Genomic DNA, 115,343 nt, shown 5'->3' on the forward strand with positions numbered 1-115,343 from the left:
TCACGGGTCATGGCACGGGGTTTCAAACCCTCTTTCAACCACGACTGACACTGCCCGAAAACATTGGTTTTCCACTCGGTGTGGCTGTTTACATATTTCTCAATATCAGGCTGCATGCGGTCAAGCGGCAGGTACCAGTTTTTGGTAGACCTCATTACCGGCTTCGAACCCGAAAGCGTAGAATGCGGGTTCTTTAGTTCCGTTGGTGAAAGCGTAGAGCCGCAACGTTCGCATTGGTCGCCATAGGCGTTGGGATTGGCACAAACCGGGCATTCTCCTACAATATATCTGTCAGCCAGAAACTGTTGTGCTACTTCATCATAATACTGCTCGCTTACATCTTCATCGAAGTAACCCTTATCATATAAGGTCGTAAAAATCTCCTGCGACAATTCGTGATGGGTCTTGTTTGACGTACGAGAGTAGGTGTCAAACGAAATCCCGAAATCGTAGAAAGCCTTTTTGATTTGCTCGTAGTAGAAATCTACCACCTGTTGAGGAGTTTTGCCTTCTTTTTTGGCTTTTACAGTAATAGGTACGCCGTGTTCGTCAGTACCGCTGATAAAGGCCACATCGGCACCGGTAGAACGCAGGTAACGCACATAAATATCAGCAGGGATATAACAACCCGCCAGGTGTCCGATATGAATGGGGCCATTGGCGTAAATCAATGCTGCTGTAACGGTGTATTTTTGCATAGGTAATGGTATTGCGCGACAGTGCTCAAACAAAACTAAAATCGCTCATGATATAAATAAGTTCGCAAAGTTAGGTGTTTAAATGATTTTTAGGGTTCATATAGGCAAAAAATTGGCTACTCTGTGGCAATAAAGCCACAGCAAATTCAATCGCCCACTCTTCGTATTGCACTCCGCTAGGTTACTTGCAATTCTGTTTAGACTTGCTCATGAGCCATTTACGGCCTGAAAACTCAAGTGTTTTACCTGAAAATCAAGGCTTGTTTTATCTCTTTTTCTACATAAAAAACAATTTTATTAATTACTATTAATGTTATAAAAATTGCATTTTTAGTATACACCTGACAGCCATCATATTTTACTTGTTATCCGGAATGTAGCTTTGCAGCGCTTTGGACAATTAAAAGAACTTAATAGAAGTTTCAAATAATTGACCTGCTGATACCGTTTTTTTGCATTTTTTTGTGTTGAGTTTTTAAATAATAATCCAAATAAACTAATAATAATACAATGTCGCTTGTAGGTAAAAAATATCCACGCATATCGGCTGGTGCCGTAATAAACGGTGAAGAGATAGTAGAAGATTTCAGCTTAGACCAGTATCTGGGTAAAAATTATGTAATTCTATTTTTCTACCCTAAAGACTTCACATTTGTATGCCCAACTGAATTACACGCGTTTCAGGAGAAACTGGCTGAGTTCGAGAAAAGAGGCGCTGTTGTAGTGGGCTGCTCAACCGATACAGAAGAAACGCACCTGGCGTGGTTGAATACACCTAAAGAAGAGGGTGGTATTCAGGGGGTTACGTATCCTATTATTGCCGATACCTCTAAAGTTGTTTCATTAAACTGTGGCGTATTGGGTGGCGAGTATGTGTTTAACAACGAAACCAGAACCTGGTCATTTGTAGGTAATCCGGTGGCTTTCCGTGGTACATTCCTGATTGATAAAGAGGGTATTGTTCGTCATGAGTCAATCAATGACCTGCCATTAGGCCGTAATATCGACGAGTACCTTCGTTTACTGGATGCACAACTACACGTTGAAAAGTTTGGTGAAGTATGCCCTGCCAACTGGGAAGAAGGCGAAACAGCCATGATTGCTTCTAATGAAGGTGTAGTGAACTATTTCTCTCAAAACTAAGAAAACCTTACAGCCATGTTAATTGAATTAGCAGAAGATAATCTGGCCGACATCATTGCACAGAACGAAAAAGTAATGGTGCAGTTTTCGGCAAGCTGGTGTGGCAACTGCCGCCTGATGAAACCAAAGTTTAAACGATTGTCGGCCGAAAACGAAAGCACCGCTTTTGTGATTGTAGACGCCGAGAAGTTTCCACAGTCGCGCAAATTGGCAAGTGTTACCAACTTACCCACGTTTGCCGGGTTTAAAGGCGGTAGTCTGGTGAATCAGGCTCAGACCAATAAAGAAGAACAATTAAAAGCTTTGATAGATGAAATTACCCTTAATTAGACAAGCGCAGCGCACTTCATCAGTAGCTGAAATTGAGGCTGCTATTAAAGTGCTGGAGAATATATCTGAGACACCATCATTGAAAGATGAAGAACTGGATTTAATTGGAGAGTTGATTTCAAACCTTTGTGGCGCGCTGGAGGTACACCAGTTAATAGCCGAAGGAATGCCCGAGAAAGATGCAGCCAATACTTTTATGAAAAAAGTAATAGGCTCTATAGATAAAGTTGTGGCATAACATTTATACACTTCATCAACTAAAATGCCCTCTAATCGTAAGATTGAGGGCATTTTTTTATGAATCACTTGCGAATTCGGTGAATGAATTCACCGTCTATCTAAACAAAGGAATAAATTGATAAGAGCATCCCGATTAAAATCGGGATGTATTAATTATTTCTTAGCCAGTTCTTCTTCTTTCAAAGCACGGCGTAGAATTTTACCTACGTTGGTTTTAGGCAATTCGGTACGGAACTCAATGTGTTTCGGACATTTATAGCCTGTCAGGTTTTGTTTGCAATAGGCTTTTACCTGCTCGGCGGTTAGTTCAGGGTCCTTTTTAACAATAAACACCTTCACCGCCTCTGTCGATTTCTCGTCTGGTACGCCAATACATGCAACCTCCAACACACCAGGGCAAGTGGCTACTACATCTTCAATCTCGTTTGGATACACATTGAAGCCGGATACAAGAATCATATCTTTCTTACGGTCAACTATCTTGAAGTAGCCGTCGTCATCCATCACACCTACATCACCGGTTTTAAACCAGTCGCGGCCATCAGCATCTTTCAACATCACTTTTTCTGTTTCATCCGGGCGGTTATAGTATCCGGCCATAACCTGTGGGCCATTGGCACAAATCTCTCCTACTTCCCCCGGACCACCCCATGTGCCATCTTCTTTAAGCACCCTGATTTCGGTGCTTGGCCACGGTATACCAATGGTTCCAATTCTGTTTTCGCCTACCAGTGGGTTAGAGGTTAATACCGGAGACGTCTCCGACAAACCGTATCCTTCGGCTGGCAAATTGCCGGTCAGGTCCTTCCAACGGTTGGCTACAACCCCCTGCAAAGCCATTCCCCCTGCCGAGGTTATCACCAGCTTGCTGAAATCAACTTCGTTAATCTTCGGATGATTCAACAACCCATTATACAGGGTGTTCAAACCAGTAAACACATGCGGCGGGTTTTTCTTCAAATCCTTAATGAAGGCATTCAAATCGCGCGGGTTGGTTATCAGCAGGTTCATGGTACCTGTTTTCAGAGACGTAAGTGCGTTTACTGTTAAGGCATAAATATGATACAAAGGCAAAGCTGCCACTACCACCACCTTATCATCTTTAATTTTATTGGTCATTACACTTTGCCATATATTGTTGGCTTCAAGGTTAGCTACTATGTTACGGTGTGTAAGCATGGCTCCTTTAGACACCCCTGTTGTACCACCGGTGTACTGAATAAACGCCAGGTCGCTACTGGTAACCTTAGGTTTAGACCAGTTCAGGTTGCTTCCTTTGCCAACAGCGCTCATCAACGGCATAGCCTGTGGAAGGTTATAAGCCGGAACCATTTTCTTCACCGTTTTCACCACAAAATTCACCAGTTGCTTTTTGGGGAACCCGAGCATATCGCCCAATTGGGTAACAAACACGTGCTTAATGGCAGTCTTATCAATCACTTTTTCAAGATTCGAGGCAAAGTTGGCTACAATTACAATGGCCTTGGCGCCAGAATCCTTAAACTGGTGCTCCATTTCGCGTGGTGTATAAAGCGGATTGGTATTTACAATAATCAACCCGGCTCTCAGGGCGCCAAACATGGCAACCGGATATTGCAGACAGTTGGGCATCTGAATCACGAGGCGGTCACCTTTCTGCAGTCCGACACTTTGCAGATAAGCTGCAAAATTTCGGGTGTACGTATCAAGCTCGCCGAACGTTATTTCTTTTCCCATGCAGGAATAGGCCGAATGGCCGGCGTATCTTTTAAAGCCTTCGTCCATCAATTCAAGCAAAGACGGATAGGCATCAGGGTTGATTTCATGAGGTATACCCTCCGGATAAAATTTTAACCAGGGATATGGTTGTGTTTTAACAGGCATAACAGTTTCTTCTTAGTTATATACTAGTGAACAGGTCTTGTATTATTTAATGTAAAAATAAGACGATTTATTGAAAACAACCCATAAAAAATTAAAAATGTTCGGCAAGCATAATATTTTTTGGCTATCTGTATAACCATAATGTGGCCTTAAACAACTGCCGGAACACCCAACCAAGAACCCCGCTTAACTTACTAATAATAAATATATTATACCTAGGAAATTACATAAATAAGTAATACCTTTGCAGTCCTTTTCGCAAGGAATTTTCAATTCAAAATTTAATTTCGGTTCAAAAGCCCGGTGAACTGATGTATAAATGGGCGATTTTAAATCTATTATGGCACAAGTTGCAGATTTTGACTGGGACAAAGTCTCAAAAAGAGGTATCGGTAGCGGTTATACTGCTGCTGAAAAAGCAGAACTTGAAAAACTTTACAGCGACACGCTAACTGAAGTTGACGAGAAAGACGTAGTAATGGCTACTGTAGTTGGTATTACCGACCGCGAAGTATTATTGAACATCGGTTTCAAATCTGATGGTCTTGTTTCAATTTCAGAGTTCCGCGATCTACCTAACCTTAAAGTGGGTGATCAAGTAGAGGTATTCATCGAAAAACAAGAAGATGCCATGGGTCAGTTGGTTATCTCTCGCAAAAAAGCAAGAGTTCTAACCGCCTGGAACAACATCGAAAAATCATTTACAGAAGACGCTATCATCGATGCATTTGTTAAACGTCGTACGAAAGGTGGTCTTATTGTAGACATCTACGGAATCGAGGCGTTCTTGCCAGGTTCACAAATCGACGTTAAACCTATCCGCGATTTTGATATTTTCGTAGGTAAGAAAATGGAGGTTAAAGTTGTGAAAATCAACCATACTAACGATAACGTGGTTGTATCTCACAAAATCCTTATCGAAAAAGACCTTGAAACGCAACGTCAGGTTATTCTTAATAACCTGGAGAAAGGTCAGGTATTGGAAGGTGTGGTTAAAAACATTACTAACTTCGGTGTGTTCATCGACTTGGGTGGTGTTGACGGTCTACTTCACATTACTGATATCTCGTGGGGTCGTATTAACCATCCGAACGAATTACTTAAACTGGATCAACGTATTAAAGTGGTTGTTCTTGATTTCGACGAAGACAAAAAACGTATTTCGTTGGGTATGAAACAACTGGAATCTCACCCTTGGGATTCACTTGCTGAAGGTCTTTCAGTTGGTTCTAAAGTTAAAGGTAAAATTGTAAACATTGCTGATTACGGTGCATTCCTTGAATTGAAACCGGGTGTTGAAGGTCTTATCCACGTTTCTGAAATGTCATGGTCTCAACACCTTCGTAACCCATCTGATTTCTTGAAAATCGGTGACGAAATCGAAGCAGTGGTATTGACGCTTGACCGCGAAGAGCGTAAAATGTCTTTGGGTATCAAACAATTGACTGAAGATCCTTGGACAAAACAAGACTTGTTGAGCAAATACGGCGTAAGTACTAAACATACCGGCACCGTACGTAACATGACTAACTTTGGTATTTTCCTTGAATTAGAAGAAGGTATCGACGGTCTTGTTCATGTTTCTGACTTGTCTTGGACAAAGAAAATCAAACACCCTTCTGACTTCGTGAAAGTTGGTGATACCCTTGATGTAGTGGTATTGGAGCTTGACGTTGAAAACCGTCGTTTAGCCCTTAGCCACAAACACTTGGAAGAAAACCCTTGGGATACTTTCGAGCACATCTTCACTGTAGGTTCTGAACACGAGTGTACAATTATCTCTAAAAATGACAAACAAGCAACACTTGAACTACCTTACGGTATTGAAGGTTACGCTTTGTTGAAACATTTGGCTAAAGCTGACGGTACAACTGCCGAAGCTGGTGAGAAATTGCCGTTCCAGGTATTAGAATTCCACAAAGAAGAGAAGAAAATCATGCTTTCACACTCTAAAACCTGGGAAGCTCCTAAGGAAGAAGAGAAAAAAGAAGCTAAGAAAAAAGGTGGAAAAGAAGCAACTGCTTCTGCCAGCGAAGAGAAATCGACCCTTGGAGACCTTGATGCCCTTGCTGCCTTGAAAGAGCAAATGGTAGAAGGTGAGAAAAAGAAACTTTCTAAAAAGAAAGATTCTGAATCTGTATCTGAGTAAGATAAATTATAAATTACAAAAATGGGCTTCTCGGTTGAGAAGCCCATTTTTGTTTGCAGATTGCTCTGTTTTTGTAGAGACGTATTGCAGTCTCAAGGCCTATGCAATCAGAGAAATTAATGAGCGGATGCCAAAATAACGGATAATCCGCAGATGCTTATAGACCCCTGAAGCCGCATGCAATGCGGCTCTACGAAATTGGGTTTATTCTCTTTTACAATCCTTACTTCACCCCCACAAAACGCTCAAAAAACTCATAAATACGCAGGATTCTGTCAATGCGCTGGCGTACGTTTCCTGCACGTGAAAGCTCATGGGTAGCACCCGGCATACGCACATACTCCACATCTTTGCCAAGATATTTCAGGCTTTTAAACATCATTTCTGACTGTACTACACCCGTGCGGAGGTCGTTTTCGCCATGCTTAATCAGGAACGGTGTTTTAATCTGATGCACAAAAGTATAAGGCGAATTAGCATCTATTTTAGTTACTTTCTCGTCTTCCCAAGGCAAACCAAAGTAGTTCGGCACCAATCTCCAGGCGTTGGCTTCACCCATAAAGGTGGTCAGGTCATATACGCCACGTTGTGCAAAAGCCGCTTTGAAACGGTGGTCTTGTGTAATAATCCATGCCGTTAAATATCCTGCATACGAGCCACCTGTAATTACCTGTCTGGCTGTATCAACCCATGCTTCTTTGGCAGCATCAGCACATGCACTTAAGGCATCTTCCTGCGGGCCTTTGCCCCAGTCGCGGTAGTTTGAGAACTGGAACACCTTGCCATAGCCACCAGAGCCTCTCTGGTTTGGATACACTACCCCGTAACCCTGCGAACAGAAATACTGAAACTCATGCCACATCGAGAACTCTCCAGGCCCCCACATGGCTGTTGGGCCGCCATGGAGTTGCAATAATAGCGGGTATTTCTTTCCCGGTTCCTGAAAAGTAGGCTTCATAATCCAGTAGTCAACCTTCTCTCCTTTCGAGTTGGTATATACTCTTTTCTCCGGGAAACTCAGTTTTCTATCTTTCAACCAGGGGTCGTTATGCGCGCTGAGTTTTACCGTATTTTTCATGGTCAAATCGGCCATATATAATTCTGAGGGGTTAACCACTTCTGTTTTAGCAAATACCACTTTGTCGTTGGTCAGTTCAAATGGGCTTGCCCCAGACTCATAGTCGCTTAAGCGTTCAAGCTTACGGGTTTTGGCATCCATTCTGAAAACCGGTATGCCTCCGTTTGAAGAAGCAGCCAGATATAAATATTTATTATCGGCCGTCCATTTCAGGTTGCCGGGTACGCGGTCAAAATCTACAATCTGGCGGTTCGTGCCGTCGGCATTCGCAATCACCAATTGTCCGAACGAAAGCAGGTTTGGTGAATTCATGGTCATAGCCAGCAGCTTACCATCCGGCGATGGCTCAATACCTGAAAAGCTCTTTCCATCTTCTGAAACCAGAACTTTTCTGTCGCTACCATCAAGGTTCATACTAATTACAATGCTCTCCTGTTCACGGTCGGGGTGCTGGTCAGCATCTTTTCCACAAACGGCTAATACTCTTTTGCCGTCGGGTGTCCAGGTTGCCTGGCCGTGCGACCAGAAGCCTTTGGTAAGCGGAGTAGCTTTTGCATTTTCCTTTACGTCAATCACAAAAATATGTGAGAAATTCATCTCCGGCTCCACTGTTGCTTCTCCCTGAAAGTTTAGTCGGGTAAACACCTTTGCCTTTTTATCTTCCACGTCTTTATCCAGATACGCCCGTATTTCTTCGATGCTACCGTCAGGATTAGCCTTTACTTTCTTGTCTTTTATTAGAAACTCATTTTTAGGGAAGCCGGGTTTTTCAAGAGACCAGACTGGGCCAGATTTTGAAGGATTCAGCGTTGAATCTTTCAATAATTCTGAAAAAGACAAACCACCACTAAAAAGCAATTTAGAGCCATCAGGCGAGAAAGACGGATTACTGGCACCGTATTTAGAGTTGGTCAGTTGCCATGCCTCTCCCCCGTCCAAAGGCATAATAAAAATCTGCGCTTTGCCTTTGGTAGCGCGTACAAATGCAATGGTTTTGCCATCAGGTGAGAAAGTAGCCTGTGAAGCACTCTCTGCCCCACGTGTAAGGGCTTTGGGTACACTACCGGCCTGTAGGTCTACCAGATACAAATGTGTGCGGTAATCATACTCTAAAGCATTATCGGCATTGGTTTCTATGGTTCTCAGGCCATAAACAGCTTTTTTACCATCTGGCGAGGTGGCGATAGAAACTACCTGTTTGATTCGGGTCAAATCGGTTACTAAAATTTTCTGGGAGTTGGTCTGGGCGAAAACTAAGTTTGAAATGAAGAGTAAAGTCAGGAGTATTCTCATTACGTGTTGATTTTAGTTGATAAGTAAATGTACAAAAAGGCAAAAGAAAGACAAAATACCGAAGTCTTTTGCTTACGGCATCAGGCTATCTGCCAGCCAAATCTAAGTGCTTCAAACTTCATTCATGGCAATTTCAATGAGGATGACTCATCATTGAATTGTGTTTTCTGATAAGCTCTTCTGTATAAAGTTTTGCGCCCTTTTCATTTAAATGAATAAAGTCTCCCAAATATGTATTGTTGGATATGCTGCTTAGAAAATCTGAAGTGTAAATCCACTTGTTTGCTTCCGGAATGGCATGGTAAATGGGCATTAATTCCTTTTTATCTTTGGCAGCCCGTATGTTTAGGGGCAATACAAATACAATTTGCACATTTTTTTGTTGTCCCTTTTGTATCAATTCGTTCAGCAAAGCCAGATACCTGCTCTGCCAAATAACTAAAGGCATTGCCACCTGTTGCATATCAGCACTATCAACGAACGTGTTTTGGGTACCTGTATAGGTGGTTTTCCATCTGGCAAAACCCAATTCCTCTGTTCTTTTTCGCTTAGAATTTACATTGGCTAAAAGTTCTCCTTTTACGTTAATCAATGAGAAAAAAATGCTCTGAAATTCGTTCAGGTCTGCCCCAATTGCTAATCGGTTTTTTAATATGCCCCATAAATCGTTGTGGGTATTAAAAACATAAAAATAACCTGGCGGAAGCGCCCGGTAATCAGACAACTCAATAAAGACGCGGCTACCCGGGGCAAGCCACGGAAGTGTTTTCTCTGCCAGACTACAATTATACAGTATGCTTGAGCCAGACAAACCCAGATTGTAAAAATTGAATTGAGGTATTTCTGATTTCAGCAAATCAGTATCTATACTTGTTTGCATACGGCTGGAGCCTATAAACAGTGTTTTTGGCTGGTGGTTGTCTGCCTCAATATATTCTGCAAGGTTGGCATTGGCATTACTGAATGCAGACATTACTTTTGAAAAACCCAGCATAACCAGCAGCAGTAAGCCCAGTATGAGACAATAAGCCAGTAATTTACCTAACGAAACATTTAATGAACTTTTCATAGCTTAAAACTGCATGTAATACGCATCTTCGTTATTGTCAGAACCAAAAATCAGGATACAGGCCGTCAGCAATATATAAATGAACCATCTGTTGCGCACGCTAAGTGTACCCAGGTACTCTTCAATAGGTTTTTGTCCGGCTTTTCTGTAAATGTAATCCATAAGAACAAAAAACGGACTTATATACAATATCTGCTTTACAATTACCAGATACGAGCCTGCAGGTATAACATTACTTGATACCAAGGCTTTTACTGATGCTCCAAGGTCTGGAGTTCTAAAGACAATAGCCACAAAAGAGGCAACACCTACGTGGTAGAGTGTACCGAGAATTGTTGCGCAGGTACCAGGTTTTAAACCCAGGCGTTTGCGCAGTTTATCTTCGGTTAAAATCCAGGTGCCATTCATGAAGCCCCATAAAACAAACTTCCAGGACACCTCGTGCCAGATACCAATCAATACAAATGTAACCATCATAGCCAAGTCTATCTGCCATTTTTTTCTTGCCTTTCCTGCAATTCTATAAAACACGTAATCTCTGAACCAGTGATTAAGGGTAATATGCCAGCCCTCCCAGAATTGCCTGCGTGAGCTTGAGGCATAGACCCTGCCCCGGAAGTTTTGTGAAAGCTTAATGCCAAATATATGCGAGGTGCCTCTTACTATGTCAATGAAAGAGCTGAAGTCGCAATAGAGATACAAAAAAAAGAAGAAGCCGCCAATAATTACATAAAACCCCTTGTAGACATCTGGTGAGTCTATGATAATAGCAACCAGTTTGCCCAGATACTGCCCTAAAACCAGATTCTTGAAAATGCCCCAAAGAATAAGCCTGAAACCCAAAGAGAAATTCTGGTTAGATAAACCTACATTATTTCTGAACTGAGAAACTACTTTCTTATACCGATGTAGCGGCCCTGCCGATATGTATGGAAAATAAAGCAGATAAAGCAGCAATAATCCATAATTTGTTTCAGGTTTAAGGTAGCCTTTCCTGATATCAAAAAGATAACTCAGCCCATTAAAAGTAATGTAAGAAATACCAATGATAACAAAAGGTAATGGCAAACCCGCTTTGGTAAAAAGACCTAATTTCTCTAGCAGCAAGAACGACAAAGCCATGGCTATTATGCCATAATAGGTTACGTTCCTTTTTGTTTTTTCAATAGTTTTCCCTCCAAAAAAAACAACAAGGGAAAACATAAAAATGGGTATAAACGCCCATTTAGCAACCATAATATAAAACAGTACACTACCAAGCAGCAACACTTTCCAGTTTTGTCCGGGCTTGTTTAATAACAAAATACCTGTTACCACCAACAAAACAAACAGTAGAATCAATAAAATACTGACAGCCATCCGCTTATATTTTAACGCTCCATAAGTTCTTTACACCTCTCATAAAAATAGCTTTTTGCCATTCAACCTCTGTACTTTCATCCAGCTTGTAGTTTTTCAACACTCCGGCCAGAGGCTTCAGTAAAGCCCTTAGTTCAATTCTGGCAAGTCTGGCTCCCAGGCATGCGTGAGTACCGCTACCAAACGCCAGATGAGGGTTATAGCTGCGGTTGGCCACTATCTGGTCAGGATTCTCAAACACCGCCTGGTCATAGTTAGCAGAAGCAATACAAAGATAAATTCTTGAGTTTTCCGGAATCAGATGCCCGCCTATTTCAATAGGCTTTGTATTGATTCTGATTGTATATTGCTGCGGAGATGCAAAACGGAACAACTCCTCTGCCAGAATGTTTATTTGTTTGGCATCGGCACTAAGAATGTAATCCAGCAATTCCGGATTCTTAAAAAACTCATAAACACTGGTGCTGATGGTATCAACGGTAGTTTCAACAGAAGCAAAAAATAAGATAATAGCCAATGAAACCAGCTCGTCAACCGTAAACAGATTTCCCATTTCTTCATTGACCCGCAAAAAATTTCTGACCAGAGCGCTATCTGCAAAATTGATATCATCAAAATCTTTCCGGATGGTAGAAAACAACCAGGCCGCATCGGCATTATAATCCTGGTATTGCTTTACAGACTTGTATAAGTCCTGTGACCTGGCCAACGATTGAGATACTTGTTTCAGGTGTTCGAAAGATGCCCAGTCTCCATTCAGAGGCTGATAAAGCGAAAGAAAAATAAGTGAGGGCAACACAGAGGCCACATGCGCCATATCAAGCCGGTCTTCTTCAAAAAACCGACTTATCCATTCGTTCAGGCAACTGTTTACGATTTCATCCAGATCATAGCATTTCAAAACTTTTTCAACCAATTCGCGGGCAACACTGTGAGCGTCACCGTCCAGATACATAATCCATTTTCTGGTGGCTTTCGATAAAAAAGGACATTGGCTGGTGTTTTTCAAAAGCACCGGCTCTTTTTTTTCAAAGAAGCCGGATAAATCTGCAGTTAGGCAGGTCTGGTCTCTCAACAATTGCTTTATATGCTCATATCTGAACAAGACCCATTCGGATGCCGAAACCTGCTGTACAGGATTAAACGCCAGACACGCATTCAGATTTGCGTAGGGGTTTTTGAAATACTCGGCCGTTGCGGGTGTCCATTTTATGATTTTTGGCGGCTGAGTATCCATTCTATTATCTCATTTATGGTTTCAAATTCGCTAAAGATGGTAGGTTCAATATAAAACCCCACAAAATCCTCAAGGTCCTGAGAAAGGGATACTAAAGAAATAGAATCAAGGTGATATTGTTCAATAGGAATGGCAAGAGATACTTCGTTTTGTTTTTTACCAAGTTCTTCTGCTATTTTTTTTTCAAACCAGATAGTGAGTTCTTCTTTTGTCATGATTAATTACAAATAATGTGGAGTTCTGTCCCGAAAAATGATTTACTTTTTAGTCAAGTTTACAATAATACTCAAAATTGAATATAGCTCAAATAGCTGCTTAGCAAAACCTGCAGCACCTCTTATATAATCACTATACTATTAACTGTATTTATGCAAAAAAAGCCGCAGGCACCTGACGGAACCTGCGGCTTATATGTGAGCGCTTCTGATTCTTATCAGAATCTGAAGTGCGAGAACGCTTTGTTTGCTTCTGCCATACGGTGCGTATCATCTTTTTTCTTCACTGCTGCACCTTCACCTTTTGAAGCGGCAATGATTTCACCTGCCAGACGCTCTGTCATGGTTTTCTCTCCACGCTTACGTGAATAGTTAATCAACCATTTCATTCCTAAAGATTGTTTACGCTCCGAACGTACCTCTGTAGGTACCTGGAAAGTAGCACCACCCACACGACGGCTCTTAACCTCAACCGCAGGTGATACGTTGCTCAATGCTTTTTTCCAAAGCTCTAAGCCGTTTTCTTTTGTACGTTTTTCTACAAGGTCAAGTGCACCGTAGAAAATACTGTAGGCAATACTTTTCTTGCCGTCGTACATCAGGTTATTTACGAATTTTGTTACTACTACGTCTCTGAATTTAGGATCAGGTAATACGTAACGTTTTTTTGGTTTTGCCTTTCTCATTGCTTTTTAATAAGGTTTCGTTTTTACAACTAATTCACCCTGGTCTACCAGGATTACTACCCCGTAACTAAACGATTTGCCGTAGTGACGGTACTAAACATGAATGCGATTATTTTTTCTTGCCGCCTTTTGTTGGAGCTGCCACCTGACCTGGTTTAGGACGTTTAGCACCATATTTTGAACGACTTTGTTTACGATTGTTCACACCCGAAGTATCAAGGGCTCCACGAACAATGTGATAACGTACACCCGGAAGGTCTTTTACACGACCACCACGAATCAATACGATTGAGTGTTCTTGCAGGTTGTGTCCTTCACCCGGAATGTAGGCATTTACTTCTTTCATGTTACTCAAGCGAACACGGGCAACTTTACGAAGCGCCGAGTTTGGTTTCTTTGGAGTCGTAGTGTAAACACGAGTACACACGCCACGACGTTGCGGACATGAGTCAAGTGCCGGAGACTTTGACTTCCAAGTCATTTGCTCTCTACCGTTTCTTACTAATTGTTGTATAGTAGGCATTTTGTCTTGAAAATTATTTTTTCGTTTAGTTACTAATTTCCTAAATAGGGCTGCAAAGGTACAGAGTGTTTTTAAAAAATACAAGAATATTTTAAAACTTTAGGCAAAACCCGCATTAATTATCAAGTATTTATATATGAACGCCCTCTAAGCCTGTTTTAAAACCCGAATTTTTAATATACCGTGTTACTGAATGATATTATTCAAAAATATGTAAATTGCATTCATAATATTCAAACCTCTTATACCTAATTAAACCTGTTCTACTATGGCCAAGTCCATATTATCCACCATTCTATTGTTTGCACTGTGCCATTTAGCCTTCAATAACGCTAAGGGTCAGTCAAAAAATGCACCCTTGATTGTATTTGTAGCCGGCGACCACGAATACAGTGGCGAGCACACCCTGCCGCTGATTGCCGCCGAACTCGAAAAAAATTACGGTTTCCGTACCAAAGTGCTAAAATCGTATCCCGACCAGAATGCCGAAAAGGATATTCCGGGTCTGGAAGCCCTGAAAGATGCCGACCTGGCGGTGTTTTATCTGCGCTGGCGCCAGCTGCCCAAAGAACAACTGGACTACATTGAAGCTTACCTTAAAACTGGCAAACCGGTTATGGCCTTCCGCACTACTACCCATGCCTTTAATTATCCGAAAGGCCACGAGCTTGAAAAATGGAATGCTTTCGGTGAATTTGCGCTAAATGCGCCTCCCGGTTGGGGCGGTAAGGCAGGCCATACCCATTACGGGCATGAGAGCAGCACCGATGTAACGGTTATTCCTGCTGCAGCCAAACACCCGATTCTGACTGGAGTAGCCTCCGGCTTCCATGCCCGTTCGTGGTTATACCGGGTTTTACCCGACTACCCAACCAAGGGTTCTGAATGGCTTTTGATGGGTAAATCAGTAAACCCGGATAAAGCCGCTATTGAAAACCCTGTTGCCTGGACAGGCACCAATTCTTTCGGAGGAAAAGTTTTTATGACCACCCTCGGCCATCCGGAAGATTTTCAGGTAGAGCCATTTCAACGATTAGTGATTAATGCCATTCATTGGGAATTAGGCAAAAAAGTACCTAAACAATGGAAAGGCAAAATTGATATTAATGTGCCTTACCGCGGCATGACCAAGTGATTTTATAAAATCAAATGACTTTAACTACAACCCCATCCCCAGCCCTTCCCCATTGTTGGGGAAGGGGGCTAAACCCCTCTCCCCATTGTTGGGGCGACCGTCGCACGGAGAGGGATTTAGGGTGTGGGGTTGTTAGCTTCTTTACTCCATAGCATACCCTCCTAAAAACTCATGAAAATAAACATAAAATTACTCATTGTCTTTTTTGTACTGGTGGTTTTTGCCATCAGTTCATTTCAGATAAGCCCGCCACCTCAAACATTAACGGTTCAGAAAGATGCACACATAGCGCTGATTGGCGGCAATCTCGGCTCAAGAATGATGAACTACGGCCTCTTTGAAACAGAAATGCATGTGAGATACCCCGATTACTCACTGTTTATCCGAAACATGTGCGATGGTGGAGACACCCCCGGTTTCAGGCCGCATGCGAGCCGTAATTTACCCTGGGCGTTTCCGGGGGCTGAGAAGTTTCAGACAGAATATGCTAAAAATTCAGATAGTGAAGGTCATTTTGAAACTCCCGACCAATGGCTCACTCGCCTGAAAACAGACATTATTATTGCTTTCTTCGGCTACAGCGAGTCATTTCAGGGTAAAGCCAATCTGCCAACGTATAAGGCTGAATTAGATGCCTTCATTAAATATACCCTCAACCAGAAGTACAATGGCAGTAGCGCCCCGCAGTTGGTAATAGTATCACCCATTGCCTTTGAAGACCTAAGCGGCAAATACGACTTACCCAATGGCGTAAAGGAAAACGAAAACCTTTTACTATATACCAAAGCCATGAAAGAAGTTGCAGATGCCAACAAGATTTTGTTTGTAGATGCGTTTACACCTTCAAAAAAATGGTATGACACCACCCGTGAATTTTTAACCATTGATGGTTCACAGCTAAACGAAGCCGGTTACAAAAAACTAAGCCTGCTACTGACTGATGCCATTTTCGGCAAAACACCTGCCAAAGCAGAGGCTAACCGGGGTTTAATTCTGAATGCCGTAAAAGAAAAGAACTGGATGTGGCACAACGATTATAAAATACCTAACGGTGTGCATGTTTATGGGCGCAGATATAATCCGTTCGGGCCTGATAACTACCCGGCAGAAATTGAGAAAATCCGTCAGATGACCGACATCCGCGATGCAGCCATCTGGCTGGCGGCATCAAAAGGAGAAAAAATGGATGTGGTCGCTGCCGATAAAAAAACTAAAGTTTTGCCTCAGGTAAAAACCAACTATAATCCTGAAAAGAACGGAAGCCTTACCTACCTGTATGGTGCCGAGGCCTTAAGCAAACTGAAAGTACCTGCCGGATATAAAATTGAACTCTTTGCTTCTGAGCAGGAGTTCCCAGACCTGGCCAAGCCGATGCAGATGTCATTCGACAATAAAGGACGCCTTTGGGTGGCAGTAATGCCGAGTTATCCGCATTACAAACCCGGCGACACCAAACCTAACGATAAGATTATTATTCTGGAAGACACCAATAATGACGGCAAAGCCGACAAAGAAACCGTTTTTGCAGACAGCCTGCACCTGCCACTGGGTTTTGAGATTACCCATGAAGGCGTATTTGTATCGCAGGGCACTAATCTGAAATTATTTACCGACACCAACGGTGATGACAAAGCAGACAAGGTAGAAATATTGCTTAGCGGTTTTGACGACCATGACACCCACCATAACAGCCATGCTTATACAGTTGACCCATCAGGTGCCATCTATTCAGGAGAAGGTGTGTTTCTGCACACTAATGTAGAAACCTCTTATGGAACCGTGCGTGCCACCAACGGTGGTTTTTACAGATACAGCCCGCAGTTGCGTAAACTGGAACGTACCGCTCAATTATCAATACCTAACCCCTGGGGTATTGCTTTTGACGACTGGGGGCAGCCATTCTTTGCAGAAACGTCAAGCCCGGATGTGCGCTGGATGATGCCGGGCAGTGTATTGCCCCGTTACGGAGAGTTCACCCACAAAAGTGTACAACTAATAGAAAAAGACCACATGGTACGCCCAACTTCCGGATTAGAGTTCGTGTCGAGCCGCCATTTTCCAGATGAAGTACAGGGTGATTTGCTAATCAACAACACCATCGGCTTCTTAGGTACCAAAATGCATAGCATGGTTGACGACGGCACGGGTTACAAAAGCAAACACCGAATGGATTTGATTGTGAGCGAAGACCGCAATTTCAGGCCGGTAGATATGGAGTTTGCGCCGGATGGCTCTCTTTATGTGATAGACTGGCATAATATTCTGATTGGCCACATGCAACACAATGCCCGTGACCCACTACGCGACCACATGCACGGTCGTGTTTACAGAATCACTTATCCGTCAAGACCATTGGTAACCCCGGCTAAAATTGCCGGAGCCAGTGTAGAAACGCTATTGGAAAACCTGAAACTGCCTGAATACCGCACCCGCTACCGTACCCGCCGTGAACTTAGAGGCAGAAACGCAGCAGAAGTACTACCCAAAGTAACCAAATGGGTGGCAGGTCTGGATAAAGCCGACCCTCGCTATGAGCATCACCTGTTAGAAGCGCTTTGGGTTACCTGGGGGCTTGATAAAGTTGACCAGAAGCTACTGCGCCAGTTGCTAAAAGCCAAAGACTACCATGTAAGAGCGGCCGTTGTGGAGGTAATCCGGTTTACGGGCCATCAGGTGCCAGACCAGGCAGCCTTGTTAATGCAGGCGGCAAAAGACGACAACAGCCGGGTTCGATTGGGTGCCATAGTGGCTGCCTCATGGATTGGTAAAGAAAAAGGTTTACCTATATTGGCAGAAGCTAAAAAGAAACCGTTAGACGACTGGATGATTCATGCCTGCGAAACAGCGGTGGCACACCTGAACGGCGAACCTGTGAAGAAGGCCAAAGAAGTGGCGGCAAAAACCACACTGAAAGGTGCAGATCTTGAATTGTTTAACACCGGCAAAGCCATTTATGCCAAAGAAGGCTATTGTACTACCTGCCACCAGCCGGATGGTAAAGGTCTGACAGCCTCGGGTTTCCCGCCACTGGCAGGTACCAACTGGGTAACCGGCAATGAAGAACGCGCCATTAAGATTGTGTTGAAAGGCTTGTTAGGGCCAATAGAAGTAAACGGCAGGAAATACCCGGGTCAGGTACCTATGACTCCATTTGAAGGATTACTGACGGATAAAGAAGTAGCAGCAGTGCTTACTTATGTACGTAATTCTTTTGGAAACAATGCACCACCCATTAATCCTGATAAGGTAAAAGCAGTAAGAGCAGCAGTTAAGAATCAGAAGGATATCTATAATGCCTCAAAACTTCTGGCTGAGCATCCCTTAGAAAAATAAAGAGTTGAATTGATAGCAAATACCCTGTCAAATTTTCGGATTTGCCAGGGTATTTGTTTTTACATTGATATGAAAATCCTTTCTTTATATTTAAATCTACTTGGAGCCTACTTTTATTAAGTGCGGCTCGTATGATTCACTACCTGACGCTTCATGAACAATGACCAATAACCAACAACCTGGTTTCAGATTGGTATAACTTTTCCTTATCACTTGTAATTTTTATTTATGGTTACCTGATTGGTACGAATCAGAAAATATGGGCTATTATGGAGAAATACAGGGTGCCTCTGGCATTTGTGGGTATTTTCATTGTTGCATTTCGTTTGTTTATGATTCCATTTCCGGAAGTATTCCAGAAGATGGGCCTTACATCTTACTCCTTAACAGTTTCCTGACCATAATTAGCTTATGGACAACCATTCTGGCTATTTGCGGCTTTGCGCGGCATTATCTTAATTTCAGGAATGCTTTTCTTACCTATAGCACCGAGGCCGTTTATCCGTTCTATGTTCTTCATCAGACTATCACCGTTGCCATTGGTTTTCATATTGCCGATTGGGAGATGAACACCTGGCAGAAATTGCTGATTCTGGCATCAGGCACCTTTGGATTCAGTCTGTTTATCTACCACTTCCTCATCAGGTCTTTTGATTTTATGCGGTTGTTGTTTGGAGTTAAGGCTAAGTGATTTTATTAAGATTTTTTGGTTTAGGCACAGCGTAATCTGAGTATTCATTACTCTGAGAAACTCTGTGCTTAACTTCGTGTTACTCTGTGTTAAAATAATTTAAACACTTTTTATATTCCTCTGTTGTTACTTTTTACGCAAAAAGTACCCAAAAACCTGCATCATTTAAACTCGTCCAATTAAAAATCCGTTATTTACTTCCTCATTCTTACATTCAAAACTTGATTTTTAATTGGTCTCAAACAGAAAATGATGTTTCAAGGTTTTTCATTTTAGTTGTTATTTTTATCTTACTCTTTTGAATTATTCCTTAGTTCGTATTGCATGGAAAAATAAAAAAGGTTGTTTCCATCAGCTTTTCGGGTTAAATTTGTTTACCACCTAGTTCATCAGGCACAAACCTATTCATTCTACCCCACTAAAATATCTCAATTTTAAAAACGTTTTTAGTTTATATCATGGAAATGACTCTTTCCGACCATGAAAATAACAAGATATAAATTGTTTATTCTCCTTTTCTATTCAGGATATTTCGCCACTGACCAGCAGGTAAAAGTGATTAAGTATCCGGCATTGGACAAGCTAATTAACCAGACTAAAGACAGCGTACTAGTAGTTAATTTCTGGGCAACGTGGTGTAAGCCCTGTGTAGAAGAGCTACCGCATTTCGAAAAAGTCAGTGCGCAATACAAAAATAAAAGTGTGAAGGTGGTACTGATTAACCTTGATGCAGTTGCCGACCTGAATAAAAAAGTAAAACCTTTCGTAGCAAAAAACAAGCTGAGAGCTACGACAATTTATCTTTTAGACGAGCCAGATTACAACAGTTGGATTGACAAGGTTTCAACTGACTGGTCGGGTTCCTTGCCTTTCACCTTAATTGTATCACCGGAAAACAAATCAAGAAAAAGTTTCGAGCAGCCTTTAACTCAAAATCAATTAGAAACTGCTCTGAAGGCTTTTGTTCAATAATACAAGTCTTTTGCCGAATCCGGCCATTGCTTATTGTTTAACACAATTTTTTAAAACCTTGAAAAAATCAATCTTTCTAGGTCTGTCAGCAGCACTGGTTTTAGTGCTCAGCAGTTTTCTTTTACCGGCCGACGGCTACAAGGTAGGAGATAAAGTGATGGTTTTCAACCTGAAAAACATCGACAATAAGATGGTTTCTTTGGGTCATGATGCATCAGCCAAAGGATACATTGTGGTATTTACCTGCAATACCTGTCCTGTAGCGAAAGCCTATGAACAACGCATTGTAGAATTAAACAAAACCTATGCGCCGAAAGGCTATCCGGTTATTGCCATTAACGCCAACGATGCAGGAATATCGCCTGGTGATAGTTTCGAGCAAATGCAGCAAAGAGCCATAAGCAAAAGCTATGGTTTCCCCTATCTGCTCGATGCCACACAAGAGGTAGCCAAAACTTATGGTGCCAGAAGCACCCCCACTATTTATGTAGTGAAACGTGAAGGTAATGATTACGTACTGGCTTATCATGGCGCTATCGACAATAATTCGAACGATGCCTACGCCGCCAGCACGCATTATGTGGCTAAGGCTGTTGATGCCCTATTACAAAATAAACCTGTAGAAGTAACTAGTACCAAAGCCATAGGCTGCGGTATAAAATGGAAAATGTAAGGGTATATATAGAAAAAAGGTGCTTGAGTAAGCACCTTTTTCAATTCTACAAACAGGTATATATATTATTACAACTTATTCGCTTTATAAACTTTTACTACCCCATCATTTTCACTGCTCACTACCAGCAAACTTTGTTGTATTGGGCTTTTTGAGGCAGATATGAACAATACACCTTCGGGAGCATCACCGGTTGGAAGTATTTTCACAAAAACAGGCGCCACGGGGTTGGTAACATCATAAACAGCAACCGCATCTACGCGTTCCATACCTACGTAAGCTATTCGTTTGCTGCCTACTCTGCCAATAGTAATGGCTTCCGGCTCAACTGATTTATCGTCACTTCTGGTATCATCATATAGGTTGGCATCTTTCACTTTCACATCCAGTTCATTTTTACTGTCGAAAACCAACTGTCCGGTTTGTGCATTCCATACTGAAAATGAACGTGCGCCAAGGCTATAAAGCGCATCGAAGTCTCCATCACCATCAGTATCGCCCAATGTATTGGTCAGATTCAATCTACCTAATTGTCCGTCAGCTTTTAATGCCGCCCCATTCGGGAAAGCCGTTTCATCCAGTTTCAAATCTTTCATACGTTTTACCTCTGCAAAGGCATCATATTCACGGGCATCCCCCTCATTCGCTGTGAACAAATACGGCACACCATTATGGCGTACAAATGAAATAGCATCAGGCATATAAGTACCGAACACTTTCCAACTGGCAAAGTTTATGGCATTGTCTCTATCGCTGACGTCTATCATATTTCCGGCAGCATTATAGTCTTTAAAGCCCAAAGGTATAATTTTGGTGATGGTACCTGCGGTAAGGTTAATTTCAGCAATAGCGTTATTTTCCTGCAGGGTTACCCATGCCGTTTTTGAGTCGTCGGCCACTGTAATGTATTCCGGCTCAATATCTTTTACAAAATTTTTACCCGGCCCGAAAACCCTGAACCCTTTACTTGTCAGCTCAGCCAATTGGCTGCTGAAAGCTGAAAAATTTACAGTTTTTACGGCATAGTTGTTGGCTACATCAATAATAGAAACCGAACCCTCAGGGTCGTTTGTATAAGTGGTGTTAGGCTCCCCTTCATTGGCACTTAAAATATATTTACCATCTGGGCTGAACGTAACCATATCTGGCAAGGAGCCAACAGTAATTACTTTTTCTTCTGCATAGGTAGTAGTGTTAAAAACCACAACCTTTCCGGCAGCTTGTTTGTCGGTAGACTCAATAGCAGCTGCCAGTTTACCGTTGTAGGCATCAACACTATTTACATACCCACCATACGGAGCCATGCTGATAGAGTGTATAACCGAAATGCTGGCAGGGTTGGCAAAATCAATGACATCAATTTTGTTGGTAGTTCCGTTGTTCACGGCAAACAGACGCTTACTGATGGGGTCGAAAGTGGTGATTTCGGCAGCACCCAACCCCCCCAGGTTAAGTGAGGCAATTTCTTTATAGGTGGCTACGTCTTCTTCAACTGTAAACTCTGGTGCGGGTACCTCATCTTCTTTACAGGCTACAACGGCACTGCTTACAGCCAATGCCAGAAGGATAATTTTTTTCATAAAAGCTCATTTAGTTAGGCCGCAAAAGTAGAATCGGTATATTATCGTAGTATTAATGAAAAATGAAAAAATTATAAATGCATCGGTTTTATGTAGTATTTCCGAGCCGTTGAATCGTAGTATTTAATTACCCGATTTCAGGTTACTGTATCTATTTTTTCACGAGGCTTATCTATAGATTAACCTATTCTTACCTTATCGAGTAAGATATAATGCAAAAAATGTATAATTTTAAGCAATTAAGTTCGTAGACTGTAACCATAAACTAAACACTTCATAACCCATGAAAAAAGTGATAGCGCTTCTGTTGCTAAGCAATGCTTTTGCGGTTGCCCAAAAAAAGGAGTTTGATGCAAAAGAATTAAAAGCAGACCGCACGCCAAAGAATTTTCAGCAACCTTTGCCACTGGTACAATGGGCAGACGGCGACAAGCTATCTGTTGTGCAAAGAAGTGCCGGCAACAAGAGCTTTGTTCTAGACCTTACCATCGGTAACCTGACTGAAGGCACAGCCACTGTTTCTTCAAAAATACCTCAACCCAGGTTGTCGGTTCAGGTAAAAGACAACGATATTTTTCTGAAAGACGGCAAAACAGAAAAACAACTGACCAAAGACGCTGCCGAAGAAAAAAATCCTACTTTCTCGCCCGACAGCAGCTTCATTGCCTACACCAAAGACAACAATCTGTTTACCTACAACCTGAAAACCAACAAGGAGGTCAAGCTAACCACAGACGGCACCAAAACAACCCTGAATGGCTATGCTACCTGGGTTTACTGGGAAGAAATCTTCGGGCGTGCTACGCGTTTCAGGGCTTTCTGGTGGAGCCCTGATAGCAAAAAACTGGCCTATATGCGCTTTGATGAAAGCAAAATTCAGATGTTTCCACTCTATAACAGCGAAGGGCAACATGGTTTTATAGAAGAAACAAGATACCCCAAAAGCGGCGACCCTAACCCGGAGGCTAAAATTGGTTTTGTGTCTCCCACAGGTGGAAAAACCGTCTGGGCGGATTTCAACGAAAAAGATGAACAGTATTTCGGTTGGCCCGAATGGTTGCTTGACGGCAGCGGCCTGATGGTACAATGGATTAACCGCGGAAACGACAACCTTAAAATCTATAACGTTTCTCCGGCTAACGGAAGCAAAAAAGAAGTATATGCCGAAACCCAAAAAGCCTGGATTGATATTGACGATGCCGACAACCGCCTGACATTGCTTGATGGCAACAAAGAAATGATTATTCTGAGCGATAAAACCGGCTGGAAGCAACTGTATCTTTACGGCATTGACGGGAAACTCAAAAATAACATTACCAATGGCAAATTCACTATTAAATCAGTAGAAGGTATCGACCAGAAAAACCGCGTGGTTTATTTCCATGCACGAGGCTTAGAAAATTCAGCCCGGTTTGATTTCTACAGAGTTGATTTCGATGGAAAAAACCTCAAAAGACTAACTTTTGGCGATTTCAACCATCGTTTTATTCAGCTTTCACCTGACTTCAAGTATTTTATAACAACTTATTCAAGCATCACGGCACCAACCTCAATGGCGGTTGTTGATAACACCGGAAAAATTATTAAAGACCTGGGCAGCATCAAAGGCACTGAGATGGATAGTTATAACATGGCTAAATCTGAATTACTGCGCGTTAAAAGTGATGATGGCCTGTTTGATTTGCCCATGACCATCACCTATCCACAAAATATGGTGGCTGGCAAAAAATATCCGGTGCTTATCAGCATTTATGGCGGGCCTGATGCCGGAACAGTGTTCGACCAGTGGCTATGGTCGCCCAGAACGCAATGGTACGCACAGGAAGGGCTGATTCAGGTATCGCTCGACCACCGTGCCAGCGGACACTTTGGTAAGGAAGGCGTTGCCTATATGCACCGCAACCTGGGCTATTGGGAAATGAAAGACTATATTACATTAGTGAAGTCGTTGATTGACAAAGGCATTGCAGACCCAACCAAAATCTGTATCACTGGCTTTAGCTATGGCGGCTATATGAGTTGCTACGCGCTTACGTATGGCAGCGATGTATTTACGCATGGCATGGCCGGTGGTAGTGTAACCGACTGGGGTTTATACGATAGCGCCTATACCGAACGTTTTATGGATACGCCAGCCGAAAACCCTGAGGGCTACAAAAGCAGTAGCGTAATGACCCACGTGCCTAAATACAAAGGCATGCTGCAAATAGTGCATGGCACTATGGACGACAACGTGCACATGCAAAACAGTATTCAGTTGATTGATAAGCTGGAAGAAAACAAAAAGGACTTTGAATTTATGCTGTATCCGGGCGGAAGACACGGCTGGAGAGGTAATAAAGGCCAGCATTTCGATAATCTGAAAACTAAGTTCATTTACAGATATTTAGTTGAAAAACCAGTTCCTGAGGGATTGTTGAAATAATCTGAAACAAAATTAAGGTGGCCAATAGTACATTTAAAATACTATTGGCTATTTTTATGCAATACCATTTCAATCCATAACAAATAAGCGCCTTTTCATGAAAAATAGTTTCTTTACTGCCCTGATAGCCTTGCTTACTGTTACATTGGCCAACGCCCAAACCAGAAGCCTTTTTAATTTCAAAAACTTTAACGGCTGGCATATTGATGTGCCTGCAATGGACAATAACTCAGGCGCGAAGAATCCGTTTATTATACGCAACGGCATGCTGGTAAGCCTGGCAGACCCACAGGGCCATATCATTACCGACTCGGTTTATAAAAATTACAGGCTTGAGGTAGAATACCGATTTGCTGGCAAACCCGGCAATTGTGGGGTGTTAGTGCATGCCTCAACACCAAGAGTTTTATATGGTATGTTTCCTAAGTCTATAGAAGCGCAGCTGATGCACAAAAATGCGGGTGATTTCTGGTGTATTGGCGAAGACATCAGCGTGCCCGACATGGAAAAAAGACGCGGGCCACAAAAGAACTGGGGCTCGGTCGACGGTAAAGAACGGCGAATCAAAAACCTGACGGATGATTCGGAAAAACCGGTAGGCGAATGGAATATCATGAGAGTAGAGTGCCTGGGTAATGAGGTGAAGGTATGGGTAAATGGCGACCTGGTGAATCATGGCTTTAACTGCACGGTCAGCCAGGGGCAAATTGCCTTGCAGGCCGAAGGCTCAGAAGTGGAGTTCCGCAGAGTTGATTTTACACCTATTACTAAATTGACAAACTAAGATAACTATTAACCCTAAGCAACAAACAAAACCACCTATGAAAGCCCTATTATGCAAAGCGTTCGGAACGCCAGACACGCTTACATTAGAAGATATTGAACCCCTGAAAGCCGAAGCCGGAAAGGTGGTAATCAGTGTCAAAGCCTGTAGTGTCAATTTCCCTGATACGCTTATTATTCAGAATCTGTATCAGTTCAAACCTGCCCTGCCGTTTTCACCGGGGGGTGAGGTATCAGGAATTGTGAAAGAGGCTGGCGAAGGGGTAAAATATGTAAAGCCGGGCGATAAGGTTTTTGCATTAACAGGTTGGGGAGGTATGGCAGAAGAGGTGCTGGTAGATGCCCGCAGGGTTTTCCCTATGTTACCAACCATGGACTTTGTAACGGCGGCCTCTGTTATGTATAATTACGGCACTTCGTTCCATGCACTGAAAGACCGTGCAGAGTTAAAAGCGGGCGAAACATTACTGGTTTTAGGAGCAGCAGGAGGAGTTGGTTTAGCTGCGGTTGAGCTGGGCAAGCTAATGGGAGCCAAAGTAATAGCAGCGGCATCGACCAACGAAAAACTGGAAATATGTAAAGAGAAAGGGGCTGAATTTACAATTAATTATACTACTGAAGACCTGAGAGAACAAATCAAGTTAATTACAGAAGGCAAAGGTGTAGACGTGGTGTATGATGCCGTTGGCGATAAATATGCAGAACCTGCCCTACGCTCAATGGCATGGAAAGGGAGATATCTGGTAGTGGGTTTTGCTGCCGGAGAAATACCGAAAATACCGCTGAATCTGGCATTATTGAAAGGCTGTTCTATTGTGGGGGTTTTCTGGGGGCAATTTGCCGAAAAAGAATCGGCCAAGAGCTTACAGAATATTCAGGAACTGGCCGGATATTTTATGAATGGCAAACTTCGTCCGCACATACATCAATTATATCCGCTTGAAAAAGCGGCCGATGCACTTCTGGATTTAATGAACCGGAAAGTGGTAGGTAAGGCCGTAGTGGTAACCGCTGATGACATACAATTGCCGCAATATGAGACCAAGAAAGAAGAAGTAACTATAGCAGAAACAAAACCAGCCGAAACCAAAAAAGAAGGCAATACCATTATTTTCAGGAATATTGCCGAACTGAAAGACTTTGCAGGTAAAGAACTGGGAACATCAAGCTGGCAAACGTTATCTCAGGGAATGATTAACGACTTTGCGAGAGCTACTTTCGACGACCAGTGGATTCATGTTAATGAAGAGATGGCTAAACAGTTTTCACCTTTCGGTAAAACGATTGCACATGGGTTCTTGTCGCTTTCGCTGTCACCTAAGTTTATGTATGAACTATTCAAGGTTGAATCCGCAAAGATGGGCTTAAATTACGGTACAAATCGTGTCCGCTTTATTTCGCCCGTGCCATCCGGAAGCAGAGTACGTATGAAAGCCGTACTGAAAGAAGTAGAAGACCTGCAACCTAGTGGAGCCAAACTAACCATTGAAGCTGTTTTTGAACTGGACGGCTCTCAAAAACCAGCCTGCGTGGCTGAATTGTTGAGTGTGATATACGAGTGAAACTGAGGGGAATTTATGAAATTTGGTAGAGCCGCATTGCATTGCGGCTTATCATAGAATTTGGTTATCTAAGAATATGTTATTAAACTGATATTAAAAACATTAACTGATTTTATAGGCCATCGAAGACGTAAAGCATTACGTCTCTACGAAAAATGACTTACTATCACCTACCAATAGCCACTTTCTTCAATAGGGTATCTATCACCTGACGGGTAGTGATTCCGTCGGCTTCGGCTTCGTAGTTCAGAATAATCCGGTGGTTAAAAACATCATGCACCAGTGCCTTGATGTCTTCAGGCAATACGTAGTCTCGTTCGTCAAAGTAGGCCAGAGCCTTAGCCGCATTATATAAAGATAACCCAGCCCGTGGCGATACCCCGAATTGTATGTAACGAGCCTCATCTTTCAGACCATATTCAGCCGGGCGACGCGTAGAGAAAACAAGTTCAATTATATAACGCTCCAGTACTTCAGAAATAGTAATCCGGTTGATTTCCTGTCTGATGGCAAAAATTTCTTCTTTATTAAGAATCGGTTGCGGAACATAATTAAAATCCAGATTGGCCATCTTTCTTACCATTTCAAGCTCAGAGTTCTTATCCAGGTAGTCTACAAAAACTTTCATCATAAAGCGGTCTACCTGTGCTTCGGGCAGCGGATAGGTTCCCTCCTGCTCTACCGGGTTCTGGGTAGCCATTACCAGAAAAGGCTTATCTAACTGATGCGTTTCGTCGCCTATGGTTACCTGTTTTTCGGCCATAGCTTCCAGCAAGGCCGATTGTACTTTGGCAGGGGCACGGTTCACCTCATCAGCCAGAATCAGGTTCGAGAAAATCGGCCCTTTTTTCACCTCAAAATCTCCCGATTTCTGGTTATAAATCATAGTACCCACTAAATCAGACGGCAACAAATCGGGTGTAAACTGTATGCGGTTAAAGCCCAGGTCAAGCACCTTGGCTAATATATTAATGGTTTTGGTTTTGGCCAGACCCGGCACCCCTTCAAGCAAAATATGCCCCCCGGTAAAAAGCCCAATCAGCAAACGATTAATTAACCGTTCCTGACCAATCACTACTTTGCTTGTCTCTGAAAATACTTCTCTTATCTTTTTATGCAATATTCTCGAACCTTCCATTATGTCTGATAGATTTGGGGTAAATCTTAGGGTTAATATTCAAAAATTGACTGGAAGAAAATTTGTACTTCCAAAATCAAAACCTACAATTGGTTATAAAGTGTGAAGTTAGGAAAATCCGTCTAAAACCCTTCATGGTTTTTAGTCTTTTTGCTGATTGAGGCCCTTACAAACCTGTTTTTTCGGTGAATATCCTGTACCACTGCAACATCTGTAAAACCTGCTTCCATAAATACGGTGGCTGTCTCAGAACCCAGATTTTCGTTAATCTCAACTGCCAGCAGGCCACCATCTTTAAGGGCTTTTGAGGCAAAGCGGGCAATGGCTTCATAAAAAACCAGTGGCTCTGTATCTGCTACAAAGAGCGCCAGATGAGGCTCAAACTCCAACACATTTTGTCGCATCTGTGCCGCTTCCTGCCGCGTAACATAGGGCGGATTGCTGACAATTACATCAAATGCTTGTTCAGGCACAATGCTTTTATTTAAATACCTGAGTATATCTACTCTTTCAAAACTAACGTCGGCCATATTAAGCATGGCATTTTTTCTCGCAACAACCAAAGCTTCTTCCGAAATATCATACGCGGTTACACGCGCATCGTTTAGTTCTTTTGCCAGCGAAACCGCAATACAACCACTACCCGTACCAATATCTAATACCATTTTAGCTTCAGGTTTGTTTTCAGCCGTTTGCTCCCACTCACAAACAAGGGCCACTAATTCTTCGGTTTCCGGTCTGGGTATCAGCACCGGCTTATCAACCAGAAATCTTCTTCCATAAAAAGTTGTTTCCCCTAAAATGTACTGAATCGGCTCGTGTTTATTAAGCCTGTCAATAATGGTTGCCCAATCCGTTTTCTTGGCAGTATTAATCGGTTTGTCAGTCAGAATATCTATTTTTCTGAGATTCAGCTCATGTTCCAGCAACCAAAAAACAATTTCTTTTGCTTCCTGTGTCTCATACACCGTAATTTGGTGTAACAATTGGTCGAAGAGTTGTTTGGCCGTAATGCTGTCTTTCAAAGTATTAATATATAATTGGGCGCAAAATTATCGACTAATTTGCTGATTCACTAATCTGCGAAATCAAGAATGGAAGAAAAATACATGCTGAGGGCCTTGCAATTGGCCGAATTGGGACGTGGGATGGTGAGTCCAAACCCGATGGTTGGCTGCGTGATAGTACATAACGACCAGATTGTGGGCGAAGGCTGGCATAAAAAATATGGCGACTGGCATGCCGAAGTAAATGCCGTCAATTCGGTTAAAGACCCTTCCATATTGCCCGAATGCACAGTTTATGTTACGCTTGAACCCTGCTCTCATTTTGGTAAAACCCCTCCCTGCGCCGATTTACTGGTGCAACATAAGGTAAAAAAAGTGGTCATTTGTAACGACGACCCCTTTCCACTGGTAGCAGGTAAAGGCATAGAAAAGCTGCGTAATGCCGGAATAGAGGTTGAAAAGGGACTATTGGAAGAAAAAGGCCGGGAATTAAACACCCGATTTTTTACTTATGTAGAGAAAAAACGCCCCTATGTGATATTGAAATGGGCTGAAACCGCCGACGGTTTTATAGCCGGTGAAAATTATCAACCCATCAAAATCAGTAATCCGTTGTCGCACAAAGTAGCGCACAAATGGCGCAGTGAAGAAGATGCTATTCTAGTAGGCACCAATACTGCCAGATTTGATAATCCTAAGCTGAATGTACGCGAATGGGCAGGTGGTAAAAATCCGATACGCATAGTGCTTGACAGACAATTGCAGTTGCCCCAAACATTGCACCTCTTTGATAACACGCAAGACACCTGGATAATCAACGAATCAACCGAGAAGGTAGAAGGCAAGAACACGTATATGAAGGTTGAGTTTGGTGAGGCATTGCTTGAAAACCTGCTGCAAGAGCTTTATCAAAGAAAAATACAGTCGGTTTATGTAGAGGGGGGCACTCATTTGCTGCAAAGCTTTATGGATGCCCGGCTTTTTGATGAAATCAGGGTTTTCCGTTGCTCAGGACATCTCCATAAAGGTGTAGCTGCACCGGTAATGCCTAAAAATATTGATATGGCAGATAAGCAAAACTTATTGGGCGATGAACTGACAATTTATAAATCATCATTAAATTTGTAGGTTTACCTTTCAACCCTAAAAGGTAAATAACTTTCAACCAAAACGCTCCGGTAAAGGGTATGGAGCTACCGATACATGAAAATTGCCATTATAGGCTGCGGAAATATGGGAATGGCCTTTGCGCGTTCGTTTTTGCAGTATGACCTTGTTAAGAAAGAAGACTTATTACTGATAGAAAAAAGTCAGGAACGCAGCGAAACCCTTAAAAGCGCCAGAGAAGGGGTGGTTGTAAGCACCATTAATGCACAGATAGCCGACTATGAGTTGATTATCCTGTCTGTAAAACCACAGGATTTTGCAGCCCTGAAAGAAGAACTTGGTGCGGTAATTCAGCCGCAACAGGTGGTTTTGTCTATCATGGCCGGTATTCCTATCAGCAAAATACAGGGAACCCTCAACCACAGGCTGGTTGTACGCGCCATGCCTAATACGCCGGCTATGTTGGGTATGGGTATTACGGGTTTTACGGCGGCAGCAGAGGTTGATGCCTCTAAACTGCGCAAAGTAGAAAACCTGATTAATGCCACAGGCCGCTCAGTTTATTTAGAAGACGAAGGCATGATTGATGCCGTAACAGCATTGAGCGGAAGCGGCCCGGCTTATTTTTACTATCTGGTAAAACACATGATAGAAGCCGGTAAACAAATGGGCTTTGACGAGGGCATGGCCAGCCTGCTGGTAAAACAAACCATGCTGGGTTCTTACCACCTCATTAATAATGCCGAGAAAAGTCTGGACGATTTAATTAAGGCTGTGGCTTCTAAAGGAGGTACTACAGAGGCCGCTCTGCGAACCTTTGAAGAATCTCAATTACCTGATGGACTGATTAATGGAATTCTGGCTGCTGAACGCCGAGCAAAGGAGCTGTCGAAGTAATGAAAAACAAAGACCTGTAAAATTTATTTGGCTTATTTTATGTTAATAATGTGCCACATGAATAATTGCATTCTGATGTAGCATTTCGTTAATTAGTTATTACATTTATTTTGTAAATAAGCATTTATAATAAATTACGCCTGAAAGTGGAAGAGAACAAGATTCAGAATAATAAAGCGACGGTTCGTACCCCCATTATTGTGGGTACTACCCTGGCATTGGGCATATTAATTGGGGCAACTTTTTTTGGGGGAAAACGTGCAACCGGAGCCGGAGACGTGTCTCGCAGCACAACTAAATTCAGGGAGATTCTGTCATACATCAACAGAAGTTATGTAGATAGTGTCAATACTGACAGTCTGGTTGATTATTCCATCACAAAAATGTTGGAAAAACTAGACCCACACACCTATTATTTCCCTCCGCAAGATGCACAGCTGGCGCGCTCTCAACTGGAAAGCGGCTTTGATGGCATCGGCATTGAGTTTAATGTGTTTAATGATACCGTATATGTGGTAACGCCGCTGGCAGGTGGGCCGTCAGAGGCTGTGGGCATACAGAGTGGTGATGCCATCATTAAAGCTAATAATAATAGCCTGACAGGTAAAGATGCCAGTTCTACCAACATATTCGCCAACCTGAGAGGTAAGCGGGGGTCAGAAGCCAAACTGGAAATTAAAAGAAAAGGCTTTAAAGACCTGTTGAAGTTTTCAGTTATCCGTGATAAAATACCACAGTATTCTATTGATGCGGCCTATATTATGGATGACCATAAAACGGGTTATCTGAAAATCAATCGTTTTACCGAAACTACCTATGACGAGTTTAAGGAACACATGGCCGCCTTACAAAAACAAGGCATGAAGCAATTGTTGCTTGATTTGAGGGGGAACCCCGGCGGTTATATGGACAGGGCCACTGATATTGTAGACGAAATGGTAGGGGGTAAAGGCGTGATAGTTTACACCGACGGAAAAGATACCCGTAATAACCGCAAGGCTTTTGCCCATATTAACGGTATGTTCGAAAAAGGCGCTGTGGTGGTTCTGGTTGATGAAGGCAGCGCATCGGCATCTGAGATTGTATCCGGATCTTTACAGGATTACGACAGGGCATTGATTGTTGGTCGGCGAACGTTTGGTAAGGGATTAGTGCAGCAACCCATTCAGCTTTCTGACGGCTCTGAGTTACGCCTCACTATTTCGCGCTATTATATACCAAGTGGCAGAAGTATTCAGAAACCTTATGTGAAAGGAAGCCTGGATTCTTATGAACATGAGCTGGATGACAGAGGTAAATCAGGAGAGTACTTTATAGCAGACAGTATCAAGAACAACCCCAAGATGCGGTTTAAAACCGTGGGCGGCCGTACCGTTTATGGTGGCGGTGGTATTACACCTGATATTTTTGTACCGCGAGACACAAGCCATATTACCGCCTACCTAATGGAGCTATACGGCCGCAACGTAATACGGGAATATGCTATGAGCTATGCTAACGACAACCGCAAAGCATTATTGAAGCAATCGTTTGAGAGTTACCTGAAAGACTTTAAAGTGAGCGACGCCATGCTTAGCAGTATGAACAGGACATTAGAGAACACCGGCGTTAAGTACAGCGCCAAAGATTTTGCAGACTCAAAAGAGTTTGTAAAACTACAGTTAAAGGCTGCTATTGCCCGACATGTATGGCAGCGAAGCGTAAAAAATGGCCTCAATAATGAATATTATCAGATAGTATATGCCGACGACCTGATGGTCGCAACAGCCATGAAAAGTTTTGCAAAAGCAGAAAAATTGGAAAAGGAAAAGAAACTATAAAAATGAAACTGAAAGTGGGAGCCGGATGCTCCCACTTTCAGTTTAAAATGTACCGCTGTCTTCCTGATATAACACCTGCACTACTGTTTGGCCTACTGCTTTTAGTGTATTTTTATCAATGATACTCATGTTATCTGCATGGGTATGATGATAGGCACCGAAAGTACGGCTGGTGTTCAGTTCCTGATGCAGAATGTCTATCATCGGTATTTTGGCTACTGTATTTACATAATAATGGTCGTCAGTAATTCCGGCAGCCTCTTGCTGAATAAAGTACTGGCCATAACCAAGCACACCTGCGATATCCCATACACGGCTGTTAACACTACCGGCAAACTGCACCGATTGCTGCTCTTTTGGGAAAGTAGCTCCTTTGGCGCCCACCATGTCTAACAAAATACCAAAATAGGCCGAATAACCCGGCTTGTGTAAATTAGCAGCCCAATATTGTGAACCCAGGCACCAGAAAACCTTGTTTTGAGATACCGGTGGCGTATCCTCTTTTTCTCCCCAGTCTTCTGCATCAAAGAAGATAATATCTACACCCAGATTAAGCTTCTGCGGCGATGAACCGATAAGACGGGCAATTTCAAGCAGCACCCCTACTCCACTGGCCCCGTCGTTAGCTCCATCAATAGCCTGGTCTTTTTTCTGAGTATCTTTATCTGCAAAGGGGCGGCTGTCCCAATGAGCTGCCAGTAAAATTCTTTTGGTGGCAGAGGGGTTAAAACTACCTATAATGTTGCGGGCATTCAGTACTTTTCCATCAAAAGTTACAGGCACAAAACGTTGCTCTGTTACTTCAAAGCCGTAGGCTTTCAGTTTATTTACCATCCAGTTACCTGCTTTTGAATGCGCAGGGGTGCCTGGTACCCTGGGGCCAAACTTCACCTGAGTCTCAACAAAAGCAAAGGCAGAATCAGCATTAAACGCCGGGGCGGTTACCAGTTTAATGGCCTCTGTTTCTTTGGCAGAACCCGAACTCCCACTGTGCCTGCAGGAAACCATGGCAAAAAGTACCGAAAAATAAATTAGCATAAAGCAATGGGGGAAACGCCCGTTTTGAGTTGTCCTTTTTTGAACTAAATTCATTATCATTATATGATTATTGAAAAAATAGCTGGTCAATCTGCCAGTGTTTGCACCGATGTAAATTTCTTTTACAAAGGTATTTAATTTAATTTCAGCTATTAAAAGAAAATTAAATTGAAACGGCCAGCATTAAAAACATTTTTATAAAAAACTGATAATAAGCAATTTATAAGTTTTTTTACATAAATTACATTTTGCTTCGTTTTAAAACAGCATGGGGCCGGGCCTCGTATTTCGCAAAGCGTTTTTTTTGCTTAGTTTTGCATTAAAAGTACAATTAATATGACCATAGCCGAAGCCCAGACAGCGGTAGATAATTGGATTAAGACCATTGGTGTCAGATACTTTAACGAACTCACCAACATGGCCATGCTTACCGAAGAGGTGGGCGAAGTAGCGCGTATTATTGCCCGCAGGTACGGCGAGCAGTCGGAAAAAGAATCTGACAAAGAAAAAAACCTGGCAGATGAAATGGCAGACGTTCTGTTTGTGCTAATATGCCTGGCCAACCAAACTAACATAGACTTAACCGATGCGCTTCGTAAAAACATAGAAAAGAAAACAAAAAGAGACAGTTTACGACACCTAAACAATGAAAAACTAACCAATATGTAATATGTTCACCATACTTTCACAAGCTTTTAACAGAACTGCTATGAACTGGAAAATGGTTCTTACAGTTTTTATTCTTAATCTTTCGCTTGGACTAATTCTTGCTACACCACTTTATAATTTGCTTCAATCAGAGAGTCATAATTCTTTGGAGTTTGAAAAACTACTCAATGGATTCGATTTTACCGTTATATCAGACTTTATGTCGCAAAGCCGTAAAACACTCCGCCCTTTCTGGCTGTTAAGTTTTGCTTTGTCTGTTATATACATGATACTGAATATATTCTTTGCGGGGGGCATACTTTGTCAGTTTGCCAAGAGAGGCTCTTTCAGCCTTGCCGAATTTTTCAAAAACTCAGCTCGGTATTTTGGTCGTTTCCTGCTTGTATTTGTATTTGAGATTTTAGTTTTACTCGTAGTAGCCATTGTTTCTTTTGCCTGCATGGGGGTTTCGCTGGTTGCTTCTGATGGCAGTACCGAACCTGTGCAAATGGCGTGGCTTACCCCTTCTTTGTTTATATCTGCCTTTTTGCTTACAGTTGTGCTCAACATGGGTCAATATGCCAAAATAATTCTTTTCAAAAACCAATCGCTAAGCGCATGGGCCGGCTTCCTGAAAGCAGCAGGCTACGTGTTTAATAACTTTAAAACCATGCGTATTTACTGGGCTATCTTAATAGTAGCGGCAGCACTGGTTTTGGCTTATTACTTTCTTGAATCAGCCATTGGTCTGACCTCCGCCTTCAAAATTGCTATCATGTTTATTGTGCAGCAGGTGTTTATTTTCTGCCGTGTGTTTGTTAAAATCTGGACACTGAGTGGTGCTTTTGAATACCTTTCTTTAAAGCCTGCGCTGGTTACCGCCCTTCCAAAAGAAAATCGGGGCTTAAAGAGTGAGACCTTCGATTCCGGAGAAAGCAAACTTTCTGTTTAAAGATAATGTTATAAAAAGGCATGTGTCATTGTACCATTGCCCGTGCTGACAGCGCACAATGGTACTTTTTTATTTTATAATTATGGAAGAAGAAGTAATTATTAACAGGGTAAGCAAAAGCGGACTGGTTTCTCTGGACCTTGAAGATTTTTATCACCCCGGCGACAGGGTTGTCTACGACCTCAAAGATAATTTATATATGGGTCTGATTCTCCGCGAGAAAGATTTCAGAGAGTTTCTGAAATCCCACGACTGGAGCTATTACACCAACAAAAATGTGGCTATTACCTGTACTGAAGACGCCATTATACCTACCTGGGCTTTCATGCTGCTGGCTGTTCATTTAGAGCCTTATGCTCATTTAATTGTATTTGGCACATTAACTGACCTTGAAAATAAATTATATGACGAGGCCATCAGCAAAATAGACTTCAGCCAATACGAGGGCGCCAAAGTAGTAGTAAAAGGCTGCAGCAAGGTAAGCGTACCAACAACGGCCTATGTAGAGATAACCCGCCGCTTAAAACCTGTAGCTCAAAGCATTATGTTTGGCGAACCATGCAGCACAGTGCCTTTGTATAAAAAACCCCGGGTTTAAATTCAGTAATTGTATTGTTGGGTATTTAAAAAAATTAAACCATTGGCCTGCATTTTTTCGTAAATTGCGCCCCGTTTTAAATTTTTGGTCATACAGACCCTCATACCCTATTCGGGGAAATTAGAAATTCATTGCAAAAAACTATGTCTGTTCGTGTAAGATTTGCTCCGAGCCCCACAGGCCCACTCCACATCGGAGGGGTCCGCACGGCTTTGTATAATTATTTGTTTGCCCGCAAAATGGGTGGTAAGATGTTGCTTCGCATAGAAGACACCGACCAGACCCGCTACGTACCCGGAGCAGAAGAGTACATTCTGGAAGCCTTAAACTGGATAGGCATTAACATTGATGAAGGCCAGGGCGTTGGCGGGCCGGATGCCCCTTACAGACAATCAGAAAGAAAAGCCATTTACCGCCAGTATGCAGACCAGTTGCTGGCATCAGGGAAAGCCTATTATGCTTTTGATACGGCTGATGAGCTGGAAGAAATGCGCAAAAAACTGGAAGAGGCCAAGGTAGATAATACCTCTTATAATGCAGTTACGCGCATGCAGATGAAAAACTCGCTGACGCTTCCGAAAGAAGAAGTAGAAGCGAGAATTGCAAAAGGCGACCCTTACGTAATACGCCTGAAAGTACCACTGAAAGAAGAAATCCGTTTTAAGGATATTATACGCGAGTGGGTGGTAGTACACTCATCAACTATCGACGACAAAGTATTGCTTAAGTCAGACGGAATGCCCACATATCACCTGGCCAATATTGTTGACGACCACCTGATGGGCATTACCCATGTGATTCGTGGCGAAGAATGGCTGCCCTCTGCCCCGCTTCATATCTTGTTATACAGAGCCTTCGGCTGGCAGGCACCTGAGTTTGCGCACTTACCATTACTTTTAAAACCTGAAGGAAACGGCAAACTAAGCAAACGTGATGGTTTGTTAGGCAATTTTCCGGTTTTTCCGTTAAAATGGACAGACCCATTTACCAGCGAAGAAGCAAGAGGTTTCAGAGAAGACGGCTATTTCCCTGAAGCGCTGATTAACTTTCTGGCGTTTCTGGGCTGGAACCCGGGTACGGAACAGGAGATTTTCTCGATGGAAGAATTAATTGAATCGTTCAGCCTTGAAAAAATACACAAAGCCGGTGCCCGCTTCATGGTCGACAAAGCCAAATGGTTCAATCAGCATTACCTGAAAGAGAAATCGGATGAGGAACTGGCAAACATTATTCAGCTTCCTGCCGATACTTCTGCCGGCACTGCCACTAAGCTGGTTAAACTTATGAAAGACCGTGTTACATTCCCTCAGGAAATTGTAACAGAGGTGCCATATATTTTCGCCACTCCGGCTGCTTATGATGAAGAGGTTGCGAAGAGCAAATGGAATGATGACGCCAAAAAGGCCATGAGTGCCATTAAAGAAGCCATACAAAGCATGGCAGAAGAGCAATTTGTAGCGCAACAAATTCATGACACTATATTTCCGGCACTTGAAGCAGCCGGACTAAAACCCGGCAAGGTAATGCAGGCGTTCCGGCTGTCAATTACAGGTGTTGGCAAAGGGCCCGATTTAATGCTTATTCTTGAAATACTGGGCAAAGCCGAAGTAATTGCCAGAATAGAAAAAGCCATTGTAACACTCGGATAATACGTTGAGGTTTTGTGCGTTTCTGATATTTGAAACGCACAAAACTTTAATTAGAACTCAATACAAATTTGCATGGCTGAATATCTTTATAGAGTTAGTTTTGAAAATGTTGTTTTGCCATATAGATTGCATAGTAATTGCAATTGAACAAAATTGTTAAAAACAGGTTTAATAAAGTTAAAACCCATAAATTTCTACCAAATGGCAAAGAAGAAATCAGACGATAAGGCTCAGGCTGAAAACCCACGTGTTCATAAAGATTTAAATGGATTTGATATTAAAATCAATTCCTTCGGCGAAATCCAGATGAGCTTTGAGATAGACAAAATCAATAGTTTCCTGAATAATACTGTAGACGACAAAAAACTTCGTAACCGAAAAAAAGACACAGAACAGTAGAATTAATTTCGCCGGCGTATAACAGGCTTCCTGTAAGCCCGATTCAGCAATCCTGTTACGAGCAATATTCTGCCCAGGTTGGCAGCAATCCTTACTATGCCGTAATCAAACTCAAAAGGGGTAATATATACCCTGTGAAAACTGGTTCCACTGGCAAACATAATAAAAAACATGCCCATGGTTATGCTCAGTTTGCTCTTTTCTTCAAACGGCAGGTAAGCCGATAAAACAGACATATACATAATCTGCAGCAGGTAAACAGATAGAATCAGCACTACGTCATATCTGTGGATATTAAAGATACTGATAACAAAGTAAACAAGCGGAAAAAGAACAAAGGGTACTACAACCCTTATAAATGTTCTTAAGTTATTAGTGAGCTTTATTCTTGCGCCTTCTAACCTATAAATCTTGATAAGCAGCTGATAACTCACCAGAAGCAGAACTACCTCAACCAACGTACCCCAGGTAAAACCAAATAAAAAAATAGGAATGGGCGTAAAGGCGGGTATCAGACATGAAACAATAAAGAGTCTGTCTGTCAGAGTAAGTACCGACTTCCTTGCCGAATAATACCAATAAGCTATATACAGATGTATTAAGCCCCTGAAAGGATAGGCAAAAGCAGGATCTACCTGATAAAAAATTAACAACTCAATAGCTAGTAGTGAAGCAACAGGAACAAGCCTTATCATGTATGAACAAAAATTAACTAAAATTCAAACCAGCGTTAGACAATAGCCTCAATTTTAAATTAATCAATCTTATATTACATAAACACTATTACCTGTTTATCAAAAACTGAACCAAAATTAATACGCGCCAATAAAAAAGAGGCCTCAATCAAAAAAAATGAATAACCTCAGTTATTATTGACCCATGATGCAGGTTTTTGCTCTTTTTTTAAAGTTTCAAGGCATTTAATGCAAAGGCAGGAGCTATACATTTTACCAATTTCTGCTATCAGAGCATCAGAAAGGAGAATAGATTTGCAAGCGCAATTGTTGATTTCTGATGCCAGACAAGTAAATGCCTGCTGACAGCGGGGGCAGACCTGCGACGGATATGTTGTAGAAAGGTGCGACAATTAATTTACCTCTTTTTCAATAGCAATAAAATGTGTAACAATATTATCCTGATTTCGCAACGGTGCAATACTCAGCCCACACCAGTAAGTCTCACCATTTTTCCGGTAATTCAATATTCTGGCTTTTAGAGGCTCAAACTTAGACAGTCTATCATTAATTAACTCTCTGGTAGGCTTATGTGTTCTTTTACCCTGCAAAAACGTAGGTTTTTTACCAATAATTTCGCATTTTTCATAGCCGGTCATGGCTACAAAAGCTCTGCTTGCCCAAACAATTTCTTTTGATACGTCTGTAATTATCAAGGCGTAATTTTCCATCAGATACGACTTATAATCACTATCAGGTTGCCATTGGTTTAATACCGTTAACTCATCCAGTTCGGTCATATCCTGATGCACTTCTAACCTTTGGCTCATGTTGATACTGGCGATATCCCAACAAAGCAATGGAGCAAAAACGGGTTTACTTTGAGAATCTTCTCTTGAAAAAAGCGGTAGATTAAACATTGACTTATTTTTTAAGACTATACCATTTGTTGAACTTAATTGTTTAAATTTTTTTTAAATAATGGCTTTGGGCTCCATAAAACGGGTCTCAATGGGCCTTTTACCTGTCAAAGACCGGAAAATTTAGTAAATTTGTATCTGTTTTTAAATAAAAAAATGCTTTACCCACAAAACATAGAACAAAAAATAGGGTTTGATAAAATTCGTGAACTCATTGCCGAACAATGTATCAGCTCGCTTGGGCGGGCCTTTGTTGAAAAAATTCGTTTTTCGGACGACTATAAACTGATTGACCGTTTAATAAGACAAGCTGCAGAGTTTAAACTGATATTGCAGGTTGAACCGGGTTTTCCGGAGCAAAACTACATTGATGTCAGCGATGCCCTGGCGCGTGCATCTATTGAAGGCGCTTTTATAGGCGAAGACCAGTTTTTTGAAATAAAACTTTCGCTGCGCACTATTCAACAGATTATACATTTCTTTAAAGGTAAAGAAGAGACTATCTACCCTGAGCTAAAACTGCTTACTGCTAATTCATTACCAGTTTCGGCCGATGACGGCTGGGGTAGCGTAATATCTCAGATTGATAAGATTATTGACGAAAGAGGCAAGGTGCGCGACTCAGCATCACCCGAACTGGCTGATATTCGCCGACGCCTGATTGCAGAACAAAGCGAACTAAGAAAAACCCTTGAACGGATTTTACGCACTGCACGTAACAGCGGCTGGATAGGCGATGATATGTCTTTGACCATCCGCGATGGGCGGATGGTTATTCCGATTCTGTCGGAACACAAGCGCAAGCTGAGAGGCTTTGTACACGATGAGTCTGCAACCGGACAAATGGCCTTTGTTGAACCCGCCGAGGTGCTGGAAGCCAATAATGAAATAAGGGAGCTGGAAGCCCGTGAACGCCGTGAGATAGTAAAAATACTTGAAAAACTCACCGCTTTTCTTCGTCCACATGTGCCTGCGCTGCGTAAGGCGTATCTGTTTTTAGGTCTGATAGACTTTATCAGAGCCAAGGCTAAGTTTGGCTTGACCATCAATGGTACTGCTCCCCTGCTGGTAGAAAACCAGGCTTTGGAATGGTACAGAGCCACCCACCCATTGTTGTATCTGGCACATCAGAAACTCAATAAATCTATTGTACCGCTGTCAATAAAACTTGACCATGAAAATAGAATAGTGCTGGTATCCGGGCCAAACGCCGGCGGAAAATCGGTCATGCTCAAAACCATAGGGTTGGTGCAATACATGGCGCAATGTGGCCTGTTGGTACCCGCATCGCCCGATTCAAAAGTGGGCATATTCAAGAATATATTCATTGATATAGGCGACGAGCAGAGCATAGAAAACGACCTCAGTACCTATAGCTCGCACCTCACCAACATGAAGCACTTTGTCAATTTCTCAAACAAGTTTACCTTGTTTTTAATTGATGAATTTGGAACCGGAACTGAACCCAGCCTGGGTGGAGCTATTGCAGAATCGATTCTTGAACAGCTAGTGCGCGCAAAGGCCTACGGGGTTATTAATACGCATTATACCAACCTGAAAGTTTTTGCCAATAAAAACAGCGGAACCATCAACGGCGCCATGAAGTTTGATGCCGAACATCTGGAACCTCTTTATGAACTTGAAATTGGCAAACCCGGTAGCTCTTTTGCTTTGGAAGTAGCCCAGAAAATTGGCTTACCCAAGCAGGTAGTAGATAACGCCAAGCGCAAATTAGGCACCCAGCAGATTGATTTCGAGAAGCTGATTAAAGAGCTTGAAATTGAGCGTAAGGTGTTTGCTGACAGAAACAAGGAGTTTCTTGAGAAAAACCAACAGTTAAAAAACACGCTTGAGCAATATAACGGCCTGAAGAGTTTTCTGGAAACTGAGAAAAAGAAGATTCTGAACGATGCCAAAGCGCAAGCCAAGGAGTTGCTAAAGGAAACCAACCGTAAGATTGAAAGTACGATTAAAGAAATAAAAGAAGGCAAGGCTGATAAGGATTTAACAAGGCTTATCCGCCAGGAACTACAAAACTTTGAAAGTAAGGAGCTGAAACCCGAAAAGGTAGATGAACCCAAGCCAGCATCAGAAGAATGGATTGCCGATGACGGGGCTATAACTGTAGGAAGTTTCGTAAGAATTAAAGGGCAAACAGCCGTAGGAGAGTTACTATCTATGAAAGGCAAAGATGCCGAGGTAGCCATTGGAGAGTTGAAAACTAATGTAAAACTGAACAGGCTGGAGAAACTGAGCCGTAAAGAGTTTAAGGAAGCCGTGAAAGAGAGCATCAAACCCAAAATGAGCGGAATTGACCTGAACGAAAAGATGATGAATTTCAGCTTTAACCTTGATTTACGAGGCAAACGCGGTGAAGAGGCACTCGGTGAAGTTGACAGCCTGATGAACGATGCCATTATGCTGGGGTATCCCGAATTACGCATCATTCACGGCAAAGGCGATGGTATTCTAAGAACTCTGATACGCCAACACCTACGCAGCTACAAACAGGTAGCAGGCATGACCGACGAACACGCCGACCGTGGCGGACAAGGGGTAACGATTGTGAGGATGAAATAAAACGAATAAGGCTGTCTTGCGAGACAGCCTTATTCGTTAAAGTATATTTCCGGGCAATCACTCCACCCAAGCCTTCACTTCATCAAGCGTTGGCATTTTTTCTTCAATTTTCAGTTTCTTTCTCAATCCACCCAAATCATTGAAAATCTTGTTGGCGTTGGCTCCTTTCAGTTGGTCTGTCATTACAAAGCCCATTTTCTGCAAGGCAGGAATCCAGACTTTCGGTACGCCAATAGCTTCGTAATCTACCTCGGTTGATACCTCCTGTTTTTTCTCAGGGCGCATCTGTGGGAAGAACAATACCTCCTGAATACTGGCATTATCTGTCAGCATCATAGTCAGGCGGTCAATACCAATACCGATACCTGCCGTTGGCGGCATTCCGTATTCCAACGAACGGATAAAGTCCTCATCCATCGCCATTGCTTCTTCATCCCCACGTTCGGCCAGTTTCAATTGTTCTTCAAAACGTTCTCGCTGGTCAATCGGGTCGTTCAACTCAGAGTAGGCATTGGCAACTTCTTTGCCGTTAACAAACAGTTCGAAACGCTCAACTAAGCCCGGTTTTGTACGGTGCTTCTTGGTTAATGGCGACATCTCAACCGGATAATCGATAATGAACGTAGGCTGAATTAGATTAGCTTCAACTTTTTCACCAAAAATCTCATCTATCAACTTGGCCTTACCCATAGTATCATCTATCTGCATTCCCCACTGGCGGCAATACTGGCGGGTTTCTTCTTCCGATAAGGCGCCCACATCAACGCCCGTGTATTTTTCAATGGCTTCCAGAATACTTAAACGGGCAAACGGCCCGGCAAAATCGAGTTCGTGTTCACCCGATTTGAATCTGGTAGTACCATGCACGGCTAATGCTACTTTTTCAAAGATTTCTTCCGTTATGTTCATCATCCATTCGTAGTCTTTGTAGGCTACGTAGAATTCCAGAGAGGTAAACTCAGGGTTGTGGGTTCTGTCCATACCTTCATTGCGGAACATCTTGCCAAACTCATATACTCCGTCAAAGCCACCAACTATCAACCTTTTCAGGTATAATTCGTTGGCAATACGCATATACAAAGGCATATCAAGTGTATTATGATGCGTTTTGAACGGGCGAGCCGCTGCCCCGCCATGAATAGGCTGCAGAATCGGGGTTTCTACTTCAAGCCAGCCTCTTTCATCAAACATCTGGCGCATGGTGCTGATGATTCTGGCCCTTTTGATAAAAATATCTTTTACATGCGGGTTTACTATTAAATCCACATAACGCTGGCGGTAACGCAACTCAGGGTCAGAGAAAGCATCATACACTTTACCGTCTACCTCTTTTACAACCGGTAGCGGGCGTAACGATTTATTCAGAATCTTGAACTCTGTTACATGTATTGAAATCTCATTGGTTTGGGTAGTGAACACAAAACCCTTCACACCAATGATATCACCGATATCAAGTAATTTTTTAAAAACTGTATTGTATAAAGTCTTGTCTTCGCCCGGGCACAAATCATCCCGACGGAAGTACAATTGTATTCTTCCTGTTGAATCCTGCAATTCAACAAATGAGGCGCTGCCCATAATCCGGAAGCTCATCAGGCGGCCCGCAATGGAAACATTCTTATAGTCTAACTTATTGTTTTCGTAATTCTTATGAATATCGGCAGTGTTTACATTTACCTCAAATAACTCGGCCGGGTATGGGTCAATGCCCATAGCCATTAAATCTTGTCTTTTCTGACGGCGCAGAATTTCCTGTTCGCTAAGAACCATCGCTTTATCTTTTTATTTTCAATTCGTTATAAGCCGCAAAGTTAAAAATAAAATGTCAATTATTATTAATTACCGTTTATCTGTAAAAACCCTCACCCATCATTTTTTCTTTTGGCAATGTCAGGCATTTCAATATCTTTGTGATATCATTTTAATATCAAACAAAAACCCCTTATGAAAGAGAAAGAACTTTACTCGCAATCCGGATACCTGCTGCTGTTAGGTGGATTACTTTTAATGATAGTACCCTTCTTCACCTTTTTTACCTATGCACCCTTGCTGGCTATTATCGTTGGTCTGGCTGGCTTTATTCTTATTATTGGCTTAACGGTAATTAATCCTAACGAAGCAGCCGTTACTACGTTCTTTGGCGACTACATGGGTACAATGAAACAGAATGGGCTGCGCTGGGTGAATCCGTTGTTTCGTCGTAAGAAAATAAGCCTGCGTGCCAGAAACCTGAACGGACAAAAGCTGAAAGTAAACGACAAAATGGGCAACCCCATAGAAATTGCAGCCGTAGTGGTATGGCGGGTGAGCGACACAGCAAAGGCTGTTTTTGAAGTAGATGACTATCTTAAATTTGTGGATATTCAGTCAGAAGCCGCCGTGCGGCACCTTGCCAGCTCTTATGCCTATGATAACATAGAAGACGAAAGCGCCAACATTACCCTTCGCGATGGCTCGGGGAAAATCAACGAAATGTTGGAAAAAGAACTGAACGAGCGCATTGCCCAGGCCGGTGTTGAGGTAATAGAGGCGCGTATAAGCCACCTGTCTTATGCCCCTGAAATTGCAGGCGCCATGTTGCAACGCCAACAGGCAACCGCAGTGGTAGCTGCCCGTAAGCAAATTGTTGAAGGTGCCGTAGGTATGGTAGAAATGGCTTTGGCCAGATTGTCAGAAAAAGAGATTGTACATCTGGATGAAGAACGTAAAGCCGCTATGGTAAGCAATTTATTGGTAGTTTTGTGTGGTGAAAAATCTGTGAGCCCCGTGGTAAATACCGGAACCCTGTATAACTGATGGCCAACGAAAAAAAAGCATTTGTATTAAGAATCAGTCCTGATGTGCTGAAAGAACTGGAGAAGTGGTCGGCAGAGGAATTCAGAAGCCTGAACGGACAGATAGAGTACATCTTGAACGATGCTCTGAAAAAACGTAAAAAGAGCAAAAAAAATGAAGAGTAAATGAGCAGGAGGTATCATTTTGGTATCTCCTGCGTGAATATGTATGTACCCCTAGCCCCTAAAGGGGAATTTTCAATCAGAGCTTTATTCCTTCTTCTTCCAGATACTTCCCGATATTAATATTAATGCCATCAAAAAGCTCTACATCCTTATTCCAATCTTTAATCAGCCAGTCTTCGTTGGGTGAAGTCACTATCACCTGTTGAGTTGCCGTAACAACCCAAAAAACTTTCTCTACACCAAATTCAAATAGCTTTCCGGTTTTGCGTGTAAGATATTCCATGAAGCTTGTTTCACTCAAATCGGCGTTCGTATCAACTTCTATTATATATTTGGGTGGTACATCTGAGTATTTCGTAGTGATTTTATCTGGTGTAAGCACCTGTTTATCATAAACCAGAATATCTCCTGCCAGGGTATCTTTGTATCCTAACTTCAAACCTGATTCATTCGTATGTATTCTGTATTTTTTCTTATCATAAAAAATATGAATAATCTCAAGTATAAAGTTAACCAACTCAGATTGTAGTGAACTGCTACCCATTATTTCTTCAGCATTAAGTTGTTTTTTTACAGCCTCCTTATAGCCTTTATAATAAACCGGCTCTCCATCCATTACTTCATAGATGAATTCTTCAGGTATTTTATTCTTGGCTGTCTTTTTAGTTGTCTCAAGCACCATCTCTATTTCTAATTTATTGAAACTAAGTTACACAATCTGTTTAATTACTAATACAACAATTTGTTTTTATTTCTACAAATGCCACGTATAACTAGCTATTTTTATCTATTTTTGCGGTTCATTACAAGATTTTATTTTTATGCAAATCAAAGAAATACTTACACAGACACCTGTACAACAAGAAGTAACGGTAAAAGGCTGGGTGCGTACAAAGAGGGGGCAGGCAGCCGTAACATTTATAGCAATTAATGACGGTTCTACCATCCATAATATTCAGGCAGTAGTAGAAGGAAATACAATTAATGAAGAAACGCTTAAGCTGGTTACTACCGGAGCCTGCGTGGCCATAACCGGAAAACTGATTGCCTCGGTGGGTTCAGGACAGGCTGTAGAAGTACAAGCAGAAAAAATAGAAGTTTACGGCACAGCCGACGAGACTTTTCCGATGCAACCCAAACGCCACTCAATGGAGTTTCTGCGCGAAAAAGCTCACCTGCGCTTCCGTACTAATACCTTCGGAGCCGTATTCCGTATTCGTCATGCGCTGGCCTTCGCCATTCATAAATATTTTAACGATAAAGGCTTCTTTTACCTGCATACGCCCATCATTACGGCGTCTGATGCCGAGGGTGCCGGTGAAATGTTTCATGTAACAACGCTTGATATTAAAAATCCTCCTAAAACAGAAACGGGAGATATTGACTATAAAGAAGATTTCTTTGGCCGCGAAACCAGCTTAACGGTATCGGGCCAGTTGGAAGGAGAATTGGGCGCGCTGGCACTTTCGAAAATTTACACTTTCGGGCCAACCTTCCGTGCCGAAAACTCTAACACCACCCGCCACCTGGCTGAGTTCTGGATGATTGAGCCGGAAGTTGCCTTCTATGAACTGGAAGACAACATGACACTGGCAGAAGATTTTGTGCAAAATGTGATTCAATACGCATTGGAAAACTGTGCCGATGATCTGGCTTTCTTAGAAAAACGTTTGTTGGAAGAAGAGAAAAACAAGCCACAGAACGAGCGCAGCCCGATGTCGTTGATTGAAAAACTGCGTTTTGTGGTTGACAATCAGTTTGAACGTTTAACTTATACCGAGGCAATTGATATTCTGTTGAAATCAAAAGCGCATAAAGAGAAGAAATTCCAGTATCCGGTTGAATGGGGTATCGATTTGCAATCGGAACACGAGCGTTATCTGGTAGAAAAACACTTTAAAAAACCGGTTATTCTGACCAACTATCCACGTGAAATCAAGGCATTCTATATGAAACAGGATGCCGATGGTAAGACTGTGAGAGCAATGGACGTATTGTTTCCGGGAATTGGTGAAATAATCGGAGGCTCTCAACGTGAAGACGACTACGAAAAACTGGTAACCCGCGTGAAAGAAGTAGGCATAGACCCTGAAAACATCTGGTGGTATCTGGAGACCCGTAAGTTTGGTTCTGCTCCGCATGCAGGGTTTGGCTTAGGGTTTGAACGTCTGGTTCTGTTTGTAACCGGCATGACCAACATTCGTGATGTAATTGCGTTCCCGAGAACACCTAAGAGTGCTGAATTTTAATTATTGCTACTAAATGCTCCTTACGCTCGCTATATTTCTTGCTATTGTTTTTACCAATGTGGTGGTCGGGGTTTATCTCGAGCGTAAGGTTTCTGCTTTTATACAAGACCGCCTAGGCCCTATGGAAGTAGGCAAATGGGGGCTTTTGCAGCTCATTGCCGACTTACTGAAACTGATACAGAAAGAAGACATTACCCCTGCCAATGCCGATCGTAATTTGTTTAAGTTTGCCCCTATCATGCTGTTTATGGTGGTTTTTGCAGGCTTTGCAGTTTTCCCGCTTTCGGCTGGTATGCCCGGCTCAGGTACTAAAACCGGGGTCTTTCTTTTGCTAGCTGTTGTTTCTTTAGATATTCTGGCTATTCTGATGGCAGGTTGGGCCTCTAACAACAAATATTCATTACTGGGAGCCATGCGCTCGGTAGCACAGATTATCTCTTATGAAGTACCCCTGGGGCTATCTGTACTTTGCGTGATATTAATTACCCAGACGCTCGATTTACAGGAAATCAGTTTTCAGCAGGGTATTTTCTGGGACGAGAAAAACTATTTGTTTGGCATTAAGGCTTTGGGCGTTGAAACAAGCACAGTAGGTGGTTTTCTGACCTGGAATGTATTCCGTAATCCGTTTTTGATTATTGTTTTTGTTATTTACTTCATAGCCTCTCTGGCTGAAAGCAACCGGGCACCCTTTGACCTGCCCGAGGCAGAATCAGAATTGATATCAGGTTTTCATACCGAATATTCAGGGTTCAGGTGGGCAATCATGATGCTCTCAGAATACGCCATGATGCTGCTGGTGTCGATACTTGGGGTTATACTTTTTTTAGGTGGCTGGAATACGCCTTTCCCTAATATCGGCCCGATTGAGCTGGCAAGCTGGACAAGCGGAGAGCCAGGGCATTGGTCTGGTAACCTCTGGGGGGCTTTCTGGTTGTTATCTAAGTCTTATCTGCTGATTTTTGTTCAGATGTGGTTGCGATGGACCCTCCCGCGTTTGCGCGTAGACCAACTGATGCACCTTTCATGGAAAGTGCTTACGCCGTTTTGTCTTGTCTTTCTTTTGATTTCAGGTATCTGGCGTTTGCTGATGGTTTAGCCTTGCTCAAACCAGCCTCTAAACTGATGTGCTTTTTCTTTACTTATTACAATCTCTTCTTTAGTTGGCACCTGCAATTTTAGTTCTATTTTGCCTGTAAAGTGCGTTCTATAGCTTTCTATGGCCATTTTATTAACAATAAATTGCCTGTTAGCGCGGAAGAAATCATTAGGATTCAATAACTCCTCAACCTCATCTAACGAATTATAGTCAGTTATCAGCCTTTGAGTATCTTTTTCACCGAATGCCTGCAACCAGATAACCTCATCTCTGTAAAAACAGGCAATCTTGTTATCGGCAACGGCCACAATGCTACGTTGGTGGTGGGCGGTAAAGCGCGTTTTATATTTCTGACTTAAAACCTTCGACTTCAAATCGGTTAACAGATTTTCCAGTTGTTCATGATAACTATCGGGCTTTACAACACCGCTGTTTCTTTTAAATTTCTCAAAGGCAGTTCTGAGTTCTTCTTTATCAATGGGTTTCAGCAAATAATCAATACTGTTTAACTTAAAGGCTCTGATGGCGTATTCATCATAAGCTGTAGTAAAAATAATAGGGCAACTGATTTCTGCCTCATGAAAGAAATCAAAGCTAACCCCATCTGATAGCTGTATGTCAGACAGAATAATATCAGGAGCCTGATGCGTTTCAAACCATTTTATGGCCTCTTTTACACTACCTATTGTGGCTAATAAAGTAGCTGTGGGTTCAAGTTCTTTTACCAGATTGGCCAGGTTTCTCGCTACCAGAGGTTCATCCTCAATTATCAGAATATTCATATCAAATCAAAGGTATAGTAACCGTAAAATACTGGTCTGTTTCTGTAACTGTAATTTCTCTGTTACTTAAAAAACCATAAAGTGTCTGCAGGTTAATCAGCCCCTGGCCGTTTGATGTCTCCAGCTGTTTCTTTCTTTGTAGATTATTACTTATAGAAAGCACATCACCCTCAGTTTTAATTTCAATTCTTAGCGGATTACTTTCATTAATTATATTGTGCTTCGTTGCGTTTTCTATCAGAATTTGTAAAGTAACGGGGGTAATTTGTAAGTCGAGCGTATCATCAGCTATATCAAAAACAATAACCAGTGCATCGGCGAAACGGGTTTTCAATAAACTTACATAGTTTTTTATAAACCCAAGCTCGGTTTCCAGGCTTACCAACCCCTTCTCTTTACTTTTAAGTACATACCTGAATACCTTTGACAATTGCTGCAAAAACTCTCTGGCTAAAGCCGGGTCGTCCTGAATCAGGGAGTCGAGAGAGGTAAGACTGTTAAAAAGAAAATGTGGGTTCAGCTGGTTTTTCAGGTTATCAAACTGTACCTGCGATTTCTCTTTTTCCAGATTACTTGCTCTTAGCTGATTCTCCTGCCATTTCTGAATAGAGTAGTAGGTAAAGTGTGTCAGATTCAATAATCCAACTGCCAGTACCTGCGTAACTGTACCTGTTACCCGTGCCAGGTGTGTGAGCTCGCTACGAACCAGAAAGCGGAATTTCTCAATTCTGAATATCTCAATGCCGAGATACAACACCAGCCTTGTAAGTAAATTAAGAAAAACAAATGTAATAAGAATCTGTGGAATCAGGCGCTTAAAAACTCCTTCATCATAAGGTAGTACTTTGTCGAAATACGCATATAACTTTCTGAAAAATACAACCGTTGAAAACAACACAAAGCTGGATATTAAAGAAAGCAAAACATTTGTCTGGGCATCTATTTCAAAAACATACCATCTGATAAACGTTGAGCCGCTCACCATCAGTATTACTATTAACGCTATGATTTTATTCCTTTTGCTCATGAACTTTTATGACTTCTCAGAATCTGCCCGTCTGACATCTCAATAATCCTGTCGCTGCCTTTGGCAAAGTCGGGGTCATGAGTTACAGTAATAATGGTCTGATGGTTCTCATGGGCAATCTGCTTGAAGATATTAAACACAACCTCTGAGTTTTTCTTGTCAAGGTTACCGGTGGGTTCATCGCCCATTACAATGGTGGGGTCATTAATCAGCGCACGTGCAATGGCTACCCGCTGCTGTTGCCCTCCTGAAAGTTTAGATGACTGTTTAAGCGCGTGGTCTTGCATATCTACCAGTTTAAGTTTCTGATAGGCCCTTTCTTGTACTTCTTTAGACGAATACTTGCCAAGTTTAAGAGCGGGCAACATTACGTTCTGTAATACGGTAAACTCTGGCAGCAGGAAATGAAACTGAAATACAAACCCCAGGTGTTCGTTACGGAAGGCCGCCAGTTGGTCTTGTGTTTTGCCCGTCAGACGCTCACCATTCATTTCAAGGTCTCCCTCATAATCGGTATCCATCGTAGAAAGTATGTACAGCAGAGTAGATTTACCGCAGCCCGACTTACCAATCAAAGAAAGAAACTCACCTTTCTCGGCATCGAAGGATATGTTTTTAAGTACCTGAAATTTTTCAGGTTCATAAAAGTATTTGTTGATATGATTAGCTGACAGAACTTTCATTTTCTTTTGGCTTCCTTATTAAGTTTCCCCTCCGTGAAAAATGAGCGACTGTTGCCCGAGGGAATTTAAAAAATCAGAACAATAAACCTACCCTCTCAAAATAGCCACGGGGTCAATTTTTGCGGCTTTTCTGGCCGGGAAATACCCCGCCAGGATAGTGGTTATTACACCAAACCCTAAACCCATGATGTAATATTTGATATTGAAAATAACCGGGAAGGTCTTCACATCCAGAAAATCACCCGCATCAAATGGTGTCTTAGATAACAAATAACTTAAACCAAACCCAATGATTATGCCTAAAAGCGCACCTAAAACCCCAATGATTATAGATTGAATAAGAAACACTGCCACAATATCTTTGCCGCCAAATCCGGTGGCTTTCAGAATGGCAATGTCTTTCATTTTGTTTACTACATTCATATTCATAATGTTGTAGATACCAAATCCGGCCACCACCAGCAGGGTTATTGATACAATAATAACCATGGCATTTCTGATTTTATCGCCCGACATAAAGGCCGAGTTGGCCTCGGCCCAGTCCTGGGTTTTATAGCCATATTGTGTTTTCAACACTTTGGCGTAGTCAAGAGCTGCCTGAGAGTCTTTCATTTTTATGTGGATGTCGGTCACATAACTTTTATCTTTTTGCAGTATTTCCTGCACCATAGACATATTAGCATAGCATTTCACGCCGTCAACGGTCTGAATACCAAAGCCATAGACACCCACCACCTTAACCAGCTTCAGATTTCCTGTAGGCGTGGTTACTGTCAGTTTGTCGCCTACTTTCACGTTCAGATTACGCGCCAGAATGGTACCCATCAGAATTCCGTTCGGGTTTGACAACAAATCATCCATACTACCAGACTTAATCCGTTTTCTGATATTGTAGATTTTATCTTCCTTCAGAATTTCAACGCCTGATATCTGCCCTGAAACCGGGATTGGTCCTTTATTAAAAAACACCTGTGAGCTTATCTGCGGCGAAACTCCCAACACTGCCGGGTCTTTTTCAATATTCGCCACAATCTGCAATCCGCTTTTAATATTGGCCAGTTCGTTTTTGGGTAGCTGGTGATGTATTACATTAAATGCCCCCGGATTTACCTCGTCTATCAGGCTGGGGTGGTTACTGGTTATCTCTTTATAGATTCTTACATGAGGCGTGGCATCAAGGGCGGAGTCTTCCAGAAACTTGTTGACACCCTTAATAAACGAAATCATGACAATAAACATGGCGATACCAAACGTTACCCCCAGCATGGCTATCAGGGTTTGTTTCTTTTTGGTAAGCAAATGCGTTTTTGCTATTTGAAAAGATATTTTTAAATCCATCGTATTTGCTTTAAATATCAATAGCTGTTAATTACCAGTTGTCACAATTGATTTTTCGTTCAGCCCGCCTTTCACCTCTACCAGGTCAAGGTTTTCTACGCCTTTGGTAATCTTTACTTTCTTTTTGTCGCCGTTTTCCTCAATCCAGACCGAGTCATTACCAACAAGATAGGTTTTCGGAATAGTGAGCACCCGCGGGTTCTGAGAGATAATAATGTTGCCCTCTAGTGTCATACCATAATAGGCGTTGGGTTTTTCACCAACAAATTCCGCATCTACCCTGAAGGTCTGGTCGGCTTTATTAAGCTTGGGGTAAAGTTTCGTTACCCTTGCTTTAAATACTTTGTTCTTGTACACGTCAATTTTCACCAGTACCTCCTGCCCGGGTTTTACTTTTGAAAAATCACCTTCATCAATGGCCAGTTGGGCATAAATTTCATTGGCATCGCCTATTAATGCTATTTGTTCTCCTCTGCGCACCAGTTCTCCCTGTTTTTTGTAAATCTCGTAAATCTTGCCTGCCTCAAAGGTTTTTATTCGGTAATTATCGCCTTCACGTGCATTTACTCTGAAGTTTGACTGCGAGTTCTGTAGGTCTACATATAACTGGCTTCGGGTTCTTTGCAATGCTTTCTGGCGAGTGGTAATTTCTGTTTTAGAGGTCTGATACGCCAACTCAGCCCGTTCATATTCAACGCGGGTGGTAGCGTTGCGGTCATATAATTCTTTCTGACGAAAATAATTTACAGAGTCATTCGCCAGTTTGGTTCGGGCGCTCTGTAGCTGAGAGGTGAGTTCTGCCAGTACCGGAGAATTGGCACCGTAGTTAGTCTCTGACTGACGCAGAATATTGCCAGCTGCTTCCAGACGGGCATCCTGAGAGACACTTTCCAACTGAAAAATCAATTGGTTCCTGGTAACCAGGTCTCCTTCAAATGCAGTCTGACGAATCAGAAAGCCATCGGCATTGGCTGTAAGCCTGTATTCATTTTTCGGGTAGATATTCCCCGAGGCATATACAGCCTCAGTTAAAGATTTATACGCAGGCGAGGTGGATTTCTCATTGCCGTTGTTGCAGGCAGCTATAAAAACCTGGATAAAAACCAGATAAATGAAAATCTTTTTCATGTGATGATGTCAATACAACTATTGATTGTCTTAAACCTTTTGAAACCCGTTTGCAGGTCCACTTTACAAATAGATAAGTAATATACAAAAGCATCAAGAAAACATGAACGAAACGGAAGAAAATAATAGTGAGACCCGTCTGTTTAACATTAATGAAAGGGAATTATTAAGCCGATTAAGAGACTACGTTTTGGTATTTTTTCGTTAATTGACAGATTAAAACGTTTTTACTCACTAAAAGACCATTATTAATGAATATTTCAGTATTTCGCAGAGTAGCGGTATTGTTGGTTTTGGCTACAGTTTTGTTTGCAGTAACTAATTGTTCTAAAAAAGATGAGCCAACGGGGCAAAGTACGGGTATAGAAGGAAGATGGAAGTTTACAGCCGTTTATACGAAATCTGGCAATGCAGCCGAAGTTGATAACTTTGGTTTAATAGTAGCCGGTTATCCCTGCTTTGCTAAAATTGAAATTACTTTCAAGTCTGATGGTTTTATATCAGCAAATGTGCCAACCGAATGTAAGGCAGTGGTAAATGACTTTGTGGGGAATGTAGACGGAAAAAAATACGAAGTAAAGAACGGGAAAATTACCATTCTGGATGGCTCGACCATTATTCTGAATATGGATGTTACTTTTAAAGGTAACCAGATGGACTGGCTGGAAACCACCACATCGGGTGGCACTAGCAGTTCAACCAGACTAGTTTTAACAAAACAATAGAAACTGGCAGAACGTTAAATTTGAGGGTCTGTCATCCGGTAAATGACAGCCTCCTCAAATTTAAGAAGCCATAGATTTGTTTATTACCTCCCAAACCAAATCACTTTCATAACCTTTGCCTATGGCGAAGCGTGCCAGCTTTTGTTTCAGTATCTGTGGGTGTTTTTCGGTTCGTAGTTCGTGCCGTTTCTTAGAAATCAGCTCATTGAGCGTAGCCAGATAGTCATTGTCTTCAATTTCAGCCATAGCCTCTCTGATGGCGTGGGGCGATAATTTCCGGGCTTTCAGTTCATGCAGTATCTTTTTTCTGCCCCAGTGTTTAACTCTGAACTTGCCTCCGGCAAATATTTTGGCAAAACGGCCTTCGTTCAGGTAATTCTCTTCTATCAGATACACAATTATTTCTTCGGCTTCGTCTCCAAACACGCCCCATTGCTGCAAGCGCTCACGCACTTCTGCTTGTGTGCGTTCCTGATAAGCGCAGTAATTAGCAGCCTTCACGAGCATATCCTTCCGAATCATGGCTTTAAAGTGTCTGTAACAAACTCAGTTTCTTATAAAATCCGTTCTCAATTTTCAACAATTCTTCATGGCTGCCTCTTTCAATAATTTCGCCTTTATGCACTACCAGAATCTCGTCGGCACTTTGTATGGTGCTTAATCTATGCGCAATAACCAGTGTAGTGCGGTTCTGCATCAGCTTCGTGAGGGCATCCTGCACCAGTTTTTCTGATTCTGTATCTAAGGCCGAGGTGGCCTCGTCCAGAATCAGTATGGGCGGGTTCTGCAGAATAGCTCTGGCAATTGACAATCGCTGGCGTTGCCCGCCCGAAAGTTTGGTGCCTCTGTCGCCAATTACAGTCTGGTAACCCTCCGGTTGCTGTATTATAAAATCATGTGCATTGGCTATTCGGGCCGCTTGTAATACTTCTGCCTCTGTAACTGTTTTTCCGAAAGCAATGTTATTAAAAATGCTATCATTAAATAAAACGGCTTCCTGTGTTACTATGCCCATTAATCCACGAAGCGACTGCTGCGATACATGTTTTAGAGACAGCCCGTCAATGAGTATTTCCCCGGCTGTAGGGTCGTAGAATCTTGGCACTAAATCGGCAATGGTAGACTTACCCCCACCCGATGAGCCAACCAAGGCAATGGTTTTACCTTTTGACAAGCCAAAATTGATGTTCTTCAATACCTGAACCGTACCATCATACGAAAAGTCTACATTCCTGAATGTTACGCTCTCGTTGAAATCTGTTATATCAACCGGGTTTTTATCATTCACTACTTCCGAGTGGCTGTCAATCAGGTTCAATACTCTTTCACCTGACGCCAAACCTCTTTGTGCTGAACTAAAGGCATTGGATATTTCTTTAGCCGGACGCATAACCTGAGAAAAAATGCCAATGTAGGTTATAAACTCTGCTGCTTCAAGTGTCGATTCGTTTGATAGAATCAATGACCCCCCATATAATAAAATACCTATTACTACAAAAACCCCCATGATTTCAGAAAACGGTGAGGCCATCTCTCTTCTGGAAGCCAAACTAAAAATTGATTTACGATAAGCCTGGTTTTCTTCTTTAAATTTGTTTGTTACAAAGTTTTCGGCCACAAAGCCTTTTACCACGCGCATGCCGCCAAACACCTCGTCCATCAGGCTAATTAAATTACTCAGTCTTTTCTGGCCTTCACCTGCATTGTGCTTCATTTTCTTTACCAGCGTAGAAATAAAAATACCTGAAACCGGAATAACCAATAACGCAAAGAGTGTGAGATTCCACGAAATGGCAAACAAAGTTACTATATACGACAAAAACAGGAAGAACTCTTTGGTAGCAGCCGAGAAGGTATTGGCAATTGAGTTTTCAACCTCTTGTACATCGGTTACAATACGTGATATCAGATTCCCCTTACGTTCGTTGCTAAAAAAGCCCAGATGCAGATGAATGGCCTTGCTGAATACGGCCTGCCGCAGGTTGGCCACCATATTAGACTTGAAGTTTTCGAGGAGCCTGACACTGATGTACTTAAAAATGTTTGACAAAACTATGGTAACACCCACGGTACCACATACAAACTGTAAAGCGCCCTGCTTACCGTTTTCTTTCAGGAAAGTGGCAAAGAAAAAATTAAACTGCTGGATGGGGTTGATGCCAATGGGTGGCTTCAGCATACCCTTCATCTCCTCAGGGCTTACCTGGTTAAAAAGAACTTTTAAGAGGGGTATTAACAATGTAAAATTCAATACGCCGAAAACACTTGCCAACAGGGAGGTTATAAGAAAAGGAACGATGAAGTTTCCTAATGGACGAGCGTATGAAAGTAATCTGAGGTAATTCTTCATTGAGCACACATCGGCTACCGCCGTGAATTTCTAAATAGTACAATTTTAAAGGCAGCAAAGTTCGGAAAGATACAGTGATAAAACTAAGGATTAGATTAAAAAGCAGTAGCTGAAGGCAATACGCCCCGGGTTAAAGCAATAAAAAACAAAATTACCGGGTAATTAATCTTATAAAAAACAAATGCCCGCCTGCCGACGGGCACTCGTACTACACCTGCATGGTTTTCCATTTGCCTCTTCTGAATACAAAGATGGCAATTACTGCCAGGACGGATTCGCTGATGGCAATTGACCAGAAAACCCCCGATGGCCCCCATTTGAAAGTAATTGCAAAAAGATAAGCCAGAGGTATTTCAAGCGCCCAGAAGCAAATCAGGTTCATGATAGTGGGCGTTTTGGTATCGCCGGCTCCGTTTAATGACTGCCCGATAACCATTCCAAAACCAAAGAACACATACCCCAGACAAATAATCTGCAAACATAAAACGCCTACTTCTATTACCTTCGGGTTATCATTGAAGATTCCGATAAACTCTCGTGCAAAAACCGAGAAAATGATGCCTACCAGAAGCAGAAAACCCATATTATAAAGCGCAGTTCGCCAGACAGATTTCTCTGCCCTATCGGGTTTCCCTGCTCCCAGATTCTGCCCTACCAGGGTAGAAGCCGCGTTAGACATACCCCAGGAAGGTAAAATGGTAAATACAATAATACGTATGGCTATGGTATAACCTGCCACAACATCGCTTCCAAAACTTGAAAGAATACGGGTCAGGAAAATCCAGCTGGCCGATTGTATCAGAAATTGGCCTGTACCGCCGGCGGCGATATTAATCAGACTTCGGATAATTTCAGTATTAGGTTTAAACTGATCTCTGTCAATCTGCATATTACCATTGCCTTTAAAAATGGCATATAGCTGATAAATTACCCCAATGGTACGGCCGATACTGGTAGCTATGGCTGCCCCCTCTACGCCAAAGCCAAGAACGGGAATCAGCAGAGTATCCATGCCAATATTAATAAAATTGGCCAGAATGATTGATCTCATGGCCGTTGAGGCATCGCCTGCGCCGCGTAGTGCGCCACTTAAGGTATACAAAAGTATGATAGACGGGCTACTGGCAAAAATTATCCGGGTAAAGCCTGCCCCCTTTTCAATCAGATGGGCGTCACCTCCCATTAAACGTAAGATGTCTTCTGCAAAAGTAAAGCCCAAAATACCCACTGCTACACCAAATATCAACGAAATAATAATTACCTGCGCCATAGCCACACCGGCCCCTTTTTTGTTGCCTTCGCCCACACGGCGCGCCACAATGGCCGTAGCCGCTGTGCTTAAACCAATGGCTACCGAATAAATCAGTGTAAGCACAGACTCGGTAAGCCCTACCGTTGCCACCCCTTCAACACCCACGTAACGGGCCACAAAAAAGGCATCAACAATAGCAAAGAGCGACTCGCCCACCATTTCCAGTATCATGGGTACCGATAACAGAAAGATTGCCCTGTTAATGTTTAGCTCTGTATAATTTTGTTCTTCGCCACGTATGGCTTGTATCAGTAATTTGAAAAATTTCCGCATGAAAAAAAATTTTATTGCCGTTTCACTACCATATACCCCCATTGAGAGATATAAAATAGAAAAAAGTAAAAGAAAAAAATGAGTATAGTATTACCGTAAGTTATGAAGATAACTTTAGCAAAAAACCAGAAGAAAATTGGATGTTCGCATATAGCGAACCTGAGCGGTCACCGACATGGACTTTAAAATTTGATGGCGCAAAGATATATTTTTACGTTCACCACGCAAAATGTTTCAGAAAATAAAATACAACGCAATTTCAGGCCTTAACTTCTTTAATAATCTGTAGTGCATTGGCAACAATGCTGGTAACCTGGGCAAAATCTTTGGTTGCCAGCACTTCTTTTGGCACCAGTTGAGAACCGATACCAACGGCTGTTGCACCCGCGCCAAACCAGGTTTTCAGGCTTTCGGCGGTTGGTGAAACGCCTCCGGTAACCATTACCTGTACATCAGGCATCGGGGCTTTAAGAGCTTTTACAAATGCAGGCCCCAAAACCTCGCCGGGGAATATCTTGATAAATGCGGCTCCGGCCTGGCGGGCGTTGTAAATTTCGGTAACGGTCATTACGCCCGGCATCCAGGGTATCCCCGCTTCTACACAAACGGCCCCAACTTCGGGGTTCATAATAGGTGCCACAATAAAATTGGTGCCTATTTCAATATATTTTTTTGCCGTAGCCGCATCATAGATAGTACCAATCCCCAGAATCATCTCGGGCATTTCGGTCTCTGCAATGCTGACAAGCTCTTTAAAATTATTAAATGAATTTTCGGTACGGTTCGTAAACTCAAACACACGTACGCCTCCCTGATAGCATGCCCTTAATACACCAAGACAAATGTCGAGGTCGTTATGCGTAAACAATGGAACAAGGCCTGTGGCGCTAACCTGCGCTAAAGTTGTGTTTTTATCGAATCGTGCCATACCTGTAACTCAAATTACTGATGTAAATTTTATTATCTTTTCAATCGACCAGATTTGTCGCCACTCATAACGGCTTCAACTTCCGGCACTGTTACCAGATTCTGGTCTCCCTCAATGGTATGTTTCAGGGCTCCTGCGGCTACTCCGAATTGCAGCGATTTCAGGTCGTCTTGTAATACCAGTTGACCGTATATAAATCCACCTAAAAAGGCATCACCGGTTCCTATTCTGTCTACAATGTGGGTAATATCCTGATAATCGGTTTCTATCAACTCTTCACCATTCCACATTTTTGCATTGTATTGGTTGTGTGATGCACTCACCTGCACGCGGTCCGTATCTATCACCTTTTTCACATTCGGATAATTCTCCATCAGTAGTTTACAAGCCTCTACAAACTTGCCCTTCTCGGCCGTTACTTTCAACGAGAAAATCTCTTCTATATTCTTACGGCTGGCCAGTATAATATCAGAGTACGAGGCCAGTTCAGGCAGAATATCCTGCGGCGTTTTGCCATACTTCCATAAGTTGCTGCGGTAATAAATATCAGACGAAACCGTGATACCCAGCTTTTTGGCGGTTTTAACGGCCTCCAGGCAAGCAATAGCTGCTCCTTCTGACAAAGCAGGAGTAATACCACACCAGTGAAACCAATCGGCGCCTTGCAGAATCTCTTCCCAGTTAAACCAGCTCGGGTCAAGATTGGCAAAGGCAGAGTCCATGCGGTCGTAAACAATCTGGCTGGCGCGCATTACGGCACCTGTTTCCAGAAAGAATACGCCTACACGATCTCCTTCCAGTTTAACATGAGTGGTATCAATGCCTAAAAAACGCAGATACGCCTTCGCTTTTTGCCCCATCAGGTTGTTAGGAAAACAGGTAACGTGGGTGGCATCAAAACCGAACTTTACCAACGAGGCCCCCACATTCATTTCAGTGCCGCCAAAGGTAGCATTGAATGATTGAGCCTGCTCAATTTTCTGGAAATTGGGAGTTGATAACCGTAGGAGTATCTCACCGAATGTAACTATTTTAGGCATCTGTATTTGTGCTGAATCTTTTTAAAATCTTTAATTATCTGCAATACCCAACAAAGGTAAGCAATATTAGTTACTGAACGAAGAACGAATAATTCCTAATTCAAGGCCTCTTAACTCAGCCAGGCCACGCAAACGGCCAATGGCAGTATAGCCGGGATTGGTACGTTTAGCTGCGTTCAGGTCGTCAAGCATTTTATGGCCGTGGTCAGGTCTGAATGGCAGCCTTATGTCTTGTCTGCCCTCGTTTATTCTTCTTTTTTGCTCGGTAAGCAGGGCTTTCATTACGCCATACATATCAACATCACCAGCCAGGTGGTCTGCTTCATAAAAGTTTCCTTCGGCATCCCGTTTGGTTGCTCGCAGATGGATAAAGTTTACTCTGTTACCCAATCTTTCTACCATACCCACCAGGTCGTTATCGGCTCTTACGCCATAGCTGCCTGTACAAAAACACAAGCCATTGTATTTGCTCTCGGCTGCTGCCAGCAGTTGTTTAGCGTCAGCTTCAGTACTCACCACACGTGGTAAACCTAAAATCGGATACGGAGGGTCGTCCGGGTGAATAGATAATAAGACACCGTTTTCTTCGGCCACCGGAGTAATGGCCTGGATGAAGCTATACAGATTCTTGCGGAGTTCTGCCTCGCCCACATACTTGTAGGTATCAAGTGTATCGCGGAAAGCATCAATCGTGAAGCTTTCTTCACTGCCCGGCAGCCCGGCAATGATATTTCTGGTAAGACGATGAATATCTGCATCGCCGGCTTTATCAAACCATTCTTTGGCTTTTTGCAGCTGACTCTCTGAATAAGACCGTTCGGCATTGGGCCTTTTAAGGATATACACCTCAAAAGCGCAGAACTCGGTCATGTCGAATCTCAGGGCTGTTGAGCCGTCGGGCATCGGGAAGTCGAGGTCGGTGCGGGTCCAATCCAGTATCGGCATGAAATTGTAGCAAACCGTATCAATACCGCAAGCGGCCAGATTAGCAAGGCTCTCTTTGTAGTTTTCGATATACTGCTTGTAATTGCCGGAAGCCTTCTTGATATCTTCATGCACAGGTACACTTTCTACCACCGACCACTTAAGCCCATGTTTTTCTATTTCTGTTTTTCGGATTTCAATTTCAGATTTTGTCCAGACTTGTCCGTTAGGAATATGATGCAGAGCAGATACGATTCCCGTTGCTCCTGCCTGTTTCACATCTGACAAACTCACGGGGTCATTTGGGCCGAACCAACGCCAGGTTTGCTCAAGAGCCATAAGATTAAAGGTTGAAATGGTAAGCTACAAAATTATGTTTTAGGGGCGGAGTCTTCAAATAATATTTTGATAAAAATAAGTACTTTTTTGACGGCAATAAAAACTGACGTGATTGAACACCCGGCCATTTTTAAACAAAATAAATATGAAATATAATTTTATAAAGAAAATTAAAATTTTTAAACTTTTTTTTGGCGAGGATTTGGATAATTAAAAACAAACCTGCACCTTTGCAGTCCCAAATCACAACGGGGATATGGGAGTTTAGCTCAGCTGGTTCAGAGCATCTGCCTTACAAGCAGAGGGTCACAGGTTCGAATCCTGTAACTCCCACACTGATAATCAAGCACTTACGAGAAAATCTTGTAAGTGCTTTTTTTTATTTGCATAAGATTTGCACAAGCAGGAATTTTGGGCTCAAGCTAAAAAGTTGGGGACTAAGCATAAATCCTGGGGAGTCTAAAGAGGAAGAAAGTAATATTTCTTACACCTCTAAACCGGTTTCTTAATGCTTTGACTTTTGCGTTGAATGATTCTTCTGATGCATTGGTACTTCTGTTCTCAAATAAGTTCAGGATTTTCTCATAATGGTTCTGAATCGTTCTGGCAATTGTATTGAATGAATCGAAACTTGCCTTTTCAACCTGATTGTACCAAAGAGCCAACTCTTTGAATGCTACAATCCTTTCTTTTAGATGACTAAATAGGCTAATCAACTTATTTCTAATTCATTAACTAAAACTGTTGACAAATTAATTTTATATCCTGCCCAGAACACTCAGGTGACACGGTTATTTGTTAAAAGCTTTGCTCTAATCAAACTGCTGCAAAAACTCTATTTTAGACTACCAAATGCTCTATAAAGATGTTTAGACACATCTAATAGGTACCGTTAAATAATAAAACACCGAAAAATAAGAAGAAAGTCTTGACGTGTAATATTAAATTTATACCTTAGCAATAGTAAATTATTCATAAAATCTTTAATAGCCAGAAGAGTCTGATTCATTTACTTATTAAATGCTGGTGCTAAAATCTCCCTGGTGTTTTTTTACCGCTGCATACCAATGCCGTGACGGTATGCTATCTATTTGCAAACTGTATCTATAACAATTAAACGCAAGTCCTGAATGTAAACGATTCAGTATTAAAAATTTAATTTGCTCTTTTGCTATAGGCAGAAGAATCAGTGATTTAATCTTAACTCCACTAAAAAATCATTTAATGGCGATGACAAAATTTTAAATGAAGTCATTGTTCCGGGAATACTATGTTTTTTCTAAAATATAATTATTTAAATATTAAATTATATTTTTCAAACAAACACATAAAAATGACGACCAGTAGCAATGCTTGGATCAATTTAGAGTTGAGTATTCGGTCATGAAAATAAGGCCTACAAAAGCCAATCATTGATAAAATTAAACGCTAATGTATTTAAAAGCACTTTTTATTTATTCAATCTATTTATTAATGAGTTCCGGATTTGTTTTTTCACAGACAAAGAAGATTTCCATTTCTGGAAATGTAATAAACGAGCATGGAAAAAGCCGCCCAGGTATTGAAATTTTTGTTTATAAAATGCCTGACACCTTATCAATATTAAGAGGACAATACACAGATTCAACCGGTAAATTCAACATTTATTTATCTGAATACGGCGATTACATGCTTGGATTCAGACAATTTAGCGATACAAACCAAACTTTTACAGGGTTAATAGCCCTATCGGAAACGAAAAATAGCTTTGAACTGCGGGATTTCATTATATCAGAAACCGCAACCATGCTTGGTGAAATTTCGATAAAAGCAAAAAAACCATTGATTCAACATGAACTGGACAAAGTAATTATCAACGTAGACGGTAATTATCTGGCCAAAGGCAAAAGCCTGGACAACATTTTAAAGCTTGCCCCTGGCATTGTGATAGACTCTAAGGGGTCTGTGAGTGTCAACGGGAACGCCAATGTTACATTCCTGATTAATGGGAGAACCATGAAGTTAAGTGGCGAAGCCCTTAATGCTTTTTTGAAAACACATTTATCAGAAAATATATCATCGCTGGAGATTATGACAAACCCTTCTGCAAAGTACGATGCTGAAGGTACCGCGGCCATTATTCATATAGTACCTAAAAGAAATAATCAGCAGGGTACCAAAATTACCAATTTTGTTTCTTATGGTTATTCAGGTGTGCATACAGGTGTGTATAGTCCTCAGATTTCTCATAAGAGAAAGAACACCATTATAGAAGCCAATATTACCCTTATAAATGACCCCAAATTAGATGTGTATGAAATAGAAAGAAAATTCAAGGCGAATAATAACCGGATATTTCAGAATACCGAAGAGCTAAGAACTGACAGGCTGGTATCATATCAGTTGGATTATTTCAATGCCCTTGGTAAAAATCAGGAAATAGGAGCGGTGTGGTCTGGTTTCAAAAATTTTAATAAAAGTAATACCGACATAAACAATACATTAATCAGCTATGCCAGTGGAGACTCATTCGGAAAAAACAAAAGGAATATTCAGACTAATGAGGATAATCTGGGGGCTTTTTATCTGAAAAAGCTCGACAGTCTGGGCAGCAATGTGGATATAAAAGCCAACTACTGGTTTTCAGCAGATAAAGGGAATTTCAATAACTATTCGGTAACAAAAACCACGAAGGATACCCTGGATGATCTTATTTATAAAACTAGTAATAATTCAAAGATATTTACATTGCAGATGGACATTGTTAAAAACAAAAGCAATGGCAGTTACCTTGAGTACGGTGGTAAACTCAGCAACGTAAACACAATTTATGATTTGAATTATCAGAAATTAGTAAGTAATCTGGGTGATGATATTTTTGGCGGTAAATTTGACTATCATGAAGAAGTATATGCAGCCTATTTTAATAAACACCTCCCCAAATACAAAAGATGGGAACTAATGGGAGGACTCAGGTTTGAAAGCAGCAGGTCAAATGCCTTCTATAAAACATCATACATATTAAAGTACAACAGTTTTTTTCCAAGCTTATTTGTTAAATATGCTTTAGATTCTGCTGAAAACAATGTCCTTAATTTTTCGTATTCAAGACGAATATCCAGACCAAAATATCATCAGTTAAGCCCTGTTCCAAACTATCTCAATGCTTATGCATATTCGGTAGGCAATCCGTTTTTGAAGCCTGAATTTGTAAACAGAGTAGAAAGCAAGTATGTCTATAAAAACAATTACTCGCTGACACTGGCTTTCGAAAAATACAACAATGTTTTTACATCAATAGCCTATCAGAATCTTGATAACTCGTCATTTGTTTCAACTACCGAAAACCTGTCGCAACGTTCAAATCTTGAATTGACCCTCAGTATTCCTGTCAATTATAAGATTTTATCAGTGAATACTTACGCTGGTTTAAGCTATAATCAATTTAAAGGACCAACAGCTAAAGGTAGCCTCTTACAACAATCAGCCTTATCAATACTGATTAACATTTCAGGTGCTTTATCCTTACCAAAAGGATATAATCTGGAGTTTAACGGCATGTATATAAGCCCCAATACAACAGGCCAAACCATGATTCTGCGACGTAACGATTTATCAGTGGGTATCGGTAAAACATTTAAAGAACGAACTTATCTTAAGTTATACATTGAAGACCCTTTTTACTTTAACTGGGAGCGGCTCAGAATAAATACCGAAGAGCAGGAAACATTTAGCTTGAACCGCTGGAACTCCCGTAAAGTAACATTGACATTGGTTCATTCAATAAGCAGAGGTATGGATTACAACAAAAAACGCGCTCCTAAAAGCAACAGTGAAGAAACTTACCGAACAACCAGATAAACAACTTTTTTGACCGCAACTGCTATACATAGAAAAGGCTATTTAATGATGATTCTTTATTAGGTGCACATATAAAGTTTACGGGTATGCTGAAAACCGTTTATAGAGTAAGCACAATATTCAACATTTATTAAAAATGAAAAAATTATTAGAAAAATTGACTTCAATTGACAATTATCAATTAGTTGACCTTAACAAGGCAAGAGGTGTATTTGGCGGATACTCGGTATCATACGATACCTCTACCTCAAATGATACCTCAAATGACCATGACTCATCTAACAATACTGATAAGTCTAGCCATCATGATTGATAATTAAATGAAGGGTGGAGTTACTCCCCCCTTCATCTTTAGGCACTTTGCTTTGTTAACTCACTTGGGGAAATGAGGCTATTGAAGTTTCTTTTTGCTATTCAAAGCTACAAACCAAGGTAGGCAAACCAATGAACTTAAGACTCAGCCTATTCCAATTAAATACAACAATACCATGACAAAACTTAACAATAAATTGGCACTTACTGAGAACTACAGATTGGTAGATATTAATAAAACAAAAGGAATATTCGCCGGATATTCTGTTACAAAGGACTCATCAAAAGCACATGATTGTTCAAATGATACGGATGTATCTAAAAGTTTTGATTCCTCCATATGTGAAGACAAATCAAATACTACCGACACACGTTAGCGCAATTATACTTTGTTAGTATTCTGTAAGTTGTATTTATCTGTCACCTGGAGAAAATTCAGCCAATTCTCACTGGTGATTTAACCTTGTTTTAGTTTGCTTCTTTGGTTATCCCGATGTGCTCCTTATGAAACTTTGATGAATAATTTATAAATTTTAAAAGCATCCCTGACTTACATTTATATGATTCTGGTTTTATCTTATTCTTCTTACGAACAAGGTACTGAAAAAGTAATTGACTGGCTGCTACACAAAAAGGCAGACTTCATTAAAGTGACAATAGAGGACTTATACTCGGTAGATAATCAGCATAGGTTTCATGTGAATATAGCCGCAAGGAAAATTTTTCACAACGGCAAGGATATTACATCAGAAATAAGGGTAATATTCTATCGAAGGATATTTAATTACTTTGAACTTTCAGATGATGAACCGTTCAGTGCACAACTCAAAAATGAGATAACAGATGAGGCAATTAATCTAATCTATTATTTATTTTATTTACTGAAAGACAGAATTTGGCTTCCGGCATCTCATCTTGCCAATGTAAATAAGCTCATTATTACAGACAAAGCGCAAAAAGCAGGTCTGAGAGTGCCTAATAGTAGTATTATCAATAATAAGAGAGACCTCACTGATTTTTTCAATCGTTCAAAACATGGGCTAATAACTAAGCCTATCAATAAATCAAGCTACTTTATAGATAATGACAAAACCTACTTTGTACATGTAAAAGAAATTACAGCTCTGGATATTGAGGACTTACCTGATTATTTCTTTCCTTCATTATTTCAGGAAAAAATCCTACGAGACATTGAGATACGGGTGTTCTATCTGGATGGAGAATTTTATTCATTGGCTATGATTTATAGTAATGAAACACAAGAGGTAGATATTAAAAGAGGTTTTGATAGCGATTCCCAACATTGGACAATTTTTTGTTTGCCTGATTTTATAAAAGAAAAGGTAACGAAATTCATGAATCTCGTAGGTCTCAACACCGGCTCTATGGATATTATTCTTGATAAATACGGAAACTATTATTTTATAGAAGTAAATCCTGTAGGACAATATTCCCATCCATCGGCAAGCGGAAACTTTTACCTGGAAGAAAAAATTGCAGATTGGTTAATTAAACATGACATTAAAGATGCAACAGACAAAAGAGCCTCCATTCAGTAAAAAAACACTATTAAAAATACCAGTTTTTTATAGGTGCATGACCGTTTATAAAACGGAAGAAGTAGGAGAGTTGAAGGTTACAGCGAGATTTGGCACCAGCAAAAGGCACTTTAGCAAGAATTATCTCAATTATAGTGTACACAAACCGGCTTCTGATTTGAATCTTTTTGACCTTTGAGAAACTGAATATCTGAATTCAGATACGCAATAAAATTATTTAAACTATCTTTTAAACCGATTCAGATGAAAAAGAAATATATCAGACTTTTTTCGCACTGCTTTGTGGTGGACGGGGCTGAAAATAGTGCAGTTTATGATTTCCATAAAGGGGTAGTTTTGAGAATTCCTAAAAGCTTTTCAGAGGTTATTCATCAATTACATGTGTATCCTGTAAAAAAAGTCTATCAGTTGTATATAGGGCAGGAAAGCACACTTGACGAATACATAAATTATTTAACAACTCACGATTTGGTTTTTTTCACCAATACGCCACAATTGTTTCCAAGAACAGAAATTGCTTATAAAAATTTTAGCAGTGTTGCATCAGCAGTATTAGAGTATACAGGTGAGTATTCAATGGCAAATCTTGTAACTGAACTGGATATACTAAACTGCAAAGTGGTAGAACTGAGGTACTTAAACCCGCTTGTTAGTATAAATGAGCTGGAGGAAGTATTAAATCCTTTTGTCGATTCAACCACCAGGTGCATTGAATTAATCTTTAGTACTTTTAATGGCCTCACAAAAGAATCCATTTATGAATTTGTAGATAAAAATAAAAAGATTGGCTTCATAGTAATTGCCGGCTATCATGAAACCGAAATTATGTTTGCTGACAGCTGTAAAATAGTATTTACTGAAAAACCCATTAATAAAGTTACCACTAACCATTATACCTCGCCAAAGGTGGTCATCAACATGGATTATTTCATGGAAAGCCATTTCTACAATCCTTATTATAATGCAAAGGTTTGTATAGACAAGGCCGGGAATATCAAGAATTGCTTATCGCTTAAAAAATCGTTTGGGAATGTAAATCGCGCATTGCTTTCCAAGGCGATTAATAAAGATAATTTTAAAAAATTATGGCGGATTAAGCCGGATAAAATTGAGTCGCTGAAAGATTCAGAATTCAGATATGCCCTCTACATTCCGAACCAGCTTAAGGCTGTAAAAGGTGGATCAGATTTGTATAAGTACACCGACCTTTCAAAAGCAGACTTTAACAACCTATGCGAAAAATTCTGAATTACCTGAAATTCGCTTCTAAAAATAAATTAAGGTTTACACGACAACTCGAAAGCCTGGATTGTGGCCCTACTTGTCTTAAAATGATAGCAGGTTACCATGGCCGGGATATAAGCCTTGATTACCTGCGACGCGTGTGTAAGACAGCTAAGCTGGGAACTTCTCTGAAAGGGATGAGTGAAGGGGCAAGAATGATAAATATGGAATCAATGTCACTCGAATTATCATTACCCGACTTGAAAAAACTTGCCTCCTACCCTTGTGTGCTTTTCTGGAGAAAATCACATTTTGTAATTCTTCAGGGCATCATACCCAAACAATCATTTTTCTTTAAGCTGTTTTCTACTGAAGAGAAGTTTATCATTGCCGACCCTTCTTTTGGTATTATTAAATTAGGGTTGCCAGATTTTACCAATAATTGGTGTAAGGAAGCAAATGGCAATGGTATAGCCCTTTTTTTTGAACCGAACGAAAACTTTGCAGACGATAAAGAGCCGGAAATACCTGCAAATAATCCACAGAGTTATACTAATAAAGTATGGGAATTAGTAAGCCAATACAAATTCGGTTTATTAAAAGTATTTATCGGTATGATTCTGAGCGGAGCGCTGATTTTAACTTTCCCTTTGCTCACACAAAAACTCATTGATGTAGGGATACACTACAAAAGCCCGGCATATATTGAGCTTATATTGCTTACCCAACTTTTCATTTTCATTGGAGCATCAGTGATTGACTCCATTAAATCGTGGATACTCTTATTTATAGGCACCAAAATAGAAATAAACTTAACCTCCCGGTTTTTATCCAAAATAATGAAACTGCCCATGTTTTATTTCGATTCAAAATTGGCAGGAGATTTAATGCAACGAATAAGTGATAACAACAGAATAGAATTATTTATTAAAACCTATTTACTAGAGTTTATTATATCGTCCATCAATCTTTTAGTGCTGATGGGCATACTGATTTTTTACGACCTGAAAGTTTTCTACGTATATCTGTTTGGCACAGTATTATCGGTAGGTTGGATTGCCGTTTTTATGAGAAAAAGAGAATTACTAGACTACCGCCGATTTGACATTGCAAGTGAAGGCACCGACAACTTAATTGAAACCATTGTTTCAATGCCAGAGATAAAGCTCAATAATGCCCAAAACGAAAAAAAAAAATCATGGGAAAAAATCCAAATCAGAATGTTCGATATAAATATCAGAATATTATCCGTACAGCAGTATCAGAATATCGGCAATAATGTAATTGTGCAAATAAAAAATGTACTGGTTACTTTTTTGATTGCCAATTATGTGGTTGAAGGCACCATGACTCTTGGTGTAATGCTGGGTGTATCTGTTATTCTAGGGCAATTAACCGGGCCATTTAACCAAATTGTGAGCTTTTTCCAGTTTTATCAGGATTCCAGAATCAGCTTCAGCCGTTTAGGCGAGATTCATAAACGTGAAGAAGAAGATGCCAATAAAGATGTACTCAGAAAAGAAGTAGCACCGGCCGATATAGTCATTAAAAATCTGAAGTTTAGTTACACTGAGTCCTATGACGATTTAATATTTGACAACCTCAATCTGTCAATACCTAAAGGCCAAACAACAGCTATTGTAGGCACCAGTGGAAGCGGCAAGACCACCTTATTAAAGTTATTGATGAAATTTTACCAGCCTTTGGAAGGTGAAATTCTCATTGGTGGTTTCCCCCTTAGCCGTATTGATTCAGACTATTGGAGAAGCAAATGCGGTGCAGTACTCCAGGAAGGGTACATATTCTCTGAAACAGTAGCTAATAATATCACCATGCGAAATGCTGATGCATATAATTCAGACCAGCTTGCCAAAATAAAATACACTACAGATTTAACCAATATTACAGACTTTGTGGAATCGTTGCCCATGGGTTTCAAAACTAAAATAGGCGGTAACGGAATCGGAATAAGCACCGGGCAAAAGCAAAGGATTCTGATTGCCCGTGCATTATATAAAAACCCCGAAATACTTTTTCTTGATGAAGCTACAAGTTCTCTTGATGCCAAAAACGAAAAAGTAATCATAGAAAATCTGAACTCATTTTTTACAAATAAAACAGTAGTGGTAGTGGCCCACAGACTTAGTACAGTAAAAAATGCACATAACATAGTGGTGCTTGAAACAGGTAAAATTATTGAACAGGGCACCCACGAAGAACTGATTAAACAAAAAGGCACTTATTATCAACTAATTAAAAACCAACTGGAGTTGGGCGACTAATAGTATGAGCAAAGATTATGAAAGTATTGACTCCATTTCAAGTTTTACAGAAAAACATGGTCTCTGGTTCTTTTTGCTGGTGCCGTGTGTGCTGTTACTCATTTTATCAGTTGTAACTATGCCCGATGGTAGCTTTTATAGCCATATAACCATAGAAAGAGATAGCACCACTACTACTTATACAAATGCTTCTAATGTAATTTATCTAAAAAACGGAGACTATATTCAGGTTAGAGGTACAAAAGACAAACATCTGTCTGAACTAACAGCTTTAAGGATTGCTGAAATTAAAGAAGTAGGCAATGATAGAATCCAAATTCGTTTCGCAACAAGGCCCCGATTGAAAAGCGCTGAAACCGAATTGTATTTTAAGGTCAGGAAGCAGTCAATGCTGCGGGTTTTATATAATTCACTAAAGATAGATGCATGGCCGCATAAATAACATGGATGATGATTGCAGAATACTGATGGTAGCGACTAAAAATTTTGCTGGTCTAAAAATCTGATTCACTATCACGCAATAAATGCTGCAATTGATGGCTTTTGCTTAAACCGACTAAAAATCAAGATAACTTATAGTATGAATGAAAAAAAATGCCTGTTCATAATTCTTCCGGTTACAAGTCATTTTAATAGTGTTTTTGCTTATGCTGAAGCACTAAAAAAAGAAGGGAGTAATATTTTTATGGCATCACCTGCTTCCTACTACGATTACATGAAGAAGGCAGGTTTTATGCCAGTGCCTATAATTTATTTCAACCATTACTTTGTAACCAGCTGGAAAGTTTTCATATCCTTGTTTATAGCAAGCCGGTTTTCGAAAAAATTCAATATAAATAGGCTAAGAAACTTATTAAATGCCGAAATGTCTGCAATAAAATTAATCACTGATCTCGAACCCGATGTGATTTATATTGACCCGCATTTGTCTTATTATTACTTATTTATTTTAAAGATAATCAAACCTTGGCAAAGGATAGTGATAATCAACACAAAACTCGCAACCTCCAGAAAACCAAATATCCCGCCGTTATATCTTGGCCATCAGCTCATCAACAAGAAGGCCATTTATACGCCATTAGCGTGGTCGATACATGCTATAAAGATATATTTTAAAAAAATCACAAGCTATTTCTTATATAATGGCCGGGATGATGATTCCCTGTTAAAGCATCTATCAAAAAAAAGGAATATTGATTTTGATAGTATTTTCCTAAGTAGGTATAAAACCTCATTTTATCTGGAGTTAAACCCTGCGCATTTAAATACTGAAACAATTATTCTGGCACCTCGTGCATTAGAATATCCTTGGTATTTACCCCAAAAAAATGAGAATTTTATTAACATGGCACCTTACCGGTTTATAAATAAGGAAAATAAAATTCTGGAGACATTTTTAGAAAATATTATAACCAGGAAGTCTATTAATTCAGATACCCGCCTTATATATTGCTCGCTCGGTACATTAAGTGCTGAGTACAGCCAAAAAATTATTCCTTTTTTTACCAGGTTGACAACACTGATAAATGAGCATCCCGATTATTATTTGATTTTGGCAACCGGAGACATTGATTTTAAAATTTCGTACACACAACATAACAGGTTGTATATCGATAAAAGGCTTCCTCAATTAAAAATCCTGAAATCGTGCGACCTGTATATAACCCATGGGGGCTTAAACAGCATTCGTGAGAGTATTTATTGCAAGGTCCCCATGATTATTTACCCCTTCAATAAAACCTCTGATTTATGTGGAAATGCGGCTCGTGTACATTTTAATGCTTTAGGCCTTAAAGGCAATATAAGTGAAACTTCAGCAAGTATAACCGCTAAAATAAAGTATATTTTTAGTCCGGCATTTCAGATTCCTTATCAGGAAAAAATAGCACGATTTGAGTTCACTGAAAAGATTCAGACTTAGCGCTGATTTGATTTTCGCATTTTTATATGAAAGTTTTCTCATTAATTACTCATTTACCTGTGACCAAAACAAAATCATGAATTTACTAAACAAGCATTTCAGGAAAGTACTTCTTCTTAATCTGGATACCAGAAAAGACCGCCTGGAAAAATCCGAGAAAATTCTAAGAGAAAATCAATTGGAATTTGAAAGGTTTGCAGCCATTAATGGGCATGAAAGACCAGATATACAAATGGTTACAGCAGCAGAGATACATGAGCTTCCGGCACATTGGAACAGGGGCGCCTTAGGCGTATGCCTCTCGCTTCTGGAAATTTTCAGACTGGCCTTGAAAGAAAACTGGGAGAATGTGCTGATTATAGAAGATGACATAGAGTTTTTGCCTGAATTAAACGAGCTTCTACCAGCTTTGCTGCATAACATACCCGCACGGTGGGAGTCATTATTCTTTGGCTTAAATACCATGGAGCAGGAGAAATTTAATGGATACTGGGAAAAAATAAACTATGGTTTTGCCCTGCATTGCCACGCGGTTCATCGCTCGGTGTATCAGTTATTAATAGATGAATTAAGCAAGCTAAGAGGCCCGGCCGATGTGGTTTACGCAAATGTACTTTTCCCTCGTGGGCTTTCCTTTGTAAGTAAGCCTAAATTAGCTTTCCAGAGAGCAGATATGTCTTCCGTTACCAACCGTTTTGAAGACTACACCTTCCTACGCAATCAATATTAGTGGTAGTTCTCAAAACCGGGCAAATGTTAAACCCAAAACCTGAGCCAGAATGCCGCAAAAATTGATTGTATGTATAAAACCAGCATAAATCATTTGCTTTTTTAAGTTTAAAAAATCTGTTAACATGAAAAAACTTACTTTAATTTCAGCAATCGTTATGATAAACCAGGTTTCTGTAGCACAAAGTATCAATAAAGAAATACTATTGAATAAACCACGCGCCGAATTTATCAGGCAGCTGGAGACTGATGACAAAATAACTGCTCAAATGGCCCTCAATCAGATTCATCAATTCAATAAATACGAAAAAATAAACGAAACCGGCAAAGAATACATCCTTACCATTGAAGACAAGGTGTTTGGCAAGGTACCTTTCAGGCTGTTTATACCCAAAGGGTATAATCCGGCAGTAAAAAACCCTATGGCGCTTTTGCTGCATGGCGCCGTTGGCGAAAGCAATTTTCAACGTGCTTACGATACCCGAACGAAGATTCATGATATTTTTTTTGATGCCCTGGCCAAACAAAACTATATCATAATCAGGCCTTTTGCCGACCCCTCTAAAAAGTTTGACTGGGCCATTAACCGTTTCGAAGATTTTGGCGAATCTGGCAGCGCCTCAAAAAATAACGAAACCTACCGAACACTGGTTGAGATGGTCAATTATTGTAAGTCTTTTCTGAATGTACACGACCAGAAAGTTTTCTCATACGGGCATTCTGATGGCGCCGATGGCACTTTTTTATTACAGTTGGGGTACCCTACCCCATTTGCAGGCTTTGTATGCTATAACTCTATGCTTACCAATATATTTGCCAAAAATGTTTACTTAAACAATGCGGTAAACCGCCCTTTATTTCTTGTGCATTCAGACCGCGACGACCTGAGACCCATTGAGCAGATAAGGGTAATCCGTAAAACACTAACCGAATCAGGCAGCCCGGTAAGCTATAAAGAGTATCTGGGTTATCAGCACTATGATAAACATCTGGACAAAGACATACCCAATAGCATCAGTTTCCTGAATACTACTGCAAGAAATGCTTTTAAAAAAACAATCCGTTGGGAAACAGGCAATTACATGAACACTACCTGCGACTGGATAGCCATCAGAAAGTTTGATACAAAAAAACCCGGAGCTCCGTTTCATAAGCCCATAGCCATGCAGAGTTATAACAAAAAAAGCAAAAAGTGGGACACCATACCTTATTACAACAATGAAGAAAGCAGCATGATAAAGGCCGAACTAAAGGGCAACACTTTTTATGTGGAAACATCAAGAGTAAATGAATTTGATATTTTCATTAGCCCGGCGATGGTCAATACCGACGAAAACATCAAGGTGGTTTTAAATAACAAAGTGGTTTTCGACAAAAAAATTCCCTACAACAAGGCCTTTATGGTTAAGAACTTTAAAACAAACACCGACCGTGAGCTGGTTTGGGTAAATTATATCAGTCTGAAGGTGAATTGAACTGAAATAATATTTTAATTTAGCGGGATATAACCAACTGACACCAGCCCGATGAGTAAACAGAAAGTAGCAGCCGAAGAACCCCTGGAAAAGCAATTGTGGAAAGCTGCAGACAAACTCCGTAAAAACATTGATGCCGCCGAATATAAACACGTAGTTTTAGGGCTTATATTTTTAAAGTATATTTCTGATGCTTTTGAAGAGCGGTATACCGTGCTGAAAGCCGAAGAAGCAGAGGGCGCAGACCCCGAAGACCGCGACGAATACAGTTCGAAAAACATATTTTTTGTGCCGCAGGAGTCGCGCTGGAGTAATTTACAGGCCAATGCCAAACAGCCGGAAATTGGCAAAATGGTAGATAACGCGATGGATGTGATTGAAAAAGAAAACCCGTCGCTGAAAAGCGTTTTACCCAGGGTATATGCCCGGGTTAACCTGGACCCCACCAGCCTGGGCGAACTCATTGACCTGGTGAGCAATATTGCCCTGGGTGATGCCAAAGCCCGAAGCGCCGATGTGCTGGGCCATGTTTTTGAGTATTTTCTGGGTGAATTTGCGCTGGCCGAGGGCAAAAAGGGTGGGCAGTTTTACACCCCGCGTAGTGTGGTAGAGCTGCTGGTTGAAATGTTGGAACCCTACAAAGGCCGCGTGTTCGACCCCTGCTGTGGCTCTGGCGGTATGTTTGTGCATTCTGAAAAATTTGTAACCGAGCATCAGGGGCGCATCAACGATATCTCTATTTACGGGCAGGAAAGCAACCAGACCACCTGGCGGCTGGCTAAAATGAACCTGGCTATCAGGGGTATTGACAGCTCGCAGGTAAAATGGAACAACGAAGGCTCGTTTCTGAACGACGCACACAAAGACCTGAAAGCAGATTACATCATTGCCAACCCGCCTTTTAATGTGAGCGACTGGGGCGGCGAACAGCTACGTACCGACGGCCGCTGGCAATATGGCACCCCGCCCACCGGCAATGCCAACTTTGCCTGGATGCAGCATTTTTTATACCACCTGGCGCCAAGCGGGCAGGCAGGGGTTGTGCTGGCCAAAGGCGCGCTGACCTCTAAAACATCAGGCGAGGGAGACATCCGCAAAACATTAATTGAAAAAGGCTTCATTGACTGCATCGTAAACCTGCCGGCCAAGTTGTTTCTGAACACCCAGATACCCGCCGCGCTGTGGTTTATGAGCCGCAACCGCAAAAACGGCAAGTACCGCGACCGCAGCCAAGAGATACTGTTTATTGATGCCCGCAACCTGGGGCACCTCATTAACCGCCGCACCCGTGAGCTATCTGCCAACGATATACAGAAAATAGCTGCTACCTACCACAACTGGCGTAACCCCGGCGGTAATTATGAAGACATACCCGGTTTTTGTGCGGCTGCCCCCATTAGCAAAGTGGCCGAGCTGGACTACGTGCTGACACCCGGCCGATACGTAGGCCTGCCTGATGATGAAGACGATTTTGACTTTGCCGAACGCTTTACCACCCTGAAAGCCGAACTGGAAGCCCAACTGAAAGAAGAAGCCCAACTGAACGAAATCATTGCCGCTAACCTTTTAAAAATTAAAATCAATGAGTGAGTGGAAGGAAACTGATATTGGTCTAATACCAATACATTGGGAATTAAAGAATATTGATGAAATAAAATCATCACAAAAAAAATCAATTATTTCAGGTCCATTCGGTTCAAATATTAGTGCAAAATACTTTGTAAATGAAGGTGTACCGGTAGTTAGGGGGAATAATTTATCACTCGACATTCATAAAAGATTTATAGATAATGGCTTTGTTTTTGTTAATGAAGAAAAAGCTGAGGAATTAGGCACATGGGCAGAAAAAGATGATATCATTTTTACAGCAGTCGGTACAATAGGGCAAGTGGGAATTTTACAGGGAAATGAGATATTTACAAAGTATATTATTTCAAATAAACAACTTCGCCTTAGAGTAGACAAACAAATAGTTAATCCACTTTATGCTTATTATTGGTTCGCCAGTCCATTTATGACTGATATGATTTTGCAAAGAAATACTGGTTCTAGTGTTCCTTTAATCAATCTTTCTGTATTGAAATCTCTACTAATCCCAATCCCTTCAAAAAAAGAACAAGATATTATTTTGGATATCCTCAGCAGTTTAGATGATAAAATAGACCTGCTGCACCGCCAGAATGCCACCTTAGAAAAAATGGCCGAAACGCTTTTCAGACAGTGGTTTGTTGAAGAAGCAAAGGAGGAGTGGGAGGAAAAATTATTGGGCGAATTAATCGAAATAAAAGGTGGTTTTACATACAAAAGTGATTTTATTGGCAATGGAAGTTCAAAACTTCTTGGAATGGGATGTGTATCTAATAAGGAAAGGTTCTTAACTTCTGGAAGCCGTTTGTATTCTGGAGAGTGCCCTGAAAAATATCTTGCGCAACCTGGAGATTTGATAATTGCAACAAGACAACAATCTGACAATTTGCCAATTCTTGGATTTCCAGCAATAGTGCCGGAAGATTTTTTGGGTCAAAAAGTAATTGTTGGTGCTAATCTATATCGTGTAATTAATAATTCTTCATTAAGTAATTACCTCATGTATTTAATATTAAAAAGTAAGAATTATAAAAGCCATATTACCTCATCAGCAAAAGGCTCAACTGTAAGAATGATAACCAAAGATGCAATTGAATCTTTTTTAATTGTTTTACCACCTAAAGAAATTATCCACTCTTTGGAACAGGCGATTCACCCAATTAATAGTAAATCAATTACAATTAATAAACAAATCCAAACCCTTACCGCCTTGCGTGATACCTTGTTACCCAAACTGATGAGTGGTGAAGTAAAAGTAGAATGTTAGACAAACACCCAAAACCTGTAACACCGGGCTGAAAATAAAGTACAGCGCAGGGCTGGTCTATAAATATAAATGCAGCATGACTAAATTAACAGAAACCCATATAGAAAACCTGGCCATTGAGCTGCTCTGCCAGCTCGGTTATGCGTATATCTATGCACCAGACGTAGCACCTGACAGCCCAAACCCCGAACGGGAAAGCTACGCACAGGTTTTGTTAATGAGCAGGCTGCAAGCGGCTGTTCAGACAATCAACCCCGGCATACCGGTTGATGCACAGGCCGAGGCCATCAGGGAAATCCAGCGGATAGCATCGCCGGATATGCTCACCAACAATGAAACGTTTCATCGTTTCCTCACAGAGGGCGTACCGGTTACCGTGCGTATAGGCGGTGAAGACCGGGGCGACAGAGTATGGCTGATTGATTTCAAAAACCCGGCAAATAACCAATTTGTGGTGGCCAGCCAATACACCATCGTTGAAAACAACCACAACAAACGCCCCGACCTGCTGTTGTTCGTCAACGGCATTCCGCTCGTATTGCTCGAACTCAAAAACGCCGCCGATGCCAACACCACGCTGCATTCGGCTTTCAGGCAGGTAGAAACCTATAAGGCCCTTATACCGGGCTTGTTTACCTACAACGGCTTTGTGGTTATATCAGACGGCCTCGAGGCCAAGGCTGGCACCGTTTCATCCGGGTTCAGCCGGTTTATGGCCTGGAAAACAGCCGACGGCAAAGCAGAGGCATCGCATTTGGTAAGCCAGTTAGAAACCCTCATACAGGGCATGCTGAACCCGGCCACCCTCATTGACCTGGTCAGGCACTTTATTGTTTTTGAAAAATCAAAAAAAACCGATACCGCAACGGGCATTACGTCTATTACAACCGTAAAAAAAATAGCGGCGTATCACCAGTACTATGCCGTAAACCGGGCGGTAGAATCTACCCTGCGGGCAAGCGGATACAGCCCTGCGCCCTACCAGACAGGCATGGCAGTAGTGGCAGAACCACCCGAAAGCTATGGCGTGGCGGGTGTAAGCCAACAGCCCGCGGGCGACAAAAAAGGCGGCGTGGTGTGGCACACCCAGGGCAGCGGGAAGTCGTTAACCATGGTGTTTTATACCGGCAAAATAGTATTAGCCCTCAGCAACCCCACCATATTGGTAATAACAGACCGCAACGACCTGGACGACCAGCTGTTTGATACCTTTGCGGCATCGAAACAACTACTAAGGCAGGAGCCAGTACAGGCCGACGACCGCAACCAACTGAAAGATTTGCTGCGGGTGGCGTCTGGCGGGGTAATTTTTACAACAATACAGAAGTTTCAGCCCCAGGAAGGCAACGTTTATGAGTTGCTGTCTGACAGAACCAACATTGTGGTAATAGCAGACGAAGCCCACCGGACACAGTATGGTTTCAGAGCCAAAACCATTGACGATAAAGATGCCGGCGGAAACGTAATTGGCAAAAAAATAGTATATGGCTTTGCCAAATACATGCGCGACGCCCTGCCCAACGCTACTTATCTGGGTTTTACAGGCACACCCATTGAAAGTACCGACGTTAATACTCCGGCTGTTTTTGGAAACTACGTAGATATTTATGACATAGCCCAGGCCGTTGAAGACGGAGCCACCGTGCGTATTTATTACGAAAGCCGCCTGGCCAAAGTAAGCCTGAGCGACGAAGGCCGGCAACTGGTAGAAGACCTGGATGATGAGCTGGAACAGGAAGATTTGAACAATGCCCAGAAAGCAAAAGCCAAATGGACACAACTGGAAGCCCTGATAGGCAGCCAAAACCGGATAAGCAATATTGCCAGAGACATGGTAACCCACTTTTGCCAGCGACAGGAAGTGTTTGAAGGGAAAGGGATGATAGTTACCATGAGCCGCCGGATTGCCGCCGAACTGTATGAGGCCATTATTGCCCTGAAACCAGCGTGGCATTCGGACGATTTGAATAAAGGCGTGATAAAAGTGGTAATGACCTCGGCCTCATCAGACGGCCCCCAGATAGCCAGGCACCATACCACCAAAGAGCAACGAAGGGTTTTAGCTGAAAGAATGAAAAACCCGGACGACGAATTGCAGCTGGTAATTGTGCGCGATATGTGGCTGACAGGCTTTGACGCCCCCAGTATGCACACCCTCTACATTGATAAACCCATGCAGGGGCATAACCTGATGCAGGCCATTGCAAGGGTAAACCGGGTCTACAAAGACAAACCCGGTGGATTGGTGGTTGATTACCTGGGCGTAGCCTCAGACCTGAAAAAAGCCCTGGCGTTTTATACGAATGCAGGCGGCAAAGGCGACCCGACCGAGCTAAAGGAAAAGGCGGTGCAACTGATGCTGGAGAAACTGGAAGTGGTGGCTGCCATGTTTCATGGTTTTGAATATAAGCATTATTTTGAGGCTGATACGTCGAAGAAATTATCGCTGATTCTGGCTGCCGAAAACTTTATTATGCAGCCCCCAGACCAAAAAATACGGTTTATTAACGAAGTAACGGCGTTGTCAAGAGCCTTAGCACTGGCTAATCCGACTAATGAGTCTATGGATGTCATAGACGAGATTTCGTTTTTTCAGGCCGTAAAGGCTTGCGTAGTGAAGTTTGTAAGCAGGGGTTCGGGGCGAACCGATGAAGAAATTGAAACCACCATCAGGCAGGTGATAGACAAAGCGCTGGTTTCAGAAAAAGTGGTTGACGTTTTTGATGCCGCAGGTATTAAAAAACCGGATATATCGATACTGTCGGAAGAGTTTTTGATGGAATTGAAAGGAATGCAGCATAAAAATGTGGCCTTTGAGTTGCTAAAGAAACTACTGAACGATGAGATAAAGGCTAGAGCCAATACAAATATGGTGCAAAGCAAACACCTGATGGAGATGCTTGAAAACTCTATCAGAAGGTATCATAATAAAATAATTACCTCTGCCGAAGTGCTGGAAGAGATAATTACCATAAGTAAGGAAATAGTTAAAATGGACAATGAGGCCAAAGCAATGGGCCTTACCAAATATGAATATGGATTTTACACAGCAGTTGCCAATAACGACAGCGCCAAAGAACTGATGCAAAAAGAAAAGCTGCGGGAACTGGCCATTGTGCTGACAGAGACCATCAGAAAAAACGCAACTATTGACTGGACAATCAAAGAAAGTGTAAGGTCTGGCTTGAGAGTAGCAGTAAAACGATTATTAAGAAAATACGGATACCCGCCAGATATGCAATTGCTGGCCACTGACACCGTACTGAAACAGGCAGAAAAGATGGCCAATGAAATAGCCGGCTAAGCTTTTTATGTAAGCCATACCCTGCCACCTACCGGTAATAATCAAGCAGCATTTTGCGGAAAAGCAATTCATATTTGGCCTGTATGAAGTTTGAATTGGCTTTTTCGAGATTCAGCCGGAAAGTATTGAGTTCTATGGCATGAATCAGGCCTTCCAGAAAGCGCTCCCGGGCCGAATCAAACGCTGTCTGCTGGGCAGCCAATTGTCTTTGGGCGCTGGTGAGTTTTTCCTGGGCTATTCTGGCAGTAAGGTAGGCTTGTTCTATCTCCTGCTTTAGCTGAAGTCTCGATTGCGACAACTGGGTTTCTGCCATCTGCCGGCCGATAATGGCATTGTTTATTCTGCCCTTCACCTGTCCGTTGCTGTAAATAGGTATGTTTATATTCAAACGGGCATATTGATTCAGATTGAAATTCAACTGATTAAAATAATTATACTCTCTTGCTGCCGCACTTGAATAGGCCGTTCCCATGCCCGCCCCTAACGATATACTCGGATACCTGGCCGCCTGCGCTATTTTTATACCTACAACCGAGCTGCGCAAGCGCCAGTCGGCATTTTTTATAACTGGCTGGTCATTGAAGGCAGCCGTTATCTCCTGCAAATATTGTTCATCAATTATGATGTTTTTTTCATGAAAGGGCATTGGCTCAATTTCAAACGAGCTGTAAGACGGGTAAGCCATCAACTGCGCCAGTGCCAGCCTGGCTAACTCAATATTGCTTTTCATGTTTAAAGCCTCATACTCAGCCGTTGCCAGTTGTGCGTCCAGGTCAGTCAGGTTAGTATGGGGCATATTGCCTTCTTTTACCAGTTCTTTTACTCTATCTATCTGTAGCTGCATACTTCGCACCTGCTCCTGATTAATTTTCCATAGTTCCTGGCTCATTAATACCTGCATATACGCAAGGGTTATCCGGTTGCGCAACTCTACTTTACCCCGCTGCATATCCCATTCGTCGGCCTGTAGATTATATGATTGCTGCAAAATCTGATTCTTCAGCGCGAAACCGTTAAAAAGTATAACATTAGTGCCAAAACTAACTGAATTAGAAGAAATGGTATGTTGTATGAAATCGTTTGTAAAGGGGTCAATGCTTCTTCCGGAGCTTAAGCCCTGAGAAAAAGACCCTGACAGATTAGGATATACCGCTTGCTTTGATTGCCGCAAGGCGTTTTCGGTCTGCTTTATTTTTAAAAGCCGCTGTCTGATATCAAAGCTTTGTTTGTAGGCATATTCTACACATTGCTCAAGGCTGAATCTGTTTTGTGCTGTGGTTTGCATTACCATACCAAACCACAAAAACACGAATGCCATTCTTCCAATAAACATAGATTTGGTTTTAGCGTTTCATGGTCTTTCGTAGGTCATAAAACAATTTCTCAATCAGTTTCAGGTTTTCGGTTATTATTTCCCCTGTGGCTGTCATACCATTTCTGAACGGCAGTTTCTTGTCGGCAGTGGTTACTAAGCCGCCAGGGAAATTAACCCTTACCACATACACGGTGTCTTTGGGCATATCAGATATATACGCCACTCTGCCGGTAACCGTCCCGAACTCCTGAAAAGGGTAGCTCTGAAACTTCACTATCACCTCCTGATTCGTTTTTACTTTGCCAAAATTGTATTGCCCCAGCATCATTTCTCCGTGGTATCCGGTGCCATCAGGCAGAATATAGAGCAACTCCTGCCCGGCTTTTAAAATCTGATTTTCTTGCAGACTTGTCAGAAAATTCACTTTGCCGCTAATGGGCGCTATGGCCACATAGCGCTGTTTCCAGGCCTCTATGTCGCTTTTCAAAGAGTTGATAGACTGCACCAGGTTATTTTTTTGCTCTTCAATGGTTTTGTCCAGTTCTATCAACTCCTGTTGCTTCTGATTCCTGCTCATTGCGTTGTTATCAAGCGAGCCTTTGGCCTGCTCAAAGGCCTGCTTTTTGCTGAGGTAACGGCTTTGGGCATTGCGTGCTTCCTGTTTAGACACAAAGCCTTTGTCGTTCAGCCTTTGTTGGCTTTGTGCCTCTTCTAATGCCATCTGAAGATCTTTTTCCTGAAGTTCAAGCTGGGCTCTGGTATTCTGCTGAATACGCTCCAGGGTATTGATGTCTCTGTTCACGGCACTTTTTTTCTTGAGATAAGAGCCGTCAGGCATAGAAGATTGTGAGCGCACCAGCGCTTCCTGAAAGGTCTGAAATGATTTCTGTAACTCCCCTAATGAAAAATACAGCGGAACCCTGACCCTGTGGATACCGGCAAAATTGTTTTCAAGCGATAATTGTATCAGTTGATTAACAGTTGCTTCTAATGAAAACACTTCATCTACATTGGCCGTACTCTCCAGATACGCCAGGTGCTCGCCTTGCTTCACCGTTTCTCCTTCTTTTACCAGCAGCCGGGTCAATCGGCCATCAGTTCTCACATTGACAGACTTAGGGGTATTGTCTGACACAACCATCATGGGTGCACCCACCAGGTCCGGGTACTCCACAAACCAGGCCACACCCAGCAAAATCATTAAAACAAAAAAGAACACACTAACACCCCAGCGCACCAGCCAGGCAGGCGGCTGATTCAACACCTCATCAACCTGGCTATTACGTAGCTCCGGCAGGTTGGAATGGTTGCCGCCTCTGCCACCACCCCCGCCATTATTCAAAACCGGAGGCACAGGTGGGCCGTCAGACCCACTATTCAGCAAATCTGGTGTGCTAACGTCTTTACCACCAACCAACTCTGTAAGGCTGCTCTCTGATAATTCTCCTGCTGTATCTTTGTTGTTTCCCATCAGTTTCCTAGTTCTAATTGGTTTTTCACGAGTTCAAAGTATTTGCCATGCTTTTGGGTAAGCTCGGCATGGGTGCCGGTTTCAACAATCTCGCCTTTTTCCAGCACCACAATCTGGTCGGCATTTTTTACCGTACTGAGGCGGTGCGCCACCACCACAACTGTTCTGCCCTTGAAGAACTCGTTCAGATTTTGCATAATTACGCTCTCATTGTTGGCATCAAGGGCATTGGTGGCTTCGTCAAGAAATATAAAATCGGGGTTTTTATAAACCGCGCGTGCAATTAATAACCGTTGTTTCTGCCCCTGGCTGATTCCGCTACCCTCTGCGCCTATGTTGGTGTTATAACTCAATGGCAGCTCTTCAATAAATGACTGTATATTGGCCACTTTTACGGCATGCAGCAATTGAGGTATGTCGGGGGTTTCGTCACTTACGGCAATATTATTGGCAATGGTATCAGAGAAAATGAAGCCATCCTGCAAAACAGTTCCGCACACACTGCGCCATACACGCGGACTGATATTATTAAGCGCAGTATCGCCCAGTTTAATCTCTCCCTTGCCGGGGTTATAAAATTTAAGCAGTAATTTAAGCAAAGTAGTTTTACCGCTGCCACTGGTACCAACAATTGCTGTTACTTTGCCATTGGGGATACTCAGGCTGATATCCTTCAAAACAGGTTCATTACCTGCGCCTGTATACGTAAAACTCAGGTTCTTAATTTGTATATCTTTGTTTTGTGGCAGATACTTTACAAAAGTTTTTTCTTCCGGTTCTTCATTGTCAATTTCATGTATTTCGTTGAGCCGCTCAATGCTGATCTGTGCGTCCTGCCAGTGCTGAATAAACTGTATCAACTGTTCAATCGGGCTATTGAGCTGCCCCATTATGTATTGCATGGCCATCATGCCTCCGAGCGTCATTTGCCCGTTTACTACGGCCGTGGCCGCAAGAAAAGTAATCAGGATATTCTTGCCTTCATTAATAAAGAGCGTACCCGCTTGCTGGTATTGCCCTATTGCCAGGCTTTTGATACTCCATTTAAATTGTTTAACCTGCAGATTCTCCCATTCCCAACGTTTCAGGTATTCGGCATTATTCATTTTTATTTCCTGCACCCCGGTAATGAGCTGTATCAGGCTGCTCTGATTCTGGCTGGCCAGTGCAAAGCGCTTGTTATCCATTTTCCGGCGATACCGAAGAAAAACGGTTATCCAGAGGGTATATAAAATGCTGGAAACAATGAAAATACTAAAAATGGTGAGGTTATAAAAAGCAGCTATAAAGCTGAAAATTACCAGATTGAACATTGAAAACAACACATTGAGCGAAGACCCTGTCAGGAATGACTCTATCCGGTGATGGTCGCCGATGCGCTGCAGGATATCACCAGTTTTTTTTGAGTCAAAAAATGCAATCGGGAGTTTCAATAACTTGCTCAGGAAGTCAGACAGGATGGATAAATTAATGCGCGTACTGATATGCAACAGTATCCAGCTTCTGATGAAATCAACCGATACCTTGCCCAAAAACAGCATGGCCTGTGCAATCAGAATAAGGTAAATGAAATGCAAATTGCGTGTTTGAATACCCGTGTCAACAATAGATTGGGTTAGAAAAGGGAAGATAACCTGTAAAATTGAGCCAATCATTAAACCCAGACCCAACTGCACCAGTAAGCTTTTATATCGCCAGACATACTGCCAGAGCATGCCAATGGCAAGCCCTCTGGTTTTTTCGCCTTCATCTTCATAAAACCGGGGTGTGGTTTCCAGAAGCAATGCTATACCTTCTTCTTCATTGTTCTTCTTTGAGGCCAGCCAGCCCTGACAAAACTCATCTTTTGAGTACGTTAGTAAACCTCTTCCGGGGTCGGCAACATGTATCAATAAATCTTTACCCAAACGGCTTTTGGTAATTTTATAAACAACCACAAAGTGATTCTGCTGCCAGTGAATAATACATGGCATAGGTGCTTCTGTAGTCAACTTCTCAAAGCTTACCTTAACAGCCAGTGTTTTAAAGCCAATGTCTTCTGCGGCTTGTGCAATACCCAACAAAGAAACCCCCTCTTTGCCGATTTCTGCTTTCGTGCGCAGTGTCTGAATAGATAAATTTTTCTTGTAATGCTTCGCCACCATGCGCAGGCAGGTGGGTCCGCAGTCCATCGCATCCAGTTGTTTATAGTAGGGGAATTTATAATTTAGCACATTTTTAGTCAATTAGTTTTTCATTCAAAAGTTTTTCCAAGGTTTTCTACTAGATTTAGTCCAATTTAATAAGCCTTTTTCTTGAAAAGTTAATATCCAACCCAGTATTCGTGTTTTTCATAAATTCTTATCTAAAAACCTAATCATTTCTTCGGGTTTTAAATCTTTCTTAATTATCGTTCCTGAGCTATCCACTAAGAAATTAGCCGGATAAGCTACTATGTTTATAGCTGTAGTAATCTTTCTGTTTTCATCAAGATATTCCGGCCAAGGGAATTTGTATTTTCTTAATGCTATATCTAATCTATCAAGATTACCAGTCCAATCTCCGGGAACAGAAATAATCCGAAAACCCTTAGCTGAGTATTCTGGATAAATTTTTTTGTATTCACGTAACTGTTCAACGCAGGTTCCACAGGCAGAATGCCAAAAGTCGATAAGGGTGTACTTCCCTTGTTCCGTATTTATCTTTTCAAACTTTCCGGAGGTCAGATTTTTATATTCGAAATTTGTAGGAAATTTTTTACCTATTCCTACGATATTGGCTTCATTTAGTTTTGCTGCCAATGTTTTCCCAATAAAGCTTCTGGCAATATCAGAATCGGACATATATCTTTCCAAAAAATACTCATACCCTGGCTGAATACCTCTTTGGTAAAAATTAACGTATAAATGCCAAAAAGAATAATTGCGGTCCTTCATAGAGCAAATATTACTTTCTATCACTCTTGCTCTTTCAATGTGATTTTCTTTGATGAGCTTGCATACGTTTGTCAGGCTGTCTGGAATCAGCTCGGGAGTCGGGTAAGCAGCCGTGATACTATCAGAAAATGTCTGCAACCAGGTAATATCTTTCAATAAACGTTTGTAATTTGAATAAGCGTAAGAGTCATAATAACTTTTCATTATCTCATTATTGACTAACGGAATAGGAGATTTTAAATCAATTTCGGCCATCTGTGTACCTTCTCTAGCTACAAAAAAATCAGATGAATAACGGCATGTATCTTTGCTGCAAAATTTAAAAATAAAGGGATAGGTCGGATAACCTAACTCGCCTTTAATAGTAAAGCTTCCATTGGTTATATTTGCAGCATAGCTTCTTATATCCAAAGTTGCATCAATTGAGTCTGAAGGAATAGCCGGAATGAGTAAAATTTGCCCATCAGAAACATTGATTTTTCCTTCAACTACAAAATTATGTTGCCCGAAACAACTCATTGACTCAAACAAGATGGTTGAGTAAAAACATACGTATAATATTCTTTTTATACAAAAAGATAGAAAAATAGAATTCATATATTTTTTAATTTGACAAAGTACATAAGTACCATTTATTGGGTATCTTATGCACTTTGTAATGAAATTCACTATCATAAATTCTTATCTAAAAACCTAATTATTTCTTCGGGTTTTAAATCTTTCTTAATTATCATTCCTGAGCTATCCACTAAGAAATTAGCCGGATAAGCATCTATGTTTATAGCTGTAGTAATCTTTCTGTTTTCATCAAGATATTCCGGCCAAGGGAATTTGTATTTTCTTAATGCTATATCTAATCTATCAAGATTACCAGTCCAATCTCCGGGAACCGAAATAATCCGAAAACCCTTAGCTGAGTATTCAGGATAAATTTTTTTGTATTCACGTAACTGTTCAACGCAAATTCCACAGGCAGAATGCCAAAAGTCGATAAGCGTGTACTTCCCTTGTTCCGTATTTATCTTTTCAAACTTTCCGGAGGTCAGATTTTTATATTCGAAATTTGTAGGAAATTTTTTACCTATTCCTACGATATTGGCTTCATTTAGTTTTGCTGCCAATGTTTTCCCAATAAAGCTTCTGGCAATATCAGAATCGGACATATCGTTTTTCAAAAAATACTCATACCCTGGCTGAATACCTCTTTGGTAAAAATTAACGTATAAATGCCAAAAAGAATAATTGCGGTCCTTCATAGAGTAAATATTACTTTCTATCACTCTTGCTCTTTCAATATGATTTTCTTTGATGAGCTTGATTACGTTTGTCAGGCTGTCTGGAATCAGCTCGGGAGTCGGGTAGGCAGCCGTGATACTATCAGAAAATGTCTGCAACCAGGTAATATCTTTCAATAAACGTTTGTAATCAGTAAAAGAGTAACGGTCATAATAATTTTTCATTATGCCATTATTGACTAACGGAATAGGAGATTTTAAATCAATTTCGGCCATCTGTGTACCTTCTCTAACTACAAAAAAATCAGATGAATAACGGCATGTATCTTTGCTGCAAAATTTAAAAATAAAGGGATAGGTCGGATAACCTAACTCGCCTTTAATAGTAAAGCTTCCATTGGTTATATTTGCAGCATAGCTTCTTATATCCAAAGTTACATCAATTGAGTCTGAAGGAATAGCCGGAATGAGTAAAATTTGCCCATCAGAGGTATTGATTTTTCCTTCAACTACAAAATTATGCTGCCCGAAACAACTCATTGACTCAAACAAGATGGTTGAGTAAAAACATACGTACCATATTCTTTTTATACAAAAAGCTAGAAAAATAGAATTCATATATTTTTTAATTTGACGCACAGACTAAATTAAAATATAGCCTAACACACATCTATATTTGGTAAGACATTATTTACGAACATTAAGGCGAACTAGGGACTTCCATTTTTATTTAGTAAAATTACGAGAGAGGAAACATTTTAGCTTTAAAAAGTAAAATCACTTAATCGTGCATTTAAAACTTTGGTTTTCTACTAGATTTAGTCCAATTTAATAAGCCTTTTTCTTGAAAAGTTAATATCCAACCCAGTATTCGTGTTTTTCATAAATTCTTATCTAAAAACCTAATTATTTCTTCGGGTTTTAAATCTTTCTTAATTATCGTTCCTGAGCTATCCACTAAGAAATTAGCCGGATAAGCATCTATGTTTATAGCTGTAGTAATCTTTCTGTTTTCATCCAGATATTCCGGCCAAGGGAATTTGTATTTTCTTAATGCTATATCTAATCTATCAAGATTACCAGTCCAATCTCCGGGAACCGAAATAATCCGAAAACCCTTAGCTGAGTATTCAGGATAAATTTTCTTGTACTCACGTAACTGTTCAACGCAGATTCCACAGGCAGAATGCCAAAAGTCGATAAGGGTGTACTTCCCTTGTTCCGTATTTATCTTTTCAAACTTTCCGGAGGTCAGATTTTTATATTCGAAATTTGTAGGAAATTTTTTACCTATCCCTACGATATTGGCTTCATTTAGTTTTGCTGTCAATATTTTCCCAATAAAGCTTCTGGCTATATCAGAATCGGACATATCGTTTTTTAAAAAATACTCATACCCTGGCTGAATACCTCTTTGGTAAAAATTAACGTATAAATGCCAAAATGAATAATTGCGGTCCTTCATAGAGTAAATATTACTTTCTATCACTCTTGCTCTTTCAATGTGATTTTCTTTGATGAGCTTGCATACGTTTGTCAGGCTGTCTGGAATCAGCTCGGGAGTCGGGTAAGCAGCCGTGATACTATCAGAAAATGTCTGCAACCAGGTAATATCTTTCAATAAACGTTGGTACTTTGTATAAGCGTAATCCTCATAATAACTTTTCATTATCTCATTATTGACTAACGGAATAGGAGATTTTAAATCAATTTCGGCCATCTGTGTACCTTCTCTAACTACAAAAAAATCAGATGAATAACGGCTTGTATCTTTGCTGCAAAATTTAAAAATAAAGGGATAGGTCGGATAACCTAACTCGCCTTTAATAGTAAAGCTTCCATTGATTATATTTGCAGCATAGCTTCTTATATCCAAAGTTACATCAATTGAGTCTGAAGGAATAGCCGGAATCAGTAAAATTTGCCCATCAGAAACATTGATTTTTCCTTCAACTACAAAAGTATGTTGCCCGAAACAACTCATTGACTCAAACAAGATGGTTGAGTAAAAACATACGTATAATATTCTTTTTATACAAAAAGCTAGAAAAATAGAATTCATATATTTTTTAATTTGACAAAGTACATAAGCCCCTTTTATTGGGTATCTTATGCACTTTGTAATGAAATTTACAAATTTGTATTAACTGCAAGAACCTGGTGTTTTTTTATCAGATGTAGAGCAAGTTGTGCAACCAGCAGGTTTACAATCAGCATTATCACCCAAGCAAGCCGCTGCACCACATGCTTCACCTGCCAAGCCACCTTTTACTTTTTTCATTTGCTCTCTTGAAAGTAAAGATGCACCAATACTTATAATCATTTTTTTCATTGTTGTAAAAATTTAAAATGTTAAGATTTATTTATGGTTGATTTGCAAATCCGTTGTTGGTAAATACTTTAAGATACCTTTTAGGTCTGTTAAACGATATTGCTGAGGCAACTTATAGCCGTCTAAGTATAGAGTTGGTGTAGCCTCTACTTTGGCAACTTCACAAAAGGTTTTATGCTGTTCAATAATGTTTTCAGTCTTTTCATTTCCAATTGTACCCAATTGAGTCTGCCACTTTTCAATATTCCGTTCTTCATTTTCATACCATTGATGTAAGGCGTTTGCTTGTTGGTCTTTGGGTAATGAAAGTATTATACGTGCCACAATTCCTCGTTTGTCATCTTTATGGTTACTTGCCAAAAAAATCACTTGGCATTTCAAATTTTGGTTGGTAAATAATAATTCCTCAACAATTTTATGAGTTTTAGCACATGGCTGGCAAAATGGGTTGGTAACCATTGTAATTGTATGCTCTGCATTGGGGTTCCCGACCATGATTGTATCCATATTTAAAGGCACAAAAGGCATTTCGGGTTGCTTTTGCAATAAACTCAGAAACAAGTCAGGGTTATTTTTGAAGCGCCTCAGGTCGTTTTTCAAGGGGCTTACCTGATGGCTTTTTTGTATGAGCGGCTTTAAGAAAAGCCAGACTAAAACTGCCGCAGCCAAGCCGTATAAAACAGCGGCTATGTCAGTAAAAACTATATTCGCAAAATGTAATTTTAATTGGGGAAGAAACTTTATGTGCAGCAGAAACTCTATAATAAACAGCGATTGAATGGCCAAACACAGTGGGCACCATTGCTTTGCCACAAAGGCCTGATAATAGACCGACCAAATAGTATAAACCAAGGCGGTTGCGCCAACTGCCCAGAGCAAAAAGACTGATGCAGGATTGATTAATAAGGCTATAAAACCACCAGCAAAGTAGAAGAAGCCAACCTCTGCCCAGCTCAGCCACGAAGTAACCTGAGCCGCATTTGAACTTAAAATAGCATTGCAATTGGCTTTGCCACCCGCCTGGCAAAGGCTATTTATAAAAGGATTGTTTTTATCAATGCCTTGCCAGAGCAATAAACCGCTAATGATAACACCGGTGAATTTTGTAGCCAATAGTGCATTATAGTGCCAATCGGTTGTGAAACTATAAATAAATAAACCGATAATGAGTAATGAAGTACCAATCAGCAGGGTAGGTATGCGCAGATTCTCGATAAATTCTTTTTTACGATTTTCGTCATAATTTTTTTCGCCTGATGCTTCGGTGGTTTCGGCCATTAAAGCAACTCCATTCCATTTTCTCAAAAAATCCTGCTTTTTTTCTCTTTTTATGCCTTGCTTTGGATGTATCCACTCAACGGCATCATCTTTCACATCTTTTACCAATGCAAAAATGCCACCTTCTAAATACAGGTGAGTCAGGAATGGCACAGGCAGTGCAGCTATTTGTTCGGGCTTTATCTGTAGGGCCACGTTTTCAATGTGCCACTCGTTCAGGGCATCACTGGTAGCCAACAGGCTTGGGTAATCGGGGTGATTTTTTAAAGTTTCTTCTACAGTTTCTGCGGTTACTTTGGCACCAATTGATTTCAGATATAAATAAGTAGCCGCCACAGCATTGTCATTAGATAATGGCGTTGTAAACATGGCAAGGTTGAATTTTATAGTCAGGCAAAAGACAAATATGTGTGCTTACATGGTTAATTCCTATCAAAACACTAATAATAAAACTGATAATTCAAGAGGCAATCAGTGCAGTTTAATAATTTATCCGTTTTTGTTTGAATTTAAAAAGCTCTAATTATCATTAGATTACGAATATATGTAAATTATACATACCGAAACAATAAAAGGAAAACTTTTTATTTAACGTTACTTTTTGCTGTTTCAGAGGCCTGAATTGCAGCTGTGGTGAAAACTGGCAGGGAGAAATGCGAAGTAATTATTTATATATCACCCAATACACAGCAGTTGCTTTAGAGGATGGTTGGTAATAACCGGGCTAATGTGTCTATTTACTGTTGCGTTTGTTGATTGTCAGACAAATCATCATGTGTCTTTTTTTCTTTTAAATCAGAGCAAAACTGCTCATATTTCTGACTAGTCTTCATGATACCAAGGCTTACTAATTGGCGGGAATCGACGTACCTCACTGAGCCTTCATAATGAAAACTTATTTCAGGGTTCTTCTTGATGCCATCTTCAAAATGTTTGTAGTAAAATGCGCCGCCATAGTGTTCTCCTCTTTTTACTTCTTCGTTTACCTCACTGATGAAATCAGACAGGAATTTAGTATGAAAGACCGCCCCCTGAATATCACTGACTTTCGCACCATTAATTGCGTGCATGCCTTGTACTAAATAAGAACCTGTTAAGTTTTTGAACAGAGGAATTTTCGACAAAATATGAGGCGGATTTATTACTCCGAAAACCCTTTCTCTCATGCCTCCGGTAAATATAACAGACCTGAAATTCAAGAACCTGATTCGGTCAAAAAAACCAAAATAACTTTCCTGGTATTCTCTATCAAAGTACGGAAGATACAAGAGCGGACTCCCCCCGTCATAAGCGGAAGAACCCACTTGTTCTGCCGGATACATATCCAGCAAGAAAGTTCTAATAGCCGTAGAGCCCTCTTCTTCCATATATTGTGTCAGCGCGCGAATGTTCAGGCTTTCTGCATTTGGAAACCAAAAAAGTTCATCAATATCTACTACTACACACCAATGGTTTTTTCCGTAGTTATCCAGCAAATACTCCATCCAGTACCAATGGTTTACATAAGTTTCGGAGGTACTAAAAATATGCAGGTTCTCTTCTTTTGCAATAATTTCTTTCGAGTTATCAGTCGAGTTATTATCAATCAGAAAAAATCTGTTTACTCCTAACTGCTTATAATATTCAATAAAATGGGGCAACCGCAATGATTCATTTCTGAAAATGGCAAAGAGACGGATTTCGTTTTTGTCGTTGTTTATTGCCCCCGTATCCAAGCGCCGAATTGTGCTGACAGATTTTTTCAATTGTTTTAAATACAATCTTTTATGCTTTCTTAAAGCCATGTATTCTTTCAATTGCCTTCGCCAGGTTATCAATTGATATTTAAGGTTAGTAGGTAACATCTTATTTTTTCAGCATATCATCAAAAACTTCTCTGATTTTCGGGTCTGATGGGCGTGGGGCATCAGAATTGACAATTCTACCCTCTTTGTCCATGATTATGTATCTTGGAATAGCCACTATTTTTAGCTTTTTGGCTATCTCTGAATCATTTCCCTTTGGCAATAAATAATTATGCGTTTCTGATAACCCAATCTGTTTTATTGCCTTTTGCCATGCTACAGGGTTGTGATCCATAGAGATATAAACAAAATTAATCCCCTTATTTTTGTAATCAATTGCCAGTTTTTTTGAATCTGGCATTTCTTGTCTGCACGGAACACACCACGACGCCCAAAAATCAATATAGGTTAATTGGTTGTTAAGAATTTCAGTAAGCGTTTTTACCCGCTGACCGGTACTGATTAATTCATCAATATTAAATCTGATTTTCTTCAGACTAAGACTCTTACACAATTTATAATCATACTAAGGTTTTTGCTGGTAAAGAAAGAAATATCAATTATTTAAGTTAAAGTATTTATTAATGATTTGCTCGGTTTGTGTAGGTCCGTCTTTTACATCAAAACCTCTGATTTTATAGAGTATTTTACCATTTTTACCTACGAAAAGTGTTGTAGGAATACTTCCATCGAATTGGAAGATATCATTTTGATACGCCTTTAATTCATGAGTAATAATAAACTGCTCCCACTCCATTTTCTCTATAGTTAATGCTTTTTTCCATGCTTTTGAATCTTCATCAAGCGATACCGATGCCATTCTAAAATATGGGTTGTTTTTATTCTTTTTATAAATTTCTTTGAGCATCGGAATCTCCTTACGACATGGTCCACACCAAGAAGCCCACAGGATAAGCAACGTACTTTTTTCTCCTTTAACTAATACGGGCTTTAAAGAATTATCATTAGAAACTAATTTTGTATTAAAACTTAATATTAAACTATCTTTAATAACACTATAGCTTTTAAGTTTTTGGGCAGTATTACTTAATTGAATTTGTTTGGAAAAGAGGCTGAGAAGAGAGCTGATATTCTCTTTTGTAAATTCATGTTTATTTTTTTCTAATTCAAAAAGCAAATAAAAAGAATTGGGGAATTTTTCAATAGTTTTTTTCAGCGTCGTGTAATCTCTCCTATTGAGTGAATAAGTTGAGAAGTAAGCCTCTGTTTGTTCTCCTGTTTCTATTTCTTTATTCGGGAAAACAATCTTTAGTTTATCTGAATAAGAAATAAATTCCTCTAATTTCCCATTTATTTTTATCCCATCTTCCAACATGAAATTTGAAAGAAAATGTGGCTTCCCATTTAGGGTTAATCTTGTTTTAAATCCAAACAATCTTTTGACGTTATTTGAATCTAGGTGTTCTAAAGCTACAAATATTGGCTCAGCAAATTCTTCTTTTTTTAAAAAAAAATGGAATTTGCCTTTAATTGTTGTTGTGCTGCCAATTATAGATTTATCTAATTGAACCAGCTGTATTTCTCCATCAGGGAGGTTGTCTAAATTTCCCACTATTTTTAGCAAGTGTTTATTTGACTCATTCTTGCAAGATGAATTAATAATAAATACACAAATAAAAAGATAAAATACCTTTAACAGCTTACCCAAATTTTTCATTTCTAAATTCTCTAAGTATTTGTGTCTAAATTTTTAATTACGCTACTGCCCTACGTAAACTTCATCAACAACGGGGCATTCTTATTCATTGTTCTTTTTGCACGAAAGCACGATTAATCAGGTAAATGCAAAACTGAAAAATCTCATTGCTGCAATTTGAGTTAATGGCTTGCTATCTTTAAGCCTAAATATCTATCACTAACAACCTTTGCACCAAGTAGCGGCGTTACAATGAGACCAGCAATCATGTACTCCGTCAACTGCTTTGTATAGGTTATAAGTATTTACTTTAGGTGTCAAGTCGATATCTTACTTCTTCAACAACTCATCAAAAACTTCTCTGATTTTCGGGTCTGATGGACGTGGCGCATCAGTATTGATAATTTTACCCTCTTTGTCCATGATTATGTATCTTGGAATAGCCACTATTTTTAGCTTTTTGGCTATCTCTGAATCATTTCCATTTGGCAATAAATAATTATGCGTTTCAGATAACCCAATCTGTTTTATTGCCTTTTGCCATGCCACAGGGTTGTCATCCATAGAGATATAAACAAAATTAATCCCCTTATTTTTGTAATCAATTGCCAGTTTTTTTGAATCTGGCATTTCTTGTCTGCACGGAACACACCAAGACGCCCAAAAATCAATATAGGTTAATTGGTTGTTAAGAATTTCAGTGAGCGTTTTTACCCGCTGACCGGTACTGATTAATTCATCACTATTAAATCTGATTTTCTTTAAACTAAGGCTCTTGCGTAAGTAATTATTATACCCAGATGTTTTGCTGGTAGCATAAAAAACATTGGTTAAGCTATCATATTCATTTTTAGAAAATCTAATCAGGGTGGTTTGCTTATCGACCCAAAATAATAATTTAAACTGCAGATAATCTTTAGTATAAGCCTTAAAGTTCTGGTCAATGACAGCAAACATTTTTTTTAGTTCTATGGACTCTTTACCATACTTCAGGTAATAAAGCAGGTTTACTATACCCCAGCAACTTTTGCGATAAAAAGGCATATTCAATAAACGGTGCTGGTTCAATTCTGAAACACTCTTACTCAGTTCCTCCAGATATTTCCTGTCCCATTTTTCATAGTTGCCAAAATACGTTCTCCTATATAATTTATCATACTTAATAATGTTCATCCAATCGTTTAAAAATGCTTTGTCTAAGTTAAATCGCTCACAATATTCCTTTAAATAGTTCTCTTTGTCCTTAAATTTCCTGTCAATTTTTTCTTCTCTTAACGCATAGTTTGTTAAATACTCATTATCTAAAAAGAAAGCATTTAAGAATGTGTTTTCATTTTCTGTGTATGATTGGACTCTATAGCTATAGTCAAAATTAAGCTCTCTGTTAAATTTATCGTTTTCCGTTTTAGCCACAACCAAATCAGGCCGAGCGGTATCTACCTCAATTTCAACTATGTTACTATTGTGTCGTATTAATATATCCTGCGAGCGCCAACTTGAAGTAGAGATTAACATAGAGTCCGGAATCGAATTCAGGCCTTCGGTCAAATCATTTAAATCATCATACGTGTCCTCATAAGCCAGTAATTGGTATTTTAAAACATCTTTTTTTACCTTAACCCTTACAGAATCAATGTCAGGATTTGCCAAGGCCTTATCCTGCATTTTATTCTGCTCGATTGCACAACTAAAAAAGATAATTGCTAAAAGATTACAATAAGCAAATTTCATATTTGTAGGATTAATCTGAAATTCACAAGCTCTGATTTTCATCAAGTCTTGTAAAAAAAAAGATTCACATCATTTATTAGCAGAACAGTCATCACAGCAATAATAAACAGCTTATCCCCCACACCAGGTAATAAAAGCAGTTGCTTCATTTTTAGACACTTCAAGAATATCTTACTTCTTCAACAACTCATCAAAAATTTCTCTGATTTTAGGATCTGATGGGCGTGGGGCATCTGTATTAATAATTTTGCCTTGTTTATCCATTATCATATAGCGGGGAATAGCCGAGATGTCGAATTTTCTTATAATTTCTGACTGCTCAGCATTCGTCAGCAAAAGATTTCCCTGATTACCTAAGTTCAATTGGGTGTTAGCTTTTCTCCAAGCATCATGACTCTCGTCTATCGACAGATACAGAAATTTAATACCCTTATTTTCATATATTCGCTTTAATTGAACAGATACAGGCATTTCAATTCTGCATGGAATACACCATGAGGCCCAGAAATCGAGATAATAAAAAGCTTGTTTGTCTGTCTTGATTACTTCATTAAGATTGTCGAATTTTCTTCCATGTAAATCAATAATCTTTGCCTGCCCCGCTGCCTTATCAGATTGAAAGTAAGTAGCATGCAAAAAACTTTTGATTGAGCTGTCGACAGTTGTTTTATAAAAACGCCTCGCCAGCTTTTGGGCTTCGTTCCTGCTTTGTGAATGAACCATTCCTAAGGCGTACATAAGCACACCTGTTTTTGATTTACCTTCATAAATTTCTTCGCACTTCGCAAAATATCTGATATGATTACTGGAAGTGAAATCCTTTTCAACCAGATATTTAGCCCAATTATAAAGAAACTGAATATAGTATAGCTTATTTACCAGACTATCATTAATCAATTGTTTGTTGATATGTGTATCAACCTGGCTTTTATTTCTGCTTTGAAGCAACCCGCTATAAAAATTGTATGTTTGTCTTTGTTTGGTTTCCTGATAGAACTGCTCTGAAACGAGGTTATTTCTATAAAGGCTATCCAGGAAATGCTGACTATATTGTATGCTTTTTGTTGGACTCAGAAATTCTCCCTTCAATATCTTTGCTTTAGAGCCTTGCTCAAGCGCTACTGTATTTGAAATTTTCTGATCGAAATCATCTATTCCTATACTTTTCAGATTCAGTAAGGTGTAATAGTTCATCTCATTGAAGTTAAAACTCCGATTCTTTAATCTAAAAATAGGATAATCCTTTTTATTAACAGCAATTTCTATGACATCCCCTTTTCTGAATTCCTGCGAAATATTGAATGTAAACTCTTTATTCATTGAGTTTATAGTTACCATTAAATTGTCGCCGGAAAGAATCGAATCTTTTAATTTATTTTTATTCAGGGTAACCAGCGCATATCCATCCATAGAATTACAATTCAGTAATAGTTCTCTGGCGGTATTGGCTTCTAATGTGAAGTATATATAACCCGGAGTTTTCTGCGAGTAACCTTTGCCTGCTGAATTCTGGACAACCTTAAGCTTATCATTCTTTGCTTTATCTGCCGAACACGAAAAAAACACAAAAAGAACAAAATAAACGATCGTAAGCCAAAGTGAATGCTCCCAAATTGGCAAGCATTTTTTTTGTAAAGCGTAAGCATTACTAATGGTAAAAAAAAGTCTACACCCGGCTGATTTTCGCATTTCGTTAACGGTTGATTGGTCTGGTAAAACAAGATTTTTCGGTATCATGGCAATTGGTTTTTTGGACACTGCCCTCTCTGCACCACAGTGCCTTTCAAGAGTAAGTAGAAACCTACTTACTCTTTGTTTGAACTACTTTTAACTTATTATCCATCAGGTAAAAGTATCAAAATCATGAAACCAAAAGTATTTACCGAGTTTTAATAACTCCATTAAACTGGATAATTCCACGGGCAACGATCACAACAATAATGTGTTCCGTTTTGACCTGCCAGATATACGGCATTCTTTTTTGAAACACCATTCGAATCATAAGGGGCAGGTTTCCAATAAGTGGTTACAACTGTAGTATAGCTTTTGAGGTAGGCATCCCACATAGTATGATAAACTTTCTGTTGATAGCCGCATTGACCACCTCCCAGAATTTTTGCCATTTCTGATTTTGATAATGAAGAACTTTTGAATTTTAACAGTTTTTCCATGATTCTTAAATGTTAAATTGAGAATTATTTAAGTTTGATTTGCAAATCCTAGATTGAATTGATTCCTGACTATTTTACCCAGATCATCGGCCTGATATGTTTTAGGGATAAACCTGTTATTAAGGAATCTAACTGGTGCTTCTCTGATGTTTGCCATTTCCAACCATCTTAAATGCAGAGCCATTTGTTCTCGTCCATTTTTGTTATCATTCCTTATTCCAAATTTTGCCTCCCATTTCTCTATGTCTTTGTTATTATCGTTAAACCATTCATCCAAAGCAGTTTTTGTATCAATACCGTTGGCCTGACCCAATATCTGCGATGCAACCCTACCTCCCTCATCATGTACAGCCATTGATGCGGCCAAAACTATATCAATCTTTATATTACCATCGTTCTCTACCAACCTTTTCGCTGCAAAATAAGATTGCCTACAAGAGCCACAACCGGGGCTCAAGATTAAGAGTAAATGATTGCCGGCATCATTGTTGCCCAGTTGTATAGTCTGCATTCCATCAAAAAACGGAGGCAGAAATGCTTCTTTACTAAATATTGTATTCACAAAATCGGTGTTGAACTTTAGTTTTTGTAGTTCAAAGTAAAGACCATCTGCCCGCAATGATTTTATGAGGAGGCCTTTTATTAATACCCAGAGAACAGGGGTAACCAGAAAAGCTATTAGTACAATTTTATATGAAAAAGTAGCAGGTAAACCAGTATTTATTGGCCAGTTGAACAAAAACTCTATCCAAAATAAAACTTGAATACCAAGGCATAAGACACACCATTTCCGCACAACAAAACCCTGATAATAAACCGACCAGAGGGTAAAAGGCATCACCATAACCCCCAGAATCTGAATGAAAGGAATGGCACGTACACCATCAAATAGCAGCGCTAAAAAACCACCTGAAAAATAGAAAAAACCGATTTCTGCCCATGATATCCATCCAAATAACTTTGCCGCAGGAGCGTTTAATATAGAATCACAGTTTGACTTATTATTGAATATACACACACTTTGCAGAAATGAGTTGGTTGCATCAAAACTATACCAAACTAACATAGCAGAAAAAGTTAATCCGATAGTTTTAGTTAGCAGCAAAATGTAATACAGCTGGTTGTTATGAAATGAAATCTTCTGAAAAGTTTCAAAGCCCATTACACCCAAGATTACTAGCAGACCTACCACAAAAAATGGCAAACGCAAACGATTCAGAATTTCATTACTACGATTTTGCTTAAAGTTTAGCTCACCAGATTCTTCATTGGGCTCTATTAATAAAGTTATTCCCTGCCATTTATGAGTAAAGTTGGTAATTGATTCTTTACGTATCCCTTCAATGTCATGTCTCCATTCAATTGTATCGTTTTCAACTTTGGTAATCGTCACAAAACTGCCACCATTGTCGTCAAAATAGGCAATAGCAGGCAACGGAATTTCATAGAGCTGCCCAGGGTCAAGTCTGGTTGCCAGATTGGGTATATGCAGTTCATTCAGTATTTCACTTATACCTAGTATTGAAGTCGGATGATTATGCTGAAGAATGGCACTTTTGAGGCTTGTTTCGGTAACCTTAACTTTTGAAATGGTTAATAATTGCCAAAGTGCTTCAAATACATTTTTTTCATTCATGTTTAATTTCATAGTCCTAGCTGATTAAGTATTACCTGATTCCTTTGATGCGAATAACAGCTTTTTATTTTTTGCAAACTTTCGGTGGTTTTTTCTTTAAATACCGCATGATTTAAAAGCCTTTCAATTTTTGATTTCATATCATTTGTACGTTCATAGGCAAAATTCCCCATCAACCCTATACCATGATACTCCACCTTCAAGCCGTTTCCATTCTGGTCGTAGTGCATATCCAGTGGATAAACCAACATTGGCACCCCAAACTCAATGGCTTCTTTAATTGAACCCAAACCGCCATGGGTTATCAATAAATCGCTCTCTTTGAGTACCTCAAGCTGTGGTACTCTTGAAAAAAACCAGATGTTACCCCCTGCCTTTAACTGAGATTTGAATGTCTCAATAACAAACCGGTTGACAGATATAATAAGTTGAATATTACCAAGCTCATATATTACCTCAACCAGATTGGAGACAAAATTCAGAAGTGTTCTATCCGGCCCGGCATAATAGGTACCAAAACTGCAATAGATAATTTTTTGCCCGTTTGCCCGATGCTTTTTAATATCTGGCCATAATTCGGCAAAAGAAGTGTCCAATTCAGTATCCTGCCTTTGCGAGCGGGTACAAAGGCCCAGATAATGCTGCCATTCCTGCCTTACATGAGGCGAAAACTCAAATTCAAGCGGTGCTGCAATCAACTCCGGCACCCCCCGTAACATCTTTGTAAAATGATTTTCTTTGTCTAGCGTGTTCTCTGACACTCCGCTTTTTTGAAATATGTGCTTTTCCTGTCGCTGGTTCAGGTATGCAAGAATGCTTCGTTTAGGATGGGTAAAATTCCACCAGAAACCCGGCTTTCCTTTTGTTTTCTTAGGCTCAATTGCCCTGTTTTTTAACCAGGCCCCCTCTGATACTATCGGATAACCATTTACCCTATACGTAGACAGCATGGGATTGAAAAAAACTATATTCAGGCTTTGATTGAGTGATTTCAGTACCAGATAGTCGGTACTACTAAATATGTCAATAACAACACTTGCGGGTTTTACTACTTCTAAAATATGGCTTAATTCATTCTGGCGATACCTGAATAGCTCGTTGTTCCAATAGGCCTTTGATAAACTCCAGAAACTGACCTTTTTTTTCTTTTCAATGGCCATAAAAGTACTTTCCATGTTGAACATCACTTTTACGCCACTTTGTCTGATTGCCTTATAACCGTTTTTTTCAACTAAATCTGCCAGTATATCATCGGTTACTGCAAAGTAAATTTCGTACTTATCGGCAAGTAAATCGGCTACATACATAGCAGGCATTACGTGGCTACGAATAGAAGCCGGTATAAAAAGTAAACCGGGGAGTTTCATAAAAGTAGTTTGATAGTCACATGTAAAAGTTAAAGGCTGTTTTCTAAAAACAAACTGTTCTAAAACCTTTACAAATCAAATTTGTGGGTTTTGATTTGTAAAATCAATCAAAACACTAATAATAAAATAATAATAAATCTTAATAAAATTCTATATTTGTAATGCCCGCAGTTATTGATTTTGTACAGCTGCCTGACTATAAAGCACTTAACTTAAATACCGAATTATTAACTATTGACTATTCAAATAATATTTTTTACTTTGCGTTACTCTATTTAGTTACTGAATACTAATCCTTAACTATATTGCTGCGATGAAACCTATAGAAGAAGCTCTCTTTAATTATCAATTAGAGAAGAGATTAACACAACATGAAATGGCCGCGTTGCTCAATGTTTCGCAAGCCACCTACAACAACTGGGTTAACCAAAAAACTACTGTTGCGCCTAAGTATTATCCCGTAATCACCAAGGTTTGCGGCATAGAAGTTTCTTACCAGGCTTACGGCCAGAGGCGTGCTTATTCTATTGAAAACAAAAGCCATGAAAATGAGCTTAAATTGTATCAGAAATTTACTCAGAATTTAGAAGAACAAATTGCTTATCTGAAAGAGCGGGCGGGTGAATTGCAGTTTAAGCTGCAGGAAAAAGAATCAATTCTCAGAAGTCAGCAGGAAGAAATTAATCTGTTAAGAAAACGGCTGGTATGAACTGTGCATTTTATAACCAGCTTTTATGCGATTAATTGCCGGCAGATAATGCCCTGAAGTTAGGATACACGCTCACTTTTTTGTTTTGCTGGCCTCTTCTTCAAAGAAAGAAAACTGCAGGCTTCTTCTTTGACGCTTGGCTTTTTTATACTTTCAGGCTAAAACAGGTAAAATTAAGGGCATAATCAGCAGACTTATCTTTCTCTATTTCTTTGAGGGTCCCGGCTTTTTTGTTTGCGACAAGACCCTCTATAATTTATGGTATAATTAATAGTGAACACCTAATTGGAATCTTTTTAAACCTACGGGTGAAAACAGATAATAGTGCAAACATGAATAAACACAGATTACGCATTGAGTAAATAACTACTTAATAGGTTTATTATCTAGCACTTTTTGGAGAATAATACTGGTTTTATTATCTGAAGGACGAGGAGCAAAGTTCATTGCAATTTTACCGGCCTTGTCAATAATTAAATAATGAGGAATAGATTTTAAATTTATAGAGTTGCTTAATTTTTGTAGTTGTTCCTCTTTTAACACAACATGTAATCCCTGTAAGTCAGGATGATTTTTTAAAAACATTCTCCATTTATCTTTATCACTATCTTGAGATGCATAGATAAACACCAGGTCTTCTCTATCTTTAAATTTTTTTCTTAAGTTTATAGAATGACTAAACTCCTTTATACATGGCGCACACCAAGTAGCCCAAAAATCTACGTATATAACTTTACCTTTTAATTCTGACAACTTAATGGTAGTTCCATCATCTTTTTCTAAGCTTAAATCAGGAATACTACTATAAATTAACAATCTTAACTTATCTCTTAAAATAGCCAGATACTCTGCGTTTTTTATATATTTTTCAGATAAATAGGTTGTATCATCAGAATAATGAATAGCGCGAATCTGAGATTCCATAAAATAGAAGAGCATAAGGTCTTTAATCTCTGTATCTAATGAAAGTGAATTAATCGTATTAATTCCATTCTTTTGGTATTCAGCTATTATCAACTTTTGAGGTGTGGTTTCAAGTTCCTTTTTATTAAATTTATTAACAAATGAAGATGTGGCTAAATAAGTTGTGTACATACGCAGCATAGGTATAAACATGTTATTGCCATAAGACAAATTCTTGCTTTTTATGTCAAGCAATTCTGCTGATATTTGAAAATAATCAGGTACTTTTTCAGTCTTATCACTATAATATGATAAAGTTTTAATTAATTTTTGCCAATTGCTGTAATTTACAAACCGACTTCTTAAAAGTTTTTTATCTAAAGAAGAAACAGAAATACTATCACAAAGTTTTTGAAGCAAATCTTCATGTTTCTGAAGTAAATCCTGCAGAGCTATCGGAAATTCGGTCTCTCCATCACACCTTATTAAACTCTTACCATTATATCTGTAATTCTGAGTTAAATCATTTTGCTTTTGTAAATAATCATTAATTGAATCCCCAAATTTCACCTCCAATGGGCCATCTTTCAATTCTTTGATTGTTAAACTATAACTTTGGTTGGGTTTTAAATAGACATTTATATTTGTAGTATTAATTTTCAATAAGTAAAAGCCAGGATTGCCCGCTTTAAATTGAAAAGCATTTTTTTTAATCTCCTTTTCTGAAAAAATTATCTTGTTGCTATTAAATATTTCTTTAGACAACTGAATGGAATCAATTATCGACAACTCAGGCACTTTTATTTCAATGCTTATTTTTTGTGAATAAACTACACTGCTTATCAGCAGAAAAAAGAAAATAAGATGGCGCATAATTTTTGATATTGTAACCCTTTAATCTTCAGGAATTAAAGGGTTATAAATTGATAAGCTAAAAATGAAAATTACTGTTAAGTATGGCACGAGCTTCCTTTGGGATCTACAAAGGTGCAACCAGACCTTCGCATTAATAATTTACAAGTATTTTTGAAAAGTTAAGGTTATATTATTATTCATAATTTTTTTTTCGGTATTTATTACAAATGTGAAACCCTTTTATCTCATATACAACCAAAACACTAATAATTAAAGTGATAGTTTTTAATAAAAATGGTACCGTATAACAATAGAACCCCTAATAAACTTCAATATAACTTTCTTACTATCAATGCCTTATGCGAAACTTTGGATTTGTTATCATTTGAATAATAAGATGATAATCTTTATCTTTCGTTAGTTTTTTATGATATACTAATCCTTAACTTTATTGCTGCGATGAAACCTATTGAAGAAGTTCTCTTTAATCCTCAATTAGAGGAGAAATTAACACAACATGAAATGGCCGCGTTGCTCAATGTTTCGCAAGCCACCTACAACAACTGGGTTAACCAAAAAACTACTGTTGCGCCTAAGTATTATCCCGTAATCACCAAGGTTTGCGGCATAGAAGTTTCTTACCAGGCTTACGGCCAGAGGCGTGCTTATTCTATTGAAAACAAAAGCCATGAAAATGAGCTTAAATTGTATCAGAAATTTACTCAGAATTTAGAAGAACAAATTGCTTATCTGAAAGAGCGGGCGGGTGAATTGCAGTTTAAGTTGCAGGAAAAAGAATCAATTCTCAGAAGTCAGCAGGAAGAAATTAATCTGTTAAGAAAACGGCTGGTATGAACTGTGCATTTTATAACCAGCTTTTATGCGATTAATTGCCAGCAGATAATGCCCTGAGGTTAGGATACCCGCTCACTTTTTTGTTTTGCTGGCCTCTTCTTCAAAGAAAGAAAACTGCAGGCTTCTTCTTTGACGCTTGGCTTTTTTATACTTTCAGGCTAAAACAGGTAAAATTAAGGGCACTCCTTGCAGACTTATCTTTCTCTATTTCTTTGAGGGTCCTGGCTTTTTTGTTTGCGACAAGACCTTTTACCTCTATGCTGGTAGCCTGACTGCCATGTGTGAAGCCTAAATAACTAATTACCCTTGCCACCTGCTCATTTACGTTCAACTCTGCCAGTTTGAACTGCTGTTCAGCTGATGGCCTGTCTTTGAAACAAGAAAAATAATGCTCAATGTATAGCTCTTCCAAAGCTTGTTCGTGAGGCAAGCCATTCATACCTTTTTTTTCAATTACACTCTTAATAAACCTGCAGTCTGCATCATTTACCAGATATATGGTTCTAATGCTCTCTTCAGTAATTAAATAATTAATGACCGAATCAAAATCTTCTGCCTGCAGCAACGAAGCGCCGGGATAAGACAGAAAGAAAGCGTCGACCCCGAATCTGGATTGCAGAAAGGCCTCCATATTTGAAAACGGACAAACAATAAATAGTTTTGCGGCCATGTTTTTTTAGATGAAATTTTATCAACAACAGCTTGAGAGACAAAGAGCGCGCCGTCATTTCAGCAAGCGCGCCCTTCCATTCAATGGCACATAAATTATGCTTACATAAGCCGGGCAGATATAACGGCATCCAGCTTTATATTGCCACTTTTACTCATGACCAGATTCCTGAACTCAAACAGTTCTTTTTGTAGACCTTTTATTCTAGACTCCCGGTATTTGATGTCTTCTTCAGTGCTGTCTAAAGCAATCTTACTTTCATGATACCTGATTTTGGCATGTACCATTTGCGTTACAAGCTGCAGGGCATCATTACAGCTGAACTCGCCATTTATAAGTTGAATGTTCATATTTTTAATTTATTGACCTTGTCCTAATGAGTAAGCCGGTTTGCCATCAAAGGCATAAAGGTTTTCGGTTTTTATGGTATCTATATTCTCAGCCAGCGCCTTACCCAGCAATTCAATAATATCATTTTTATCTATTGCTTTGCCTTCAGCTGGTTTAAAACGGCATCGCCAGTGGTCGGTGCAGAAGGTCTCTTTAAACCCGTTCGGCCATACTTTTATACCGCGGTTGGTAATCATGCTTAACACCGCTGCCTCACTTTCAATTTTTTTAATAATCGGCGCCAGTTCCTCAGGGTCTGTGCCTGACCAGTGAACAAAAACATCAACCCCGACCAGTTCTTTTTTGGCGGCAGGCTTTCGGACGTATTTAGGGAGATTAAGCGTTGAATTTCCGGCGTAGCTAACCGGCTTCAGCGTGGCTGGTTTACAGCCCAGATTACCAATTACTGCCTGGGCAAATTCCTTGGTTCCTACTTTTTGCTTACTTACGCCTTCTTTAAAAATATCATAGGTATGTATACCATCTTCAAGCGTTTTCAGCCAGGCATTATGTACTTTCTCGGCCACCTCTGTTTGGCCAATATGGTTAAGCATCATAATGGCTCCATTGAGCAACCCTGAAGGATTAGCCACGTTTTGCCCTGCTCTTCTGGGTGCTGAGCCATGAATTGCCTCAAACATGGCGCATTCTTCACCGATATTGGCAGAACCCGCCAGACCCACCGAACCCGTTATCTGAGCTGCCACATCGCTCAGCACGTCACCATATAAATTGGGCATTACAATTACATCAAAGGCTTCAGGGGTATCGGCCATTTTTGCCGCACCAATATCTATTATCCAGTGTTCGTTTTCTATTTCCGGGTATTCTTTGGCAATCTCATCGAAAACCTGATGAAACAAGCCATCGGTTTGCTTCATGATATTGTCTTTTGTAAAACAGGTTACCTTTTTTCGGTTTTGCTGTCTGGCGTACTCAAAAGCATAACGTACAATTTTTTCGCAGCCTGGTCTGCTTATCAGTTTCAGGCACTGAACCACCTCGTCGGTCTGCTGATGCTCAATACCTGCGTATAGGTCTTCCTCATTTTCACGGATAATCACAATATCCATTTCAGGATGCTTCGTATTCACAAAAGGATACAAGCTCATGCAGGGTCTAACGTTTGAATATAAACCCAGAAATTTTCGGGTGGTAACGTTCAGACTTTTATAGCCCCCACCCTGCGGTGTAGTAATGGGCGCTTTTAAAAAAACCTTGTTGCGTATAATGGTATCCCAGGCCTCAGCAGCTATACCAGAGGTATTGCCCGCCAGATATACTTTCTCCCCTACCTCTATTTCCTCTGCTTCAATTTCAGCGCCTGCCGCCATTATAATTTCTAGTGTGGCATCCATTATTTCAGGCCCTATGCCGTCTCCTTTTGCAATCGTTATTTTTGTCATTTTCTATTGGGTTTATTTTTAACGGCACAAAATTCTGCATTTTAAATAATAAATTTTTATTTATGTTTGTAATGAAAATCATAAAAAAAACTTATGAATTACACACTTAACCAATTGCAGATTTTTTTAAAAGTAGTACAAACCCAAAGTGTAACTAAAGCTGCAGAAGACCTGAACCTGACCCAACCGGCAGTATCTATACAACTTAAGAATTTTCAGGACCAGTTTGATATTGCCCTTACAGAAGTAGTAGGCAGGAAAATTTACATTACCGATTTTGGAAGAGAAATTGCCGATGCCGCAGAGAATATTATTAATCAGGTATATGCTATTAATTATAAAACACTGGCTTATAAGGGCCAGCTTACTGGCCGGCTTAAGATTTCGGTGGTATCAACAGGCAAATACGTTATGCCGTACTTTCTTACTGATTTTATGCAGCAGCACACAGGCATAGAATTAGTGATGGACGTAACCAATAAAAACAAGGTAGTAGAAAGCCTTGAAAACAACGAAGTAGATTTTGCACTTGTTTCTATCTTACCCACCACACTTAACATTGAAAAACTTGACCTGCTGCAAAACAAACTTTATCTGGTAGGCAAAACAAGCGTAGAAAAAAGCCTGGCACCGCAGGAAATTTTTACTCAATACCCACTTATTTTCAGAGAAAAGGGCTCAGGCACCAGGCAAACCATGGAAAGCTTTATTGAGCGAAATCATATTGAGGTTTTGAAAAAAATGGAGCTTACATCAAACGAGGCTGTTAAGCAGGCATTGCTGGCGGGTTTGGGGTATTCTATTATGCCCCTGATTGGTATCAGGAATGAACTGCAGAATGGCGAATTACAGATAATTAAGACAGAGGGCCTGCCCATCAAAACCACCTGGAGCCTTATATGGCTGAAAGGCAAAAAACATGCACCGATTTCTTTGGCGTTTCTGTCGCACCTGAACAAGAAAAAATCGGAAATTGTCGAGGCCAAATTCAGTTGGTATGAGCAGTATTAATAACCAACATGGGCAATTTACTCTGTATTACTGATTAATTTAAACATTGGCGCAAACTGCCAACTTAACATTTTTACGTAATTTAGCGAAAAATTCATCTGAATTAACAAACTAAACCTGACTGGATAATTTCATGAAGCACCTGCTTAACCTCTTCTTTACTTTATTGCCTTTCATTTCAATAGCGCAAAAACCTTTGAACAACGATGCCCGAATGGCCATAGAGCAGATTGATTCTAATCGCATTAAGGCTCATGTGATGTATCTTGCCGACGACAAGCTGAAGGGTCGTCAGCCCGGAAAAGAGGGTTTCCGGATGGCTGTAGATTATGTGCAGAAGCAATATAAAGAAATGGGATTACAGCCTGCCGGAGAACACGGCACATACCTGCAAAAGGTAACTTTACGCAAAAGCCGCCTCATTAAAGAGCAAACAACCTTGACAATAACTTTGGCCAACGGCGCAAAAAAACCATTGACGCTGGGTAATGAGTTTTTTGTGTATCCGCATCCAGAACTGAAATCTATTGATTTTGATGCGCCTCTGGCTTTTGTAGGCACTGGTTTTGACGCCCCCGCCATTGGTATTCAGGACTATAAAAACCTGGATGTGAAAGGCAAAATAGTGATTGTGCTTCGTAAAGTGCCAGACCACCTGTCGGCCAATGTGAAACTACATCTGCAATACCCTGCTACCCTGCAGGAATACGCCGCTAAAAACGGCGCCATCGGCGTTTTGGTTTGTAACTATACCAACAACAATGTTCAGTTTAAAGCCCTGGCCAATAATATGTCAGTAAATGGTATTGGTGCAGCTATTCTGCCCGACGGTAAAAGGGCCAGTTCGGCATCGGTTCTGGGAGGAAAAATACAGATGGCCGGTGGTATTACGGTGCCGTTTCTGAAAGAACTGATGCAGGCTGAAGGAGAAAACCTGGATACAATATGGCAAACGCTTGAAAAAGGGATATACGTAAGTAAATCGTTGAAGGGTTCTTTAAGCGGGCATTATGAATCTGCTTTTGAAGACACCGAGAGCTTTAATGTAATAGGTAAAGTAGAGGGTTCTGACCCCAAACTTAAAAACGAATTTGTTATTCATTCTGCCCATCTTGACCACCTGGGGGTAGGGAAACCTGTTAACGGAGACTCAATCTATAATGGTGCGCACGATAACGCCTCTGGTGTTGCCTGCGCGCTTGAGATTGCCCGTGCCTACACCAAACTGGCCACCAAACCCAAACGCTCGGTGGTATTTGCCATGATGACAGCCGAAGAACTGGGCTTGCTGGGCTCGGGTTATTTCAATGCTTTACCCACCTTACCTAAACAGCAGCTTGTAGCCGATATCAACACCGACATGCCTACCATAATGGCTCCGCTGGAGTCGGTAGCTCCTTTAGGCGCCGAACACAGTAGCTTACAGAAAGTGGTAGAAGAAGCTGCCGGCTATGTGGGGCTGAACGTTGAGCCAGACCCGGACCCGTCTGAAGGACGTTTTGTAAGAAGCGACCAGTATAATTTTGTAAAAGCTGGCATACCTGCGCTGCATATTAAATATGGCTACAAAAAAACTACAATTGAGAAAAACCTGGCCGAAAAGGTGAAAGTGTGGAGAGAAGCCAATTATCATAAACCATCTGACGAGGTAAATGATACTTTTGTGTGGTCTGCCGGACGTAAATATGCGCAGGTAAACTTTCTGATAAGTTATCTGGTTGCGCAAAACCCCGCAAGACCCGCCTGGAATAAGGGAGATTTTTTTGAGACAACGGCCGGAAAATGATATTTTTGTAGAATTAAACCAATTAACCAGCACTAATGGCGCATCATTGCTACTTTAATGGCCAAATCGGCTCTTCAGAGCAGACATCTGTACACATTACCGACCTGGGGCTCTTGCGTGGCTATGGTCTTTTTGATTATTTCCGCACCTATAATGGCCGCCCATTTCAATGGGACTGGTACTGGGAGCGTTACGAACGCTCGGCTAGGCTTCTGCGCCTGCCTAACCCGGTTCAGAAAGCTGAAGCCTACAAAATAGTAATGCAACTGGTTGAGAAATCTGGTCTTGACGACTGCGCCATCCGTTTTATATTGACCGGCGGTTACTCTGAAGACAGCGTTTCGATGAGCAAACCGAATCTGCTGATTATGAGCGAAGATATTCATCCCGTAAAACCGGAAGAGTATGCAAACGGCATAAAAGTAATTGCTTATGAGTTTGTAAGAGATCTGCCAGAGGTAAAAAGTACCGACTACAAGCATTATATGATACTCCAGGCTGATATTAAGGCAGCGCAGGCGTCTGACGTACTGTATCATAAAAATGGCTTTATAAGTGAACTGAGCCGAAGCAATGTATTTATTTTTAAAGGTGATACGCTAATAACCCCCAATACTGATATTCTGAAAGGTATTACCAGAAGAACAACCCTTGAACTGGCCAAACCTCACTTTAAAATAGAAGAAAGAAGTATTTCGTTTACCGAAATGCTTGAAGCAGATGAAGTATTTACTACCAGCACTACTAAAAGGGTGCTGCCTATTACCCGGGTTGACAATAATGTATTAGGAACCGGTAAAATTGGTGCAAAGACACAGTTTTTATTAGACCTGATTAACGAAATGGTAAAAAATTGGTAAAAAATTTATTGCCATGTCTTGCGTGGTTTGGTAAAAACTATTACTTTTGCACCCACAAGTTCAGGATTGACCCATAGTATAAGGGTAGTACAACAGATTTTGGTTCTGTATGTCTAGGTTCGAATCCTAGTGGGTCAACTAAACAAAAGAGGTAATTATTTGAAAATCAAGTAATTACCTCTTTTGTTTTAGGTCTGCCCGGCTCATTCTTCAGTTGAGTTTCCGGCCTTACTACCCTCGTATGAAATAGTATTGATTTTTGAAATCACTCCGTCAAGTTCATTGGCCGATTTTTCCAGATAATCTATCATCTGCTCAAACTCTTCGCTTTTTACGTCCCCTTCTTTTATTAATGATGTAATTGCCAGTATGCGCGCTAATGGCGCCCTTACCAGATGAGACTGAATCCATGAGATTTCCTTGAATTGCTCACTATTCAGCTTTTGCTCTGTAATGTCTTTTGCCACACAAAATATGATGCCTTCTTCTGATGCCGGAGTGACTGTCCAGGACAGCCATTTTACTTTGCCAGATTTACATATAAATCGATTATCAAAGAAAACGGTCTTGTTTACCGTTCTGATTTCATTCAGATAATTCGATACATTTGTGTAATCGTCAGGATGTACAAAAGACATATAGGGCGTCATTAAAAGTTCTTCTTCACTATATTCAAAGGCTTTTAATGCAGCAGGGTTTAACTTCTTAAAGTTTCCGTCAAGCCCGGCGGTTACAATAATATCAGGGGCAAACCTGAATATCTGGTCTAACTCAAGCTCTACCTGTTTCCGGTATATTTCGTTACCCAGTTGCGGCCCCACACTTACGAACAGAGAATGATAGATTTTGTCAGGATTAAGGTTTTCATCCGAACCTATCAGTAAAACCCCCAGAGTTATTCCCTGATGCGAAATAGGAATACCATAGGCCGACTTTAAGTTTGCTCGTCTGGCGTTTTCACTTCTTAAAAAATCGGTTCTTTTGTCAATATCAGACCAAAAAACCGGCTGTGATTCCATCCACACGGTACCAGGCAAACCAGACCCTAATTCAAAACTATTGATAGAGTCTGCCTCTCTGTAAAACTTAAGCGCAATGTCTGTTGTAGCAAACTTTGCTGCCAGACTAATCTTTGTTTTATCAGAAGCCACCATCCAAATTTCAGCAAACTTAAATTCTCCGAACGAAACCAGTTTTTGCAAAACATTGGCCAAAATTGTATTGAGCGATTCTTCAGCACTAAATATCTTACTTATTTCAGATAAAAACGTTTCGCGGAGTTCCTCCTGCTTGCGTTTGGTTACATCTCTCTGAATGGCAATCCAATGCGTATGTTTGCCTTCAGAATCCTTCAAAGGGCTGATTGAGAAGTCGGCCCAGTATGTTTGCCCGTCTTTTTTATAATGCAGCAGTGTAGACGCGCAAGGCTTTTTTCTCATCATAAATTCGACAATTCTGTTAACTTCTGCTTTATCTGTTTTAGGCCCATGCAGAAATGACGGCGGCTTACCCATTACCTCGGCTTCAGTAAAGCCCGTCATGGCGCAAAAAGCCTCATTTACATACACAGTAATTGGTAGTTTACCTGGGCTTTCGGCCACATTAGTAACCAGAACTGCATCTTTGGTATTAGTAATTACCGATTCCATCAGTTTCAACCTGTGTTCCTCGGTTTTACGCTTAGATATATCTCTTACAAACAAAACCAGGCCGCTTTCAGAAGGATAAATGCGGTTCTCTTGCCATAAATTCAACGGGGCGAAGTAATCTTCCATTACGATGTCTGTATGTTTCGTATGCGCTTCCTGAATGGCTTTGTAAGTAGCACTACCAACGGCATCCGGAAAAACCTCCCAAACGTTTTTTCCTATTAGCTCTGCCGCTGTTTTGCCAACGATTTGTTCCAGACGATTATTGACATATACGTAGCAAAGGTTGTGGTCAAAGGCAGCAAACCCGTCTGTTATACGGCCAAGAATGTTGGCTATTTCCTGTGTTTTGGTTACAGACTCCTGTAATGCCATTTTCAGGTCTGTCATATCAAATACCAGAGAATAAAACCCAACTACTTTGCCGTCTGCTACGTCTGGCACATACTGTGTATGGCTTATAATTTTGGGTTTCCCGGGCCGTTCGAGTACCCGCTCAAAAGATTGCGCTTCGCCTTTCAGCACCGCATCCATCCAGGGTTTAAGTTCTTTTACTTCTTCTTCTGTTAGTAAATCAGACAAATAGACCCCATCCATCTCTTCAATCGTTTTGTCAAACCACGTCCGGTATGCATTATTGGCAAACAAACATTTAAAATCGGTGGTCCAGTAGGCAATCATGGCCGGCACATTATCTGTAATGTTTCTCAGGAAACGCTTCCTTTCCCTCACCGCCTGTTCAGTTTGTTTCCGTTCGGTTAAATCAAACCTTATAGACAAATACTGCGTGGGTTTACCTTCTGTATTCAGAAAAGGGATAATGGTGGTATCAACCCAGTAATAACTCCCGTTTTTTGCTTTGTTTTTAATTTCACCTTTCCAAACTTTACCATTAGCTATGGTTGTCCATAATTCTCTGATAAATTCTTTGGAATGATGGCCTGAGTTAATGATGCGATGGTCCTGCTCGATAAGTTCAGCCTCTGAATAGCCTGAAATTTTGCAGAAATTGTCATTTACGTATGTAATTCTTCCTTTCTGGTCAGTTATGGCAACGATAGCCGCCTGATCAAGCGCGTACTTGTAATCAGAAAGTTCTTTTTGAGCAGACTGCTTTTTCATCAGGCAAATGGGCTTAATTGATTGGTGTTACAGGTTAAGCATTATTTGTAATGGTATCACAGCAGGGAGTTGACAAATATTATAAAAGCCTGAAATTCAGAGCTTTTTACAAATATAGTAAAACCTACAAAATTAAAAAGCCTTGTAGCAAATGTTTGTGTACCGAAAAAAAAGACTGCCTGCACAACCGTTTCTACTATTTTAGCCCTGCCCCTATAAAAGTTAGTACATCTTTACGCACACAATAAACCTACATATTTGTATATTTGGCTATACTTTTAAGTAACAATACAAACAAGACAATGAGGGATTCTTGCCGCTGAGGCAGTTTAAAGAATGCTAAACTATTTATTTAAATATTTACCGGAATGAAAAAATTAATTTTTGCGCTACAATTGATGTGCTCCTTGAGTATGGCATTTGGCCAGACAGACACCCTTACCAGCGATAAGGCAGCCAGCTATGTTGATAAGCAGGTAGTGGTAAAAGGGAAAGTAGCCGGTGCAAGACGCTTTGATTCAGGCAATGAGCGTGCACCATTTTTGCTGATTAATTTAGACGAGAATTATCCGAATAGCCCGCTTACAGTGGTGGTATATAAAGAGGTACTTGAAAAAACCACACTGAATGCCGAAGACCTGACAGGTAAGAAAGTAGTAGCCACTGGCAAGATTAGTGTTTTCAGAGGCAGAAACCAGTTGGTGATTGAAAAAATTGAAGACCTGAAAATACTGAATTAGAAATTACACCCGATATTAAAGCAAAAGCCACTGCAAATCTTAATTACAGTGGCTTTTTTATTTGAGGTGTATGTTATCCTATCATTAATGATTCTCTGCGGCGCATCTTTCCTGCAGGTATGCCAAACATCATTTTGAAACGACGACAGAAATAGGCAGTATCTTTATAGCCCACTTCGTGCCCGATGGCCCGGATACTTTTCTTTGACGTACGCAGCAGATTCACAGCTGCTTCCATACGTTGGTATTCTATATAATCCTGCGGATTAATACCTGTCAGCATCTTGAAATACTGGCCTACATAATCTTCAGAAACATTGGCTACGTTTGCCAGCTGCTTGTTAGACAAGTCTCCGGCCAGACTGTTTTTGATG

At 40.5% G+C, this 115,343-nt stretch carries 96 protein-coding genes and 2 tRNA genes (2 of these 98 cut by a window edge); 46 read left to right on the plus strand and 52 right to left on the minus strand.

Annotated elements, in window-relative coordinates:
- Window positions 1-698: the 5' end (the start) of a methionine--tRNA ligase gene (gene metG, locus C0V77_RS01520; protein WP_101724543.1), read on the minus strand. 1,330 nt of this gene lie to the left of the window's left edge; only the first 698 of its 2,028 coding nucleotides appear in the window; its start codon is at window positions 696-698; its stop codon lies beyond the left edge, outside the window.
- A 510-nt stretch (window positions 699-1,208) separates the two neighbouring features.
- Here metG and C0V77_RS01525 point away from each other — a divergent pair.
- From C0V77_RS01525 to C0V77_RS01535, 3 genes are read left to right on the plus strand one after another with little or no spacing between them, the layout of a single operon-like run.
- The gene (locus C0V77_RS01525; protein WP_101724544.1) at window positions 1,209-1,841 is read left to right on the plus strand and encodes a peroxiredoxin; all 633 of its coding nucleotides are present in this window, start codon (window positions 1,209-1,211) and stop codon (window positions 1,839-1,841) included.
- A gap of 15 nt (window positions 1,842-1,856) precedes the next feature.
- Window positions 1,857-2,171 (plus strand): co-chaperone YbbN, encoded by a 315-nt coding sequence (locus C0V77_RS01530; RefSeq protein ID WP_101724545.1) that lies wholly within the window; start codon window positions 1,857-1,859, stop codon window positions 2,169-2,171.
- Entirely contained in the window at window positions 2,152-2,409 is a 258-nt protein-coding gene (locus tag C0V77_RS01535) for a DUF6952 family protein (RefSeq protein ID WP_101724546.1), read from the plus strand. Before C0V77_RS01530 ends, C0V77_RS01535 begins: the two co-directional genes overlap by 20 nt.
- 155 nt (window positions 2,410-2,564) lie before the next feature.
- Here the strand turns inward: C0V77_RS01535 and C0V77_RS01540 are convergent, their stop codons facing one another.
- Window positions 2,565-4,274, minus strand: a complete 1,710-nt coding sequence (locus C0V77_RS01540) for an AMP-binding protein (RefSeq protein WP_101724547.1) — start codon at window positions 4,272-4,274, stop codon at window positions 2,565-2,567.
- A gap of 340 nt (window positions 4,275-4,614) precedes the next feature.
- On the opposite strand from C0V77_RS01540, the gene rpsA reads away from it, so the two are divergent.
- Entirely contained in the window at window positions 4,615-6,423 is a 1,809-nt protein-coding gene (rpsA, locus tag C0V77_RS01545; RefSeq protein ID WP_101725017.1) for a 30S ribosomal protein S1, read from the plus strand.
- 223 nt (window positions 6,424-6,646) lie between these two features.
- Here rpsA and C0V77_RS01550 read toward each other — a convergent pair whose 3' ends face one another.
- From C0V77_RS01550 to rpsL, 7 genes are all read right to left on the minus strand, one after another.
- The gene (locus C0V77_RS01550) at window positions 6,647-8,794 is read right to left on the minus strand and encodes a S9 family peptidase (protein ID WP_101724548.1); all 2,148 of its coding nucleotides are present in this window, start codon (window positions 8,792-8,794) and stop codon (window positions 6,647-6,649) included.
- Between the two features lie 133 nt (window positions 8,795-8,927).
- A complete protein-coding gene (locus tag C0V77_RS01555) occupies window positions 8,928-9,863 on the minus strand; it encodes a hypothetical protein (protein WP_101724549.1) in 936 nt (311 codons plus the stop codon).
- Between the two features lie 3 nt (window positions 9,864-9,866).
- A complete protein-coding gene (locus C0V77_RS01560; protein WP_101724550.1) occupies window positions 9,867-11,222 on the minus strand; it encodes an MBOAT family O-acyltransferase in 1,356 nt (451 codons plus the stop codon).
- A gap of 4 nt (window positions 11,223-11,226) precedes the next feature.
- Window positions 11,227-12,459, minus strand: a complete 1,233-nt coding sequence (locus C0V77_RS01565; RefSeq protein ID WP_101724551.1) for a cytochrome P450 — start codon at window positions 12,457-12,459, stop codon at window positions 11,227-11,229.
- Window positions 12,432-12,674 (minus strand): acyl carrier protein, encoded by a 243-nt coding sequence (locus C0V77_RS01570; RefSeq protein WP_101724552.1) that lies wholly within the window; start codon window positions 12,672-12,674, stop codon window positions 12,432-12,434. The genes C0V77_RS01565 and C0V77_RS01570 overlap by 28 nt, the downstream gene beginning before the upstream one ends.
- Window positions 12,675-12,892: 218 nt before the next feature.
- Window positions 12,893-13,360 carry a 30S ribosomal protein S7 gene (rpsG, locus tag C0V77_RS01575; protein WP_101724553.1) on the minus strand — a complete coding sequence of 156 codons (468 nt, stop codon included), beginning with the start codon at window positions 13,358-13,360 and terminating at the stop codon, window positions 12,893-12,895.
- Between the two features lie 109 nt (window positions 13,361-13,469).
- Window positions 13,470-13,883, minus strand: coding sequence for a 30S ribosomal protein S12 (gene rpsL / locus C0V77_RS01580; RefSeq protein WP_101724554.1), 414 nt, complete (start codon window positions 13,881-13,883; stop codon window positions 13,470-13,472).
- Between the two features lie 268 nt (window positions 13,884-14,151).
- Here rpsL and C0V77_RS01585 point away from each other — a divergent pair, with 268 nt between their 5' ends.
- The 5 genes from C0V77_RS01585 (at window position 14,152) to C0V77_RS01605 (ending at window position 20,687) form a co-directional block, all read left to right on the plus strand.
- Complete coding sequence (locus C0V77_RS01585; RefSeq protein WP_101724555.1) at window positions 14,152-15,018, plus strand: ThuA domain-containing protein; 867 nt, start codon at window positions 14,152-14,154, stop codon at window positions 15,016-15,018.
- 171 nt (window positions 15,019-15,189) lie between these two features.
- On the plus strand, window positions 15,190-18,351 hold the full coding sequence (locus C0V77_RS01590; protein ID WP_101724556.1) for a PVC-type heme-binding CxxCH protein: 3,162 nt from the start codon (window positions 15,190-15,192) through the stop codon (window positions 18,349-18,351).
- Window positions 18,352-18,610: 259 nt separating this feature from the next.
- Entirely contained in the window at window positions 18,611-19,042 is a 432-nt protein-coding gene (locus tag C0V77_RS01595) for a hypothetical protein (protein WP_101724557.1), read from the plus strand.
- A 480-nt stretch (window positions 19,043-19,522) separates the two neighbouring features.
- The gene (locus C0V77_RS01600) at window positions 19,523-20,014 is read left to right on the plus strand and encodes a TlpA disulfide reductase family protein (RefSeq protein WP_101724558.1); all 492 of its coding nucleotides are present in this window, start codon (window positions 19,523-19,525) and stop codon (window positions 20,012-20,014) included.
- Window positions 20,015-20,072: 58 nt separating this feature from the next.
- On the plus strand, window positions 20,073-20,687 hold the full coding sequence (locus tag C0V77_RS01605; RefSeq protein WP_101725018.1) for a thioredoxin family protein: 615 nt from the start codon (window positions 20,073-20,075) through the stop codon (window positions 20,685-20,687).
- Between the two features lie 68 nt (window positions 20,688-20,755).
- Here the strand turns inward: C0V77_RS01605 and C0V77_RS01610 are convergent, their stop codons facing one another.
- The gene (locus tag C0V77_RS01610) at window positions 20,756-22,267 is read right to left on the minus strand and encodes a choice-of-anchor I family protein (protein WP_101724559.1); all 1,512 of its coding nucleotides are present in this window, start codon (window positions 22,265-22,267) and stop codon (window positions 20,756-20,758) included.
- A 283-nt stretch (window positions 22,268-22,550) separates the two neighbouring features.
- Between C0V77_RS01610 and C0V77_RS01615 the strand changes: the two genes are divergently transcribed.
- The 3 genes from C0V77_RS01615 (at window position 22,551) to C0V77_RS01625 (ending at window position 27,037) form a co-directional block, all read left to right on the plus strand.
- Window positions 22,551-24,692: a DPP IV N-terminal domain-containing protein gene (locus tag C0V77_RS01615; RefSeq protein WP_101724560.1), complete on the plus strand. Its 2,142-nt coding sequence runs from the start codon at window positions 22,551-22,553 to the stop codon at window positions 24,690-24,692.
- 97 nt (window positions 24,693-24,789) lie between these two features.
- Window positions 24,790-25,476: a DUF1080 domain-containing protein gene (locus C0V77_RS01620; RefSeq protein WP_101724561.1), complete on the plus strand. Its 687-nt coding sequence runs from the start codon at window positions 24,790-24,792 to the stop codon at window positions 25,474-25,476.
- A 37-nt stretch (window positions 25,477-25,513) separates the two neighbouring features.
- A complete protein-coding gene (locus tag C0V77_RS01625) occupies window positions 25,514-27,037 on the plus strand; it encodes a zinc-binding dehydrogenase (RefSeq protein WP_101724562.1) in 1,524 nt (507 codons plus the stop codon).
- A gap of 166 nt (window positions 27,038-27,203) precedes the next feature.
- On the opposite strand, the gene C0V77_RS01630 is transcribed toward C0V77_RS01625, so the two are convergent.
- Both C0V77_RS01630 and prmC read right to left on the minus strand, forming a co-directional pair.
- Window positions 27,204-28,175: a MoxR family ATPase gene (locus tag C0V77_RS01630; RefSeq protein WP_101724563.1), complete on the minus strand. Its 972-nt coding sequence runs from the start codon at window positions 28,173-28,175 to the stop codon at window positions 27,204-27,206.
- A 122-nt stretch (window positions 28,176-28,297) separates the two neighbouring features.
- Entirely contained in the window at window positions 28,298-29,200 is a 903-nt protein-coding gene (gene prmC / locus C0V77_RS01635) for a peptide chain release factor N(5)-glutamine methyltransferase (protein ID WP_229236175.1), read from the minus strand.
- Window positions 29,201-29,269: 69 nt separating this feature from the next.
- On the opposite strand from prmC, the gene ribD reads away from it, so the two are divergent.
- From ribD to C0V77_RS01650, 3 genes are all read left to right on the plus strand, one after another.
- Window positions 29,270-30,310, plus strand: a complete 1,041-nt coding sequence (gene ribD, locus C0V77_RS01640) for a bifunctional diaminohydroxyphosphoribosylaminopyrimidine deaminase/5-amino-6-(5-phosphoribosylamino)uracil reductase RibD (RefSeq protein WP_101724564.1) — start codon at window positions 29,270-29,272, stop codon at window positions 30,308-30,310.
- 75 nt (window positions 30,311-30,385) lie between these two features.
- Window positions 30,386-31,186, plus strand: coding sequence for a pyrroline-5-carboxylate reductase (proC, locus tag C0V77_RS01645; RefSeq protein ID WP_101724565.1), 801 nt, complete (start codon window positions 30,386-30,388; stop codon window positions 31,184-31,186).
- Between the two features lie 146 nt (window positions 31,187-31,332).
- Window positions 31,333-33,006 carry a S41 family peptidase gene (locus C0V77_RS01650; protein ID WP_101724566.1) on the plus strand — a complete coding sequence of 558 codons (1,674 nt, stop codon included), beginning with the start codon at window positions 31,333-31,335 and terminating at the stop codon, window positions 33,004-33,006.
- 42 nt (window positions 33,007-33,048) lie between these two features.
- On the opposite strand, the gene C0V77_RS01655 is transcribed toward C0V77_RS01650, so the two are convergent.
- Window positions 33,049-34,044: a M28 family peptidase gene (locus C0V77_RS01655; RefSeq protein ID WP_101724567.1), complete on the minus strand. Its 996-nt coding sequence runs from the start codon at window positions 34,042-34,044 to the stop codon at window positions 33,049-33,051.
- A 336-nt stretch (window positions 34,045-34,380) separates the two neighbouring features.
- On the opposite strand from C0V77_RS01655, the gene C0V77_RS01660 reads away from it, so the two are divergent.
- The 5 genes from C0V77_RS01660 to C0V77_RS01680 all read left to right on the plus strand — a co-directional run bounded on the left by C0V77_RS01660 (window position 34,381) and on the right by C0V77_RS01680 (window position 38,290).
- Window positions 34,381-34,713 carry a nucleotide pyrophosphohydrolase gene (locus C0V77_RS01660; protein WP_101724568.1) on the plus strand — a complete coding sequence of 111 codons (333 nt, stop codon included), beginning with the start codon at window positions 34,381-34,383 and terminating at the stop codon, window positions 34,711-34,713.
- Between the two features lies 1 nt (window position 34,714).
- The gene (locus C0V77_RS01665) at window positions 34,715-35,644 is read left to right on the plus strand and encodes a hypothetical protein (protein ID WP_101724569.1); all 930 of its coding nucleotides are present in this window, start codon (window positions 34,715-34,717) and stop codon (window positions 35,642-35,644) included.
- A gap of 82 nt (window positions 35,645-35,726) precedes the next feature.
- Window positions 35,727-36,242, plus strand: coding sequence for a DUF2480 family protein (locus C0V77_RS01670; protein WP_101725020.1), 516 nt, complete (start codon window positions 35,727-35,729; stop codon window positions 36,240-36,242).
- A 143-nt stretch (window positions 36,243-36,385) separates the two neighbouring features.
- A complete protein-coding gene (gene gltX, locus C0V77_RS01675; protein WP_101724570.1) occupies window positions 36,386-37,891 on the plus strand; it encodes a glutamate--tRNA ligase in 1,506 nt (501 codons plus the stop codon).
- 201 nt (window positions 37,892-38,092) lie between these two features.
- Complete coding sequence (locus C0V77_RS01680) at window positions 38,093-38,290, plus strand: hypothetical protein (RefSeq protein ID WP_101725021.1); 198 nt, start codon at window positions 38,093-38,095, stop codon at window positions 38,288-38,290.
- 2 nt (window positions 38,291-38,292) lie between these two features.
- Here C0V77_RS01680 and C0V77_RS01685 read toward each other — a convergent pair whose 3' ends face one another.
- The 3 genes from C0V77_RS01685 to C0V77_RS01695 all read right to left on the minus strand — a co-directional run bounded on the left by C0V77_RS01685 (window position 38,293) and on the right by C0V77_RS01695 (window position 39,884).
- Window positions 38,293-38,985, minus strand: a complete 693-nt coding sequence (locus C0V77_RS01685) for a hypothetical protein (protein WP_101724571.1) — start codon at window positions 38,983-38,985, stop codon at window positions 38,293-38,295.
- Window positions 38,986-39,152: 167 nt separating this feature from the next.
- The gene (locus C0V77_RS23545; protein ID WP_101724572.1) at window positions 39,153-39,377 is read right to left on the minus strand and encodes a cysteine-rich CWC family protein; all 225 of its coding nucleotides are present in this window, start codon (window positions 39,375-39,377) and stop codon (window positions 39,153-39,155) included.
- Window positions 39,378-39,884 carry a PAS domain-containing protein gene (locus C0V77_RS01695; protein ID WP_101724573.1) on the minus strand — a complete coding sequence of 169 codons (507 nt, stop codon included), beginning with the start codon at window positions 39,882-39,884 and terminating at the stop codon, window positions 39,378-39,380. It abuts the gene before it with no gap.
- A gap of 156 nt (window positions 39,885-40,040) precedes the next feature.
- On the opposite strand from C0V77_RS01695, the gene C0V77_RS01700 reads away from it, so the two are divergent.
- Window positions 40,041-42,464 (plus strand): endonuclease MutS2, encoded by a 2,424-nt coding sequence (locus C0V77_RS01700; protein ID WP_101725022.1) that lies wholly within the window; start codon window positions 40,041-40,043, stop codon window positions 42,462-42,464.
- A gap of 57 nt (window positions 42,465-42,521) precedes the next feature.
- On the opposite strand, the gene lysS is transcribed toward C0V77_RS01700, so the two are convergent.
- A complete protein-coding gene (lysS, locus tag C0V77_RS01705) occupies window positions 42,522-44,234 on the minus strand; it encodes a lysine--tRNA ligase (RefSeq protein ID WP_101724574.1) in 1,713 nt (570 codons plus the stop codon).
- Window positions 44,235-44,408: 174 nt separating this feature from the next.
- Between lysS and C0V77_RS01710 the strand changes: the two genes are divergently transcribed.
- Together C0V77_RS01710 and C0V77_RS22910 are read left to right on the plus strand one after the other, a co-directional pair.
- Entirely contained in the window at window positions 44,409-45,260 is an 852-nt protein-coding gene (locus C0V77_RS01710; protein ID WP_101724575.1) for an SPFH domain-containing protein, read from the plus strand.
- Entirely contained in the window at window positions 45,260-45,424 is a 165-nt protein-coding gene (locus tag C0V77_RS22910) for an Arc family DNA-binding protein (RefSeq protein WP_143705986.1), read from the plus strand. Before C0V77_RS01710 ends, C0V77_RS22910 begins: the two co-directional genes overlap by 1 nt.
- A gap of 76 nt (window positions 45,425-45,500) precedes the next feature.
- Here the strand turns inward: C0V77_RS22910 and C0V77_RS01715 are convergent, their stop codons facing one another.
- Window positions 45,501-46,106 (minus strand): hypothetical protein, encoded by a 606-nt coding sequence (locus C0V77_RS01715; RefSeq protein ID WP_101724576.1) that lies wholly within the window; start codon window positions 46,104-46,106, stop codon window positions 45,501-45,503.
- A gap of 139 nt (window positions 46,107-46,245) precedes the next feature.
- Between C0V77_RS01715 and asnS the strand changes: the two genes are divergently transcribed.
- Together asnS and C0V77_RS01725 are read left to right on the plus strand one after the other, a co-directional pair.
- Window positions 46,246-47,673, plus strand: a complete 1,428-nt coding sequence (gene asnS, locus C0V77_RS01720; RefSeq protein WP_101724577.1) for an asparagine--tRNA ligase — start codon at window positions 46,246-46,248, stop codon at window positions 47,671-47,673.
- Between the two features lie 13 nt (window positions 47,674-47,686).
- Window positions 47,687-48,772, plus strand: a complete 1,086-nt coding sequence (locus C0V77_RS01725) for a complex I subunit 1 family protein (protein ID WP_101724578.1) — start codon at window positions 47,687-47,689, stop codon at window positions 48,770-48,772.
- Here C0V77_RS01725 and C0V77_RS01730 read toward each other — a convergent pair.
- From C0V77_RS01730 to C0V77_RS01750, 5 genes are all read right to left on the minus strand, one after another.
- Window positions 48,769-49,554, minus strand: a complete 786-nt coding sequence (locus C0V77_RS01730; RefSeq protein ID WP_101724579.1) for a LytTR family DNA-binding domain-containing protein — start codon at window positions 49,552-49,554, stop codon at window positions 48,769-48,771. The genes C0V77_RS01725 and C0V77_RS01730 overlap by 4 nt on opposite strands.
- Before the next feature lies 1 nt (window position 49,555).
- On the minus strand, window positions 49,556-50,581 hold the full coding sequence (locus C0V77_RS01735; protein WP_229236176.1) for a sensor histidine kinase: 1,026 nt from the start codon (window positions 50,579-50,581) through the stop codon (window positions 49,556-49,558).
- Window positions 50,578-51,264 (minus strand): ABC transporter ATP-binding protein, encoded by a 687-nt coding sequence (locus C0V77_RS01740; protein WP_101724580.1) that lies wholly within the window; start codon window positions 51,262-51,264, stop codon window positions 50,578-50,580. Before C0V77_RS01740 ends, C0V77_RS01735 begins: the two co-directional genes overlap by 4 nt.
- An 87-nt stretch (window positions 51,265-51,351) precedes the next feature.
- A complete protein-coding gene (locus tag C0V77_RS01745) occupies window positions 51,352-52,602 on the minus strand; it encodes an ABC transporter permease (RefSeq protein WP_101724581.1) in 1,251 nt (416 codons plus the stop codon).
- 27 nt (window positions 52,603-52,629) lie between these two features.
- The gene (locus tag C0V77_RS01750) at window positions 52,630-53,730 is read right to left on the minus strand and encodes an efflux RND transporter periplasmic adaptor subunit (protein ID WP_101724582.1); all 1,101 of its coding nucleotides are present in this window, start codon (window positions 53,728-53,730) and stop codon (window positions 52,630-52,632) included.
- 251 nt (window positions 53,731-53,981) lie between these two features.
- On the opposite strand from C0V77_RS01750, the gene C0V77_RS01755 reads away from it, so the two are divergent.
- A complete protein-coding gene (locus C0V77_RS01755) occupies window positions 53,982-54,455 on the plus strand; it encodes a lipocalin family protein (RefSeq protein WP_101724583.1) in 474 nt (157 codons plus the stop codon).
- 60 nt (window positions 54,456-54,515) lie between these two features.
- On the opposite strand, the gene C0V77_RS01760 is transcribed toward C0V77_RS01755, so the two are convergent.
- The 6 genes from C0V77_RS01760 to uxuA all read right to left on the minus strand — a co-directional run bounded on the left by C0V77_RS01760 (window position 54,516) and on the right by uxuA (window position 61,621).
- Window positions 54,516-54,977 carry a regulatory protein RecX gene (locus C0V77_RS01760; protein ID WP_101724584.1) on the minus strand — a complete coding sequence of 154 codons (462 nt, stop codon included), beginning with the start codon at window positions 54,975-54,977 and terminating at the stop codon, window positions 54,516-54,518.
- 4 nt (window positions 54,978-54,981) lie between these two features.
- Complete coding sequence (locus tag C0V77_RS01765) at window positions 54,982-56,805, minus strand: ABC transporter ATP-binding protein (protein ID WP_101724585.1); 1,824 nt, start codon at window positions 56,803-56,805, stop codon at window positions 54,982-54,984.
- Window positions 56,806-57,013: 208 nt separating this feature from the next.
- Entirely contained in the window at window positions 57,014-58,390 is a 1,377-nt protein-coding gene (locus tag C0V77_RS01770; protein ID WP_101724586.1) for an MATE family efflux transporter, read from the minus strand.
- A gap of 259 nt (window positions 58,391-58,649) precedes the next feature.
- Window positions 58,650-59,318, minus strand: coding sequence for a bifunctional 4-hydroxy-2-oxoglutarate aldolase/2-dehydro-3-deoxy-phosphogluconate aldolase (locus tag C0V77_RS01775; RefSeq protein WP_101724587.1), 669 nt, complete (start codon window positions 59,316-59,318; stop codon window positions 58,650-58,652).
- A gap of 32 nt (window positions 59,319-59,350) precedes the next feature.
- Window positions 59,351-60,358 (minus strand): sugar kinase, encoded by a 1,008-nt coding sequence (locus C0V77_RS01780; protein WP_101724588.1) that lies wholly within the window; start codon window positions 60,356-60,358, stop codon window positions 59,351-59,353.
- Window positions 60,359-60,424: 66 nt separating this feature from the next.
- The gene (gene uxuA, locus C0V77_RS01785; protein ID WP_101724589.1) at window positions 60,425-61,621 is read right to left on the minus strand and encodes a mannonate dehydratase; all 1,197 of its coding nucleotides are present in this window, start codon (window positions 61,619-61,621) and stop codon (window positions 60,425-60,427) included.
- 258 nt (window positions 61,622-61,879) lie between these two features.
- Here uxuA and C0V77_RS01790 point away from each other — a divergent pair.
- Window positions 61,880-61,954 (plus strand) — tRNA-Val (locus C0V77_RS01790).
- A 104-nt stretch (window positions 61,955-62,058) separates the two neighbouring features.
- Here the strand turns inward: C0V77_RS01790 and C0V77_RS01795 are convergent.
- On the minus strand, window positions 62,059-62,337 hold the full coding sequence (locus C0V77_RS01795; RefSeq protein WP_158237861.1) for a transposase: 279 nt from the start codon (window positions 62,335-62,337) through the stop codon (window positions 62,059-62,061).
- Window positions 62,338-63,202: 865 nt separating this feature from the next.
- Here C0V77_RS01795 and C0V77_RS01800 point away from each other — a divergent pair.
- The 12 genes from C0V77_RS01800 to C0V77_RS01855 all read left to right on the plus strand — a co-directional run bounded on the left by C0V77_RS01800 (window position 63,203) and on the right by C0V77_RS01855 (window position 81,121).
- A complete protein-coding gene (locus tag C0V77_RS01800; protein ID WP_158237862.1) occupies window positions 63,203-65,461 on the plus strand; it encodes an outer membrane beta-barrel family protein in 2,259 nt (752 codons plus the stop codon).
- A 157-nt stretch (window positions 65,462-65,618) separates the two neighbouring features.
- The gene (locus C0V77_RS22995) at window positions 65,619-65,774 is read left to right on the plus strand and encodes a hypothetical protein (RefSeq protein ID WP_158237863.1); all 156 of its coding nucleotides are present in this window, start codon (window positions 65,619-65,621) and stop codon (window positions 65,772-65,774) included.
- Window positions 65,775-66,333: 559 nt separating this feature from the next.
- Window positions 66,334-67,332, plus strand: coding sequence for a hypothetical protein (locus tag C0V77_RS01810; RefSeq protein WP_101724593.1), 999 nt, complete (start codon window positions 66,334-66,336; stop codon window positions 67,330-67,332).
- A 243-nt stretch (window positions 67,333-67,575) separates the two neighbouring features.
- Window positions 67,576-68,580, plus strand: coding sequence for a hypothetical protein (locus tag C0V77_RS01815; protein WP_101724594.1), 1,005 nt, complete (start codon window positions 67,576-67,578; stop codon window positions 68,578-68,580).
- The gene (locus C0V77_RS01820) at window positions 68,565-70,838 is read left to right on the plus strand and encodes a peptidase domain-containing ABC transporter (protein ID WP_101724595.1); all 2,274 of its coding nucleotides are present in this window, start codon (window positions 68,565-68,567) and stop codon (window positions 70,836-70,838) included. The genes C0V77_RS01815 and C0V77_RS01820 overlap by 16 nt, the downstream gene beginning before the upstream one ends.
- Before the next feature lie 4 nt (window positions 70,839-70,842).
- Window positions 70,843-71,280: a hypothetical protein gene (locus tag C0V77_RS01825; RefSeq protein ID WP_101724596.1), complete on the plus strand. Its 438-nt coding sequence runs from the start codon at window positions 70,843-70,845 to the stop codon at window positions 71,278-71,280.
- 138 nt (window positions 71,281-71,418) lie between these two features.
- A complete protein-coding gene (locus C0V77_RS01830) occupies window positions 71,419-72,759 on the plus strand; it encodes a glycosyltransferase (RefSeq protein WP_101724597.1) in 1,341 nt (446 codons plus the stop codon).
- A gap of 76 nt (window positions 72,760-72,835) precedes the next feature.
- Window positions 72,836-73,489: a glycosyltransferase family 25 protein gene (locus C0V77_RS01835; protein ID WP_143705987.1), complete on the plus strand. Its 654-nt coding sequence runs from the start codon at window positions 72,836-72,838 to the stop codon at window positions 73,487-73,489.
- Between the two features lie 124 nt (window positions 73,490-73,613).
- Complete coding sequence (locus C0V77_RS01840) at window positions 73,614-74,963, plus strand: hypothetical protein (RefSeq protein ID WP_101724599.1); 1,350 nt, start codon at window positions 73,614-73,616, stop codon at window positions 74,961-74,963.
- Between the two features lie 51 nt (window positions 74,964-75,014).
- A complete protein-coding gene (locus tag C0V77_RS01845; RefSeq protein WP_101724600.1) occupies window positions 75,015-76,553 on the plus strand; it encodes a class I SAM-dependent DNA methyltransferase in 1,539 nt (512 codons plus the stop codon).
- Window positions 76,546-77,817, plus strand: coding sequence for a restriction endonuclease subunit S (locus tag C0V77_RS01850; RefSeq protein WP_101724601.1), 1,272 nt, complete (start codon window positions 76,546-76,548; stop codon window positions 77,815-77,817). The genes C0V77_RS01845 and C0V77_RS01850 overlap by 8 nt, the downstream gene beginning before the upstream one ends.
- Before the next feature lie 76 nt (window positions 77,818-77,893).
- A complete protein-coding gene (locus C0V77_RS01855) occupies window positions 77,894-81,121 on the plus strand; it encodes a type I restriction endonuclease subunit R (protein WP_101724602.1) in 3,228 nt (1,075 codons plus the stop codon).
- Between the two features lie 28 nt (window positions 81,122-81,149).
- Here C0V77_RS01855 and C0V77_RS01860 read toward each other — a convergent pair whose 3' ends face one another.
- The 16 genes from C0V77_RS01860 to C0V77_RS01935 all read right to left on the minus strand — a co-directional run bounded on the left by C0V77_RS01860 (window position 81,150) and on the right by C0V77_RS01935 (window position 102,013).
- Window positions 81,150-82,454 carry a TolC family protein gene (locus C0V77_RS01860; RefSeq protein WP_229236178.1) on the minus strand — a complete coding sequence of 435 codons (1,305 nt, stop codon included), beginning with the start codon at window positions 82,452-82,454 and terminating at the stop codon, window positions 81,150-81,152.
- A gap of 10 nt (window positions 82,455-82,464) precedes the next feature.
- Complete coding sequence (locus tag C0V77_RS01865; RefSeq protein WP_101724604.1) at window positions 82,465-83,907, minus strand: HlyD family secretion protein; 1,443 nt, start codon at window positions 83,905-83,907, stop codon at window positions 82,465-82,467.
- Entirely contained in the window at window positions 83,907-86,120 is a 2,214-nt protein-coding gene (locus C0V77_RS01870) for a peptidase domain-containing ABC transporter (protein WP_255408921.1), read from the minus strand. Before C0V77_RS01870 ends, C0V77_RS01865 begins: the two co-directional genes overlap by 1 nt.
- 117 nt (window positions 86,121-86,237) lie before the next feature.
- Window positions 86,238-87,419, minus strand: coding sequence for a TlpA disulfide reductase family protein (locus tag C0V77_RS01875; protein WP_158237864.1), 1,182 nt, complete (start codon window positions 87,417-87,419; stop codon window positions 86,238-86,240).
- A 74-nt stretch (window positions 87,420-87,493) separates the two neighbouring features.
- Window positions 87,494-88,675, minus strand: coding sequence for a TlpA disulfide reductase family protein (locus C0V77_RS01880; RefSeq protein ID WP_101724607.1), 1,182 nt, complete (start codon window positions 88,673-88,675; stop codon window positions 87,494-87,496).
- A gap of 262 nt (window positions 88,676-88,937) precedes the next feature.
- Window positions 88,938-90,119, minus strand: coding sequence for a TlpA disulfide reductase family protein (locus tag C0V77_RS01885; protein ID WP_101724608.1), 1,182 nt, complete (start codon window positions 90,117-90,119; stop codon window positions 88,938-88,940).
- A gap of 81 nt (window positions 90,120-90,200) precedes the next feature.
- Complete coding sequence (locus tag C0V77_RS01890) at window positions 90,201-90,389, minus strand: hypothetical protein (RefSeq protein WP_101724609.1); 189 nt, start codon at window positions 90,387-90,389, stop codon at window positions 90,201-90,203.
- A gap of 27 nt (window positions 90,390-90,416) precedes the next feature.
- Window positions 90,417-92,036, minus strand: a complete 1,620-nt coding sequence (locus C0V77_RS01895) for a vitamin K epoxide reductase family protein (protein WP_101724610.1) — start codon at window positions 92,034-92,036, stop codon at window positions 90,417-90,419.
- 368 nt (window positions 92,037-92,404) lie between these two features.
- The gene (locus tag C0V77_RS01900) at window positions 92,405-93,412 is read right to left on the minus strand and encodes a glycosyltransferase family 2 protein (RefSeq protein WP_158237865.1); all 1,008 of its coding nucleotides are present in this window, start codon (window positions 93,410-93,412) and stop codon (window positions 92,405-92,407) included.
- A gap of 100 nt (window positions 93,413-93,512) precedes the next feature.
- The gene (locus C0V77_RS01905) at window positions 93,513-93,965 is read right to left on the minus strand and encodes a TlpA disulfide reductase family protein (protein ID WP_101724612.1); all 453 of its coding nucleotides are present in this window, start codon (window positions 93,963-93,965) and stop codon (window positions 93,513-93,515) included.
- A 42-nt stretch (window positions 93,966-94,007) separates the two neighbouring features.
- Window positions 94,008-95,024: a thioredoxin-like domain-containing protein gene (locus C0V77_RS01910; RefSeq protein ID WP_158237866.1), complete on the minus strand. Its 1,017-nt coding sequence runs from the start codon at window positions 95,022-95,024 to the stop codon at window positions 94,008-94,010.
- Between the two features lie 414 nt (window positions 95,025-95,438).
- Window positions 95,439-96,881 carry a TlpA disulfide reductase family protein gene (locus tag C0V77_RS01915; protein ID WP_101724614.1) on the minus strand — a complete coding sequence of 481 codons (1,443 nt, stop codon included), beginning with the start codon at window positions 96,879-96,881 and terminating at the stop codon, window positions 95,439-95,441.
- A 129-nt stretch (window positions 96,882-97,010) separates the two neighbouring features.
- Window positions 97,011-98,405 (minus strand): TlpA disulfide reductase family protein, encoded by a 1,395-nt coding sequence (locus tag C0V77_RS01920; protein ID WP_158237867.1) that lies wholly within the window; start codon window positions 98,403-98,405, stop codon window positions 97,011-97,013.
- Window positions 98,406-98,740: 335 nt separating this feature from the next.
- Window positions 98,741-99,010 (minus strand): hypothetical protein, encoded by a 270-nt coding sequence (locus C0V77_RS01925; RefSeq protein WP_101724616.1) that lies wholly within the window; start codon window positions 99,008-99,010, stop codon window positions 98,741-98,743.
- 28 nt (window positions 99,011-99,038) lie between these two features.
- Window positions 99,039-100,658 carry a vitamin K epoxide reductase family protein gene (locus C0V77_RS01930; protein WP_101724617.1) on the minus strand — a complete coding sequence of 540 codons (1,620 nt, stop codon included), beginning with the start codon at window positions 100,656-100,658 and terminating at the stop codon, window positions 99,039-99,041.
- Window positions 100,655-102,013 (minus strand): glycosyltransferase, encoded by a 1,359-nt coding sequence (locus C0V77_RS01935; RefSeq protein ID WP_101724618.1) that lies wholly within the window; start codon window positions 102,011-102,013, stop codon window positions 100,655-100,657. The genes C0V77_RS01930 and C0V77_RS01935 overlap by 4 nt, the downstream gene beginning before the upstream one ends.
- A 313-nt stretch (window positions 102,014-102,326) precedes the next feature.
- Here C0V77_RS01935 and C0V77_RS01940 point away from each other — a divergent pair, with 313 nt between their 5' ends.
- Window positions 102,327-102,722, plus strand: coding sequence for a helix-turn-helix domain-containing protein (locus tag C0V77_RS01940; RefSeq protein ID WP_101724619.1), 396 nt, complete (start codon window positions 102,327-102,329; stop codon window positions 102,720-102,722).
- A 366-nt stretch (window positions 102,723-103,088) separates the two neighbouring features.
- Here the strand turns inward: C0V77_RS01940 and C0V77_RS01945 are convergent, their stop codons facing one another.
- A complete protein-coding gene (locus tag C0V77_RS01945; RefSeq protein WP_101724620.1) occupies window positions 103,089-104,498 on the minus strand; it encodes a TlpA disulfide reductase family protein in 1,410 nt (469 codons plus the stop codon).
- A 441-nt stretch (window positions 104,499-104,939) separates the two neighbouring features.
- Between C0V77_RS01945 and C0V77_RS01950 the strand changes: the two genes are divergently transcribed.
- Window positions 104,940-105,335, plus strand: a complete 396-nt coding sequence (locus tag C0V77_RS01950) for a helix-turn-helix domain-containing protein (RefSeq protein ID WP_101724621.1) — start codon at window positions 104,940-104,942, stop codon at window positions 105,333-105,335.
- Between the two features lie 145 nt (window positions 105,336-105,480).
- Here C0V77_RS01950 and C0V77_RS01955 read toward each other — a convergent pair whose 3' ends face one another.
- From C0V77_RS01955 to C0V77_RS01965, 3 genes are all read right to left on the minus strand, one after another.
- The gene (locus C0V77_RS01955; protein WP_143705988.1) at window positions 105,481-106,005 is read right to left on the minus strand and encodes a hypothetical protein; all 525 of its coding nucleotides are present in this window, start codon (window positions 106,003-106,005) and stop codon (window positions 105,481-105,483) included.
- Between the two features lie 101 nt (window positions 106,006-106,106).
- Window positions 106,107-106,355, minus strand: coding sequence for a hypothetical protein (locus tag C0V77_RS01960; protein WP_101724623.1), 249 nt, complete (start codon window positions 106,353-106,355; stop codon window positions 106,107-106,109).
- Between the two features lie 9 nt (window positions 106,356-106,364).
- Window positions 106,365-107,801 carry an NADP-dependent isocitrate dehydrogenase gene (locus C0V77_RS01965; protein WP_101724624.1) on the minus strand — a complete coding sequence of 479 codons (1,437 nt, stop codon included), beginning with the start codon at window positions 107,799-107,801 and terminating at the stop codon, window positions 106,365-106,367.
- 93 nt (window positions 107,802-107,894) lie between these two features.
- Here C0V77_RS01965 and C0V77_RS01970 point away from each other — a divergent pair, with 93 nt between their 5' ends.
- The 4 genes from C0V77_RS01970 to C0V77_RS01985 all read left to right on the plus strand — a co-directional run bounded on the left by C0V77_RS01970 (window position 107,895) and on the right by C0V77_RS01985 (window position 111,596).
- Window positions 107,895-108,812 (plus strand): LysR family transcriptional regulator, encoded by a 918-nt coding sequence (locus C0V77_RS01970; protein WP_101724625.1) that lies wholly within the window; start codon window positions 107,895-107,897, stop codon window positions 108,810-108,812.
- Between the two features lie 133 nt (window positions 108,813-108,945).
- Window positions 108,946-110,598: a M28 family peptidase gene (locus tag C0V77_RS01975; RefSeq protein ID WP_101724626.1), complete on the plus strand. Its 1,653-nt coding sequence runs from the start codon at window positions 108,946-108,948 to the stop codon at window positions 110,596-110,598.
- A 35-nt stretch (window positions 110,599-110,633) separates the two neighbouring features.
- Window positions 110,634-111,458 carry an aminotransferase class IV gene (locus tag C0V77_RS01980; RefSeq protein ID WP_101724627.1) on the plus strand — a complete coding sequence of 275 codons (825 nt, stop codon included), beginning with the start codon at window positions 110,634-110,636 and terminating at the stop codon, window positions 111,456-111,458.
- A gap of 67 nt (window positions 111,459-111,525) precedes the next feature.
- Window positions 111,526-111,596: transfer RNA gene (locus C0V77_RS01985), tRNA-Gln, on the plus strand.
- A 65-nt stretch (window positions 111,597-111,661) separates the two neighbouring features.
- On the opposite strand, the gene C0V77_RS01990 is transcribed toward C0V77_RS01985, so the two are convergent.
- A complete protein-coding gene (locus tag C0V77_RS01990) occupies window positions 111,662-114,229 on the minus strand; it encodes a PAS domain S-box protein (protein WP_101724628.1) in 2,568 nt (855 codons plus the stop codon).
- 368 nt (window positions 114,230-114,597) lie between these two features.
- Here C0V77_RS01990 and C0V77_RS02000 point away from each other — a divergent pair, with 368 nt between their 5' ends.
- Window positions 114,598-114,969 (plus strand): hypothetical protein, encoded by a 372-nt coding sequence (locus C0V77_RS02000; protein ID WP_143705989.1) that lies wholly within the window; start codon window positions 114,598-114,600, stop codon window positions 114,967-114,969.
- 73 nt (window positions 114,970-115,042) lie between these two features.
- Here C0V77_RS02000 and C0V77_RS02005 read toward each other — a convergent pair whose 3' ends face one another.
- A protein-coding gene (locus C0V77_RS02005) for an AraC family transcriptional regulator (protein ID WP_101724631.1) crosses the window boundary here: on the minus strand, window positions 115,043-115,343 show its end. It continues 623 nt past the right edge of the window; only the last 301 of its 924 coding nucleotides appear in the window; its start codon lies off the right edge, out of view — the gene reads right to left on this strand; it ends in the stop codon at window positions 115,043-115,045.

The organism is Emticicia sp. TH156, assembly GCF_002855535.1.
In the GTDB taxonomy this organism is placed as follows: Bacteria; Bacteroidota; Bacteroidia; order Cytophagales; family Spirosomataceae; genus Emticicia; species Emticicia fluvialis.

Excerpts from the sequence above, each read along its gene's own strand:
- C0V77_RS01800 (WP_158237862.1), top strand. The coding sequence starts at position 63,203 with ATGCCTGACACCTTATCAATATTAAGAGGACAATACACAGATTCAACC.
- ribD (WP_101724564.1), top strand. The coding sequence starts at position 29,270 with ATGGAAGAAAAATACATGCTGAGGGCCTTGCAATTGGCCGAATTGGGA.
- C0V77_RS01750 (WP_101724582.1), bottom strand. The coding sequence starts at position 53,730 with ATGAAAAAGATTTTCATTTATCTGGTTTTTATCCAGGTTTTTATAGCT.
- C0V77_RS01845 (WP_101724600.1), top strand. The coding sequence starts at position 75,015 with ATGAGTAAACAGAAAGTAGCAGCCGAAGAACCCCTGGAAAAGCAATTG.
- C0V77_RS01770 (WP_101724586.1), bottom strand. The coding sequence starts at position 58,390 with ATGCGGAAATTTTTCAAATTACTGATACAAGCCATACGTGGCGAAGAA.
- C0V77_RS01695 (WP_101724573.1), bottom strand. The coding sequence starts at position 39,884 with ATGTTTAATCTACCGCTTTTTTCAAGAGAAGATTCTCAAAGTAAACCC.
- C0V77_RS01865 (WP_101724604.1), bottom strand. The coding sequence starts at position 83,907 with ATGGGAAACAACAAAGATACAGCAGGAGAATTATCAGAGAGCAGCCTT.
- C0V77_RS01630 (WP_101724563.1), bottom strand. The coding sequence starts at position 28,175 with ATGGAAGGTTCGAGAATATTGCATAAAAAGATAAGAGAAGTATTTTCA.
- C0V77_RS01940 (WP_101724619.1), top strand. The coding sequence starts at position 102,327 with ATGAAACCTATAGAAGAAGCTCTCTTTAATTATCAATTAGAGAAGAGA.
- C0V77_RS01880 (WP_101724607.1), bottom strand. The coding sequence starts at position 88,675 with ATGAATTCTATTTTTCTAGCTTTTTGTATAAAAAGAATATGGTACGTA.
- C0V77_RS01625 (WP_101724562.1), top strand. The coding sequence starts at position 25,514 with ATGAAAGCCCTATTATGCAAAGCGTTCGGAACGCCAGACACGCTTACA.
- asnS (WP_101724577.1), top strand. The coding sequence starts at position 46,246 with ATGCAAATCAAAGAAATACTTACACAGACACCTGTACAACAAGAAGTA.
- C0V77_RS01975 (WP_101724626.1), top strand. The coding sequence starts at position 108,946 with ATGAAGCACCTGCTTAACCTCTTCTTTACTTTATTGCCTTTCATTTCA.
- C0V77_RS01530 (WP_101724545.1), top strand. The coding sequence starts at position 1,857 with ATGTTAATTGAATTAGCAGAAGATAATCTGGCCGACATCATTGCACAG.
- C0V77_RS01825 (WP_101724596.1), top strand. The coding sequence starts at position 70,843 with ATGAGCAAAGATTATGAAAGTATTGACTCCATTTCAAGTTTTACAGAA.
- C0V77_RS01965 (WP_101724624.1), bottom strand. The coding sequence starts at position 107,801 with ATGACAAAAATAACGATTGCAAAAGGAGACGGCATAGGGCCTGAAATA.
- C0V77_RS01610 (WP_101724559.1), bottom strand. The coding sequence starts at position 22,267 with ATGAAAAAAATTATCCTTCTGGCATTGGCTGTAAGCAGTGCCGTTGTA.
- C0V77_RS01740 (WP_101724580.1), bottom strand. The coding sequence starts at position 51,264 with ATGAAAGTTCTGTCAGCTAATCATATCAACAAATACTTTTATGAACCT.
- C0V77_RS01895 (WP_101724610.1), bottom strand. The coding sequence starts at position 92,036 with ATGTTTACAACGCCATTATCTAATGACAATGCTGTGGCGGCTACTTAT.
- C0V77_RS01655 (WP_101724567.1), bottom strand. The coding sequence starts at position 34,044 with ATGCTAATTTATTTTTCGGTACTTTTTGCCATGGTTTCCTGCAGGCAC.
- C0V77_RS01715 (WP_101724576.1), bottom strand. The coding sequence starts at position 46,106 with ATGGTGCTTGAGACAACTAAAAAGACAGCCAAGAATAAAATACCTGAA.
- C0V77_RS01585 (WP_101724555.1), top strand. The coding sequence starts at position 14,152 with ATGGCCAAGTCCATATTATCCACCATTCTATTGTTTGCACTGTGCCAT.
- C0V77_RS01535 (WP_101724546.1), top strand. The coding sequence starts at position 2,152 with ATGAAATTACCCTTAATTAGACAAGCGCAGCGCACTTCATCAGTAGCT.
- rpsA (WP_101725017.1), top strand. The coding sequence starts at position 4,615 with ATGGCACAAGTTGCAGATTTTGACTGGGACAAAGTCTCAAAAAGAGGT.
- C0V77_RS01890 (WP_101724609.1), bottom strand. The coding sequence starts at position 90,389 with ATGAAAAAAATGATTATAAGTATTGGTGCATCTTTACTTTCAAGAGAG.
- C0V77_RS01915 (WP_101724614.1), bottom strand. The coding sequence starts at position 96,881 with ATGAAAATCAGAGCTTGTGAATTTCAGATTAATCCTACAAATATGAAA.
- C0V77_RS01725 (WP_101724578.1), top strand. The coding sequence starts at position 47,687 with ATGCTCCTTACGCTCGCTATATTTCTTGCTATTGTTTTTACCAATGTG.
- C0V77_RS01930 (WP_101724617.1), bottom strand. The coding sequence starts at position 100,658 with ATGAAATTAAACATGAATGAAAAAAATGTATTTGAAGCACTTTGGCAA.
- C0V77_RS01935 (WP_101724618.1), bottom strand. The coding sequence starts at position 102,013 with ATGAAACTCCCCGGTTTACTTTTTATACCGGCTTCTATTCGTAGCCAC.
- C0V77_RS01700 (WP_101725022.1), top strand. The coding sequence starts at position 40,041 with ATGCTTTACCCACAAAACATAGAACAAAAAATAGGGTTTGATAAAATT.
- C0V77_RS01745 (WP_101724581.1), bottom strand. The coding sequence starts at position 52,602 with ATGGATTTAAAAATATCTTTTCAAATAGCAAAAACGCATTTGCTTACC.
- C0V77_RS01555 (WP_101724549.1), bottom strand. The coding sequence starts at position 9,863 with ATGAAAAGTTCATTAAATGTTTCGTTAGGTAAATTACTGGCTTATTGT.
- C0V77_RS01885 (WP_101724608.1), bottom strand. The coding sequence starts at position 90,119 with ATGAATTCTATTTTTCTAGCTTTTTGTATAAAAAGAATATTATACGTA.
- C0V77_RS01830 (WP_101724597.1), top strand. The coding sequence starts at position 71,419 with ATGAATGAAAAAAAATGCCTGTTCATAATTCTTCCGGTTACAAGTCAT.
- C0V77_RS01875 (WP_158237864.1), bottom strand. The coding sequence starts at position 87,419 with ATGAATTCTATTTTTCTATCTTTTTGTATAAAAAGAATATTATACGTA.
- C0V77_RS01600 (WP_101724558.1), top strand. The coding sequence starts at position 19,523 with ATGAAAATAACAAGATATAAATTGTTTATTCTCCTTTTCTATTCAGGA.
- C0V77_RS01780 (WP_101724588.1), bottom strand. The coding sequence starts at position 60,358 with ATGCCTAAAATAGTTACATTCGGTGAGATACTCCTACGGTTATCAACT.
- C0V77_RS01835 (WP_143705987.1), top strand. The coding sequence starts at position 72,836 with ATGAATTTACTAAACAAGCATTTCAGGAAAGTACTTCTTCTTAATCTG.
- C0V77_RS01710 (WP_101724575.1), top strand. The coding sequence starts at position 44,409 with ATGAAAGAGAAAGAACTTTACTCGCAATCCGGATACCTGCTGCTGTTA.
- C0V77_RS01860 (WP_229236178.1), bottom strand. The coding sequence starts at position 82,454 with ATGTTTATTGGAAGAATGGCATTCGTGTTTTTGTGGTTTGGTATGGTA.
- C0V77_RS01660 (WP_101724568.1), top strand. The coding sequence starts at position 34,381 with ATGACCATAGCCGAAGCCCAGACAGCGGTAGATAATTGGATTAAGACC.
- C0V77_RS01565 (WP_101724551.1), bottom strand. The coding sequence starts at position 12,459 with ATGGATACTCAGCCGCCAAAAATCATAAAATGGACACCCGCAACGGCC.
- C0V77_RS01620 (WP_101724561.1), top strand. The coding sequence starts at position 24,790 with ATGAAAAATAGTTTCTTTACTGCCCTGATAGCCTTGCTTACTGTTACA.
- C0V77_RS01760 (WP_101724584.1), bottom strand. The coding sequence starts at position 54,977 with ATGATTCGGAAGGATATGCTCGTGAAGGCTGCTAATTACTGCGCTTAT.
- C0V77_RS01570 (WP_101724552.1), bottom strand. The coding sequence starts at position 12,674 with ATGACAAAAGAAGAACTCACTATCTGGTTTGAAAAAAAAATAGCAGAA.
- C0V77_RS01560 (WP_101724550.1), bottom strand. The coding sequence starts at position 11,222 with ATGGCTGTCAGTATTTTATTGATTCTACTGTTTGTTTTGTTGGTGGTA.
- C0V77_RS01960 (WP_101724623.1), bottom strand. The coding sequence starts at position 106,355 with ATGAACATTCAACTTATAAATGGCGAGTTCAGCTGTAATGATGCCCTG.
- C0V77_RS01990 (WP_101724628.1), bottom strand. The coding sequence starts at position 114,229 with ATGAAAAAGCAGTCTGCTCAAAAAGAACTTTCTGATTACAAGTACGCG.
- C0V77_RS01955 (WP_143705988.1), bottom strand. The coding sequence starts at position 106,005 with ATGGCCGCAAAACTATTTATTGTTTGTCCGTTTTCAAATATGGAGGCC.
- C0V77_RS01765 (WP_101724585.1), bottom strand. The coding sequence starts at position 56,805 with ATGAAGAATTACCTCAGATTACTTTCATACGCTCGTCCATTAGGAAAC.
- C0V77_RS02000 (WP_143705989.1), top strand. The coding sequence starts at position 114,598 with ATGAAAAAATTAATTTTTGCGCTACAATTGATGTGCTCCTTGAGTATG.
- C0V77_RS01855 (WP_101724602.1), top strand. The coding sequence starts at position 77,894 with ATGACTAAATTAACAGAAACCCATATAGAAAACCTGGCCATTGAGCTG.
- C0V77_RS01850 (WP_101724601.1), top strand. The coding sequence starts at position 76,546 with ATGAGTGAGTGGAAGGAAACTGATATTGGTCTAATACCAATACATTGG.
- C0V77_RS01540 (WP_101724547.1), bottom strand. The coding sequence starts at position 4,274 with ATGCCTGTTAAAACACAACCATATCCCTGGTTAAAATTTTATCCGGAG.
- C0V77_RS01730 (WP_101724579.1), bottom strand. The coding sequence starts at position 49,554 with ATGAATATTCTGATAATTGAGGATGAACCTCTGGTAGCGAGAAACCTG.
- C0V77_RS01810 (WP_101724593.1), top strand. The coding sequence starts at position 66,334 with ATGATTCTGGTTTTATCTTATTCTTCTTACGAACAAGGTACTGAAAAA.
- C0V77_RS01665 (WP_101724569.1), top strand. The coding sequence starts at position 34,715 with ATGTTCACCATACTTTCACAAGCTTTTAACAGAACTGCTATGAACTGG.
- C0V77_RS01945 (WP_101724620.1), bottom strand. The coding sequence starts at position 104,498 with ATGCGCCATCTTATTTTCTTTTTTCTGCTGATAAGCAGTGTAGTTTAT.
- C0V77_RS01595 (WP_101724557.1), top strand. The coding sequence starts at position 18,611 with ATGGGCTATTATGGAGAAATACAGGGTGCCTCTGGCATTTGTGGGTAT.
- C0V77_RS01590 (WP_101724556.1), top strand. The coding sequence starts at position 15,190 with ATGAAAATAAACATAAAATTACTCATTGTCTTTTTTGTACTGGTGGTT.
- rpsL (WP_101724554.1), bottom strand. The coding sequence starts at position 13,883 with ATGCCTACTATACAACAATTAGTAAGAAACGGTAGAGAGCAAATGACT.
- C0V77_RS01840 (WP_101724599.1), top strand. The coding sequence starts at position 73,614 with ATGAAAAAACTTACTTTAATTTCAGCAATCGTTATGATAAACCAGGTT.
- C0V77_RS01925 (WP_101724616.1), bottom strand. The coding sequence starts at position 99,010 with ATGGAAAAACTGTTAAAATTCAAAAGTTCTTCATTATCAAAATCAGAA.
- C0V77_RS01815 (WP_101724594.1), top strand. The coding sequence starts at position 67,576 with ATGAAAAAGAAATATATCAGACTTTTTTCGCACTGCTTTGTGGTGGAC.
- C0V77_RS01735 (WP_229236176.1), bottom strand. The coding sequence starts at position 50,581 with ATGAGCAAAAGGAATAAAATCATAGCGTTAATAGTAATACTGATGGTG.
- gltX (WP_101724570.1), top strand. The coding sequence starts at position 36,386 with ATGTCTGTTCGTGTAAGATTTGCTCCGAGCCCCACAGGCCCACTCCAC.
- lysS (WP_101724574.1), bottom strand. The coding sequence starts at position 44,234 with ATGGTTCTTAGCGAACAGGAAATTCTGCGCCGTCAGAAAAGACAAGAT.
- C0V77_RS01980 (WP_101724627.1), top strand. The coding sequence starts at position 110,634 with ATGGCGCATCATTGCTACTTTAATGGCCAAATCGGCTCTTCAGAGCAG.
- C0V77_RS01820 (WP_101724595.1), top strand. The coding sequence starts at position 68,565 with ATGCGAAAAATTCTGAATTACCTGAAATTCGCTTCTAAAAATAAATTA.
- C0V77_RS01615 (WP_101724560.1), top strand. The coding sequence starts at position 22,551 with ATGAAAAAAGTGATAGCGCTTCTGTTGCTAAGCAATGCTTTTGCGGTT.
- C0V77_RS01685 (WP_101724571.1), bottom strand. The coding sequence starts at position 38,985 with ATGATAAGGCTTGTTCCTGTTGCTTCACTACTAGCTATTGAGTTGTTA.
- C0V77_RS01950 (WP_101724621.1), top strand. The coding sequence starts at position 104,940 with ATGAAACCTATTGAAGAAGTTCTCTTTAATCCTCAATTAGAGGAGAAA.
- C0V77_RS01970 (WP_101724625.1), top strand. The coding sequence starts at position 107,895 with ATGAATTACACACTTAACCAATTGCAGATTTTTTTAAAAGTAGTACAA.
- C0V77_RS01550 (WP_101724548.1), bottom strand. The coding sequence starts at position 8,794 with ATGAGAATACTCCTGACTTTACTCTTCATTTCAAACTTAGTTTTCGCC.
- C0V77_RS01755 (WP_101724583.1), top strand. The coding sequence starts at position 53,982 with ATGAATATTTCAGTATTTCGCAGAGTAGCGGTATTGTTGGTTTTGGCT.
- C0V77_RS01775 (WP_101724587.1), bottom strand. The coding sequence starts at position 59,318 with ATGGCACGATTCGATAAAAACACAACTTTAGCGCAGGTTAGCGCCACA.
- C0V77_RS01680 (WP_101725021.1), top strand. The coding sequence starts at position 38,093 with ATGGCAAAGAAGAAATCAGACGATAAGGCTCAGGCTGAAAACCCACGT.
- C0V77_RS01525 (WP_101724544.1), top strand. The coding sequence starts at position 1,209 with ATGTCGCTTGTAGGTAAAAAATATCCACGCATATCGGCTGGTGCCGTA.
- proC (WP_101724565.1), top strand. The coding sequence starts at position 30,386 with ATGAAAATTGCCATTATAGGCTGCGGAAATATGGGAATGGCCTTTGCG.
- C0V77_RS22910 (WP_143705986.1), top strand. The coding sequence starts at position 45,260 with ATGGCCAACGAAAAAAAAGCATTTGTATTAAGAATCAGTCCTGATGTG.
- rpsG (WP_101724553.1), bottom strand. The coding sequence starts at position 13,360 with ATGAGAAAGGCAAAACCAAAAAAACGTTACGTATTACCTGATCCTAAA.
- C0V77_RS01670 (WP_101725020.1), top strand. The coding sequence starts at position 35,727 with ATGGAAGAAGAAGTAATTATTAACAGGGTAAGCAAAAGCGGACTGGTT.
- uxuA (WP_101724589.1), bottom strand. The coding sequence starts at position 61,621 with ATGGCTCTTGAGCAAACCTGGCGTTGGTTCGGCCCAAATGACCCCGTG.